The sequence below is a fragment of the Micromonospora sp. M71_S20 genome, assembly GCF_003664255.1.
GTDB lineage: Bacteria > Actinomycetota > Actinomycetes > Mycobacteriales > Micromonosporaceae > Micromonospora.
In genome coordinates, this window is record NZ_RCCV01000001.1 from 3771432 (window position 1) to 3886774 (window position 115343).

Here is a 115343-nt window from a genome sequence, read left to right on the forward strand (position 1 = left end):
GGCCGGCTTCGTCGCGAACCCAACGTCATCCGGCGCACCAGCGGCGGCGAGGCGGTCGGGCCGGTCGCACCAGGTTGTCTCCGGCAGGTAGAGCCGACGATCGATCATCGCCCGCCCCGCCGGTGACACGTAGGCCAGGAATTCCCCGACCTGGCTGTTCCCGACACGACCGGCGGTTCCGGTGTACTGCCGCTGCACCCCGACCGAGCACACGTCCTTCTTCAAGAACCCCGTCTCATCGGTGACCAGCACCGCGTCGGGGTGACCGAGCTGGCCGACCAGCCAGGCCCCGACGTCATCGCGGACGGCGTCGGCGTCCCACACCGCCGTGCGCAGCAGCCGCTGCATCGCCTGCGGATCATCGTGACCTGCTCGCTCCGCAAGCGACCAGCAGGTCTTGCGTTCGGCGTCCGACAGCAGCCCTTCCACGAACTGTCCGGCCGTCCGGCGTGGCTCCACCCGTGCGATCCGGGCAGCGACACACGTCACCGCCTCGTCGAGGACGACCCGCCACCGGGCAGGGTTTACGCTGTGGCCCGCGGCCACCGCACGATCTTCGGTTGTCTTCACAAACCACCGATGATCACGCGGTGGCCGTCTTCATGCCTGCGCCACGCCCAACGCCAACGCCAAACGACGTCGGAGTACTAGTCATCGCGTCGGCCACGCTGCTTCACCTGGGAGGACGTCGTCACCAGCGGTCGTCCTTCGTCGTTCCGGATCGGCTATCGACAGCCTGGTGACGGCCTGGACACAGACATTCGGCGAACCGTGACGAGAGCGCCGGCTCCCTACAAAACGATTGTGCCAGGTTGCTCTATGGGTTTGGGTGCACCATGAGCATCATTTTGAGCACCCCGAGCGTTGATGAGCTGTCACCAGCGGTGGACGCGCTCAAGGGGTGGCAGTACGACGGGGGACCGCTGCATCTGCATTCCGGCGATCTCGGCTGGCACTCGTTACATGGTGCCGAGGCTACGGCCGCTGCCATCCGGATGTGGTCGCGCGACGGGGAGGTTCTCGCGATCGGGCTGCTGGACGGCCCCGAACTGGTGCGCATGGCCGTCGCTCCCAACTGGCGTGATGACGAGGCACTGGCCCGTCGGCTCGCCGCTGATCTGGACGAACCAGGGCGTGTCCTGGCTCCCGACGGTGCGACCGTCGAAGCCCGAGGTGCGGGGCTTCTCACCCAGTTACTGCTCAAGCGGGGTTGGGAGCGGGATGAGCCGTGGACAACGTTCCACCGCAGTCTCTCGGACCCGGTGGAGGACTGCGGTCTGCGCATCGAGACGATCGAGCCCGATCGCGCCGAGGTGTGGGTCGCCGTCCACTGGTCCGCGTTCCGCGGGTCGCCCTTCACTGATGCCGAACGACGCCGCACGGTCGGAGGTTGGCTCACCATGGTTGGTGGCCCGTTCTACGGTGACGGACGCTGCCTCGCCGCATTCGATCAGAACGACGACGCCGTGGCAGTGGCGGCTGTGTGGTCAGCCGGCCCGGGGCGGCCAGGACTGCTGGAACCGATGGGCGTGCATCGCAGTCACCGAGGCCATGGTTACGGCACGGCGATCACGCTTGCCGCCGCTGCGGCCCTTCGTGACATGGGTTCGTCCAGCGCGAGTGTATGCGTGGAGAGTTCCAACGTCGGCGCCGTAGCTACCTACACCTCGGCCGGCTTCACGCCGTCAGACGAGGTGGCCGATCTGCGCCGCGGTTCTCGGTGAACACCGGGCGAAGGTCGATACCCCTCGTGCAGGTAGTCGTGGCCAGCGGGCCGCACTGATCTGGTTCTAGCACTCCAACGTCACTTGGCTTTGGCGTTGGGCGTGGCGCAGGCATGAAGACGGCCACCGCGTGATCATCGATGGTCTGTGAAGACAACCGAAGATCGTGCGGTGGCCGCGGGCCACAGCGTAAACCCTGCCCGGTGGCGGGTCGTCCTCGACGAGGCGGCGGGGTCGAGCCGGCACCCGGGGTTGTGTCGAAGCAGTAACGTATGGCGCCCGCATCGTCGCCGGGGATCAGCTCAGTGCCGGAGGACGTAGGCGAGCGGTCGATAATCTGCGCTGTTTGGATTCTGGAGGGTGAAGGCGTGCGGAAGATCGCTGTCATCGCCGAGCCCGGCGTGTTCGACGCTTGGGGCGCCGCGGTGCTGCTCGGCGAGGCCATGGGGCTCCAAGCGCACAACGTGGGGGACCTCTGCCGAGCGGCAGTGCAGGGTGCCACGGCGTGGGGCTGGCGGTTCGCGAACCACATGCAGGCCGGCGAGCTGATACCGGACGAGGTGATGGGCGAGTTCGTCGCGGACACGTTGGCCGGGTCGCCGGGCTGCTGGCTGCTGTTCGGCTACCCGCGCACTATTCGCCACGCCGAACTACTGGCCGAACACGGTCATGCACCGGATACCGTCATACAGGTGATGCTCGATGAAGGCCGCATTGACCAGGACTGGCGGCTGGCCGCGAAGCGCGATCAGATTCCGCAGATTCTCGCCGAGCACCGCCTGCGCATGGCTCCAGTGCGGGCCTTCTATCATGCGTCCGATACGTTGCACGTAGTACAACAGCCTGCATCGATCGAGGATCTCGTTGCCGATCTGCAGGCAATCGTGTCCGGTGCGAGGCAATAGCCGTCAGACCCCAGACGGTGTACTGATCTGGCGTGTTCTGCGTGTCAGTAACGTGAGCGTGGACGGCACCCCGGCAGGCACCCGGAACTGCCGACGATCGTGAACCCGCCGGAGGAAGGGCGCTATCACGATGACCAGGCGGTCAGAAGATGTAGAAGGTGTAGCTATAGGGACGGCCTCGGTCGTAGAGGGCACGCAACCGTGGTTGCCTGACCTCGGGCAGTCGGGCCAGAACGCTGAGGAAGATCTGGCCGTCCGGCTCGAACCGGTGTCCCGGGAGCAGGGCCGGTAGGGCCTCCGGCGGGATCGGGACCGACCGCCCAACCGGCTTCGGGGTTCGGTAGAACGCGAGGTACCGCCAGGCGTCCCAAGCGAGCGGGATTGGCTTCACCGGTGGGGCCACGGGCCAGAGTTCACCGGTCTGCGGATGTTCCGGGATGAGGGCGAAGTGGCGGTCGGTGTCCGGGATATCGGGCCCGGCCAGGACCAGGGTGCGCTCCGGCCCCGTGCTGCACGGGCCGAGGAGACGGTCGAGAGTGGGCCGGAAGACCTTGGCGACCTGGTGATCCGGATCGCTATAGGGTTGCTGCCCGAGGCGGCGAGCAAGTGTGCCAGCGCCGAGGCTGCGACAGCCGTCCACATCGGGTGCCAGCCGCCGCCCGGTTCAGACGGTGGGACACCGGGCCGTTGGTCGATCAGGTCCACCCAGTCGACAATCGGGTGCGGGCCGGGACCGTCCTCGAGCACGTGGATGGTCAGCGGGTCCAGCCAGATAGCCTGCCGCAGGCCACAGTCGTCGATCCGGATGGCCACCGGCGTGCCGCAGGTGACGCAGACCATGTTGGGCTCGCCACCATCAAGGCCACAACACGCGGAGTCGCCGACCAGCGCCGGGTCGATGACGGCACCGCGGACATCCCCCGGGGCGAGCAACACCTGGCCGACCGGCCCGGCTGAGATGCTGAACCTTGGCGCGTACCAGCCGAGCGCCTCGGCTTCACCGGCTTCAAGGTCGGCCCACCGGCGTCATGGCGAACCTGAGGGCAGCGGATTCACCGCGAACGTGCCGGGCTCCAGTGCCGAGGCGAGCGATCCCGGCCCGTTTCCGTACTTCTGGTCCGCGTGGACGGGCAGTGCCACCCTCGACACCGGAACCGTCAGAGCGGTGTCGCAGATCCGGCAGCCGAAAACCGTCATGCATCCCCCGTGCGTCGGCTGATATCAATATAACGCCCACCCGCGAGCGGCCAGGGCGTGGTCACCACTCGAAAGTCTTCCACTCCCGTGACGGAATGCACCCCTCGCTGGTATCCCAGCAGCGATCAGCCCATGCCTTTGCCACGAGGACCGGACGGCTCAGCACAGCGTCACCAGCTCGCTGTGCCCGCAGCACCAACCCAAGTTGTGGCGAGCACGGATCGGCGGACTGCGAGTATCGCAATTCCCTGCTGTGAGCCATGAGATAGTCAGTGAACTTACCCTCCAGACGTGAGGGCGTCTGCCCCACCAACCGGATCCCCTCCAGGGTCACCTGCGGGCCACGCAGCGCATTGACCGCGATGCCCGCAAGGCCGACCGACTCGTCGTAATAAGCGGTAATCGCCGGCCCAGAGAAGGCCGCGCCAGAGCTTCGCTCAAGCCAGAATTCCGCCCACCCTTCACCGCCCGACGTGCCCTGCGAGACGGCAACGCTGAGAACGCCGTGCACCCTGCCCTGAACCTGGGCGTGCGTCATGCCGAATTCCAACGGGCCGACGCGCTCGAAAGGCGTGAATGACCATTGAAGCCGCTGTGACTCGACCAGAACGTCCCAGATATCCAACGCCATGTCTCCGCCCAGTGGAAGTGCTGCACCTCAGCCGACAGCAGCGCGAAGATGATAATGGACGTGACTGGCTTGCCGGGCTCACGGTGCACGGATCCGCCGCGATCCGCGTGGCCGCGATCTTCTAGCGATGGTCCCAGACGCTGTGGTGGGGCATGGCGTTGCGGCGCGGATCTTCCTCTCCGAGGTAGTACCCGAGGCGTGAGGCGAGCAGCACCCCGATGTTGATGAAGAACCTCACCTCTCCTCTCAGCGCGGTGGTGCGTTGGATGTCGAGGGCGATGCCGTTGCCCTCGGGGTCGAAATGCCGGAAGACCAGCCCGCGGCGGATAAAGTCGGCGGCCGCCAGGTCGGCTTCGATGGGTTCGACGAACCGTCGTAGCAAGGCGTTCACGAGGCGGCACGGTACCGTCCCCGCGACAGGCCGCAGATCCGGAATCCGGTTGATGATCTCCTCTCGCCACGTCACACGCTTCGCCGCCGCAGCGACGGTCCGTTACCGGGGAGTCAAGGGTGTGGTGCGTGCCGGTGGACCGAGAGTTGATCGGCCAACAGGCCGGCCAGGGGTTGCCGGTCGCGCAGGTCTTCGAAGGTGCCATCGGCGACGACGCGGCCGGCGTCGAGCATCACAACGCGGTCGGCGCGCATGATCGTGGACAGGCGGTGGGCGATCACCAGGGTCGTCCGCCCGGCGCGGGCGGCGTCGAGGGCCTCAGCCAGGTCACGCTCGGTGCGCGCGTCGAGGTTCGCCACGGCCTCGTCGAGGACGAGGATCGGCGCCTCGGTGAGCAGTGCGCGGGCGACGGCGACCCGGGCGCGCTGGCCACCGGAGAGGGCGCCGCCCCGTTCCCCGACGGGGGTCTCCAGCCCGCGCGGCAGGTCGTCGGCGAACGCGCTGACCTGTGCGGTGCCGGCGGCTCGCCGCAGGTCGGTGTCGGTGGCGTCGGGCCGGCCCAGGCGGATGTTGTCGGCGATCGACCCGGGGAGGAGATGCACGTCCTGGGGCACGACGGTCACCGTGCGCCGGAGATCGGTGTCGGCGAGGTCCCGCAGGTCGACGCCGCCGACGGTGATCCGGCCAGCGGTGGGGTCGGCGTAGCGCAACAGCAGGTGGACGCAGGTGGACTTGCCGACGCCGGAGGCGCCGACCAGGGCGACGGTCTCGCCGGGACGGATCGTGAACGAGACGCCCGACAGCACCGGGCGGCCGGGCAGGTAGCCGAAGTGCACGTCGTCGAAGGCCACCTCACCACCGGCGGGCGCCGGCAGTGGGGCGGTCGGGGCGGTGACCGGTGCCGGGGCGCGCAGCAAGGCGTCGATGCGGTCCGCTGCGGCGCGGAGGACGCCGGCCTGCTTGAGTAGCAGCGCGACCTGGGCTGCCGGGCCGAGCACGGTTCCGGCGAGGACCACCGCAATCGGTGCGAGTGCGGGGTCCAGACGGCCCGTACCGACACCGTCGGCCACGACCAGCAGCCCGCCGACGCCGGCCACGGCCAGCAGCGCGTCGATGAGCGCCGTCTCCAGGCCCGCCCGGGCGGCGTTGGCCCGCTGCGCCCGGCCGAGCTGCCGGGTCCGCGCGGCCAGGTGGGCGCGCTGCCGGTCCATCGCCCCGAAGACGGTCAGCTCCCGCAGGCCCTGCACGGTGTCGACGATGTCGGCCGTCATGCTGGCGGTCGCCGCCCGGACGCGCGTGCCGTGCCGGTCGGCGTGGCGACGCAGCAGCCACGGCACCACCGTGATCAGGCCGGCCAGCGGCAGCACCACGGCGGGCAACCACGGGTCGATCGACGCGGCGAACAGCGTGCCGGCGGTCAGGACGACGGTGGCGGTCAGCAGCTGCGCGATCGTGTGCGCGAAGAGCCATTCCAGGGTCTCCACGTCGGACAGCGCGACGGTGGTGAGGTCACCGGAGCGCCTGCCGGCCAGTCCGCCGGGCGCGATCCGGGTGATCGCGTCGTAGACCCGCAGTCGCAGGTCGGCCAGGACCCGGTAGGCCAGGTCGTGCGAGACGAGCATCTCCCACCAGGTGGCCGCGGCGATGACCGCCACCAGTCCGCCGAGCACCGCGGCGACCACGTCGACCGGTGTGGGATCCCCGGTCACCGCCCGTCCGAGCAGCCATGCGCCGAGGACCGCCGCGCCGGCGGTGGCGAGCTGTCCGACGAGGTTCGCCGCCAGGGTCGCCCAGAAGGCCCCGGAGTGCCCCGCGATTGCGGGCAGCAGCCGCCGCAGCGCACCGGGCTGCCGGCCGTCGGGTCCGGGCTGCGCGGCATGGCCGGTCGACGGGGCGGCCGGGCCGGGTGCGAGCTCCGTCGTGACCATCAGTGCACCTCCTGCGCGGTGACGAGCTCTGCGTAGGCGCGGGTGGTGCGCAGCAGGTCGTCGTGGCTGCCGGTAGCGGTGATCCGGCCGTCGCGCATCAGCGCGATCCGGTCGGCGTGCCGGACGCTGGCGAGCCGATGGGCGATGACCAGGCAGGTGCGCCCGCGCGTGGCGTCGGCAAGCGCCGTCACGATCTCGGCTTCCTGTCGTCTGTCCAGGTGGGAGGTGGCCTCGTCGAGGACGAGCACCGGGGTGTCGGCGAGCAGCGCGCGGGCGATGGCCAGTCGCTGCCGCTGCCCGCCGGAGAAGGTGGTGCCGCGCTCGCCCACGGCTGTCGCGTACCCGTCGGGCAGGGCCGTGATGAAGTCGTGTGCGCCGGCGGCGCGGGCCGCGGCCCGCAGGTCGGCGTCGGTGGCGTCCGGGCGGGCCAGGCGCAGGTTCTCCGCCACCGTGCCATGGAACAGGTACGTCTCCTGCGCGACCACGGTCACCGTCCGGTGCAGCGCGTCCCGCGTGAGGTCGCGCAGGTCGACGCCGTCCACGGTGATCCGGCCGGTGTGCGGGTCGAGGTGCCGCAGCAGCAGGCTGGCCAGGGTCGACTTGCCCGCGCCGGACCGGCCGACCACTGCGACGGTCTCGCCGGGGGCCAGCCGCAGCGTCACGTCCCGCACCGCCGGCGACTCCCGGTCGGGGTAGCGGTAGCTGACCGCCTCGACGGCGACCGCCGGGCCCTCGGTGAAACGGGGGGCGAGGCGGCCGGTGTGTGTCACCGGGGCCGGCGCGGTGAGCAGGTCGGTGAGGCCGTCGACGGCGGTGATGCCGAGGTAGCCGGCGTGCCAGTGCGCGCCCAGGTCGCGTACCGGCCGGAAGCACTCCACCGAGACCAGCAGCACCAGGAACGCGGTGCTCGCGTCGGCCCGGCCGCCGCTCGCGGCCACGGCCGCGGCGACGGTCGCCGCGGCGAGCCCGGCCTGGATGAGCAGGGCGCTGATCCCGCTCTCGATCAACGACAGCCGCAGCTGCGTCATGGTGGTGACGTGCAGGTCGTGGTTGCGCGCCTCGATGCGGTCGCGCATGCGGCCGACCGCGCCGAAGGCCCGCAGGGTCGCGGCGCCCTGGAGGGTGTCGAGGAAGTCGGCGGCGAGCGCGGTGAAGGCCGCCCACCGTCCCCGGCCCCGGCGCAGGAGGGTGGCGTCCCACACCCGTGGGACGGTCAGCACCAGCAGCACGGCGGTGCCGAGCAGCGTCGCGGCGACAGGCGCGACGGTGGCCAGCCACCCCACCAGCGCCGTCGGGACGGCCACCGTGACGAGCACCTGCGGGACGTAGCGGCTGTAGTAGGCGTCGAGCCCTTCCACGCCGTCGACCAGCGTGGCCTGGGTGCGCCCGGTGCGCGCCCCGGTCAGCCAGGCCGGGCCCAGCTCGGCCAGCCGCGCCACCAACCGGTCGCGCAGCCGGGCCCGGATCCGGGCGCCCGCCGTGGCGGTCGCGACCTCCCGCCAGTACAGCAGCAGGGCCCGGGTCACGATCACGGCGAGCACTCCGGCCAGCAGCGGGGGAGTGGCGTCGAGGTCGCGGCGCGACACCGCCGCCAGCGCCGCGGCGAGCAGCAGGGCCTGACCGACGTACGCGGCCGAGACCGCCACGCCGAGCGCCGCGCACCCGGCCACCGGTGCGGCGACGGCGCCGCCGAGGCGCACCAACTCCCGATGGACGATCACGCCGCCTCCAGCGGGGTGTCCGCCAGCGCCCGGACGGTGCCGGTGTGCGCGTCGGTGACCACCCGGCCGCGTACGCCGAACACGGTGGCGAGCAGCTCCGAGGTGACCACCTCGGTGGGCGGCCCGTCGGCGGCGACCCTGCCCTCGGCCAGCGCCACGACCCGGTCGGTGAACCGGGCGGCGTGATCCAGTTCGTGCAGCACCGCCACCACGGTCAGGCCCCGCTCGGCATGCAGGCGGCGCACCAGCGACAGCACCTCCAACTGGTGCCGTACGTCGAGGAAGGTGGTCGGCTCGTCCAGCAGCAGCACCGGGGTCTGCTGCGCGAGCGCGAGCGCGAGGCGGACCCGCTGGCGTTCCCCGCCGCTGAGCGTGTCCACCTCCCGCGCGGCGAGCCCCGCCACGTCCGCCGCGTCGAGTGCGGCGACCGATTCGGCGTCCTCCGGGCGCCACAGCATCCCCAACGGCCCCCGGTGCGGGTAGCGGCCCTGCGCGACGAGTTGTCGCACGGTCATCCCCGGCATCGGCGGTAGCTGTTGGTGCAGCACGGCCACCTGCCGCGCCACGTCCCGCCGACGCATCGCGTGTGCCGGGCGGCCGCGCAGCAGGACCCGCCCGCTCTGCGGCGGGTCGATGCCGGCGAGCAGCCGCAGCAGGGTCGACTTGCCGCAGCCGTTGCGGCCCACGAGCGCCACGCACTCGCCGGGACGGACGACCAGGGACACCCCGTCGAGCACCGGCCGGTCCCGGTACCGGTACCGGACCTCCTCCGCCGCGAACACCGGTTGCGTCATGACACCTCCACGTGAGACGACCTGCGTGCCACGACGACCAGGGCCACCGCCCCGAGCAGCGCGGTCACCGCGCCCGCCGGCACGCCCAGCCGCTGTGCGGCCGATCCGGACTGCACCATCACCGTCAACACCTGCGCGAGCGCGTCCGCACCCGCGACCGCGCTCGCCCCGACCAGCGCGCCGGCCGGCAACGCCCGGCGCAGGTCCGCCCCGCACATCGCCCGGGCCACGTGTGGCACGACCAGCCCGACGAAGGCCAGCGCGCCGGCCAGCGCGACGGCCCCGGCAGCCAACGCCACGGCCAACGCGAGGCCGACCGCGCGGGCCGTGCGGGGCGGCACACCGAGCGCGACGGCGTGCCCGTCACCGGCGGCCAGCACGCTCAGCGGGGCCGAGCACAGCCAGGCCAGCACCAGCGACGCGACCAGCCACGGCCACGCGGTCTGCACGTGCGCCCAGACCCGGCCGTCGGTCGAGCCGACGAGCCAGCGCATCGCGTTGCCGAACCGACCCGGCTGGTACGCCAGCAACAGCGTGGTGACCCCGGCCAGCGCCGCCGACCCGAGCAACCCGTACGCCGCCACCTCCGTCGTCGAGCCGTGCCGCGCCAGCAGCCACATGAGCGCGCCACCGAGGGCGCCGCCGGCCAGCGCGGCGAAGAGCGCGCCGGAGGCCGAGTCCGCGGGCACCAGCCCGATCTGGATGCCGGTGAGCACGCCGAGCACCGCGCCCGGACTCACCCCCGTCAGCTCCGGCGCGGCCAGCGGGTTGCGCAACACGGCCTGCAACAGCAGCCCGGCCGCACCCAGCCCGGCACCGGCGAGTAGTGCGGTGACCAGGCGAGGCAGCCGCAGCTCGACGAGTATCCGCTGCTCCAGGGGGTCCAGCTGCGGCCAGTCCACGCCGTTGCCCACGGCCAGTTCCGCGACGGCCGCCGCGAGCAGCGCCCCGACCGCCCACCACCACCTCACGACGTGCTCCGTCGCGCCAGCATGAGCAACCCGGCGACGATGCCGACGGCCGCCGTCCACGCGCCGAGCGGAGTCTCCGCCGGAGCGAAGACGTGTCGAGCGGCGAGGTCGGCGACCGTGGTGAACAGCGCGCCGATCGCCGCCGCCCAGGGCAGCAGGAGGCGCGCGTCGGCGGCCGGGCGCAGCCGGCGGGCAGCGTGGGGCGCGACGAATCCGATCCACGCGATCGGTCCGCACGGTCCCACCACCACGGCGACCAGGACGGCGGCGAGCCCCAGCACGGCGATCCGAGCCCGGCCCACGTGCAGCCCGACGGCCGCTGCCGCCTCGTCACCGAGACGCAGCACCCCGAGCGCGGGCAACGCCAGCACGGCCAGCGGCACGCACGCCAGCAACCACGGCAGCGTCAGCCGGGCGTGGTCCCAGGTGATGCCCGTGAGGCTGCCGACCAGGTACCGGAACAGCGTGTCGTACTGCAGCCGGTCGGCAGCCGCCATCACGGTCAGCAGTACCGCCTGCAACGCGGTGGAGACCGCCGCGCCGATCAGCAGCACCGCGCCCGGGCCGCGACCCGTGCCGGCAGCCGCCAGACACACCGCACCCCCACACACCGCCCCGACCAGCGCCACCACCGGCTGTAGCGCCACCGGGACCGGCAACGCCCAGACCACCGTCACCGCCGCTGCCAGGGCACCGCCGGTGGACACCCCCAACAGTTCCGGCACGGCCAGCGGATTGCGCAGTGCCGCCTGCATCAGCAGTCCCGCCGCCCCGACCGCCGCGCCGCCCAGGAGGGCGAGCAGCAGCCGTGGCATCCGCAGCTCCCACAGCACCACCCGCGCGACGTCCGCCTCTGCGGGCAGGCTCACGCCCAGGGTCGACCCGACCGCGACGGCGAGGGCGGCCACCAGCGTCAACGCCGCCGACCAGCGCGGCACCGGCCGGGGCACGGCGACTCCGAGCGCCGTCATGCGGTCGCCTTGGCGACCGCCTCGTCGAGAATCAACCCCAACGCGCGGGTGCCCCGGCCCGAGGCCCACAGCTCCGCAGGCACCTCGTGCGCCCGGCCCTCCCGCACTGCCGTGATCCGCTTCCACACGGGGTTGGCGGCGTACTGGGCCGACACCGTCCTGGCGTCCGGGCCAAAGGTGAACGACTGGATGAACACGATGTCCGGGTCGCGCGTGAGGATCTCCTCCACGTTGTACGCCTGCGCGGTGTCGAAGCCGCCGCCCTTGCTCGGCCACGGGTAGTCGAACACCTGCGACAGCAGGTGGCCGAGCAGGTCGTCGGAGGTGTTGACCCCGATCGACGTGCCGCCGTACATCGCCAGCGCGGTCGTCTTGTTCAGTCCACGCTCGGTCGAGGTGGCCCGGGCGGCGGCGAGCCGGTCGCGGAACGCCCGCTCGGCCCGCACCTGCTGGGCGCCGCGGTCGGTGAGCGCCGCCACGTCGCGCAGGTAGCGCACCGAGTCCTCGTACGTCTTCACCTCGACCAGCCACAGCGGCGCGAACTTCTCGATCGCCGGGCGAAGCTGGTCGTGCGCTCCAGCGAGACCCATGACGAGGTCCGGCTTCGTGGCGGCGATCGCCGCCACGTCCTCGTTGCCGAACATGCCCGGCAGGGTGGGCACGGCCTTGCCGGCCTCCCCGAGGTAGTCGGGACGGGCGACGAGCTTCGGCGTGGTGGTCGCCGCCGGCGTCAGACCCAGTTCCACCAGCGCGTCGTCGCACAACCCGGTCAGGCAGACGATCCGGTCCGGCTTCGACTTCAGGCTGACCGTCTGCCCTCGTGCGTCGGTCAGGCTCAACGTGTGGGTCACCGCCTCCACCGGCGGCGCGGAAGGCGCGACGGCGGCAGCGGGCTGCGACGGTGCGGAGGAGCCACCGCAGCCGGTCAGCGTGGCACCAGCGGCGAGCAGGGCGGACAGGGCGAGACGTAGTCGTGTCACAACCATGAACTTTCGTTGGGAAGCAGAGGCAACCCGGTAACGATAACGGTTGTCATAAGCGATTACGTCGTGGGGTGGGGAGCTCGCCGGCCAGGCCGCGATCCGCACCGAGGACCGGCGGGCGATGACCGCCGAGCCGTCGCCGAGTACCTGAGCCGCGCCGCCCGCGAGTTCACCACCGGTCCCGGGCGCGGCTGCATGATCTCGACGGGCATGCTGGCCACGAGCCCGGATGCACGCGTCGCGGCCGAGGCCGTCCGCATCGAGCGCGAACGCGCGCTGGACATGATCCGCAACCGCTGCGACGACGCCCTGGAACAGGGGGAGCTTCCCGAGGAAGCCGACACCGAGAGCCTGGCCAGGGCGCTCGCCGCGGTGATTCAAGGCATGTCCGTCCAGGCGCGCGACGGCGCCGACACTCGGCAGCTTCAAGGGCTCGCCGAGGCCGCCCTGGCAGTCATCCCGAGTCGCGGATAACGACAGGCCGTGCGCAATCCACGGTTCGCTGTGCGTGGCACCCCGTCGACTCGACCAGGCTCGGTGGCGTCGTGGTGATCATCTGCCGACCCCGTCAGCGCGGGGTGGTCACTCGCAGCGGTCTTCGGCGCCTCGGTCGGACGGCTCGCAGCAGTCGGGGCGGTGCCGGTAGATCCTGAGGTCTCGGCCGCGCCGGTGGCTGTACTTGGTCGTGATCTCGTACAGGCGGGCCTGCCACACGACGACTTTCCCGCCGCCGGGCACCACCTGTCCGTCACCCGGCCCGCCGCGCAGCAGCACGTCCACCCCTCGACGGTGCGTCCCCCGCGAGCGCGCGACGCGGCGTGCGGAGCTCTGCCCTCGAGCGGGTGGTGTTGCGGGCCATGGCCCGGTCTCCCCGGCTGAACGCATCACCCAGGGGACCGCGCGCCGGTAGCTGCGGCGAGGCTCTCCACCTGCACGTAGACGTGCCGAAAGTCCACAGGGTTGGCGAGATCGCAGGTCCGGGCGTTGCGAAGTTCTCCGGCTTGCTGGCGAGGTGGGATCCTGCGGCGGGTACGCCGATCGTGGTGTCGGAGTCGATGACTCCGGTGGAACCGCTGTGCAGCTGGTCCCGAGAGCTGAGGTCCAGGCCGCGCCCGGGCCGCCTCGGCTCAGCCCAGCGCGTCCATCAGGGCCGTGACATAGGCGTATTGCCGTGCCCACCCCTCGGCGTCCGCCCGAACGGGGCAGGGCGGCCCCTGCGCGGGTTTGGTGGCCAGCATTGGTGGTGCCAGTGCGTGGGCCGGGTGGTCGGGACACCCCCAAAGACGCGAGTCGCGGCTGCACTCGTCAGCGGGCGGGCGCCGGCTCGCGGGGTCGGACCGCCCGGTCAGCCGAATGGTCTGGCTCCAAGGCCCATGTAAAGATTTCTAGACATGAGGTCAAAGATTCGGTACCTTCGTGATGTCAAGAATCTTAGACATTGGGAGGGCCTGTCATGACGCACGAAGAGAAACGCGCCTGGATCAGGCTGGTCGTCGCCATGTTCGGCTACTCCGCCTACGTGGCCCTCATCGTCAGCCGCGTCGATGGCCACTCGCTGCCCGACGTGCCGTACGCAAGCGCCCTGGTGTGGACGGTCGGCGCGGCCATCGTCGCGTCGATCGTGGCGGAGATCGGCATGGCCGTCGTGAATCCGCGCGCGCCGCGCGCCAAGGACGTGCGGGACCGCGAGATCGGCCGGCTCGGCGACCACGTCGGCCAGTCGTTCGTCGTCATCGGCGCGGTCGCCGCGATGGTCATGGCCATGGCGGACTGGGACCGGTTCTGGATCGCCAACGTCATCTACCTGTGCTTCGTGCTGTCGGCCATCGTCGGTGGCATCACCAAGGTCGTCGTGTACCGCAGGAGCTTCCCGCAGTGGTGAAGCCGACGCAGGTCACCAACTGCATCCGCGCGCTGCGCTTCGCGCACGGCGAGATGACCCAGGCCGAGCTCGCCGAGCGCATCGGCGTGACCCGGCAGACCCTCCTCGCCATCGAGCAGGGCCGCTATTCGCCATCCCTGGAAATGGCCTTCCGGATCGCCCGGGTGTTCGGCGTTCCGCTCGACGACGTGTTCCAGTACCCCGACTCCCCCGAGGAGAAGTCATGAAGGCGATCGTCCGCGACGTGTACGGCCCGGCCGACGCACTCGAACTCCGCGAGGTCGACAAACCCTCGATCGGAGTCGACGAGGTGCTCATCGAGGTACGCGCCGCCAGCCTGGACCCAGGCGTGTGGATCTTCATGACCGGCCGGCCCATGGCGGTGCGGCTCGCGGCCGGGCTGCGCCGGCCCAGGGTCGCGGTGCTCGGTCGGGCCGTCGCCGGTGTGGTGGTGGCCGTCGGCGCCGGCGTGACCCGCCTGCGCGCCGGCGACGAGGTGTACGGCACCTGTCAGAGCGGCTCGTTCGCCCAGTACGCGACAGCACGGCAGCACCGGGTGGCACCCAAGCCGGCCAACCTCACCTTCGAGCAGGCGGCAGCGATGCCCATCTCCGCGGTGACCGCGCTACAGAGCATCCGCGACGCACGCGTGCAGCCTGGACAGCGGGTGCTGATCACCGGCGCGGCCGGGGGCGTCGGGTCGTTCGCCGTCCAGCTGGTCAAGGTGTACGGGGCAGGCGTGACCGGCGTCTGCAGCACCTCGAAGATCGAGCTGGTGCGTTCCCTCGGTGCCGAGGACGTTATCGACTACACCCGGCACGAGATCGACCGTGGCGGCGCGCGATACGACGTCATCATCGACACCGCCGGCAACCGGCCGTTGTCGCTGCTCCGGCGCGCGACCACGCCGCGCGGGACGATCGCCCTCGTCGGTGGCGGCCACGCCACAGGCTGGCTGCTCGGCGGCTTCCAACGCCAGATGGCCGCGCCGTTGCTCTCACTGTCCGGCAGCCAGCGAGTGCGCGGCGTGGCCGCTCGGGAGCGTCACGAGGATCTCGAGGAACTGACCACCCTCGTCGAGGCAGGCTCGGTCACCCCGGTCATCGACCGCAGCTACGCTCTCGCCGACGCGCCCGACGCGATGCGCTACCTCGCCCAGGGCCACCCCGCGGGGAAGGTCGTCGTCACAGCTGCCGGCCGCCGGTAGAGTCCTGCACCGAGGCGGGCGCCGATGACGTGGCCACCCCGTCCCGACCATCCGCCGGGCGGTCGGCTGCGCCCGCCCGGCACCACGGACCCACGCCTCGCCGGCCGCCGTGACCGTCCTGTCGGGTGCGCCGGCACGGCAGGAGAGCGCGCCGGGGCAGCCCTACGGGGGTGGATAGCATCTGCCCATGACGTTCTGGGTTCACTACGTGGTCCCACCCGGGGCGGCCGGCGAGGGCATGCTCGTGCCCCCGGGCGACGACGCCCTCGTCTTCGCGCAGACGGTCGAGGTGGGACCGGGGGACCGGACCGTCGAGTTCTGCGTCCTCGCCGTCGCCGGCGGGATCCAGATCGCCACGGACATCGACTGCACCGCGTTGCTCCGGGGACGGGCCGAGGAAGTGGCCGTCGTCCGGGCCGTGGACGACTGGGTGCTCGAGTACGCCGCGCAGGCTGTCCGGATACACGAGCTGCTGCTCCACAGGTGGTACGAGGTCAGCTCGGCCTCGCACCCGTCGTCGATCGAGGCGCTCCGGCGGTGGCTCACGGCGCACGACCGCCCGGGCGACTACTGGCAACTGCTCGTACGGCGACCGGGTGACCGACCGGCGGATGATCGGGCCCGAGAGGGACGGTGAGGCGGGCGGCGACCGCCTGACCGACGACGGCGACGATCAGCGGGAGCCCTCTGGCGGCGGGACCGGATCCGTCGCCGGCGAGGCGCTCGGCTCGTCGCCGGGCGGGGCCGGCCGGCTGTCGAGGTAGGCGTCCAGGGCGGCAGCGCCGGCCAGCATGGCGCGGCTCCTGGCGGAGAGGCGGGCGTGCCAGTCGCGCAGCATCGACTCGAGCGGCGCGACGCCCCCGGCGGAGCGGACCTGAGCGATCAGCGGGGCGATCTGCGCCAGCAGGTAGCCGCCCCGTCTGAGCTGGTGGACCAGCCGGGCGTCGCGCACGTCGGCGGCGTGGTAGACCCGGTAGCCCGTCTGCGGGTCGCGGCGCGGCTGGACCAGGCCGGCGCGTTCCCACTTGCGGAGGGTGGCCGGGCGGACGCCGAGCCTTCTGGACAGGGGGCCGACGAACGTGGTGCTCCGTTCCTGCGGCACCGGATCGAGGTCGCCGACAGCGGCTTCCGCGGCCTGGAGGGTGCGGCGGTCGTCGAGAAGCTGGGCGTGGCTCTCGTCGATGAGCCGGAGCGCGTCCTCGGTCGCGTCCCGGTTGACCGCCTGCATGATCGCCGTGGCCGTCGCGTGCCCGTGCCCGGGCACGAGGGCGAGGAACGCGTGCAGTGCCTGCGCGTGCAGCGGCGTGTAGGTGCGGTAGCCGTGCGGGGTGCGTCCGGCGGCGGGAAGGATGCCGGCCGCCTCGTAGTTCCTGACCGCCTGTGTCGACAGGCCGTGCGCGCGCGCCAGGTCGACCGGCCTGAGCCTGCCGCTGCTTTGAAGGTTTGGCCCCATCATCCCGCTGACGTCGACGAGAAGTTTGCACCGTTGGTTCAACGATACCGTTTAGGGCATGACTGCTGGTATCGCAGAGGCCGCCCATGTCGTCGACGCCGCTGCCGTCATGGGGTTGCTCCCGACCAGGCCGCGGCTGCTCGCCCTGGGCGAGCCCACCCACGGCGAGGACGTCCTGCTCGACCTGCGCAACGATCTCTTCCGGCAACTCGTCGAGCAGGGGCGTTACCGGACGATCGCCATCGAGAGCGACTGCCTGATGGGCCTGGTCGTGGACGACCACCTCACCTCGGGCGCCGGCCTCCTCGACGACGTCATGGAGCGCGGGTTCAGCCACGGGTGGGGCGCCTTCGCGGCCAACCGTGAGCTGGTGCGGTGGATGCGCGCGTACAACGACGGCCGGCCTTCGTCGGAGCAACTGCGGTTCGCCGGATTCGACGGCCCGCTGGAGATCACCGGCGCCGCGAGCCCTCGGCAGGCCCTCACCGCGCTCCACGCCTACCTCGCCGCCCGGGTCGACGCCGGCCTGCTTCCCTGCGCCGCGGAGACGCTCGACCGCCTGCTCGGCGCCGACGATCGGTGGACCGATCCCGCCGCGATGATGGACCCGTCCCGGTCCGTGGGGCGGACGCCCGACGCCGGACGGCTGCGGCTGCTCGCCGACGAGCTGGTGGCCCTGCTCGACGCGCAGACGCCACACCTGCTTGCCGTGTCCGCACGGGAGGACTGGCACCGGGTGCGCCTGTACGGGCGTACCGCCATCGGCCTGCTGCGCTACCACCACGCGATGGCCGACACGTCACCGAGCCGCATGGCGCGGCTGCTCGGCGTGCGGGACTCGATGATGGCCGCCAACCTGCTCGCCATCGCCGGACGGGGTCCGGCACTGGTGAACGCCCACAACGGCCATCTCCAGCGGAACAGGAGCAGGATGCGGATGGGCGGCGTGCCGGTGGAGTGGTGGAGCGCCGGCGCGATCGTCGACGCGCACCTGGGCGAGGAGTACGCCTTCCTCGCCACCGCCATCGGTACGATCCGCCACCAGGGAGTCGACACCCCGCCGCCGGACACCGTCGAGGGGCTGCTGTACGCGCTGCCAGGGGAGCGTCACCTCGTCGACGCCCGCCGACTGGCCACCGCCCTCGCCGACAGGACGCCCGCTGCCCGGGTGTCGCCCTGGTTCGGTTACTCCCCGCTCGACCCGGCCCACGTGGCCGGCACCGACGGGATCCTGTTCGTCAGGGACGCCCGGCCGGGCCAGGCTCCTCGCAACGGTGCCCCGGACGGGTGACGACGGCCATCGGCCTCACCCGGACATCGCAAGCATGTCGAGAGCGGCGAAGAACGCCATCGGCCGGCCGGGGCGGACGACCTGTTCGAGGAGCACGACCCCGATCCGGTCCGCAACGTCGCACTCCGCTTCGAGGGTGGTGCGGACGGGGCCGTACCGGCGGGAGGAGGAACGCGCCGAGGCGAGGACCACCCCGTCCCGGCGGAGCTGCGCCCGGCGCGAGCTCGTGTGGACGACCTCGTACCGGCGTCCCCGGAGCGTCCACGTGGTGCCGGCATTGCGTCGGCGGCAGGGCGCGCTCCTGCCATTGACGAACTCGAACCGTTCACCGGTGGTCAGCGTGACCGCGACGGTGTCGGCCTGGAAGGCCGGCATCCGTGACCGGGGCGGCCACGCCGCCTTCTCCGCGCCGCGGCGAGGCTCCACGATCGTGAGCTCGGCACCGCGCTCATCGAGCAACCGCAGCCGGCGCGCGTCCCTGACGTCGAACGAGTATCCAAAGCTCAGGGGCTGCACCGCGTGCGAGTCAGTCACGCACTCATTCAAGCAGTCGGGTGGGAGGTCGCGTCCGCGCTGGTGCCGGTCCGTCCCGGACCCGACCCCACGAACTCCGGGCCGAGGATCCAGGTCGCCGCCGCCACCGGCGCGAGCACGGCGAACGCGTACCAGCCGGCCAGCACGGCAAGGCTCCGTCGGGCCACGGTCCACGCATCGCGGGAGGATGACAACGAGGACCTCCCATTCGCCGTACGTCACGCGCCGGCTCCCGCGGCCCGGGGCGGCGCCGGCGCCGCCCCGGGCCGGTTCAGGCGATCGTGCAGGTAGCGCCGTTGAGGGTGAACGAGGAGGGCCGTCCCGTGTCGCCGGTGTGGGTGGCCTGGAAGCCGACGCTGACCGACGCGCCGGGCGCGATGGTGGCGTTGTAGGAGACGTTGCGGGCGTTGACCGCGCCGCTGGTCGGGGCGTACGTCGCGTTCCAACCGCCGGTGATGCTCTGGCCGGCGGGCAGCGTGAAGGCCAGCGACCAGCCGTTCACCGTCGTGGTGCCGGTGTTAGTGACGGTGACCGAGGCGGTCAGGCCGGCGTTCCAGGCGTTGACGGTGTAGCCCACCCGGCAGGCGCCCGGCGAGGGCGGGGGAGTGGACGGCGGCGGGGTCGTCGGCGGCGCCGTCGTGGGAGGCGCGGTGGTCGGAGGCGCGGTGGTGTCGAGCCCGAAGAAGCGGATCGCCTGCGCGGCGTCGACCGGCAGGTTGTGCGGCACCCCCTGCATGCTGATCGCCTCGACCGGCGCCCGGTCGCCGCTGCCGCCGTAGCGGGTGCGGGTGTAGCCGGCCTGCGGGCTGTCGGTGTACGTCGGCGTCTGGCTCAGCCCGTGCACGTTCGTCCACTGCTTGATCTGTTCGCCGAAGTTCGGGTAGCGCAGCACCTCGTCGTTGGTCCCGTGCCACGTCTGCATCCGGGGCCGGCGCCCGGTGTAGCCCGGATTGGCGTTGCGGACCAGGTCCCCCCACTCCTGCGCGGTCCTGGTGACCTGGCCGTTGGCGCACTCGCTGTTCCACTCGGAGCCGTTCGTGGTGGCGAAGCAGCCGAAGGGGACCCCGGAGAACGCCGCCCCGGCGCTGAACACGTCGGGGTAGAGCCCGAGCAGGACGTTGGTCATCATCGCGCCGGACGAGATGCCGGTGGCGAAGATCCGGTCGGGGTCGACGGCGTACCGCTGCCGGACGTGGTCGACCATCGACTTGATGCCCACCGGGTCGCTGCCGCCGTCGCGGCGCAGTGCCTGTGGTGAGGAGACGTCGAAGCACTGGCTGCTGCGGGTCACCGACGGGTAGACGACGATGTAGCCGTACCGGTCGGCGAGCGCCGCGTACTGGGTGTTGGAGTACATCGCGGGGCCGGTGCCGGTGCAGTAGTGCACCGCGACCAGCAGCCCCGGCCGGGGCGCGACGGAGTCCGGCACGTACAGGTACATGCGCAGGTTGCTCGGGTTGGGGCCGAAGTTCGTCACCTCGGTCAGGGTCGCGGCGGAGGCCGGCGGGGCGAGCGCCACGGCCGCCAGCGCGGTCAGCGCGGCGGCGGCCAGGGCGGCGCCCAGCAGTCGGAGTCTGGCTCTCATGGATGGGTTCCTCTCCTCGGACGGTGGACAGGGCGGGGTTCCGATCGAGGGCTGCCCGGCTGCCCGATCACGTCCGGCTCAGGAGTATCGACAAGTATCTATAAATGCGGGAGGTCCCGCAAGCGCCGGCCCCACGACCGGCCGCCCCGCCGCTCGCGCCGTCACCGCGTCAGGCGCTTCTCGAACCAGTGGTGGGCGTACGGCTCGGTGTTGTACGCCTCGACCTCGCGGTAGCCGGCCGCCTGGTACATCGCGATCGCCTCGGTGAGGTTGCGGTTGGTGTCCAGCCGGACGGCGGTCCAGCCCCGCTCGGCGGCGTGGCGTTCCAGCTCGCTCAGCATCCGCCGCCCGATCCCGAGCCCGCGTACGGAGTCCGCCACCCAGACCCGCTTGATCTCGGCGGGCGCGTCGCGGTGGAGTTTCACCGCGCCGCAGCCGACCGGCTCGGCGTTGAGGGTGGCGAGCAGGAACACGCCGGCCGGGGGGACGAGTTCCTCGTCGTGGACCGGGTTGCTCCGTGCCGGGTCGAACCCGCCGTCGAAGCGCCGCGCCACCTCCCGGGCGTAGGCCCGTACGCAGGCACGCGCCCGTGGGTCGCCCGGCGGGCAGGGCTCGATCAGCACCATCGACGCGACGAGCAGCCGCTCCACCTCGGCCATCGCCGCGACGAGCCGCTCGCGCCGTCGCCCGGTCAGCGGCGCGAGGATCGACCGGGCGAACTCGTCGGAGCGCTCGTCGAGCTCGGTCCACTCGGCGCGGCCGGCGTCGGTGAGCGTGGCGACCCGGACCCGCCCGTCCCCGCCCACCTGGTCGGACGGCCCGACGGTGGCGAGCCCGTCGCCCTCCAGGGCGCGCAGGAGGCGGCTGAGGTGTCCCGAGTCCAGCCCGAGTCGGGACCGCAGCGCCGCGACCTCGGCGCCGCCGGGGCCGATCTCCCACAGCAGGCGGGCCTGGGCGAGCGGGCGGGCGCGCGCCATGTACTCGTCGTCGAGCGCCCCCACCCGTTGGGTCACCGTCCGGTTGAACCGCCGCACGGCGGCGATGAGCTCCGCTTCCATGAAGGCTGACTTTAGTCAGCGATATATGGTCCGCGCCAGCGCCGCCCCGGCGGTGGGTGCGGTGGGGTCCGCGTACCGCCGGCATCTCCCCCGGGCCCTCGAGCCGGCGGCCCCGGGGCGGCGCGGTGGGCGCCGTCCCGGGGCCGTCCGGTCACCCGGCGCTCAGGAGGCGGTGCAGGAGCGCACCAGCGGGCGTGTCCAGGTGCCGTTTGCCATCGTGGTGAATCCGAAGACGTTGCCGCTGCCGTTGGACCGCATGGTCATGACGTTTCCGCTGCCGTCCCAGCTCGGGGTGCCGTTCCAGGTGGCGGAGACCTTCTGCGGGGGCGTCACCTCGACGACCACGGTCCAGTTGGTGGCGCCGCTGACCGTGACGTCGCTGTTGAACCGGTCGCCCCACCGGGTGCCGTCGCGCAGGGTGGCGGTGCAGCTTCCGCCCGGCGGCGGGGTGGTCGGGCCGGTCGTCGGCGGCGGCGTGGTCGGCGGGGGAGTGCCGTTGTTGAGAGCGGCGAGGACCGCGTCGTACGCGGGCTTGCGGTTGCCGTTGTTGTCGAACAGCAGCGGTGTGTCGGAGGCCCGCCAGGAGTCGCTGTCCCGGATTCCCCACACGGTGATGCCGGTGCACCGGGAGACCGCGAGGCAGTCGTTGACCACGTTGCGGTACGTGGTGGGCGAGGCCCCGGCTATGTCCAGCTCGGTGATCTGCACGTCGACGCCGAGCGCCGCGAAGCTGGACAACGTGGTGCGGTAGTTGCCCGGGTAGGGCGAGCCGCTGTTGAAGTGCGACTGGAGGCCCACGCAGTCGATCGGCACGCCGCGCTGCTTGAAGTCGCGGACCATCGCGTAGACGGCCTGGGTCTTGGCGTGGCTCCAGTCGTCGGTGTTGTAGTCGTTGTAGCAGAGCTTCGCGCCGGGATCGGCGGCCCGGGCGGCCCGGAATGCCGCCTCGATCCAGTCGTTGCCGGTGTGCTGGAGGTTCGAGTCGCGCCGGGCGCCGCTGCCGCCGTCGGCGAACGCCTCGTTCACCACGTCCCAGGCCACCACCTGACCACGGAAGTGGGTGGCCACCTGGGTGACGTGGTTGAGCATCGCCTGGCGCAGCGCGCTGCCGCTCATGTTCTGCATCCAGCCGGGCTGCTGCGAGTGCCAGGCCAGGGTGTGGCCCCGCACGCTCATGCCCCGGCTGCGGGCGTGGCTGACGATCCGGTCGGCGTTGGCGAAGGTGAACTGCCCCTGCTGTGGCTCGGTGGCGTCGATCTTCATCTCGTTCTCGGGCGTCACCGAGTTGAACTCGCGGTTGAGGATCGTGACGTAGGTGTTGTCGCTGAGCTTGTTGGCGGCGACGGCGGCGCCGAAGTAGCGGCCGCGCTCCGCCGCCGACGCGCCCAGGGTGGTCCCGGCGTTCGCCGCGCCGGGCAGGACCGTGGCGCCGGTCGCCGCGAGCAGTCCCACGGCGGCGACGGCGAGGGCCGCGCGTGTGCGCGAGCGCGTTCTCGGCCGGGTGTCCCGGTGGCACCTCTCGATCATTCCTGCTCCTTCCGGGGGCCGTTCCGCACCGTCGGGGGCGGACCGGTGTGGTGGGGGTGTGCCGGACCGGGGCCGCTCGGCGGGCTGCGCCGGAGAGCCTGCGAGCCGTTGTCATCGACCCCGGTGGATGTGGAGTATGGCAGCGCGACGCGTGACCGAGCAAGAATTTCCGGAAAACTAACGAGAGCTAAGGTCGGCCCTGCTCTGATGCTCCCGCACCCTTGTCCAGGTCAGCGGAACAGGCGGAAGCGCGGCGGACGTCCGCACTGATCTCTGCGCGATCAGTGCGGACGTCCGCCGAGCGGATTTTTCGGGGAGGTTCCGTAACATGCAAGGCGAGCTGCCGGGCTTCTTGCGCCCGCAGGTCGGGCGTCGCGCCTGGCCAGGCCGCTCATCTTCACCGCGGTGAACACCGCCGCGGCCAGCGCGACGTCGGAGAGCAGCATCAGCCCGATCGCGTACGACCCCTGCACGCCGTGCACCCGGTCTGCTGCTGTTCCCAGGTGATGAGGCGTCCTTGACGTACACCTTCTAGGAGCACGAGCCGGTGCGGTTGACCCCGTGCGTGGAGCGCACCACCTTGTCGTAGGACCAGCGGCCCCGGTAGAAGGCGTCCGCCTCCCGGCCGCCAATCTGGTGCAGGTCCGGTCCCATCCTCGGCCCGGAGCCGGCACGGGTGGCAGGGCCGACCGGCCCGGTGCGCCGGGACGACGGGCCCGGACCGTCGGAACCTGCGCTCAATACCGCGCGCCGCCCAGGGACGCGAAGCGCCGCGCGCCCACCGTCGGGAAGCGCCGCGCGCCGACGGACGCGAAGCGCCGCGCGACGGCGACTACCTCCCCGGAGCACTGCGCCGGCTCACCGACGCGCCGAGCGGCGGGCGCATCCCGGGGACGGCCGTCCACCCGGCGACGGCGTGGTCGATCGGCGGGCCGCCCGGCTATGGTGTCGGCATGCAGGATCGGCACGGCCTTCGCCGCGCCGGCAAGCGGGTGTCGCTGCCGGCGCTGCTGATGCTGACCGTGCTGCTCATGGTGCTCGCCGCGGCCCGGTCCGTCGGGCTGTGCATCGTGTTCCGGTGCGCGCGGCGGGCCGTCCCCGGCTGCGTGCCCGCCTGGTCTGCCGACCGCGCTCCGCCCGGGCTGACGTTCGCCGTCTGAAGCCCGTCCGCCTCCCGCGTCGTACCACGCGGGCCCGTGGCTTGGAGCACCATGCCGACCCTGCATCACGATCGATCCATCCTGCCCCGGTCCGTCGGCGACGGACCACGACCCGTGGCGTACGCCGCGCCGTGGGAGGGGCGACCATGTTGAGTCCCGGCGCGTACGCCCGCCTCGGCCTGCGACATCCCGTCGCCCTGGACCTGGGCACCTCGACGGTGCGGCTGTGGACGCCGACGTCCGGCGCGGTCGTCGCCGAGCCCGCCGTCGTCGCCTGCACGTCGGCCGGCGCCCGGGCCGTCGGGCGTGCCGCCATCGCCCTGCGCGACACCGGTGACGCGAAGCTGCTCTGGCCGGTGCGGCACGGCGTGGTGGCCGACTTCTTCGCCTGCGTGCACCTGCTGCGGGTGGTGGCCGCGGCGAGCGGACGGCCGGGCGACGACGTCTCCCCGGTCGTGGTCGGTGTGCCGGCCACGGCCACGCTGCGGCAGAAGGACCTCCTCGTCACTGCGGTACGCCACGCGTTCGGCGGGCGGGTCGCCACGGTGGAGGAGCCGCTGGCCGCCGCCCTGGCCTGCCGGGCCGATTTCGACGGCGACGACGTGGTCGCCGTCGACATCGGACAGGGGCGCACCGAGATCGCCCACATCGCCGACCGCGCGGTCGAGGCTGCCGAGCGCGTCGACGTGCCCAACGTCCTCGACCAGGTGCCGCTGATCGCCGCCGCGGTCCGACGCCTGGGCGCCCGGCCGGTGTGGCCGGGTCGACGTCGGCTGCTGATCACCGGCGGCGGGGCGACGCACCCCGAACTCGGGGCCCGGCTGGCCGCGCTGACCGGCCGGGTCGTCACGATGCCCGCCGATCCGCACCTGGCCACGCTCGCCGGCCTGCGCCTGCTGCTGACCGGCTGACCCGGGCGGTGCCGCACGGCGTCGTGACGACGGTGCCGTGCGGCCGTCCGCCGCCGCCCACCGGCCGCCCGTCGGGCCGGGACCGACCTTCCCGCACACCTGGAGTTTTCGATGGACGTCGAGCTGACCCCCCTGCCCGGTATCGGGCTGCGCCGCATGTTCACCACCGACGCGGGACTGCGCATCGGGGTCGTGACCCACCACGTCGGCGGCCGGCGTGAGCTGGTCTACCCCGACGGCGACGACCCCGACGCCACCCGCAGCATCACCCTCACCCACGACGAGGCCGTCGTGCTCGCCGGACTGCTGGGCCTGCTCGACGTCCTCGACGTCACCGGGCCCGGCGTCCTCGCGACTACCCCACCCGCGGGCGGGTAAGCCGCCGTCCGGCGGGAGGAGGAGGGGACGTGGGACGAGAGTTCGTGAACTGGTCCGGCAGCCTGTCGTTCACCCCCGCCGAGTACGCCGAGCCCGCGGACGAGGACGAGGTGCGGGCGCTGGTGCGGCGGGCCCGCGAGGCCGGCACGACGCTGCGGCCGGTCGGCTCCGGGCACTCGTCCAGCCCGCTGGTACGCACCGACGGGATCCTCGCCAGCCTCGACCGGCTCGCCGGGGTGATCGCCGACGACGGCGAGCGCGCCACGGTCCACGCCGGCACCAAGCTCAGGACGCTCGGTGAGGGCCTGTACGACGCGGGGCTGGCGATGGACAACCTCGGGGACGTGGACTACCAGTCGATCGCCGGCGCGACCGCCACCGGCACCCACGGCACCGGCCTCGGCTTCGGCAACCTCTCCACCCAGGTGGCCGGCGTCCGGCTGGTCACCGGCACGGGCGAGACGCTGGACGTCAGCGCCGACCACAACCCGGACCTCCTGCCGGCGGCCCGGCTCTCGCTGGGCGCCCTCGGCGTCCTCACCCGGGTCACGCTGGCCGTGCAGCCCCGCTACCAACTGCACCGCCGGTCCTGGTGCGCGCCCGTCGCCTGGACCCTGGACCACCTGGCCGAGTTGCAGCACACCAACCGCAACATGGACTTCTACTGGTATCCCCGCAGCGACCTGACCCAGGTCCGGGTCATGAACCGCGTCGACGAGACGCCGGACGAGCGGGTCTGGCACGCGCCGCGGGTACCGGGCTCGGCGGCCGTGGACGAGCCCCGCGAGGTCCACGTGGCCCCCACCCACCGGGCCATCCCCCGCCACCGGGAGCTGCGGTTCGAGGAGATCGAGTACATGCTGCCGGTGGAGGCGTTCCCGGCCTGCTTCGCGGAGGTGCGGCGGCGCGTCAGGCAACGGCACCGCCGGGTCGCCGGCTGGCGGGTGCTGGTGCGCAGCATCGCCGCCGACGACATCTGGCTCAGCAACGCCTACGGCCGGCCGACCGCGACCATCGCCTGCCTGCAGAACACCTCCCTGCCGTACGAGGAGTACTTCCGGGACATGGAGGCGGTCTTCCGGCAGTACGGCGGCCGACCGCACTGGGGAAAGAAGCACTGGTTGACCGCTCGCGAGCTGCGTCCGCTCTATCCCCGCTGGGACGACTTCCAGGCGTTGCGTCGCCGACTGGACCCGGACGGGGTGTTCCTCACCCCCGACCTGGCCCGGCTGCTCGAGGAGGCGTGATGCCACCCGTCGGCGCGCGGACGTGGGTCGTCCCGGGCGGGCACGTGCCGTTCCCCGGTCACGGCCCCGAACCGGAGCTCACCAGCTTCGACCAGCTGTGCGTGCTCAACGCCACCGACCAGGACACCGAGATCAGCCTGGACGTCTACTACGAGGACGCCGAGCCCGTCGGGCCGTACCGGATCCTGGTCGGGGCACGCCGGATCCGGCACGTACGGATCAACGACCTGATCGACCCGGAGGCGGTCCGCCTCGACCGTCCCTACGGGTGCCTGCTGCGCTCGCCGGTGCCGGTGGTGGTGCAGTTCCTGCGCCAGGACACCCGGCTGCCCGGCGTGGTCGCGCTGACCGGCGTGATGGCCCATCCCGGCTGACGTTCGGCGCGGGGTGAACCGGGTATCCCCGGCCATGCCGATTGCGCGGGACGCAGAGGCGGAGGTGGACTCGCGGCTGCGTCGTACCAGCCGGGAGACCTACCGGCGGTTGCAGACGCACCTACTCCTCGCGGTGCAGGCCGGCCTCGCGGCGGCCCTGGCGTGGGTGGCGGCCCGCGAGGTGCTGGGCAATCAGGACTCGACCTTCGCCCCGGCCGCCGCGGTCGGTGTGATCGCCGCGGCCATCGGCAACCGCACCCGCCGCACCGTCGAGCTGATCGCCGGGGTGGTGCTCGGCATCGCCGTGGGTGACGTGCTGATCGGCCTGCTGGGCACCGGGCCGTGGCAGACCGGTGTCATCGTCTTCCTGGCGATCGCCGTGGCGGTGCTGGTCCGCGGCGGCGGAGCCCTGATGACGCAGGCCGGCGGTACGGGGGTGCTGGTGGCCACCCTCACCCCGAGCAACCCCGACCTGGAACTGCCCCGGACCGTCAACGCGCTGGTCGGCGGAGTGATCGGCCTGCTGGTCGTGCTCGTCATCGTGCCGCTGAACCCGTTGCGGACCGTGCGGCGGGTGGCCGACTCCGCGCTGGACGTCTTCGCCCGCCACCTGACCGCGTCGGCGGAGGCGTTGGCCCGCGGCGACGCCCGCGCGGCCGAGGAGTTGCTCGACCGGATGCGCGCCGCCGAGCCGGAGCTCGACCGGCTCAGCGAGGCCGTCGAGGCCGCCGACGAGGTGGCCCGGTTCTCGCCGCTGCGCTGGCGCCGCCGCCGGGCGCTGCGGGCCTACCGGGACGGCGTGGAGCACATGGAGCGGGCCTTCCGCAACAGCCGCACGCTGGTCCGCCGCATCGGCACCGCCCTGCGTGACGACGAGCCGGTGCCGCCCGGCCTGCCCGCCGCCGTCGAGCGCTACGGCGAGGCGGTACGGATGCTGCACCGCGAGTTCCTGGCGGCCCGGGAGCCCGTCGGCGCGCGGGAGCGGGTGCTGGTGGCGGTCTGGGAGGCCGGTGAGGCGTGCCGCCAGGACATGGGCTTCTCCGGCACCATCGTCGTGTCCCAGCTACGGACCATCGCCAACGACCTGCTGCGCGCCACGGGCGTGCCCCGCGACGAGGCGCGCCGGATGGTGCGCCGGGCCGCCGCCGGATACCGGTGACGGCAGCGGGATCACGCCGAGCCGACGAACTGGCTGACGTGGTAGGCGGTGCTGCGGTTGTCGGGCGTCCTGGTCCACTTCGACACCATGAGGTGCAGGTCGTTGGCCCGCCGGCTGGACCACGGGTGGATGAAGCCGCCGTAGAGGCCCGGCTCCTGCCAGGAGGTGAGCTGGATCCGCTCCGACGTCCAGACCCGGTCCGGCCCGTCCGCCGTGCGCGTGACGATGCACCCGGTGGCGCAGTTGAGGTACGACATCACCCACGTGCCGTCGGCCAGCCGTCGCACCGAGGGCTCGCCGAAACGGCCGGTCAGGATCGGCGTGCACGGGCGGCCCCAGCCCCAGTTGCTGCCGTTCCAACCCCAGCCCTCGTACGACTCGGGGAAGAACAGCCGGTCCCAGCGGACCCGACGCAGCATCATCGGCCCGTGCTGGCGGCCGGCGCGCACCGAGAAGACGTACACCCAGTCCCCGTCGCGCTGCATCGTCCACATCTGGAACGGATCGGTGTTGGTGCCGTTGTTCCACCATTTCAGTGGCGTACGGACGAAGTCGTTGCCGTTGTCGCTGTAGGCGAGCCCGGCGTAGCGCGACCGCCAGTGCGGCCCGGCCGGGCCGGCGGAGTTCCAGTTCTCGATGCTCATGTACGACACGAGCTGGCGGCCGGTCTCGGGAAAGGCGATGCCGTCGTTGGGGATGACGGTCACCTCCCAGAGACCGTCGATGCCGATGCCGTGGTGGCCGTTGTGCATCAGCTCCGGGGCCCGGCCGTTGCCCGCGACGCGGGCGGCGCTGTCGAAGACGATCCCGCCGGCGGCGCCGGGGTGCACGGCGGAGCGCAGCATCACCGGCGAGCGCCAGTCGTTGGGCACCGGCGGGCCCTCGGGCCACGGGGTGTCGAACGTGTCGCCGAACAGGTAACCGATCGAGCCGTTCTCCAGCACGTACGGGATGCCGAGGTCCGTGCCCGCGACCCGCCACCGGTGGTTGGTGTCCAGGTCGGCGCCGGTCAGCCGCTTTTTCCAGGAGGCGGCCCGGGCCGTGCCGGGGGCGAGGACCGGCGCGACGGCCGTGGCCACGCCGGCGGCGGCAACCGTGCCGAGCAGGGAACGGCGTGTGATCATGATGACCGTCCTTGTCGCGAGGGGTCCCGGAAGGCCCCGGACGTGGGGACCGGACCGCAGGCCGGCCACATCGAGTTAACAATGTCGATGTAGGGCTGGAACCTACGGCCAACCGGCCGGCGAGGTCAAGGAGCCCGGACCCGTCGACCACGAAGCCGCACGTGGCGGATTGGACGGGGCGAGCGCGGGCATGACAGGGTGCTGCTGGTGCGCACGGGTGAGAGGTAAGCGTCTGTGGCCGATCCGCATACCGCGTGGTCTTCCGGTGATCCGCAGGCGGTGCTCGACGGTTTCGAGCAGCTGCCCGGATTCGTGTGGATCTTCGAGGGGCCCGAGCTGCGGGTGGTGGCCGCGAACCCGGCCGTGCGCGCCGCCGTCGGCAACCGCAGCGGCCTGATCGGTGAGCCCTTCCGGCGGGCGGTGCCGGAACTCGCGGGCCAGCACATCTTCGAACTGCTCGACCAGGCCCTGCGCGGGGTCCGCTCGCACGGCTACGAGCAGCGCGTCCTGACCGACCGCAACGGCGACGGCAGCCTGACGGAGGCCTTCTACACCTTCGACATGGCGCCGTGGCACAACCCCGACGGCTCGGTGCGTGGGGTGATCGTGCAGGCCGTCGACGCCACTCCCGTGGTGGCCGCCCGGCAGGCCGCCGAGACCGCCGCCGCCACCGCCGAACGTCGCTACCGTCAGGCCGCCGGCCTGGTCCTGGAACTGCAACGCAGCCTCCTGCCCGACATGCTGCCCGTCCTGCCGCGCGTCCAGGTCGCCGCCCACTACCTCGTCGCGAGCAGCGACCTCGTCGCCGGCGGGGACTGGTTCGACGCGGTTCCCCTGCCGGACGGCCGGCTCGCGCTGACCGTCGGCGACGTCGTCGGGCACGGCGCCGCGGCCGCGGCGGCCATGGGGCAGCTCCGTACGGTCGCCCGGCAGGCGTTGCAGTCGGGCGGTGAACTGCCGCAGGTGCTGGCCGTGCTGGACGACTTCGCGGCCCGCGCCGACGTGACCCGGGCGGCCACCACCTGCCTCGCGGTACTCGACCCCGACACGGGGACGCTCGAGGCGGCCAGCCACGGACACCCCGCGCCGCTGGTGATCGGCGCCACCGGCGAGGCCCGGCACCTGCCGCTGACGCCCACGGGACCACTGGGCACCGGAGCCGGCCCCGCCCCGCTGCACGCCCACCGGCTACGGGCCGACGACGTCCTGCTGCTCTACACCGACGGCCTCATCGAACGCCCCCGGCAGAGCCTGCACGACGGCGCCCGCATCCTGGCCGACGCCGCGGCGGCCGCCCGGCGGGCGATACTCGACGCGGCCACCACCATCCCGCAGCGGCTTCCCGACCGCATCTGCACCCTGGTCACGGAACGTCTCGCCCTCGCCGGCGGCGGCTTCGGCGACGACACCACGCTCCTCGCCGCCCACCTCCTGCCGCAACCCCTCGCACCGCTGCACGTGACCCTGCCCGCCGACACGACGGCGCTGCGCCCGATGCGCCGGCACCTGAGCGACTGGCTCGTCCGGATCGGGGCCGGCGAACTCGACGCGAGCGACCTCGTGCACGCCGTGGGGGAGGCCGTCACCAACGCCGTCGACCACGCCTATCCGAGCGGTACGCCGGGGACGTTCACGCTGCACGGCACGCTGGACCACCAGGGCGTCGTGCACGTCACCTGCGCCGACCAGGGGCGGTGGCGCCCACCGGTCGCCGACCCGGGCGGCCGCGGCCGTGGACTGACGATGATCCGCGGGCTCGTCGACCGCGCGGAGGTCCGGCACACCGAGGCCGGCACCACCGTCAGCATGCACCACCACATCGGCCAGGCCACCAACGTCACCACCGTGGCCGCCGCCCAGGCGGCCGGCCCCCACAAGCAGGCCGCCGTCGTGGAGGAGTTCACGGCCGCCGTCGTCGAGACACCGACGGGCCGGGTGCTGCGGGTGCAGGGGCCGGTGGACCTGGTCACCGGCCCTCGGCTGCGCGCCGCGATCATGCAGGCCAGCCGCGGCGGCAGCCTGCCGCTGACCATCGACCTCACCCCGGTCACCCACCTGAGCAGCACCGGCGTGCGGATCCTGCACGAGGTCGCCCGGATCGTCGCGCAGCTGCGCGTCACCGCCACCCCGCAGAGCCCGGCCCACGCCGTACTGGAACTGACCGGGCTGCGTCACCTCCTGCCGGAGGCCGCCGCGAACGGAAGCGACGACGGGTTCCACCGGTAGCCCGGACCCCGGCGCGGAAGAATCTTCGAGCGGGGTGTCCAATCGGCCGTCTCCCGTCCGTAGTGATGTCGTACGGCGTCGCCCGGCACGGAAGAGGCGACGCGACACGGAGGGGAGTCGGATCGTGAAGTACATGTTGCTCATCAACGCCGGTGCGGTCGGCGAGGACGGCGGGGCCGCCGGCTGCGACGTCGGCGACTGGATGGCGTACGACAAGCAGGTGCGCGAGGCGGGGATCCTGGTCTCCGGCGAGTCGCTGGCGGACCTGGTCACCGCCACCACCGTGCGGGTCGGCCAGGACGGCAGGCGGACCGTCACGGACGGGCCGTTCGCCGAGACCCGCGAGATCCTCGGCGGCTTCTACGTGATCGACGTGCCGGACCTCGACGTCGCGCTCGACTGGGCGGCGCGCTGCCCCGGCGCGCGCGGGGGCGGCTCCGTCGTGGTCCGGCCGGTCGCCGAGTTCGGGGGCTGAGCGCGGTGGGCGGAGCGCCCGCCGACACCGGGGGGACGGGCGAGGCGCCGGCGGCGGTCGTGGAGGCGGTGTTCCGTGAGGAACGCGGCCGGCTGCTGGCGGCGCTCGTCCGCCGCTTCGGCGACCTCGACCTGGCCGAGGAGGTCACCTCCGAGGCCGTCGAGGCGGCGCTGACGCGGTGGCCGGTCGACGGCGTTCCGCCCAAACCCGGCGCCTGGCTGATGACCACGGCGCGCCGCCGGGCGGTCGACCGGCTGCGCCGGGACCAGGCCCTCGCCGCGCGGCTGGCCATCCTCCAGGCGGAGGCGGACCGGGCGGAGCCCGCCCCCGCCCCGGTGCCGGGCGGTGAGCTGCCGGACGAGCGGCTCCAGCTCTTCTTCACCTGCGCGCACCCGGCGCTCGCGGCCGAGGACCACGGGGCGCTGACCCTGCGTTACCTGGCGGGCCTGACCACGCCCGAGGTGGCCCGCGCCTTCCTCGTTCCGACGGCGACGATGGCCAAGCGGATTACCCGGGCGAAGAAGAAGATCCACGAGGCCCGGATCCCGTTCCGCGTGCCCGGCGCGCGGGAGCTGCCGCAGCGGCTGCCGGGAGTGCTCCAGGCGGTGTATTCGATCTTCACGGAGGGCTATGCCGCCAGCGGGGGCCCGTGCCTGCAACGGCTCGACCTCGCCGAGGAGGCCATCCGGCTGGCCCGGATCCTGCGCCGGCTGCTGCCCGCCGGACGGGAGGTCGCCGGGCTGCTCGCGCTCATGCTGCTGATCCACGCCCGCCGCGACGCCCGCACCGGCCCGGACGACGAGCTGGTGCTGCTCGACGAGCAGGACCGTGGCCGCTGGGACCGCCGCATGATCGCCGAGGGCCTCGACCTGGTGCCCGTCGCGCTGACCGGCGGCCCACCCGGCCCGTACGGCGTGCAGGCCGCGATCGCCGCCCTGCACGTCGAGGCGGCGGACCTCGCCACCACCGACTGGCCGCAGATCGTCGCGCTCTACGACGTGCTGCTCGCACTCGCGCCGTCCCCGGTCGTCGCGCTGAACCGGGCCGCGGCGGTGGCGATGCGCGACGGCCCGGAGGCGGGCCTGGCGCTGCTGGACGAGCTGGCCGACGAGCCGCTGCTGCGGGGCCACCATCCCTACCCGGCGGCCCGGGCCGACCTGCTGCACCGCCTCGGCCGGCACGCCGACGCCGCCGAGGCGTACCGGGAGGCGCTCGGCCTGGCCGGCACCGAACCCGAGCGGGCCCTGCTGCGCCGCCGGCTGGACGCGATCGAGCGGCCCCACGCGTCGGGGACGTGACGGCACCCGCCGCGACGCCGTCGGCCCGCCGGGTGTCGAGCCGACCGCCGACGGGGTGCTAACGCGGGCTCCGGCGACCCGCGTGCCGTCGGGTCGGCACGCCAGGGGCGCTCACCGGGCGGCGACCGCCAGCACGCCCCGGTCCAGGACGACCCGCCCGGTCCCGTCGGTGGCGCGGAAGACGACGCCGTACGGGCGCCGCCAGGCGTGCACCGTCAGGGTGTCGCCGGGGTGCAGCGGGGCGTTGAAGCGGGCGCGGACGTGCCGGACGCGCGTCGGGTCGTCACCGACGAGGGGCAGCAGGAGCCGGCCGGCGAAGCCGAAGGTGCACAGGCCGTGCAGGATCGGGCGGGGCAGCCCGGCCCGACCGGCGACGGCCGGGTCGGAGTGCAGCGGGTTGCGGTCGCCGCTGAGTCGGTAGAGCAGCGCCTGGTCCGGGCGGATGGTGGTGACGATCCGGTGCTCGGGCGGATCGGTCGGCGGGTGCCAGAGGGCGGGCCGGGCGCGACGCCCGCCGAATCCGCCGGCACCGATGACGAACATCGCCCGGCGTACGGTGCCCAGGACCGTGCCCGTCGGGTCGCGGAGCCGGGAGACCTGCTCGACCAGGGCGCCGCTGCCCTGGTCGTGCAGCGCGGTCACGGCGGCGGTGGTGTGCACCCGCCCGGCCGGTGGCAGAGGGCGGAACAGGGTCAGCGCCTCCTCGGCGTGCCGGATCGCGGTGAGCTCGCCCAGGGGCGGCGGGTCGGCGGCGAGCACGCTGGCGAAGGTCGGCAGCACCCGCTGCGGGCGGCCGGTGGAGTTCTCGGTGGTGAGGTGGAGCTCCGCCGCCGGGTCGCGTTGTCCCGCCCCGACCCCGAGGGCGTAGAGCATCGTCTCGGTCGGGGTCCACACCCGGTCCAGCGAGGTGCGCAGTCCGACGAGATTACTGACCGTAGTCGGCGCGGTTCCCCGTCGGGCCGACGGCCGACCCGGTCGGTCGGCATGGGCCCCTTTGTCCAGCGTGTTCATCGGGCTCCCGGTTTGTTCGACTCGTCGGCTGGCGATGATCGACGGCTACTGTCTGTTGCAGGAAGGTGAGGCCGAATCTCTTGACTGCGCACGCCGTCCGGCAGTAGCGTCCCATATTAAGCAACGGTAACCATAATATGAGCCGCTAGGTATCTGGGGTAGCCATGAGAATGCGAGCATTGCGCGCTGCGGTAGCAGCCCTGCTGGTGACCGCCGCCGTTGCGGCATGCGCGGAGAACCAGAGCCCGACCGAGTCCGGCGGCGGCGAGGCGGCCCCTTCGGTGGCGGTCAACTTCGGCGTCGGCGTCGACCCGGCGTACTCCCCGATCTACCTCGCCGACCAGGAGAAGCTGTTCCAGGCCAACGGCCTGAACGTCACCGTCACCCAGTTCCAGGAGGGCACCGGTGGCCTCGACGCGATCCTGGCCAAGCAGGGCCAGTTCACGGCGAGCACCGAGTCGAGCCTGCTGAACCGGGCCACCCGGGGCGACATCAAGGGCCTGGCCGTCTTCTCGCAGTCGCCCAGCTTCATCAAGCTCGTGGCGCGCTCCGGCGTCAGCGACGTGGCGGGCATCAAGAAGTACGGCGTCGTCCCCGGCACGGTCAACGAGTACGCCACCAACAAGGTCCTCGCGGCGCGCGGGATCAGCCGGGAGTCCGTCGAGTTCGTCAACGCCTCTCCCGCCGAGATGCCGGCCCTGCTGCAACGCGGCGACGTGGACGGCTACATCATGTGGGAGCCGTGGCCGTCGCGCGGCGTCGCCAACGGCGGCAAGGTCCTGCTGACCAGCGGCGACATCGGCTACGTCTACAACCTGGTGATCGGCGTCGACGGCGCCTGGTACGAGGCCAACAAGGAGACCGCCAAGAAGGTCGTGCAGACCATCGGCCAGGCGTGCGAGCAGCTCACCCAGGACCCGGCCAAGGCGGGCACGGTCACCGAGAAGGCCATCAAGGTGCCGGCGAAGGAGGCCCAGACGCTGCTGGAGGGCGTCCAGTGCCAGGTCCGTGACTTCACCGACGACGACCTCAAGCGCTACGGCGAGATCGCCCAGTTCCAGCAGGACAGCAAGATCGTCACCCAGAAGGCGGACCCGGCGACCGTCATGGTCAAGGGGGTGGCGTGACAGTCAACGGCACCGCCCCCGCCACGACCCCCGCCGGCCGACCCGCCAGCCGCGCCGGCTCCCCGATCCGCATCAGCGACGTCGACATCCGCTTCGGCGAGTTCGTCGCCGTCCGCGGCGCGAGCCTCGACATCGCCGCCGGTGAGCTCGTCTGCCTGCTCGGTCCGAGTGGCTGCGGCAAGTCCACGCTGCTCAACGCGGTCGCCGGGTTCGTCCGCCCGGCGGCCGGCGAGGTGACCTGCGGCGGCGAGCCGGTGACCGGGCCCGACGTGTCGCGGGGCGTGGTCTTCCAGAGTGCTGAGGCGCTGTTCCCCTGGCTGACCGTACGCCAGAACGTCGCCTTCGGCCCGCAGATGCGCGGCGTGCCGAAGGCCCAGCGCGACGCGGTCGTCGAGCGGTACCTGGCGATGGTCGGCCTCGCGCACAGCGCCGAGCGGTTCCCCGAGCAGCTCTCCGGCGGCATGCGCCAGCGGGCCCAGCTGGCCCGGGTCCTGGCCAACGACCCCTCGGTCGTGCTGATGGACGAGCCGTTCGGCGCGCTGGACGCCCAGACCCGGCTGGTGATGCAGGTCGAACTCGACCGGATCTGGCGCGAGACCGGCGCCACGATCGTCTTCGTCACCCACGACATCGGCGAGGCGATCCTCCTCGGCGACCGGATCGTCACGATGACCGCGGGACCGTCGGCGGCCATCAAGAAGGACTACCGCTGCGACCTGCCCCGGCCCCGCGACCTGACCGACCCGGCCTGCGCGGCGCTCTTCCGGGAGCTGCGCGAGGACATCGGCGCCGAGGTGGCCCGGACGCTGCGCGCCCAGGGACTCGACGACGGCCACGACGGCCGGCCCGGCGCCGACCACACGAACGACGACCGGACGGAGGGGCGATGACAGTCGAGGCACCCACCGTTCCCGACCGCACCAGGGCGTCGGCGACGACCGCCCCCCGCCGCAACCGCTGGCCCCGGCTGACCCGGATCGGGCTGTCGGTCCTGTCGGTGCTGCTCGGCGTGCTGATCTGGGACCTGGTCAGCCGCAACTACACGGCTTTCTTCCTGCCCTCGCCGCGGCTCACCCTCGACGGCGCGGTCGAACTGATCCGCGACGGCACCCTGTGGGACTCGGTCAGCGCGTCCTCGACCCGCATCCTCACCGGCTGGCTGCTCGGCGTGCTCGTCGGCGTACCGATGGGTCTGCTGATGGGTTGCATCCCCTGGCTGCGGCTGATGCTCGACCCCTACATCCAGTTCTTCCGCTTCGTGCCACCGATCGCCTTCGTCACCCTGGCCATCATCTGGCTCGGGCCGGGGGAGGCGTCGAAGGTGGCGCTGATCTTCTACACCACCGTCTTCATCGTCGCCCTCAACACCCTGGCCGGGGTGCTGTCGGTCAACGAGATCCGGATGCGGGCGGCCCGCGCGCTCGGCGCCGGTCCCGTACGCAGCCTCGTCTCGGTCGTGCTGCCGTCGACCGTGCCGCACGTGGTCACCGGGGCCCGGCTGGCGATGGGCAACTCGTTCCTGACGATCGTCTCCGCCGAGATCGTCGCCGCCCAGAGCGGCCTGGGATCGCTGATCTGGACGGCGCGGAACTACGCCAAGACGGAGTGGGTCTTCGTGGGCATCATCGCCCTGGGCCTGCTCGGCTACCTCTTCGACTGGATCCTGCGTCTGGTCACGGGACGGACCCTGCGCCGCTACGGCGTCACGTTCTAGCGGCCCGACCCGTCGCCGACGCCATCCACCCCCTATCCGAAAGGCTCGCCATGCTCTGCATCGGCGTCGACATCGGTGGCACCTTCACCGACGTCATCGTCTACGAGCCGGCCACCGCCCGGCTCGCCGAGGCCAAGACCCTCTCCACGCCGCACGATCCGGCGGCGGCGATCTTCGAGGGTCTCGCCAAGCTCGGTGTCAGCCTGGACACGGTCGACCGGTTCGTGCACGGCACCACCCGGGTGACCAACGCGCTCCTCGAAGGCTCCGGCGAGCCGGTGTCCGTCCTGGCCACCGAGGGCTTCCGGGACGTGCTGGAGATGGGCCTCGGACACCGGCCCCGCCTCTACAGCGTCAAGGAGAGCGCCCGGCCGCCGCTCGTCGCGCGCCGGCACCGGCACGTGCTGCGCGAACGCATCGGCGCCGACGGCCGCGTCGTCCGGCCGCTGGACACCGACGAACTGGACGAGGCACTCGACCGGGTGGCCGCCGCCGGTCCCCGCGCGGTGGCGGTCTGCCTGCTGCACTCCTACCGCAACCCCGCCCACGAGCGGGCCGCGGCGCGACGGCTGGCGGAGCGGTACCCCGACCTGGTCTGCACCGTCTCCTCCGACGTGGTGCCGGAGCAGGGCGAGTACGAGCGGTTCGCCACCACCGTGCTCAACGCCAGCGTGCGGGCGACCGTCGCCGACTACCTGCGCGGCCTCGGCGACGCCCTCGCCGACGGCGGTTACGCCCACCCACTGTCGATCATGACGAGCAGCGGCGGTGTCGTCTCCACCGAGGAGGCCGGGCGGCTGCCGATCAACCTCGCCCTCTCGGGGCCCGCCGGCGGGGTCGCGGCCACCGTGCACCTGGCCTCGCTCGCCGGCTACCCGAACGTCATCACCTGCGACATCGGCGGCACCAGCACGGACGTCTGCCTGATCAAGAACGGCGCCCCGTTGATGACCAACGACGGGAAGATCGCCGGCTACCCGAACCGCACCTTCCAGGTCGAGATCAACACCATCGGCGCCGGCGGCGGCTCGATCGCCTGGCGCGACCTGGGCGGGGAACTGCGCGTCGGACCGCGCAGCGCCGGATCGACCCCCGGCCCGGCGGCGTACGGCCGGGGCGGCACCGAGCCGACCACCACCGACGCGCACCTGCTCGTCGGCCACCTCGACCCGCGGGAGAGCCTGGGTGGGGAGGTGCCACTCGACCTCGACGCGGCCCGCGCCGCCCTGGCCGGGCTGGCCGGCACGTTCGGTCTCGACGAGCTGGACCTGGCGCACGGCATCCTCACCCTCGCCACGGTCAAGATGACCAGCGCGATCAAGGAGATCTCCGTCGCCTGCGGCCACGACCCGCGCGACTTCGTGCTGATGCCCTTCGGCGGCGCCGGCCCGATGCACGCCACCGACCTCGCCGACGAACTCGGCATCCGCCGGGTCCTGGTCCCGCCGGTGCCGGGCAATTTCTCCGCGCTGGGCTTCGTCACCGCCCAGGCCCGCCACGACTACGTGCGTACCGTGCTGGTGCCGGCCGACGAGGACGGCCTGGCTGCCGTCCGGGCGGCCATGGCCGACCTGCGCGACGCCGCCCTGGCCCAACTCAAGGCCGAGGACGGCGTGGAGCCCGACCAGGTCAGCTTCGGCCTGTCGGTCGGCATGCGGTTCAAGGGCCAGAGCTTCGACCTCGCCGTCGCCCTGGCCGAACTGCCGGCCGACGCCGACGACCTGGTCACGGCCTTCCACGCCGCCTACGCCGAGCGGTACGCCTACACCCGCTCCGACCACCCCGCCGAGATCGTCAACTGCCGGCTCACCGCGTTCGGGCCACGCCCGGCGGTGCGCTTCGCCGCCCCGACCGGCGGCCCGGCGGAGCCCGGCCGGACCCGTCTCTACCGCCCGGGCGGCTGGGTCGAGGCGACCGTGTGGCGGCGCGCCGACCTGGGCCCCGACTCCGTCGTCGCCGGCCCCGCCGTCGTGCGGGAGAACGGCAGCACCACCGTCGTCGGCGGCGGATGGACCGCCACGGTCGACGACCACGGAAACCTGCTGCTGACCAAGGAGTGATCCGTGATCCCGCCAGCCCTCGACCTCACCGTGCTGGAGCGCGCCGCGCGGCAGCCGGACCGCGCCCTGTACGTCTTCGACGATCCGGCCCGGCCGGTGACCACGGGGGAGTTCGCCGACCTCGCCGGCCGGGCCGCCGCCGTCCTGGCGGCCCAGGGCGTCGGCCGTGGCGACCGGATCGCGGTCTGGGCCGAGAACGGGCTGGCCTGGCTGGTGCTGCTGGCCGCCGCCGCCTGGCGGGGCGCCGCCCTGACCACCCTGCACCCCGGCCTCACCGGTCCCGAGCTGACCTCGGCGCTGGCCCGCAGCCGGCCCCGGCGCCTCTACGCCGCCGAGCGGGTACGCGACCGGCACGGCCCGTCCACCGTCACGCGGGCCCTGGCGGCGTTGCCGCCCGGCGAGCGCCCGGACGGCTGGCACGTCCTCGGCGCGGACCTGGGACCGGGGGCCCTGGCGCAGCTGCCCGGCTGGGACGGCACCGTCCCGGCACCCGTCGGTGACCCGGACGCCGCCTGCAACATCCAGTTCACCTCGGGCTCCACCGGCCCGGCCAAGATGGTGTCGCTGAGCGCCGGCAACCTGCTGGCCAACGCGGCCTGGACGGCCGAGGCGGCCCGGTTGCACGCCGACGACCGGATCGCCTCGCCGCTGCCCCTGGCCCACGCGGCGGGGCTCGGCAGCGGGGCGATGCTGGCGCTGGTGACGGGCGCCCTGTGGGTCTCCACCCGCCGGTTCCGCACCGAGCCGGTCCTCGACCAGATCGAGCGGCACGAGTGCACGGTGGTGCAGGCCGTACCCACCATGGCGTCGATGCTCACCGACCGCGTCGAGCGGGACCCCGGACGCTGGGACCTGTCGTCGTTGCGGGTCGGCTTCCTCGGCGGCGCCACGTGCACCCCGGCGCTGCTCACCCGCACCCGACGGGTGCTCGGCCTGGACCGGGTGGCGGTCGTCTACGGCCAGACCGAGGCCGGCCCCACGATCAGCCTCGACCCCGGCGACGGGACCTGCGGCGCGCCCGGTGACACCGTCGGGCGCGTCCTGCCGGCCCTGGAGGCCACCGTGGTCGACCCCGCCACCCGCGCCCCGGTGCCCACCGGACGGGTCGGGGAGCTGCTGGTACGCGGCAGTTCGGTCACCCGCGGCTACGCCGACGACCCGTTCACCACCGCCGCCACGATCACCAGCGACGGCTGGCTGCGCACCGGCGACCTGGGCGCGCTGACCGACGAGCGGGTCCTCACCCTGGCCGGTCGGATCAAGGAACTGATCATCCGCGGCGGCGAGAACGTCCACCCCGCCGAGGTCGAGGCCGTGCTCGCCGACGACCCGGCCGTGGCCCGGGTGTGCGTCGTCGGCGTGCCGTCACCCCGATGGGGGGAGGAGGTCGCGGCACTGGTCGTGACCGTCCCGGGTGGGCACTGCGACGTCGACCGGCTCGCCCGCGGCGCCACCGAACGCCTGGCCCGGCACAAGGTGCCGACCCTGATCCGTACCGTCGCCGACCTGCCGCTGCTGCCGTCCGGGAAGGTCGACCGGCGGGCCGCCCGGGAACTGCTCGTCGCGGAGGGGGAACGCTGATGCAGCTCGGATCGTGCTTCCTGGACTCGCTGACCGTCACCAGCTTCTTCGGCAACGCCGAGATGCGCGGGGTCTTCAACGACCGGCAGCTCATGCAGTCCTGGCTCGACGTCGAGGCCGCCCTCGCCCGGGGCCAGGCGCGCCTGGGCATCATCCCGTCCGCCGCCGCGCAGGCGATCACCGAGGCCGCCCGCGTCGAGCGGCTCGACACGGCGGTCCTCGCCGCCGACGCCGCCGACACCGTGCACCCCCTGGTGCCGCTGGTGCGCGCGCTCACCGCCGCCTGTCCCGGCGACGCCGGTCGCTACGTCCACCTCGGCGCCACCACCCAGGACGTGATGGACACCGGCTTCGTCCTGCGCGCCCGCGACGGCCTGGACATCGTGCAACGGCAGGTCGACGAGCTGGTCCGCGCGCTGCGGCGGCTCGCGCTGCGCCACCGCGCCACCCCGATGGCCGCCCGCACCCACGGGCAGCAGGCACTGCCGACGACGTTCGGCCTGCGCTGCGCGGTGTGGCAGGACGAACTGCAACGGCACCGCGTCCGGTTGCGGCAACTGCGGCAGCGGCTGCTGGTGACCAGCATGGGCGGCGCGGCCGGCACCATGGCCGGCTACGGCGCCCAGGCGTTCGCGCTGGAGCACGCGGTCGCCACCGACCTGGGGCTCGGCGTCGCCGACACCCCCTGGCACGCCACCCAGGACCGCTTCGCCGAGTGCCTGATGGTCTTCGGCCTCGTCGCGGCCAGCGCCGAGAAGCTGGCCAGGGAAATCTACTTCCTCGGCCGCACCGAGATCGGCGAGGCGTACGAGTCGCAGCGGGCCACCCAGGTCGGCAGCAGCACCATGCCCCACAAGCGCAACCCGATCCGCTGCGAGGCGGTGATCGCCGCCGCCGGCACCCTGCGGGCGCAGGTGCCCCTGGCGTTGCAGACCATGGTCGCCCAGGACGACCGGGACATGGGCGTCGGGATGACGCTGTGGAAGCTGCTGCCGGAGTGCTTCATCCTGCTCGGCGGCGCGTTGCAGCGCCTGGTCGACGTCTTCGGCGACCTCGGCGTCAACCCCGACCGGATGCGCGCCAACCTCGACCTCACCGGCGGGCTCGTGCTTTCCGAGGCGGTGATGCTGCGCCTGGCCGGCCCGCTCGGCCGGGAGCAGGCCCACCACCTGGTGATGCGGATCGTGCGCGACAGCCTGGAGCAGGGCCGTCCGTTCGCCGAGGCGCTGCGCGCCGACCCGGAGGTGGCCGCCGCCCTGCCCGCGGCGGAACTCGCCGGCCTGCTGGACCCGCTGTCGTACGTCGGCCACGCCGCCGCGCTGGTCGACCGCGCCCTACTGAACTCGGAGTCGCCATGACCGACGCACACCGCGCCGAGGAATCCGTGCTGCTGCACCGCGACGGGCGACTGGCCCGGGTGACGCTGAACCGGCCCGCCCGGCGCAACAGCTTCGACCTGGCGATGCTCGCCCGCTTCGAGGACGTGCTGCACGAGCTGTCCCGCGACGACCGGACCGAGGTCGTCGTGCTCACCGGCGCCGGCACCGCCTTCTGCGCCGGCACCGACCTGCACGAGCTGGCCACCCTCGACGCCCGGGCCACGATGTCCGTGCAGCGCCGCACCGCCGAGCTGGTCGAACGCTGGTACCGGCTGGAACAGACCACCGTCGCGGCCTTCAACGGCCCGGCCATCGGCTCCGGGGCGGTGCTCGGCCTGGCCAGCGACCTGCGGGTGGCCGCCGACACCTGCTTCGCGACCTTCCCGGAGGTGGGCTTCGGCATCCCGCTGACCTGGAGCGGCATGGCGATCCTCGCCGACCTCGTCGGCGCCGACCTGGCCAAGCGCTGGCTGCTGCTCGGCGACCGGATCCCCGCCGACGAGCTGCGCGACCTGCGCCTGGTGACCGAGGTGGTGGACCCAGGGCGGCTCGCTGACGCCGCGACCGGGATCGCCGAACGGCTGCTCGCCACCTCCGCGGTCGGACGGTCGATGACCAAGCGGGCCGCCCGCCTGGCCGGGCCCCGGTTCGAGGCCGCCGCCAACGACTCCTACCTCGGCGCGCTGAGCGTGGCGCTGCGCCCCGCCGGCGACTACCTCGCCCGGGATCCCCGGTGAGGGCCGGCGAGGCGATCGCCGACGCCGTCGTTAGGCAGGGGGTCGACACGATCTTCGGGCTGCTCGGCGACGCCAACATGTTCCTGGTCGCGGACCTGGTGCAGCGGCACGGCGTCCGGTTCGTGGCCGCTCGCAACGAGAACGCCGCGGTGATGATGGCCGACGGCTGGGCCCGCGCTACCGGCCGGTGCGGAGTCGTCACCGTGACCCAGGGCCCCGGCCTGGCGGTCGCCGGCGCCGCGCTGACCATCGCCCGGCAGGCCGGCACGCCGCTGGTCCTGATCGCCGGCGACACCCCGCCCGGCGACCCGCTGCACGTGCAGAGCTTCCCGCAACAGCCCTTCGCGCTGGCCACCGCCGGGGCGTTCGTGCCCGTGACGGCGCCGGCCACGGCGGCCCGCGACGTCGGCCTGGCGTTCCGCGCCGCCGCCGAACGGCCCGGCCCGGTCGTGCTCGACGTCCCCATCGACCTGCAGGACGAGCCGGTGCCGGCCGGTGCCGTGCCCGCGCCGGTCGCCGTCGTGGCGCACCGGCCCGCACCGTCGGCGCCCACCGACGCGGCGGTCGCCGAGCTGGCCGGCCGGCTGGCCGCCGCCCGCCGCCCCGTGCTGCTGGCCGGGCGGGGCGCCGAGGCGGCGGCGGACGACGTACGCCGGCTCGCCGACCGGTGCGGCGCGGTGCTCGCCACCACCGTGCTGGCCGCCGGGCTCTTCGCCGGCCACCCGTACCACCTGGGGGTGGCCGGAGGACTGGCCCGCCCGCTGACCCGGCGGGTGCTGGCCGACGCGGACATGGTGGTCACGTTCGGCGCCGGACTCAACCGGTGGACGGCCGACCACGGCGCGCTCTTCCCCGCGGCCCAGGTGGTCGCGGTCGACGTCGACGCGCGGGCACTGGGAGCGCGATGGCCCGTCGACGCGGGGATCGTCGGGGACGCGGCGGCCACCGCGCGGGCCGTGACGGCCCGGCTCGACCCGGTCGAGCGCCCAGACTGGCGCAGCCCCGCCCTGGCCGCGCAGATCGCCGCGGCCGACCCCTTCGACGGCATCGAGTTCGTCGAGGGGGCGGCGGGGATCGACCCCCGGGCGTTCATCCGGGTCTGCGCCCGGCGGCTCCCGGCCCGGCGCACCACGGTGGTCGGGGTGGGGCAGTTCGGCGGCTGGCCCAACCTGCTGCTCGACTCCCCGGCCGTGGACCGCGCGTTCATCGCGCCCTGGGAGTTCGGCAGCATCGGGGTCGGCCTGCCGTACGCCGTCGGGGCCGGGGTGGGCCGCCCGGACCGGCCGGTGGTCGCCTTCGAGGGCGACGGTAGCCTGCTCACCGGCCTCGGGGAGCTGGACACCCTGGCCCGGGTCGGGGCGCCCGTGCTGCTGGTGGTCCTCGACGACGGCGGCTACGGCGCGGAGGTGCGCAAGTTCGCCCCGCGCGGGGTCGACCCGGCGTTGGCCCGGTTCCCGGCCCGGGACCTGGCCGCCGTGGCGCGGTCCCTGGGCGTGCCGGCCTGGACGGTCACCGACCAGGCGAGCGCCGAGGCGGCGTTCGACGAGGTGCTGCCGGTGACCGGGCCGGCGGTGCTGCACGTCCGGGTCCTGCCCGAGGTCACCCAGGAGCGGTTCTGACGGCGTACGCCCCGTTGCGCCGCCGCCGGTCGCCGCTCCGGCGCCTGATGCCGTGCCGGCGTCGGACGCTGCGCGCGGCGCGGCGCCGGCGCGCCGGCGGGGAGCCTCGCCGGGTGACCGGCCCGTGGGCGACGCGGTCAGTCGCCCCAGCTGTCGCCGAAGCCGTGGCCGAGCTGCCGGGACAGCTCGGCGGCGGTACGGCAGGCGGCGTCGGCCAGTTCGCGGGTGCGGGTGTCGTCCAGCCGGAAGATCGGCCCGGAGATACTGATCGCGGCGGTCACCCGTCCGCGCCGGTCGCGCACCGGGGCGGCCACCACCCGCAGCCCGTGCTCGCTCTCCTGGTCGTTGAGGGCCCAGCCCTGCCGCCGCACGGTGTCCATGTGCGCCACGAAGGTGTCCAGGTCGGTGATGGTGTTGCTGGTCATCGCCGTGAACGGCACGGTGGCGAGCAGGGCGCGCAGGGCGTCGTCGTCGTGGTCGACGAGCAGCGCCTTGCCGGCCGCGCTGCACCACAGCGGGATGCGCCGGCCGAGGCGGGAGACGAGCTGCACGTTGCGGGTGCCCTGCACGACGTAGAGCGAGATGGCGTCGGAGCCCTCCAGGACGGCGAGGTTGACGCTCTCGCCCTCGTGCTCGGCGAGCTGGTGCAGCAGCGGCCGGGCCAGCGCGTGCAGGTCGATGCCGGCGAGGAAGCGGGCGCCCAGCTCGAAGACGGCGACGCCGAGGCGGTAGGTGCCGTTCTCCTCGTTGCGTTGCAGGAAGCCGGCGTCGGCCAGTGCGCGGAACAGCCGGCTGGCCGTGGACTTGTGCAGGCCCAGTTCCCGGCTCACGTCGCTGACCTTGCGCTCGACGGCGTCACCCCGGAAGGCCAGCAGGACGCCCAGGGCGCGGTCCAGCGCCTGGGTGCCCGACTCGCGGGGGGCGACGCCCTCGTCGGGCGTCGGGTCAGTGGCGTACGACATCTTGCTTCCCTGCCTTTCCGGCTGCTAGGTTTCATAATATAACTCTAGGACCACATGATGGTCCAATGCACGGTGGTCCACTCGCCCCGACCAGTCCAGGTCCCCTCCGGCGGAAGACACGGACCGACACCGGAATCAGTGAGGCATCCGCATGACCGTGAATCCGATCGACCTGGAAGTCGTCACCGAAAGTCTCATCTCGATCGTCCGGGAGATGCGACAGACGATCTTCCGTACCGCGCACTCGCCGGTGATCGCCGACGCCCAGGACTTCTCCTGCGCACTCTTCGACCCCTCCGGGCAGATGGTCGCCCAGGGCCGGGACATGCCAGGACACGTCATCGCCATGCCGGCCTCGGTGGCCGAGATCTTCGCCGACTTCGCCGCCGAGATGCGTCCCGGAGACCTCTACATCGTCAACGACCCGTACCGGGGCGGCAGCCACCTCAACGACGTCACCCTGATCAGCCCGGTCTTCGTCGACGGGCAGATGTTCCTCTTCCCCTGCGTCCGGATGCACTGGGCCGACATCGGCGGCATGACCCCGGGCAGCGTGTCCGGCCAGGCCACCGAGATCCTCCAGGAGGGGCTGCGGATCCCGCCGATCAGGCTGATCGAGGAGGGCCGCCCCAACCGGGCCGCCTTCGACATCCTCTTCGCCAACGTCCGGATGGCCGAGGAACGCCGCGGCGACCTCGAATCCAGCATCGCCGCCTGCCACACCGCGCAACGACGGCTGCGGGAACTCGTCGACCGCTGGGGCACCGACCTGATCCTCGACTGCGTCGCGGCCAACATGGACCGCACCGAGCAGCGGCTGCGCGACATGATCCGGTCGCTGCCCGACGGCACCTACCGGTACGAGGACTACCTCGACCTCTACACCGACGGCGACTACGACGCCGCGATCGTCCGCTGCCGGCTGACCGTCGACGGCGACGAGATCGAAGCCGACTTCCGGGGCTCCTCCACCCAGGTCGCCGCCGTGGTCAACTCGTCGCGGGCGATGACCGTCGCCGGGGTGTTCATCGCGGTCAAGTCCGCCCTCGACCCCGGCGGGCTGGTCAACCACGGCGCGTTCCGGCCCCTGCGGGTGCTCACCGAGCCCGGCACCGTGGTGCACGTCAGCTACCCCGCCCCGGCCAACGCCCACAGCGAGGTCCGCAAGCGGGTCATCTCCGCGGTGATGGCCGCGCTGAGCCAGGTGGCACCCGACCTCATCGCCGCCGACCAGTTCGGCACCACCTTCCAGAACCTCATCGGCGGCGTGGACGAGCACACCGGTCAGCCCTACCTCTACTACGACTACCCGGCCGGCGGCAACGGCGGATTCCTCGAATCCGACGGCCCCAGCGCGATGAACCCGGTCGACCTCGGCGACATCTCCACCATCCAGTCCGTCGAGCGGCTGGAGACAGAGATCCCGATCCTGGTCGAGGCGTGCGAGCTGCGCGCCGGCTCCTGCGGAGACGGTACCCACCGCGGCGGCCTGGGCAGCCGGCGGGAGACCCGGCTGCTGGCCAGCGGCGGGGCGTACTCGGTGCAGACCGACCGCACCACCGTCCCCCCGTACGGGCTGCGCCACGGCGGTCCGGGCGCCCCGACGGTCACGTACCTGCGCCGCGCCGACGGCCGACGGGTCGACTTCGACACCCCCGGCAAGATCGCCGGTTTTCCCATGCGCGCCGGGGACGTGCTGGTCATGGAGTCCGCCGGTGGCGGCGGCTGGGGCGACCCGCTGGACCGCGCGCCGGAGGCCGTCGCCGAGGACGTCCGCCAGGACTACCTGACCGGCGACGAGGCCCGCCGGCGCTACGGCGTGGTCCTCGACGGCGACGGCGAGGCCGACCGCACCGCCACCGCCGACCTGCGCCAGCGACTGCGGGACGAGCGGAGCTGGCTTCGCCTCACCACCACCGACCGGCCTGCCTACACCGGGCGGCGCGGCCAGCGCCGGCTGGCCTACGTCGCGCCCGGCAGCGGCCTGGCCGAGGAGAGCCTCGTCGAACTGCACGGCGTGCACCCGGCACCGCTGCGGGCCTGGCTGCGGCACGACACCGCGCTCGCCGCCGACGAGATAGCCCTCGACGACGACGGGATGCAGATCCTCGGCGCCGCCGCCGAACACCGCGCGTACGTGCGCGTCCTCACCGGGGAGGAGGGGTCGTGAGCAGGGTCTTCCGGGTGCCGGTGGCGACCACCAGGCCCCGCACCGGTGGCGGCGCCGGCAGCGCCCCGGCCCCGCAGCCCGCGCCGGCCCGCGCCGGCATCGTCGCCGGATGCCTCAGCCCGCATCCACCCCACCTGATCTACGCGGAGAACCCGCCGCAGAACGAGCCCCGCTCCACCGGCGGCTGGGAGACGCTGCGCTGGGCGTACGAGCGGCTGCGCAAGCGCATCCAGGAGGTGCACCGACCCGACGTGCTGATCGTGCACGCCCCGCACTGGATCACGATGGTCGGCCACCACGTCAACTGCGCGCCGAACCCGCGCGGCATCTCCGTGGAGCCGATCTTCCCGCACCTCTTCCGCTACCGGTACGACTTCCGCACCGACGTCGAACTCGGCGAGGCCATCGTCGAGGAGGCCAGCGGCCTCGGCCTGGTCACCCGCGCGATGCGCGACCCCCGGGTACGCGTCGACTACGCCACCATCGGCGCCCTGCACCTGGCCAACCCCGCCTGGGACATCCCCGTGGTGTCCCTGTCGGCGAACAACAACCCGTACTTCTACTCCGACGCGGCACTGGAGGAGATGGAGGTGCTCGGCGAGGCCACCCGCCGCGCCGTCGAGGCCACCGGCCGCCGCGCCGTGCTGCTCGCCTCGAACTCCCTGTCGCACCTGCACTGGCACGAGGAGCCGGAGCTGCCGGAGGACATGGAACGCGAACACCCGTACAACAACCACCAGTACCGCTGGGACATGAAGCTGCTCGAAGCGATCCGCCGGGGACCGACCGCCCCGCTGCGGGAACTCATCACCGAACACATCGAGGCGACCGCGTCGGAGACGAAGGCCGGCAGCCTCACCTGGCTGCTCGCCGCGATGGGCTGGCCCAGGGTCGCCGGTGACGTGCTCGGCTACGGCACGATCATCGGCACCGGAAACGCCGTCGTCGAGTGGCTGCCCGAGGGGAGTCCCCATGGCTGACCGGACCGGAATCGTCGCCGGCGCACTCCTGCCCGGCATGCCCCACCTGCTCGCCAAGGAACCCGCACCGAGCTGGGCCGCACTGGCCGCCGCGGCACGCGACGTGGGCGAGCGGCTGCGCAGGCTGGAGCCGGACGTCGTCCTGCTGCTGTCCACCCAGTGGTTCACCGTCCTCGGCCACCAGTTCCAGTGCGACCCCAACCCGCGCGGCGAGCACGTCGACGAGAACTGGTACGCCTACGACTACGGCGAGCTCCGCTACGACCTGCGCTTCGACGTCGAGTTCAGCGAACGGTGGGCCGACCGGGTGCAGGCCGACGGCAAGCAGGCCCGCCGCACCCGCTACGAGGGCTTCCCCATCGACACCGGCACCATCGTCACCTCGGCGCTGCTCGACCCGGAGCGCAAGCTGCGCTGGGCGCAGGTCTCCTGCAACCTGTACGCCGACGCCGACACCCTCGCCGACGTCGGCCGGGCCGGTGCCGCCGCCGCCCGCGACGCCGGGGTACGCGCCGCCGTCGTCGTGGTGAGCGGCCTGTCCTCCGGACTGATCCAACAGTGGATCGAGCCCGGGCAGGACCACATCGGCGCACCCGCGCACGAGCAGTGGAACACCCGCGTACTCGACCTGCTCACCGCCGGCAAGGTCGACGAGGCGCTCGCGATCCGCGAGGACTACGCCCGGCAGGCCCAGGCGGACAGCCAGTTCCGGGCCCTCGCGTTCGCCGCCGGGACCGGCGCCGCGAGCGGACCGGCGCAGCTGCACTCGTACGGCCCGATCTGGGGCACCGGCGCCGCCGTCCTGTCCTGGAACCTGCCCGAGCGTCCCTGACCGAAGCCGACCCGCAACCAGAGCAAGGAGCAGACATGCGAAACGTGGCCGTGGGCTTCGTCGAAGCCGAGGGTTTCACCCCCATCTTCGACGCCGTCGACGCGATGGTGAAGGCCACCGAGGTCGAGGTGACCAAGGTCGTACGCCTCGGCGGCGGCATCGTCGCGGTCGCCGTGCGCGGTGACCTCGCCACCGTCGAGGAGGCGGTGGACATCGGCGAGGAGACCGCCCGGGCGCGCAGCCGCTCGGTGCGCTCCATCGTCTTCGCCAGCCCCTGCGACGCGGTTAGCGCGCTGGCCGCCGAGCCTGACCTCGTCGGCAACTGACAACCGGGTAAGGAGAATCAGACATGTCCTCCGACATCGCGATCGGAATCGTCGAGACACGCGGCCTGGTGGCGCTCTCGGCCGGAATCGAAGCCATGATCAAGACCGCCGACGTCCGGTGCGTGGCCGTGGAACGGGTCACCAGCGGCTACCTCGCGGTCGCGGTCCGGGGCACCCTCGCCGCCGTACGCCAGGCCGTCTCCGCCGGGGAGGCCGCCATCCGCGCCCACGGCGAGCTGCGCAGCTCCCAGGTCTACCCGAAGCCCCACCCGACCACGGCGGCCCTGCTGGACGCGCCCGAACCGGCCCGCATCCGCGAGGTCATCGCCGGCCTGCGGGGAGAAACCAATGGTGCTCGGTGAGGTCGTCGGCAAGGTGTGGGCCGACCGCATCCTGCCGGCGTTGCAGGGCAAGCGGCTCGTCCTGGTCCGCCCGCGCGGCGACGGGCCCGACCTCGTCGCCGTCGACCCCCTGAACGTCGGCGTCGGCACCACCGTCCTGGTCGTCACCGACGAGGCCGCCGCAGCCGTGACCGGCCAACCCACCGTGGACGCCGCCGTGGTCGCGCTCGTCGCAGACCCCGGCAGCGAGCGGACCGAGCCCACCACCTGAACCGGAAGGGACACCTGACCATGCCCGAGTCATCCTGGCCGGTGAGCCTGCGCGACGGCCGCCCGAGCGCCGACCCGCCGACCCTGCGCAACTTCGTCGGTGGTGAGTTCGTCGAGGGTGGGCGGCGGTTCGTCAAGCGCAGTCCGGTGACGGGTGAGCCGGTGTTCGAGGTGGCCGAGGCGGATCGGGCGTGTGTGGACGACGCGGTGGCGGCGGCGCGGGCGGCGTTGCGGGGGCCGTGGGGTCGGATGGGTGAGCGGGAGCGCGCGGAGGTGTTGCGTCGGGTCGCCGACGAGTTGGAGCGCCGTTTCGACGATCTGGTGACCGCGGAGGTCGCGGACACGGGTAAGTCGATTTCGCAGGCTCGCACTCTGGACATCCCGCGTGGTGCGGCGAACTTCCGTGCGTTCGCGGAGATCGTGGCGACGGCGCCGACGGAGTCCTTCACGACGGTCACCCCGACCGGTGGGCGGGCGTTGAACTACGCGGTGCGTAAGCCGGTGGGTGTGGTGGCGGTGATCGTGCCGTGGAACCTGCCGTTGTTGCTGTTGACGTGGAAGGTCGCTCCGGCGTTGGCGTGCGGCAACGCGGTGGTGGTGAAGCCGAGCGAGGAGACGCCCGCGTCGGCGACGTTGTTGGCGGAGGTGATGGCCGCCGCGGGGGTGCCCGACGGGGTGTTCAACCTGGTGCACGGCTTCGGTCCGGACTCGGCGGGGGAGTTCTTGACTCGGCATCCGGGGGTGGACGCGATCACGTTCACCGGTGAGTCGTCGACGGGGGGTGCGATCATGCGGGCCGCCGCCGACGGGGTGAAGGCCGTCTCCTTCGAGTTGGGTGGCAAGAACGCCGGGCTGGTGTTCGCCGATGCCGATCTGGATGCGGCGGTGGCGGGGTCGGTGCGGTCGAGTTTCACCAATGGTGGTCAGGTGTGTCTGTGCACGGAGCGGATCTATGTGCAGCGGCCGGTGTTCGAGGAGTTCACGGCGCGGTTGGCGGAGCGGGCCGCCGAGCTGCGGTTCGGGTGGCCGGCGGACGAGGCGACGGTGAACATGCCGTTGATCTCGCATCAGCATCGCGACAAGGTGTTGGGCTATTACGACCTTGCCCGTGCCGAGGGTGCGCAGGTGCTTGCCGGGGGTGGTGTGCCGCGTTTCGGTGACGCCCGTGACGGTGGGGCGTTCGTGCAGCCGACGGTGTTGACGGGGCTTGCGGCGGGTGCGCGGACGAACACTGAGGAGATCTTCGGGCCGGTGGTGCATGTGGCGCCGTTTGATGATGAGGATGAGGCGTTCGCGTTGGCCAATGGTACGGAGTACGGGTTGGCGGGGGCGGTGTGGACGCGGGATGTGGGTCGGGCGCATCGGGCGGGGGCGCGGTTGGATGCGGGGATCGTGTGGGTGAACACGTGGTTCCTGCGGGATTTGCGGACGCCGTTCGGTGGGGTGAAGGCGTCGGGTATCGGGCGTGAGGGTGGCGTGCATTCGTTGGGTTTCTATTCCGAACTCACCAACGTCTGCGTGGACCTGACATGAGCGGCGGCATTCGCATCGGTGACGCGGGGTTCAGTGGACGTGGCGAACACATCGGTGTCGCGGAGTGTCGTGGCGGCGGCGGCGAGCGGCGCGGAGGGCTGACATGAGCGTTGACTACGAGGCGGCGGCCCGGGAGCTGTTCGACGCGCGGGAGAGCGGCACGCCCTGCCCGCCGCTGCGCGGGCGACTGCTGCCCGAGGGCGACGTCGACACGGCGTACCAGGTGCAGCAGCTCCAGGTCCGGCGGTGGCTGGACGCCGGCCATCGGCGGGTGGGCGCCAAGGTCGGGTTGACGTCGCGGGCGGTGCAGGAGTCCTTCGGGGTGTTCCAGCCGGACTTCGGGGTGCTGTTGGACGACATGGCGGTGCCCGACGGGGCCGAGGTGGAGATGGACCGGCTGTTGCAGCCCCGGGTGGAGGCGGAGGTCGCCTTCGTGTTGGGCGCGGATCTGCCCGACGAGTGGATTACCAGCGCGGACGTGATCCGGGCGGTGGATCACGTGTTGCCGGCGATCGAGATCGTGGATTCGCGGGTGGCGGGGTGGGACATCTCGATCGTGGACACGGTGGCGGACAACGCCTCCAGCGGCCTGTTCGTGCTCGGCACGACGCCGCGTCGCCTGACGGATGTGGATCTGCGGTTGTGCGGGATGGTGCTTGAGCAGGCCGGTGAGCCGGTGTCGGTCGGGGCGGGCGCGGCGTGCCTGGGCAATCCGTTGCACGCGGTGCAGTGGCTGGCGCAGACGATGGCGCGTTCGGGTGATCCGTTGCGCGCGGGTGACGTGGTGCTGTCCGGGGCGCTCGGTCCGATGCTGCCGGTGACGGCCGGCGCGGCGTACGAGGCGCGGATCTCCGGCCTGGGCTCGGTGCGCGTCTGTTTCTCGGGGGAGGCGTCGTGAGCGGGATGGCGGTTTTCGCGGTGATGCGTGAGGGGGGTACGTCATGAGCGTCGGGGTGGCGGTGATCGGGTCGGGCAACATCGGCACCGACCTGATGATCAAGGTGCTGCGGCTCTCCGAGTCGTTGCGGATGGTGGCGATGGTCGGCATCGACCCCGACTCCGACGGGTTGGCGCGGGCGCGCAGGTTGGGTGTGGCGACCACGGCCGAGGGTGTGGACGGTCTGGTGGCGATGCCGGAGTTCGCGGATGTGGAGTTGGTGTTCGATGCCACGTCGGCCGGCGCGCATCGGCGCAACGATGCGGTGTTGGCCGCGCACGGTCGGCTGGTGGTGGATCTGACGCCGGCGGCGATCGGTCCGTACGTGGTGCCGCCGGTGAACCTGGATGAGCATCTGGGTGAGCGCAACGTGAACATGGTGACGTGTGGTGGGCAGGCGACCGTGCCGATCGTCGCCGCTGTCGGTCGGGTGACGCCGGTGGCGTACGGGGAGATCGTCGCCTCGATCGCGTCGAGGTCGGCGGGTCCGGGGACGCGGGCGAACATCGACGAGTTCACCGAGACCACGGCGCGGGCGATCGAGGTCGTCGGCGGCGCGCAGCGGGGTAAGGCGATCATCGTGTTGAACCCGGCGGATCCGCCGTTGTTGATGCGTGACACCGTCTACTGCCTGTGCCCGGACGCCGACGCCGACCGGGCCGCGATCGCCGCCTCCGTAAAGGAGATGGTGGCGTCGGTGCAGGAGTACGTGCCGGGGTACCGGTTGAAGCAGGACGTGCAGTTCGACCGGGTCGACACGTATGTGCCGTCGTTGGGGCGGCACCTGAGCGGGTTGCAGGTGTCGGTGTTCCTGGAGGTCTCCGGCGCGGGCCATTATCTGCCGGCGTACGCGGGAAATCTGGACATCATGACCTCAGCCGCGCTGCGCACCGCGGAGCGGCTGGTCGGACAGCGATCGGCAGCGACGCGCCAGGACGGTGCTGGTGGCGACGGCGCTGATGGGGACGGTGCGGGTCGGGACGTCGTGGAGGTGACCGGGTGACTGATCTGTACATCCAGGACGTGACGTTGCGCGACGGCATGCACGCCGTGGCCCACCGCTACACCGTCGAGCAGGTCCGCACCATCGCCGCCGCGCTCGATGCGGCCGGGGTGGCGGCGATCGAGGTCGCCCACGGCGACGGGCTCGCCGGTTCGAGTGTGAACTACGGTCACGGTGCGGCCAGCGACGCCGAGTGGATTTCGGCGGCGGCCGAGGTGATGACGTCGGCGAAGCTGACCACGTTGCTGCTGCCGGGGATCGGCACGATCGCGGATCTGAAGGCGGCGAAGGCCCTCGGCGTGACGAGTGTGCGCATCGCCACCCACTGCACCGAGGCCGACATCTCGGCGCAGCACATCGCGTGGGCGCGGGAGAACGGCATGGACGTGGCCGGGTTCCTGATGATGTCGCACATGAACGACCCGGCCAGGTTGGCCGCCCAGGCGAAGTTGATGGAGTCGTACGGGGCGCACTGCGTCTACGTCACCGACTCCGGCGGACGGCTACTCATGTCCGATGTGGCCGAACGCGTGGACGCGTACCGGCAGGTGTTGGAGCCGACCACGCAGATCGGTATCCACGCGCATCACAACCTGTCCCTCGGCGTGGCCAACAGCGTCGTCGCGGTCGAGCACGGCCGCATCCTCGGCGACGGCCCGTTGGGCTCGGCGCACGGGCGCACGGTGCGCGTGGACGCCTCCCTGGCCGGGCAGGGCGCCGGCGCGGGCAATGCCCCGCTGGAGGTGTTCGTGGCCGTCGCCGAGCTGCACGGCTGGCAGCACGGCTGTGACGTGTTCGCCCTGATGGACGCCGCCGACGACGTCGTGCGGCCGTTGCAGGACCGGCCCGTGCAGGTCGACCGAGAAACCCTCTCCCTCGGCTACGCGGGCGTGTATTCCAGCTTCCTGCGCCACGCCGAGCGGGCCTCGGACAAATACGGCGTGGACGTGCGCTCCATCCTGGTCGAGTTGGGCCGCCGCCGCATGGTCGGCGGGCAGGAGGACATGATCGTGGACGTGGCACTGGACCTCGCCGGCAAGGAGAAATCATGATCGGGCCGGACACTGTCGGTATCGCCGAGCGCCTCGGCGTGGCGGCCGACACCGCCACCGCCATCGGCCAGTTGGCCGCCGAGACCGGCCTGGACGTCGACGCCGCGTACGCGGTGCAGACCGCGCTGATCCAGCGCCGCCTCGACCGCGGCGAGCGCCTCGTCGGGTTGAAGATGGGCCTGACCAGCAAGGCGAAGATGGCGCAGGTCGGCGTGGACGAGGTCATCTGGGGCCGCCTCACCGACACCATGCGCATCCCCGACGGCGGCACCCTCGACGTCGGCGCCTTCATCCACCCCCGCGTCGAGCCGGAGGTGGCGTTCCTGCTCGACCGCCTGCCCGAACCCGGCGAACCCATCGGTGACTTCACCGACGCCGTCCGCGCCGTCGCCCCCGCCATCGAGGTCATCGACTCCCGATACGCGAACTTCACCTTCTCCCTGCCGGACGTCATCGCCGACAACACCTCCGCCGCCGCGTTCGTCATCGGGCCGTGGAGCCCGGTGCCCGACGGGCTGGAGAACCTGGGCGTGCTGCTGGAGATCGACGGACGCGTCGCGCAGGTCGGCTCGACCGCCGCCATCCTCGGCGATCCCCGCCGCGCCCTCGACGAAGGCATCCGCCTGGCCGGCCGGCACGGGGTGCGGCTGCGCGAAGGCTGGGTCTTCCTCGCCGGCGCCGCTACCGCCGCCGTCCCCCTACAACCCGGCGCCCACGTCCGCGCCGTCGTCGAACACCTCGGCACCGCCACCCTGCGAGCATCGGCATGACCACAAGCCACGGCACGACCGCGAACCAGAGCACGACCGTGAACCAGAGCACGACCGGCCAGGGCGGGAGCGCGCAGGCGCACGTCGTCGCCGGCAAGGCCGTTCCCCGCGGCGCGTTCCCCCACGTCAAGGTCGCCGGCGGCTTCGTCTTCGTCTCCGGCACCTCCAGCCGCCGGCCGGACAACACCTTCGCCGGCGTAGAGGTGGACGAGTTCGGCACCACCAACCTCGACATCCGCGCACAAACCCGCGCCGTCATCGACAACATCGCCGACCTGCTGCGCACCGTCGGCGCCGACCTGACCGACCTCGTCCAGGTCACCACCTACCTCGTCAACATGAACGACTTCGGCGGCTATAACCAGGTCTGGGCCGAATACTTCGACGCCACCGGCCCCACCCGCACCACCGTCGCCGTCCACCAACTACCCCACCCGCACCTGCTCATCGAGATTCAGGCCGTGGCCGTACTGCCCTGACCTGCCGGTGAGCGGGGGGCGTGGCAGCACGTCATCGTCCAGGTTCCGCCTCTCCGTCGAGCCGGGCGAGCAGGGCACTCACCTCGGTGTGCAGGCGACGCAGCTCCGCAGCCGTCGGCGCCAGCTCGTAGCAGTGGTGGTGGGCGGCGACCGACAGGGTCGCCCAGGCGAACGCGACGCGGCGGGCGACGACGACGCCGGGGCCGAGCCGGCCGCGCAGCATCAGCTGCTTCGCCCGGCCCTGCCGGCACCGCGCCACCGCCGGCCTGGTCCGCCGCCAGTAGGCGTCGATGCCACCTTCGAGCGCGAGCCGGATCAGGCAGGCGCACGCCCGGGGCCACCAGCCGCCGGCGACGGCGGCCCCACCGAGCGTGCCGGCACCGCCCAGCAACTCTTCGGCCGCCGCCAGGCAGCGCTGTGGCGTCGGCGCGGTCACCGCAGCGCCTCCGTCAGCAGGTGGGCGTCCGCGACCAGACCCGGCAGGTCCACCAGGTACGACCCGTGCACGCCCTCCCGGCATGCCTTGTACGCGGCCACCGCCCGCGACCCGTATCGGCGGCTCAGGCACCCGAGCACGTCGCCGCCCCGGTCGGCGTCGTCGAACAGGGCCAACGCGAGCGTGGTGGTCAGCCGCCGGGAGGCGTCCACGATTGCCCCCTCGATGTCGTCGTGCGGCACCCCGCGCGCCACCCGCTGCCGCCACACCATCCGGTGGCAGGCCGCCTCAACCGCCGAGCGGCACAGCTCCGCCACCACCGGCCCGCGCACCTCGGCGGCGATCTCCTCGTTGCGCGCCAGCGCGTACGCGTCGTCGAGGTAGCGGGTCACCGGGTCGGAGGCGGGCCGCAGCGTCACCACGGACCGCTCGGCGCGGGTCACCTCGACGATCCGGGCCCTGCCCAGGTCGAGCCGGCGCACCGCGTCCGGCAGCCGGGTGTCGTGGGTGAAGACCACCACCTGCCGCTGCTCTGCCAACGCGGCGAGCACCCGGGCCAGGCCGTCGACCTTGGCCGGGTCCATGCTCTGCACCGGGTCGTCGACGACGATGAACCGGAACGGGCTCTCCGGCGCGCACCCGCGCGGCAGGAACGTCGCCAACCCGAGGGCGTGCATCTCACCCTGGCTCATCACCCCGAGCGCGGTGCCGTTGTCGGCGCCGTCCACGCTGACCGGAAACGCCACCCGCCGCCGCGTGTTCGTCCCCTCCAGGGTCATCGCGCCCAACTCGACGTTGCTCTCCTGGCGCAGCTGCGCCCAGATCCGCTGTGAGTGCTCCGCGAACGGCGCCATCCGCTCGTTGCGCAGCCGCGCAGCGGTGGACTTCAGCCAGGTCCGCGCCGCCCTCACCCGGGCCAGCGTCGCCTCGCGCTCGGGCAGCCGGTTCGCGGCGTCGACCCAGCCGCGCAGCTCGGCCGCCGTCCGCCGCCACCCGGTGTCGCGCTGCCGCAGGACCCCTTCGGCGTACGCGCGGGCCGCCCCCGCCGCGGCCACGACGGCCGGATACCGCGCGTCCAGGTGCGCCGCCAGTTCGGCCGGTTCCGCGGGTACGCGCCGCAGCGCAGCCACCGCCTCACGCAGCCCGTCCAGCGGCGCCTCCGCCACACTGCGCAGCCCGTCCAACGGCGCCTCCGCCGCCTCGCGCACCTCGTCCAGTGGCATCTTCGCCGCGTCACGCGGCGCGTCTAACGGCATCTCCGTCGCGTCACGCGGCTCGCTCAGAGGCGAATCCGTCGTGTCGTCCTCCGGCACGGCGAGGTTGTCGATCAGGTGGTGCGCCTGCCGCAGCAGAGCGGTCAGCCGCGCCGCCGCCGACCGGGCGGCGAGACTACGGTCCCGCAGCTGCGCCAGCCACGCGCCGGCGGCGCTGCGCCAGTCCCCGTTGAGGCTACCCGTGGCGCAGACCGGGCACGGCCCGTCGCCGGTGTCCTCGTGGTGCTCCATGGCGAGGCGGAGCAGCTCCGCGCTGCGCAGCGCCGCCAGGTTCCGCCCGCCGTCGTGCCGCTGCACCTCGGCGGACGCCTCGCGCAGCTGTTCTGCCAGCCGCGTCACCTCCGCCACGGCCGGCACGCGCAGCTCGACCAGTCGCCGGCACAGCAGCAGCGGCCCATCCGCGGCGACCTCCTCCGGTTCGTCGAGGATTGCGCGCAGCGCCGCCAGGTCGACGGCGCCGCGCCCCTTGAGCAGTACGGCCGCCCGTCGGGCCCGGTCGTCGGCGACGCCGGTCAGCTTCTCGGCGAACGCGGCGCGCCGGGCGCGTACCTCCTTGATGGCCGCGTCGAGGGGCCGGGCGGCGGCCATCAGCCGCTGGTCGGCGTCGGTGATCGCCTCCAGGCCGAGGATCGCGGAGATCGCGTCGAAGAGCTGGCTCTGCGTGCCGGCGGTGAGCCGGCCCAGCTCGGCGGCGGCGAGGAACGGCCGGTACAGCTCCAGCGGACGGGCCAGCCCCAGCTCCGCCAGGCTCGCGTGCCGTCCGTGCTCGCTGGTGACGGTGACTTCCGCGTCGGCCAGCGTCGCGCCGAGCGGCCACGACCGGGTCACCGTCACCGGCTTCGCCTCCCCGTCGACGTGCAGCTGCGCCACGATCCAGCACGGGTCGGGGGAGTGCAGGTTGCGCCTGCCCGTACGCCAGACGCTGTTGCGCTCCGCCCACCGGGCGCTGTCGCCGGTCAGCGCCAGCTCGACGGCTTCGGCGAAGCTCGACTTGCCGGAGCCGTTGCGCCCGACCACCAGGGTGAGGCCCGGGCCAGGGTCGATCTGGAGGGTGCGCTCCGGTCCGACGCCCCGGAACCCGGCGACCGTGACCGAGGAGAGCCAGATCTGTCCCGTCGGTGCCGCGTCGGTCGGGACGGCCAGGTCAAGGCTGGTCTTCCCGCCGTCGAGCGCGGCGGCCAGGTCGTCCTGGCCGCTCAGGGCGGCGAGCACCAGCTCGGCGGTGTGATCGGACACGTCGTCGGCGGTGAGCCGCTCGAAGATCAGCTCGACCAGCGGCTCGGTACGGCGGGCGGGAAGCGCCGGCGTAGTGGGGGAGGGTTGGCGGGGGATGGGCATGTCGTCTCCAGGCGCATGCTCCCTGCGGACCGGCGCAGATGCCGGCCCGCTGCGGGGAGCGGGGAAGATGGTTCCGGATAGGTGTGGAGGATCCGGTGGACGGATTCGAGTTCTGCGTGCCGCTGTCGAGCTGCTTGGGGTGTCTGGGTTAGCAGGCAGGACGGGTGGCGACGTGGTTCGGCAGGCGGTAGGTCACCGGCACGCTGGGGTCTGCCAGAGGATCAGGCCGGGCCGACCCAGGACAGGACCGACTCTCCTGTGGACGGGACGGCGGTGTGCGGGGCAGCGAGAACCACGATCATCTCCCGGGGTGAGAAGTCAGCCGGTGTGGTCAGCTGGCGACGGTGGTGTGCCAGTCGCGGAGGAACGCCTCGACCAGCGCGTGCGCGCGGGGGCGTACGTCGAAGGACTCGCCGAGCCGTCGGCGGGCCATGTGGGACAGGCCGTCGGCCGCCTCGTTGAGTGCGTGGCCGCTGTGCCCCTTGACGTGGGCGAAGGACAGATCCGGCCGCCGGCCCACCAGTTCGGCGAGCCGGACCAGGGTCGGCTGGTCCGACGACCTGCGCGGGCGCAGGCTGTAGCCGACCGGCATGGCGTCGGCCTCGCCGGCCTGCCAGCGGTGTAGGTACCGCAGGGCGGTCAGGCTGTCCAGCAGCACCGTCATGCCGGCGGGCACCTCGTCGTACGCGGAGAGCAGGAAGTCGACCGCCCGCAGCTCGTTGATCAGCACACGCGACGGGCCCGTCGGGTCCAGCCGGCCGGTGCCCCGGCTGCGTAGACCCCAGTGACCGTCGCTGACGACGTACGCGATGCCGCCGGCACGACCCTTCCAGCTGGCGTCGGTCGCGGCGACGAGCGGCGCGGACATCCCCGCCCAGCGGCCGACCCGGCCGCGACCGCGTTCGGGGTTCGGCTGCGGGCGGTGGACCTGGTGCCGGGCGGCCTGCTGCTCCGCCGTGTCGAGGAGCTGCCGGGCCGAGGCGAGCTCGTCGTAGTGGGCGGCGGTGAGTGCCAGCCGCACGGCGTCGCCGATGCGCTGGCAGTCCTCGCAGCGGGTGACGCGGGCATAGGCGCGCAACGCGACGGCGCGCTCGTGCAGGGGAGTGGGGAGCAGGTCCAGGGCGCGCAGGAACTCATCGGGACGCACGACGCCTCCTGACGTCTCGTAGCGGGGATGGAGGGGCACCGGGCGGGGCGGTTTGCTCGCTTTCGGCGCTGTGGAGCTGATGTCGTAGACGGATCAGGCGGGCGTGATGGTCCAGTTGCCGTCCGCCGTCACCTGGACGAGGGCGGGCGCTTCCAGCGGACGAACACCCGAGTAGCCGCCGATCTCGTTGACCAGCAGACCGCCCTCCTCGGTCTCGATCGAGTAGGCGTGGATGACAAAGTTGCCGCTGCCCCTGGTGTGGGTGATCTTCGCGGCGGTGCCGGCACCGCCGAGCATCAGCACGTCGTCACCCTTGCCTGCGGCCTTGCCGGTGGTTGCCTTCGTGGCCAGCTGAGCAACGCTGCCGATCGTCAACGTCCACGACCCGGACGCCTCCACCTCGAACTGGGTGGTCAGCGAGCCGTCCTCGAGGTTGATCCAACGTTTGCCGCTGTAGGAGCCGATCTCGTTGACCAGCAGCCCGTCCCCGTCGCTCTTGAGGACCGTGTTGCTGGAGCACTTGCAGGTGAACTTGACGACCGAGAGGTCGGTCAGCTCGCCTACCCGCACGATGTCGTCGCCGCGCCCCCTGACCACCTTGGGCTTGGGGGCCGGCGGGGCCGTGGTCGGCTCGGGGGCGGTGGTGGTGGGAGCGGCCGTGGTCGGAACCGCCGTGGTCGGGGCGGCGGTGGTGGGAGCAGCCGTGCTCGGCGCGGCGCTGCTCGGAGTGGCTGACGGGAGGCTGCTGGCGCTGGTGGCCGGTACGTCCTCGTCGCCAGCGACGGCACCGATGACCGCACCACCGCAGCACAGCGCGACGACGAGGGCCACGCCACCGACGGCCCAGGCTCGGGCGTTCGAGCGCCTGGGCGGGGCGGGCATCCCGGCGATGGTGTAGCCCGACGAAGCGGGCGGGCCAGGCGGCGGTACCGCCGCGCCGGTCGGGGGAGTCGGAAGCTGCGCGGCCGGGTGCGGCGGCACGGCGGACACCGGCGGGACGGCGGGGCGCTCGGCGGGCATCGGCGTGGTCGGATCGGTCATGACAGTGCTCCTCTGTGAACTGACGCGGTGGTGGGCTGATGCCCGGGAGGCAACGGGGCGGGCGGGGCCGCCCGCCCCGACGGGACGACGGGAGGTCAGCTCAGGGCGACGTGACGCCGCCGGAGAACGGCGAGTCGTGCAGCTCGAGCTTGGTGAGCTTGACCTTCTTCGGGATGTCGAAGACGACCACGCCGGTGACCTGGTTGCCGGGGTTGATGTCGTTGAGGAACGTCTCGGCGTTCTGGTTGGAGTAGATGGCGGCGCCGGTGTCGGCGGAGTACTCGGTGCCGTCGGCCGCGTACGCCTTCTGGCTGCTGCCGTCGAACATCTGCGACTCCTTGCCGATGTTCTTGACGTTGATCGTGATCAGGCAGAACTGGCCCTGCGCCTTCTCGCCGAGCACGCTGTAGCCGACCTTGGCGACGCCGCACTTGGACGACTTCACCGTGAACTCGAACTTCCCGTCGCGGGCCGGCTGGCCGATCTTCGCGGTCTTCACCGCCTTGTCGTCGCCCTTGACGGCGGCACCGTCGCTGCCGGAGCCGCCCGCGGTGTCGGTGGTACCAGCGCCGCAGCCCAGCGCGACGACGGCGGTGGCGAGCAGGGCGAGAATCGTGGTCATGCGCATCGTTGTCCTCAACTGTGAACGCGGCGGGGTCAATAAGAGCATCGTCTGACAACGCTGTCAACAGACGCTGTGAACCTTGACAGGCGTGCGAGACTTCGTACGTGAAGACACCGACCGTCACCGCCGCAGAGATCGCTCGGCTCGCCGGGGTCGGTCGCGCCGCGGTCAGCAACTGGCGCAAGCGGCACCCCGACTTCCCGGCCCCGGTGGGCGGCACCACGGCCAGCCCGGAGTTCGACCTCATCGAGGTCGAGCAGTGGCTACGCGGCCAGGGCAAGCTTCCGCAACTGTCCCGCGCCGACCGGCTCTGGCAGCACCTCGCCGCCCCGAAGGAGACCCCCGCCGCCGCGCTGGCCGCCGTCGGCGCCCTGCTGCTCGCCCGCCACCGTGACGACCGCCCGGCGCCCGGACCCGCCGACGCCCACCTCGCCGCCCTGCTGCCCGACGTCGACGCCCTCGCCGACGAACTCGGCCCCCAGGCCGCCTTCGACGAGCTGTGGCGACGGTTTTCCGCCCCCGGCCCCGGCCGCCCCTTCGCCACCCCCGACGTGCTGGCCGACCTGATGGTCGGCCTCGCCGGCGTCGGCGGCGGCTCCGTCCTCGACCCGGCCGCCGGCACCGGCGCCCTCCTGCGGGCCGCCGCGCGCGCCGGCTGCACCTCGGCGTACGGGCAGGAACTCGACCCGGACCTCGCCAGGCTCGCCGGGCTGTCGCTCGCCCTGCGCGAGGTGCCCGGCGAGGTGTGCCCGGGGGACTCGCTGCGCGCCGACGCGTTCGCCGGCCGCACCGTCGACGCGGTCGTCTGCCACCCACCGTTCGGCGCCACCAACTGGGGCGACGCGGAACTCGGCTACGACCCCCGCTGGGAGTACGGCGTCCCACCCCGCACCGAACCCGAGCTGGCCTGGGTGCAGCACGCTCTGGCGCACCTGCGGCCCGGCGGGCACGCCGTACTGCTCATGCCGCCGACCGTGGCCGGACGCCGCGCCGGCCGGCGGATCCGGGCCGAGCTGCTGCGCCGAGGAGCGCTGCGCGCCGTCGTCGCGCTGCCCAGCGGTGTGGCCGCGCCACACGGCGTACCCCTGCACCTGTGGGTGCTGCGGCGACCCGCCGCCGACGCGCCCGCACCGGCGCGGGCGCTGCTGGTCGACGCCGCCGAGGGCGACCTCGCGGAGCTGTCCGCGCGGGTGCTCACCGCCTGGCGGGCCTTCGCCGCCGCGCCCGACGCCGAGGCCGACGAGGCCGGGTTCGCCCGCGCGGTGCCGGTCATCGAGCTGCTCGACGAGGACGTCGACCTCACCCCCGCGCGCCGGCAACCCGCCGTCGGGGTCGAGCGGACCGGCGAGCACCTGGTACGCACCAGGGAACGGCTCGCCGCGATCGTCGGCGACCTGCCCGCGCTGATGCCCCAGGTCACACCCACACCCGACGGGGCACCTCCGCTGACCGCTACCGTCGCCGAGTTGGCCCGTGGCGGAGCGCTGCAGATCCTCGGCCCGGTCCGTCCGAATGGCGGCGAGTCGGAATCCGTTGAACTGCTGGTCCTGCACGCTCGGGATGTGGTGGAGGGCAGTGGGCCTTCACCGCACGAGGGCAAGCCGCTCGGCCAGGCAATCGAGCTCGCGCCCGGGGACGTCGTGGTGCCGCTGGTTGCGCGGCGGCTGACAGTTCGTGTCATCACCGACGAGGAGGCCCTGCTCGGGCCGAACATGTACCTCTTGCGCCCGAATCCGGCCGCACTTGACCCGTGGTTCCTCGCCGGACAACTGCGAAACTCGGCTAATGAGAGGCAGGCGTCCAGCCTCTCGGGAACCCTGCGCTTCGACATCAGACGTGCACAGGTGCCTCGGCTTCGGTTAGACGACCAGCGGGCGTACGGCGACGCGTTCCGACGCCTCAACGCTTTTGAGTCGGCTATCCGACAGGTGGCGCTGTTGGGCACGGAACTCGTTCAGCTCACCGCCGACAGCCTTGCCAACGGCTCGGTCAATCCCGCGGTCGGCGCCGAGTGAGCCTTCTGTTTCAGGGACATTTAGCCGCGGCCGAGCACGACACCACATCGGTCCAGCCCTCGCCATGGCGAGCTCCGTGGCCAGGCGTGCGGTTGATCATTTCGGCCGGGTGGGGGGCTACAACGATGTAGAGCAGCGGGGCATACTGCTGGCCTTAAGGAAACCGAAAGGAACCCGGCGAGAAGGCTGGGACAACAGCGGGCGATCGACACGTGCCGAGACGCCGTATCCCGGCGTACGGAAAGCGCCGGCTGGTGGGACCTAGGAGTTGCGTGACATGGAGCTGGTGGCTGACAGGTTCCGCCTGCTGAGCGCGTTGGGCAGAGGAAACATGGGGGAGGTCCACCGGGCCGAGGATCTGCAGGCACCGGAGGGTTCGCCGGATCGCGTGGTGGCCGTCAAGCTGATCCTGCGGAGCCGCTCGGGTGCCGTCATCGATTCGAGCGCTGACACCAAGGCGGTTCAGCGGTTCGAGCGTGAGACTCGCATCATGCGCCGACTCCGTCACCCGAATCTGCCGCGCTCGGTCGCCGGTGGCGTGCACTCCGCCGGGCTTCCGTACATCGCGATGGAGCTCCTCGACGGCGAGACACTGAGCGACCTGATCGCCGAGCAGCCGCAGCTCCCGATCGGGTGGGTCGCCGCGATAGGTGCCCAGATCGCCGCTGGTCTCAATGCGGCACACGCCGCAGGTGTGATTCATCGCGACCTCAAGCCGTCAAATGTCATGCTGCTGCGCGGTGGGTTCGTGAAGGTTCTGGACTTCGGTATGGGTCGGATCATCGAGGCCGACGAAGCCGAGAGGCTGACCAGCACCGGTGTCACGGTGGGCACGGCCCGCTACATGGCCCCCGAGCAGTTCCGTGCCTCGTCGGTCACCCAGGCCGCCGACCTGTACGCCCTCGGCTGCGTCCTGTTCGAGCTGCTGACCGGTGTACCTCCGTTCCACAGCGGCTCGGCGCACGAAGTGGGCCAGAAGCACCTGGAGGAGCCGCCCCCGCCCGTGCGGGTGTTGCGCTCCGACGTGCCCGGGAGCCTCGAGCGGCTGATCGAACGGCTGCTCGCCAAGGACCCAGCGGACCGGCCTGTGGACGCAATGGCAGTCCGCGAGGCACTGTTGCCGCTGGTGCAGGGGGACGACAACGTCCCCGGCTGGGACGACGTCAACCCCGTCAGCCAGTTCGGCACTACCCACACCGTCAACGCGGCGGTCACCGCGCTGGCGGATCCAGCTGCAGCAGCTCCGTCCCGACCGGCAGCAGGCATGGACGTGTTCGGGGTGCATCGACGGCTCCTCGACGACTATCGGGCCTTCACCGAGGGCGGCACGACCATCCGTAACGACCGTATCGCCGACTTCGTCGAGCGTGACCTCGACGCGAAATCGCAGTGGCCCGACCCCTGGTTGTCGCTGAACCCGTTCTTCGCGTCCGGCGGCAGCATGCTTGAACTCGTCAACGAGGGTGTGCTGCACCCGGAGTGCGCCCAGATCTTCCAGGCGAACAAGACGGAGGGTGGCGCCACCTGTGACGGGCGACCGCTGACGCTGCACCGGCACCAGCGGGAGGCGATCGAGAAGGCGCAGTCCGGGACCTCCTATGTGCTCACCACCGGGACCGGGTCCGGCAAGTCCCTGTCGTACATCGTTCCGATCGTCGACAAGGTGCTGAAAGCGCGTGAGCAGGAGGGCCCGAAGGCCTCGAAGCGGGTTCGGGCGATCATCGTCTACCCGATGAACGCGTTGGCCAACAGCCAGCTCAAGGAACTCGACAAGTTCCTCTGTGACGGGTACGGGCAGGGCCGTGAGCCGGTGACGTATGCCCGGTACACCGGGCAGGAGAGCGACGAGCGGCGCAAGGACATCCGCGACAACCCGCCGGACATCCTCCTCACCAACTACGTGATGCTCGAGCTGATGCTCACGCGGCCGGACGACCGCCGGTCACTCATCAAGATGGCCCGAGGGCTAGAGTTCCTGGTCTTCGACGAGCTGCACACCTACCGCGGCCGCCAGGGTGCCGACGTGGCCCTGCTGATTCGCCGCGTCCGGGAGGCATGCCAGGCGATCGACCTGCAGTGCATCGGGACGTCCGCCACCATGTCGACCGAGGGCACCCTCGACGACCAGCGCGACGCGGTGGCTCGGGTGGCCACCACACTGTTCGGCACGGAGGTCAGCAGCGGAAACGTCATCGGCGAGACGTTGATCCGGGCCACGGCCGAGGCGCCCGACACCGTGCCGGTGGAACGGCTGCGGGCACCCGGCGCCCCGCGGGCGTACGCGGACCTGGTGAACGACCCGCTGGCCCGCTGGATCGAGACCCGGTTCGGGCTCGCCACCGATGCGGTCACCGGCCGGCTCGTGCGGCAGAAGCCGGCCAAGATCGAGGACGCCGCGTTGGAGCTGGCGCGGGAGAGCAACCTGACTGCTGCGGACTGCGCCAAGGCGATCCGGGCCACGCTGAAGGCCGGATCGGAAGCTCGGGACCCGGCGACGGAGCGTCCGCTCTTCGCGTTCCGCTTGCACCAGTTCCTCTCCAAGGGCGACACCGTGTACGTCACCCTGGAGGACGAGTTCACCCGGCACCTCACCCGCGAGTACCAGCTCGTGCTGCCCGGCTCCGACGGCAAGATCCTCCTGCCCCTCGCCTTCTGCCGGGAGTGCGGCCAGGAGTACCTGACCGTGTGGCGGTCGGAGAAAGACGGCAAGGTCGTCTACGCGCCGCGTAGGGACACCACCGCGACCGGTGGCTCGAGCGACGACGGTTACCTGTACATCGACTCGGATCGCCCGTGGCCGGCACGCGAGGAGGAGGCGATCGAGGCCCGGCGGATTCCGGAATCATGGCTGGAGGTCGACGCCGGCGGGCACGAGGTGGTACGTAGCTCGTATCGGCCGCGGCTGCCGCGGGCGGTCATGGTCAATTCCCAGGGCTGGGAGGGGCACGGTGATCTGAAGGCGGCTTTCATACCATCCCCATTCCTCTTCTGCCTGCACTGTGGTGTCAGCTACGAGCAGACCCGGGGGAAGGACTTCGCCAAACTCGCGACACTGGACCAGGAGGGCCGCTCGTCGGCCACCTCGCTGGTGTCCGCGTCCATCGTCCGGTCGCTGATGCAGGCGCCGCCAGAGGCGCTGAACAAGAAGGCGCGCAAGCTGCTCACCTTCGTCGACAACCGGCAGGACGCGTCGCTCCAGGCTGGCCACTTCAACGACTTCGTCCAGGTGACGCAGCTTCGCGGGGCTCTATACCGGGCCGTGGTCGAGACGGGCGCCGACGGGATAACCCACGAGGATCTCGCCGCGCGGGTCACCGCCGCGCTCGGGCTGAGCCTCGGTGACTACGCGCGCGAAGCGGATCTTCCGCCGTCCCTGGCCAACCTGGCGGCGAAGACCCTCCGGGACGTCGTCGCGTTCCGTCTGTATCTGGATCTGGAACGCGGCTGGCGCATCACAATGCCGAACCTTGAGCAGACCGGACTCCTCAAGATCGACTATCAGGATCTGACCTGGCTCGCCGAGAAGCAGGACCGCTGGTCCGGGACCCACGACAAGCTCCGCGACGCGGAGCCAGAGGACCGCAGAGAGATGATGCGGGTGCTCCTGGACGAGATGCGCCGCGGACTGGCGATCGACGTCCAGTACTTCCGCGACGACTTCGACTCCCTGCAGCGGGGCAGCGAGGAACGCCTGGTCGACCCCTGGGTGCTGTCCGCCAGCGACAAGCCGAAGGTGGGCGCCGCCTACCCCCAGCCCTCTGGTCGCGGTTTGGACCGGTCGAACCTGTTCCTCTCCGGTCGAGGAAAGTTCGGAAAGTACCTGCGCCGGGTGCACTTCCCCGAGCTGTCATGGAACGACGCCCAGGACGTGATCGCCGACCTGCTGCAGGTGCTCAAGCGGGGCGGTCAGGTCATCGAGGTCACCCAGGTGCCGGAACGTGCCGGCCGGTACCGGCGTTCGGCGGGCACTCCGATGATCGGCTACCAGGTTTCGGCAGCCGCTCTCATCTGGCGGGCAGGGACGGGTGAGACCGGCAGCCACGACCCGCTGACGCGGACGTACGCCAGCGGCGACGGGCCGCGGGTCAACACCTTCTTCCGCGAGCTGTACAAGACGGCGGCTGGGACTCTCGCCGGCCTGACCGCTCGGGAGCACACGGCGCAGGTCGACCCGATGGAGCGGGAGCGGCGGGAGGAGGCGTTCCGTAAGGCGGAGCTGAAGCTGCTCTACTGCTCCCCGACGATGGAACTCGGCGTCGACATCTCCGAACTCAACGCCGTCATGATGCGCAACGTTCCGCCGACCCCGGCGAACTACGCGCAGCGCAGTGGCCGGGCCGGACGGTCGGGGCAGCCGGCGCTGGTCACCACCTACTGCGCCACCGGCAACAGCCACGACCAGTACTACTTCCGGCGCTCCGACCGGATGGTGGCCGGAGCGGTGGCTCCGCCGCGGCTGGACCTTGCCAACGAGGACCTGGTGCGCTCGCACGTGCACGCCGTCTGGCTGGCGGAAGCGGGTCTCAAGCTGGGCCGAGCCATTCCCGAGACGATCGACATCAGCTATCTGGAGGACAGCCGCCGCCCCAACCCGGCCCTGGCCTTGCACGACCACATCGCCGCGGCGCTACGGGACACGCACGCGCAGGAGCGTGCCGTGGACGCAGCCCGCACCGTGTTCGCCGGTCTGCTGCCCGACTTCGCCAAGTCGACGTGGTGGGACGACCGGTGGATCGAGGACACGGTACGAACCACGCCGGAGCGGTTCGACCGCGCGTTCGACCGCTGGCGGGACTTGTTCCGCGCGGCCCTCGTCGACCAGGCCGAGCAGAATCGCAGGGTCCTGGATCACACCCTCTCCGAGCGGGACCGGCGGATCGCCGTCGGCCGCCGGAAGGAGGCCGAGACGCAGCTCAACCTGCTGAAGAACGAGACGGTGGAGAGCAGGTCCGTGCTGTCGGACTTCAACCCGTACCGCTACCTGGCCAGCGAGGGTTTCCTGCCGGGTTACTCGTTCCCGCGTCTTCCGTTGGCCGCGTACGTGCCGACCACCGGGCGCAGGTCCGGTGAGGGTGACTACCTGCAGCGTCCCCGTTTCCTCGCGATCCGGGAGTTCGGCCCGGGCGCGCTCATCTATCACGAAGGTGCGCGCTACCAGGTCACTCGCATCCAGTTGCCGCCGGACGCAGCCGGTGAGGTGGTGACGAGCGAGGCCCGCCGGTGCACCAGCTGCGGCTACCACCACGACACCCGCGGTGGCGCGGTCCGCTGCGAGATGTGCAACGAGAAGCTGGGCGATACCACCTACGGGCTGCTGCACCTGCACACCGTCTACACGCGGCGCCGGGAACGGATCTCCTCGGACGAGGAGGAGCGGCGCCGGGCGGGCTTCCGCCTGGTGACCTCGTACCGCTTCCAGGACCACGGTGCCCGTCCGGGCCGGCAGGACGCGGTCGTCTCCGACGGGGACGACCGGATCGCCACCCTTTCCTATGGCGACTCGGCGACCGTGCGCATCACCAACATCGGCCGGGTTCGCGCCAAGCAGGACGAGCCGGACGGCTTCTGGCTCGACCCCGCCGACGGGCGTTGGATGAACGAACGTGACGCCGGTGAGGCGTCCGGCGACTCCAGCGAGATGCCGGTGGTCGACGCCGACGGAAACGAGAAGCGCCGCAAGAAGCGGGTCATCCCGTACGTCGAGGACCGCCGGAACATCCTCGTCCTCAAGTTGGACGAGCCGGTGGAGCACGACGTCGCGCTCACCCTGATGTACGCGCTGGAACGCGGTATCGAAGCGGCCTTCGAGCTGGAGGACTCGGAGCTCACCACCGAGTTGCTCCCGCCGAACGACGGTCCCCGTGACCGGATGCTGTTCACCGAGGCGGCGGAGGGTGGTGCCGGCGTACTGCGGCTCATGCAGTCGGACCCGACGGCGCTGGCCCGAGGCGCCGCCGCAGCGCTGGACATCTGCCACTTCGACGCGGACGGCACCGACCGGGGCGGGCCGCACAAGGACCGGCCCTGCGCCTGGGGCTGCTACGAGTGCCTGTTGACCTACGGCAACCAGCTCAACCACCACTCGATCAACCGCCACCTGGTCCGCGACCTGCTGCTGCGGTTCGCCAGTGCGGCGGCGCGGACGACCGGGGAGGGTGAGTCTCGGACGGAGCAGTTGGCCCGGCTCACCGATCGGTCGGACACCAAGCTGGAGGGGAAGCTGGTCGCCTGGTTGAAGGAGCGTGGCCTCCGACTCCCGGACGACGCGCAGGTCTTCGTCACCGACGCGCTGGCCCGTCCCGACTACGTCTACCGGCTGCCCGGGGCCAACGTCGCCGTGTTCGTCGACGGGCCGGTCCACGAGCACGAGGCGGTCGCCGAACGCGACCGCGAGGCGGAGGAGCGCTTGTTCGACATGGGCTGGGACGTCGTGCGGTTCCCGCACGACGCCGACTGGTCCGCGATCGCCACCAAAAACAAGCGCTACTTCGGCACCGGCGCCTGACAGCCCGGCCCCCATTTCACACGATGACGCAAGGAACAGCCTCATGACCACCTTCAGCGCCGGAACGCTGGTCTCCGCCCGGGGCCGCGACTGGGTCGTGCTGCCCGAAAGCGCCCCCGACATGCTGGTCCTGCGACCGCTGGGCGGCGCGGACGACGACATCGCCGCCGTCTTCCCCGCCTTCGAGCAGGTCAAGAGCGCCGAGTTCGCCCCGCCCACCCCGTCCGACCTGGGCGACGCGTACGCGGCGAGCCTGCTCCGCTCGGCGCTGCGGATCGGCTTCCGGTCCGGCGCGGGGCCGTTCCGCTCACTCGCCGGGATCGCCGTCGAGCCGCGCGCCTACCAGCTCGTGCCGCTGCTGATGGCGCTGCGGCAGCGAACCGTGCGGATGCTGATCTCCGACGACGTCGGCATCGGCAAGACCGTCGAGGCCGGCCTCATCGCCAGTGAGCTGCTGGCCCAGGGGAGCGCGAGCAATCTCGCCGTGCTCTGCGCACCGGCCCTGGCCGAGCAGTGGCAGGCGGAGCTGCGCACCAAGTTCGGCATCGACGCCGAGCTGGTGCTCGCCTCCACGGTCTCGAAGCTTGAGCGCGGCCTGGACCTGGGTCAGTCGCTGTTCGACCGGCACCCGCACGTCATCGTCTCCACCGACTTCATCAAGTCGACCCGGCACCGCGACGACTTCGTCCGCCACTGCCCGGACCTGGTGATCGTCGACGAGGCCCACACCTGCGTCGCCGCCGACGACAACACCTCCACCCAGAACCAGCTCCGCTTCGAGCTGCTGCAGCGCGTCGCCGCCGACACCGAACGCCACCTGCTGCTGGTGACCGCTACCCCGCACAGCGGCAAGGAGAGCGCCTTCCGCAACCTGCTCGGCCTCGTCCGGCCAGAACTCGCGACCGTCGACCTCGGCTCGGAGGCGGGTCGGCGGCTGCTCGCCCAGCACTTCGTGCACCGCAAGCGCGCCGACGTGCGCCAGTACCTCACCAAGGCAGAGGGCCTGGCCGATGACAGCCTCGCCGAAGAGACGGCGTTCCCGTCCGACCGGCACTTCAAGGACGAGACCTACAAGCTCTCCAAGGACTACCGCGCCCTGCTCGACGACGCCATCGCCTACGCCAGTGAGCGAGTGATCGCCGCGGACGGCCGGGGCCGGCGGGAGGCCCGCATCGCCTGGTGGTCGGCGATCGCGCTGCTGCGCTCTCTGGTGTCGTCGCCGCGCGCCGCCGCGCAGACCCTGCGCACCCGCTCGGCGACCGCGACCGCTGTCACCGCCGAAGAGGCCGACCGGCTCGGTGCCCCGCTGACCAGCGACTTCTCCGACACGGAAGCGCTGGAGGGGCTGGATGTCGCGCCCGGTGCGGAGGCCGGCGGCGTGGAGGTCGACGCGGGCCGGCGGCTCGCCGAACTCGCCGACCGAGCAGCCGCGCTGGAAGGACAGGCCGAGGACCGGAAGCTGGCCGCGCTGGTCACGCACCTCAAGGATCTGCTCAAGCAGGGCTACCACCCGATCGTCTTCTGCCGCTACATCCCCACCGCCGAGTATGTTGCCGAGCATCTGGAGGGAGCGCTGGGCAAGAAGACCGTGGTGCGCGCCGTCACCGGCACCCTCTCCCCGCAGCAGCGCCTGCAGCGCATTGAGGAACTCGCCGAGGCAGCCGGCGACGACCCCGCCGCCCGCCGTGTCCTGATCGCCACCGACTGCCTCTCCGAGGGCGTCAACCTCCAACACCACTTCGACGCCGTCGTCCACTACGACCTCGCCTGGAACCCCACCCGCCACGACCAGCGGGAGGGCCGCGTCGACCGGTACGGCCAGAAGCGCGACGTGGTCCGGGTCATCACCCTCTGGGGCAGCGACAACGGCATCGACGGCAAGGTCCTCGACGTCCTCATCAAGAAGCACCGGCAGATCCGCAAGGACCTCGGCGTCTCCGTCTCCGTCCCCGACGCCGCCTCGCAGGGGGTGACCGACGCGATCGTGGAGTGGCTGCTGCTGCGCGGCCGGGAGGAGGAGCAGGGCAGCCTCTTCGACGTCGAGGAGTACCGCGCCATCGACAAGAAGGCCGCTGTCCTGGCCACCGAGTGGCAGTCCGCCGCAGAGAAGGAGAAGACCTCCCGGTCCCGGTTCGCCCAGCACACCATCCGGCCGGACGAGGTGGCCCAGGAGGTTGCCGCGATCCGCGACACGCTCGGCCGGGCCGCCGAGATCCGCGACTTCGTACGCCAGGCGCTGCGCGCGCTCGACGGCGTGCTGCGCGACGAGCCGGGCGGGTCCGGTGGCTTCACCGCCGATGTGAGCGGCACCCCGGCTGGCCTCCGTGACGCGCTCGCCCCGGTGCTCGGCGGCGACGCCGTCGAGGCGGGCCGCCCGGTCCCGTTCCGGGCCACGGCGGCCGTCGCGCGCGGCGAGGCCGCCCTGGTCCGCACCGACCCGGCGGTGGTTGCCCTCGCCGGGTACGTCCTCAACGCCGCCCTCGACGACCAGGTCAGCGGCCCGCGCCCGGCCCGCCGCTGCGGCGTCATCCGCACCCGGGCCGTCACCGGCCGCACCACACTGCTGCTGGTCCGCTACCGCTTCCACCTCACCCTGCCGTCCCGCACCGGGACGCGGCAGCTCGTCGCCGAGGACGCCCGGCTGCTCGCCTTCGCCGGCGCGCCCGCGAGCGCCACCTGGCTGCCCACCCAGGACGCGCTGAAGCTGCTCGACGCGACCGCCGACGAGAACACCGACCCGGACTTCGGCGAGCGCACCATGAGCCGGATCCTCGACGGCCTGCCCGAAGTCACCGATCACCTCGAGGCGTACGGCGAGGATCTGGCCGCCGAACTTCTCGCCTCGCACCGCCGGGTGCGCAGCGCCTCCGGCGAGATCGTCCGCGGCCTCACCGTCACCGCGCAGAAGCCCGCCGACGTCCTCGGCGCCTACGTCTACCTGCCCGCTTCCACCCCCGCCGCCGGAGGCCACGCCTGATGTCCGCCACCGCCCGCAACCAGGTCTTCTCCGCCGTCCACACGATCGGCGGGCTGATCCCGGCCGACATGCTGGTCCGGATCGCCGAGGGTAAGGATGTCAGCGGCGCCAAGCCCGCCGACTACCGGGTGATCGGCTCCCGCTCGGTGCGCGACGACGCCGAACGACACTGGGACTATCTCAAGTCGGTCTGGAAGGAGCTGCGCGACCGGCTCCCGGTCGCCCCGGAGGCCGAGGCCCCCGCCGACGCGACTGGCCTGGCGGTCACCCAGTGGCTGGAGCCCCTCTTCGGAGAGGGGCTGGGATTTGGTCGGCTGACCGCGCTCGGCGCCACCGGCATCACCTCGGATGACGGTGCCAAGACGTTCGCCATTAGCCACCGCTGGAACCACGTGCCGATCCATTTGGCCCCTTGGAATGCGGCGCTGGACAAGCGGCCTGCCGGCGCGGGCAGCGTGCCGCCGCAGTCGCTGGTGCAGGAGCTGCTGAACAGGTCCGAGGCACACCTGTGGGGTGTGCTCACCAACGGCCGGCAGCTGCGGCTGCTGCGCGACTCCAGCGCGCTCGCCACCGCCGCGTACGTCGAGTTCGACCTGGAGGCGATCTTCGACGGCGAGCTGTTCAGCGAGTTCGTGCTGCTGTATCGGCTGCTGCACGTCTCCCGCTTCGAGGTCGCCGAGGGCGCGGCGCCGTCGACCTGCTGGCTGGAGAAGTGGCGCACTGAGGCGATCGAGACCGGTGTCCGGGCACTCGAATACCATCGCGAGGCGGTGAAGAACGCCATCATCGCGCTCGGCACCGGGTTCCTCCGGCATCCTGCGAACGGCGACTTGCGGCGCACCCTTGACGTCAATAGCTACCACGCCGCCCTGCTGCGTCTCGTGTACCGGCTAATCTTTCTCTTCGTCGCCGAGGACCGGGATGCTCTGCACCCACCTGGCACGACGGAGCAGACCCGGGAGCGGTATGCAAAGTACTTTTCCTCCGCTCGGCTGCGTCGGCAAGCCCTCCGGCGTCGGGGCACCTCCCACAGCGACCTCTATCAGTCTCTCCGGATCGTCCTCGACGCACTCGGCAGCGAGGAGGGCCGGCCGGAGCTAGGACTGCCCGGCCTCGGGGGGCTCTTCGACGACACCGACGCCGACAAGCCGCTGAAGGACCGGTCGATCGCCAACGCCGACCTGCTGGAAGCGGTGCGTTACCTGGCTCGGGTCCGCGACGTTGGGTCTGGCCGTTGGCGCCCTACGGACTACCGCAACATGGGTGCGGAGGAGTTGGGCTCCATCTACGAGTCGCTGCTGGAGTTGGTGCCCAAGCACCAGGCGACCGATAGCACCTTCGACCTGGTCGACCGCGCGGGCAACAACCGCAAGAAGACCGGCTCGTACTACACCCCTAGCTCACTGATCGAGGCGCTGATCGACTCGACGCTCGACCCGGTCCTTGACGACGCGCAGAAGCGGGGGGAGGCGAAGGCGACCGCTGCGGGCGAGCCAGACCCTTCGCGCTACGTCATTGAAGAGCTGCTAGCACTCACTGTCTGCGATCCCGCCTGCGGTTCCGGTCACTTCCTGGTCGCCGCAGCACGCCGTATCGCGAAGCGGGTCGCCTCCGTCCGGGAGCGTAACCCGGAACCGACGGTCGACGCCGTCGGCGACGCCCTCCACGAGGTCGTCCGTCGGTGCGTGTACGGCGTCGACCTCAACCCGATGGCGGTCGAACTCGCCAAGGTGTCGCTGTGGCTCGAAGCCCTGAAGCCCGGGCGACCGCTCGGTTTCCTGAACGCGCAGATCAAGCACGGCAACGGGCTGATCGGGGCGAGGCCGGCGCTGTTGCGCGACGGCATCCCGAGCAAGGCATTCAAACCGGTGGAGGGCGACGACGCGACCTTCGCAAGAGCGTTGGAACGGCGTAACGAGCATGAACGGCAGGAGCATCCCGGGTTGTGGAAACTCGGCGTGGATGCGAGCGTCACAAACACCGGCTTCGCCGCTGATCTGAACCGGATCGTCGAGGTGCCGACCCGCACCCTGCGCGACGTGCACTGGCAGGAAGACGCCTACCGGACCTGGGTGACGTCTCCGGCCTACGAGCATGCCAAGTTTGTGAGTGACGCCTGGTGTGCAGCGTTCATGTGGCACAAGAGCAGCAAGCTGCCCGCAATCACACACGAGGTGTTCCGCAACCTGCAAGCTGGGGCGAAGCTGCCCGAGGCGGTCCGCGGCGAGGTTGAGCGGCTCAGCGAGGAGTACCGCTTCTTCCACTGGCACCTGGAGTTCCCCACCGTCTTCGTCGTGCCGCAGGACAGCGTGGATGTTGACGTCGACCCAGCGACCGGTTGGGCGGGTGGCTTCTCGTGCGTGCTTGGCAACCCACCATGGGACAAGGTCGACTTCGAGGACAAGAAATACTTCAGCGTGGTCGACCCGGCCATCGCCGCGATCTCCGGCGCGGCACGGCGCAATCGGATCAGCGAATGGGTTAAGGAGAACCCGGAAGCCGCCAGAGACTACTGGGCTGAACGCCGCAAGATCAAATCGACGTTCCACTTCGCGGGCGACTCCGGAGCGTTCCCGCTATGCGCCAAGGGCCTTACCGTCAGAGGCGTTACCATGCTTCAGACCGACCAGCTCTTCGCCGAAATCTTTACCCTTATCTGTTCACCTAAGGGCAGCGTCGGGTGCATCATCCCTACCGCGATTGCGACGAGCGCGGGGGCGCAACACCTCTTTGGCGATCTCGCTAAGCGTGGTGCAATCACCTCTCTGCGCGCCTTTATCAATAGCAATCAGCTTTTCGTCGGCATTCACCTTGACGAGCGGTTTTGCCTGCTCTCGTTGGTTGGACGAGGACTTCGGGAGTCGAAGGCAAGTTTCGCATTCTTCCTCGAAGATCCGGTCGACCTTGATGACCCTGGCCGCATCTTCGAACTTACTCCCGAGGAGATCGCTTTAATCAGCCCAAACACGGGAAACATTCCGATTTTCCGGTCCCGCCGCGATGCCGAACTCACTGCTGGGATCTACCGCCGAATCCCTGTGCTGCAGAACGAGCTCCAGAGCGAGGATAATGCTTGGCGCATCGACTTCGTCCCAACCCCCTTCCACATGACCGACGACTCCGACCTCTTCCGTGAAAGAGAGCGACTGATTGCGGAAGGGTGGGAACTGGTCGGGAACGTATTTACCCGGAATGGAGAGAGGATGCTGCCTCTATATGAAGGGAAGATGGCTCACCTTTTCGATCATCGCTGGAACTCCTACTTTGGAACAGGCAACGAGGATCGCAGGCGTCTGACTCTGACTGAGAAGCAGGATCCTTCAGCGGTGGCCTACCCGCGCTACTGGATTGCGGAAAACGGGCTCATTCCCACAACCCGGAGGGGAAGGCAGGTCGAGATCCCGGGAGTCGCCCTACGCTTGGCTCAGTTAGGATGGGATCGCGACTGGCTTTGTGGCTGGCGAGATGTTACTAATGCAACCAACGAGCGGACCTCAATCTGCTCCTTCATTCCGCGCACGGCAGTTGGACATAAGTTCCCCTTGATGCTGCCGCGCGTCTCCCCGGTCCTTGCCGCAGCGCTCATCGCTACTCAGAGTTCCTTGGCCTTTGACTATGTAAGCCGGCAGAAGATCGGCAAGACGAACATGGGGCTCTTTATCTGGAAGCAGCTACCCGTCCCTGCGCCAGCAGCGCTCGAACTGCATACTCCGTTTGTAACGCCGCGGGTAATCGAGCTCGTCTACACCACCTACGACATGGCGGGGCTTGCTTGCGACCTCGGCGACACTGGCGCTCCCTTAAATGGGGCGAGGACCGCCGCGCCCAGATTCGCGCAGAACTGGATGCGTACTTCTTCCACCTTTATGGCATTCGTCGCGACGATGTGGACTACATACTGGAAAGGTTTCAGTCCGACTCGGGCGGCGGACTCAAGAACAACGATATCGCTAAATACGGCACGTACCGGACCAAGGAACTGGTCCTTGCCGAGTACGACCGGATGGCCGCTGCCGGCGTTAGCCTGACCATGCCGCTCATCGACGGCGAGAACTACACCTCCACCCTCTCCCCGCCCCCGGGTAAGGGCCCCCGCCACCCTTCCGTGTCTACCGATAGTCGCTAAAGGACGTCTCGTAACTCGGTGAAGGGCGTTGCCCGGCAAAGGTTCTGGGTGTCACCCCGCGAGGATGATGTTGTGGAGATGAGCGATGCCGGATGCGGTGTCGGCCAATGTGTGGGCGGCGCGGCGGTAGTCGCGCAGGATCTTGAAGCACTTCATGCGGGCCAGGGCGTGTTCGACCTGCGCTCGGACGGTGCGGTGTTGCTTGTTCAGGTCGGCTTTCCAGTCGGGTAGTTCGCTGCCGTCGGCGGGTTTGCGGTACGGGATGATCACGTCGGGGTTGCCGCGGTAGGCGCCGTCTGCCATGACTGGCCGTCCGGTCAGTTTCTGGTCGATGCCGCTGGTGCGGTAGACGATGGTGTCGTTGCGGTTGCCGGGTTGCGGGTCGCCGAGGGCGACGACGAGGCGGGTGTGGGCGTCGATGGCTACCTGCAGGTTCGTGCTGTAGCGGTAGTTCTTGCTCGGGGTGGTCAGGCGATGGTCCCGGGTCGGGATGAGGGTGCCGTCGACGATGGTGATCTGGTCGACCCGACGCCGGCGCCCCGGTGCCAGAGCGAGCAGGGGGCCGAGGGTGTCGATGACCCGGTGCGCGGCGGAGTGCGACACCCCGAACAGCGGGCCGATCTGCCGCATCGTCAGGTTCGTGCGCCAATACGCGGCGACCAGCAACACCCGATCGGCGAGGTCGAGAGACCACTGCCGGCCCGGCCGACCGTCAGCGATCGCGTCACCGCCACGCTCGGCGACCAACCGGACCAGCCTGCGGAACTGGGCGGGCTGCAGCCCGGTGAACGGAAAGATCCACTCCTGGCGGGCCGCCGAGATCACCTGCACCCCGACATGATCCACCATGGATCAGCCACCGAGTTACGAGACGTCCCTTAGGAATCCTTCGGTGTATCGGCGACGAAGACACCGATGCCCATGCGGCCAACCAGTTCGCCAAGCTCGATCATGGAGTCCAATGCGCGCCTGACCGTTACGTGGCTCGTGTCGTACTCCTCGGCGAGGAGTCGCGCGGAGGGAAGCTTGCCTCCCGGTGGGTAGATGCCAGCTCGTATCTTGGCGCGGAGATCCTCCCTGATCTGGCGCCAGAGCGGCTGGGCATACGGCATGTGATCAGCGAAGCAGCCAACGCCGACGTCATGTATAGCTACCCCTGCCTACCTTTACAGGCTTTATAGGTCTGCTACGCTCGCCCCCAACCGGAACGGCAGCCGGGGAGGGGGCATGGGTAGGCGGTGGAAGTGGTTCTTGCGGCCGGGGAGGGTCGCGGTTGACCTGGTCGGGCAGGTCGTACCGGATGGCGACGTGCGGGGGCGCGGCGGTCGGCCGGGCGCACCTGACGTCGTACCCGATGGGTGGGTGACGTCGCGATGCGACGGCGCGGTCGTGTACGAGTGGCCCGAGCGGCGGCGGGCGGCTCCGACGCGGAACCGGCGCGCGGACCGCTACGACCCGCGGCCGGCCGGCGAGCGGACCGCCGGGCAGTGCCGGGGGAGCGGCCCGGCGGAGGGGCGGGGATCGGATGGCTGAGGACATGGGGTCGACGGTGCCGCGCCGGCAGCTCGGGCGCGCGCTGCGGGAGCTGCGGACCCAGGCGCGGATGACGCTGGACGGCGCGGCGGACGCGTTGCAGTGCAGCCGCCAGAAGATGTGGCGGATCGAGACGGGCCTCGGCGCGGTGCGCGGCCTCGACGTGCGGGCCATGTGCGAGCTGTACAGCGCGACCCCCGAGCTGACCGCCGTGCTGACCGGCCTGGCCCGCGAGACGAAGGCGAAGGGCTGGTGGCACGCGTACGGCGACACCATCCCCGACTGGTTCGAGCTGTACGTCGGCCTGGAGGCCGCCGCCGGCCGGCTACGGGAGCACGACGACACCCTGATTCCCGGGCTTCTGCAAACCCCTGGCTACGCGGCCGGCGTCTACCGGCACCGGTCACGCATGGCCGACGACGAGTGGGAGCGGCTGGTCGAGGTGCGGCAGCGACGGCAGGCGCTCCTGCGGCGACGGCTGCCCCCGCCGCCCCGGCTCGACGTCATGCTTTCCGAGGCGGTGCTGCTGCGGGTCGTCGGCGGCCCAGCGGCGATGGCGGAACAGCTCCGGCATTTGGCGGAAGTTGGCCGGCTGCCCCACGTCTCCATCCGGGTCGTGCCGCTGGCCGCCGGCCTGCACTTCGGTGCGGTCGCCGGATCCTTCGTGATTCTCGATTTCCCGCTCGGCAGTCGCGTCGAACCCGAGCCGTCGGTGGTCTACAGCGAGTCGTTGACCGGCGCGCTCTACCTCGACCGGAAGGAGGAGTTGGCCGCCTACGAGCGGATCTGGGCGAGCCTCGACTCGCTGGCCCTCGATGAGGGGCAGTCCCGACAGTTGATTATCAAGATTTCCGAGGAGGTCCACCATGGCTGACCTGACCGGCGCCCACTGGCGCAAGAGCACCCGCAGCGGCGACAACGGCGGCAACTGCGTCGAGGTCGCTGACAACCTGCCCGGCATCGTCGCCGTACGCGACAGCAAGGACCGCAGCGGGCCGGTCCTCACCTTCCCGCCCGACTCCTGGACTGCCTTCGTCCGGGCGGCCAGCTCGGAGCATTGAGGCGCGGCAACGTCCCTCAGCGTCTCAGCGGCGCCGGTCGGTGACGCGGATGGTGAGGACTGTGCCGTCTTGGCCGAGCGACACCACCCCGTCGCGCGGCCGGGACCGCGACCACCGGCGGCGGATCAGCGGTGCCGCCCGGAGGTAGGCCGCGACCTGGCCGTCCGCGAGGTGGCGGTACAGGCTGCTCTCCACGCCCCGAAACACCTCCAAAGCCTTGCCGTTCTGCAGCGGCGCGCGATAGAGGGTGCCTTCCGCACACAGGTCGTCCGCCACGGGCTGCGATGTGGCGGTGCTCTCTGCCCACGACGGGTCCAGCTCGAACAGCCTCAGTTGGCCGGTGTGGGGTTCCTCGTCCCCACGTTGCCGTGGCGTTGCGTAATGACGGGCGGTGGCGTTATCGCCGGCGAACAGCAGTGCGGTGGCCGCCACCGCACGGGTCAGTATCTGTGTGAACCAGCCACGCCGTTCCTCGGGCACGTCGAACACCTCGGGCGCTCCAAGCGGCAGATCGTCCGTCGGGCCCGGGCCGGTGGTGCCGGGTGGCCCGGCGTCCTCAACCGCCGCCGGCCAGGTCCGTGCCTCGTCGGCCGTGGCGGGCCGGGTCCGCCAGTGGTGGTCCTCCGGGCGGCCGTGCAGCAACTCGTCGAAGTCGTCGGGGCCGCCGTCCCACAGCTCGCCATCCCCCGGCGGATCGAGGATGTACGACGTGATCTGACGCCCGGCCAGGCAGGACGCGACCATCAGTGCCGGCGGGCGGCGGCCACCGACGTTCAGCGTTCTCACCTGCACGGCGGCCCGGGCGAGTTGACCGTAGGCGAAGCTTGGCGGCTGATGGGTGCCCTTGCACTCCAGCACCACGATCTTCATCCGGCTGCGACGACCCGAGCTGTGGTGCCCCACCAGGAAGTAGTCCGGGCGCTTCTGGCTCTTGGAGGTGCGTTCCACCGCGCCCGCCCCGTCGATGAACCCTGCCTTCAGCGCCACCTCCGCGTCGACCGCGAAGAAGGTCCACTGGCGGTATTGCCGCTGCAGCACCTTCTTTGCCACCACCAGGGCCAGGCCGATGCCCAACTGCTCGGACTGGGTCACCTTGTGGTGGTACACGAGGCTCTGGGCTGACGGAGTGAGCCCGAGCATGCCGCGTTGCCGGGTCAGCGTCGCGCAGTAGCGGACGTGCGCCCAGTGCCGGGCCACCTGTGCCAGCGGCGACGCGGTCAACAGCGTGGTCGCCACCCCGAGCTCGTGCAGCACCTGCGCCGGACTGGTTCCCACCGTCGGGCCGATCGCCACCGCGACGGGAGCCTTGCCGTACCGGTACGCGTCGTTCTTCACGGCGGCGTCCTTGGCGTACTTCTCGACGGCGTCGACAAGGTGGGGAGAGGATTCGACGACCAGTCTGGACGGTTGGCTGAGGGAACGTACGAGGGATTCGATGTCCATGCCCACCCCCGGTGTTGACATACCGCATGGGTCAGGACACCTAGAGTGATCGAGGGCTGCCAGAGTGTCAATGGAACGACGAACGTGCTCAAGTCCTGCTTGTCGACCGCGGCGCTTTAGGAGCAGCGGCACAAACCCAACGACCCCACGACCACTCCGCACGCCGGGCAGGCGTCCGGGCGAGTCCGTGGGCTGGGCAGCGGCCGGGTGGGTATCGACGGAGTGAGGCTTGCGGGGCGAGGCGGTGCAGCGAGTGCGGCGCGCACTTCGTCCTCGGTCACGGCAGGCCAGCCCGACTTCCGGAGCTTCTGCGTCACCCTACGAATGCTCAGCCTTGGGTGCTTGCCCTGAGCCGCCTTCGCGGCGTCCGCGAGGCGCTGTGACCTCAGCGGGTTCTTCTTGGCCGGGGCGGGACGCCGCTGTGGCTGTCGACGATTCAAGCCTTGCAGCACCTGCCCGACCTGCTCTGCGGTGACATCCGGCCAACCCGAGCTCCGCAGATGGCGGGCCAAGGTGCTGTCCTTCGCACCCGGCATCGTGCTCAACAGCTTGCGCGCGGCTGTGGCAAGGGAGGCCACGGGATGGCCGGCCACCTTGCCAAGTCGGGACTTGCAGGGCATGCACTGACAGGAGGTTCCCGGACGGTGCGGCGCTCCGCCCGTCCCGGACCGCCGCGCTTCGCCTCCGGCACCGCCTGGCGAGTGCGCAGGCGACGCGGTTCCCAGGTCGTCGAGCCAGGAGTCGGGTGTGCGATCCGGGATATCGTCGTTTTCCCAATCGCGGCCGGGATCCGATGAGCCTCGCATCTCCGCGTCGGCGTACCAATCGCCGATCGTCCCTCTGCTGATGATGTCACCCTCCGAGGCGTCGCGGTCGAATAGGTCTGGAGGAGGAGGGGCACCGAGTGCCCAGTCTTGATCGTCGCCATCACAGGGTGGCGCCGCAAGGGTTGATCAGGGCGCTGTACCCCGACCGGAAGGAGGAGTTGGGCCCGTCGTGCCGATTCCTCCGTCGACGGTGGATAGCTGCCTGTCGGGAAGCCGACAGGCGAGCAGATGGTGTGGCGGCGCTTTGGGCCTTTCGTAGGTTGCTCCGTCCGTTGTTGATCTGGTTGTCTTTCCAGCTCAGGCGCCAAAGTAGACGGGGGACCGGGTGTGGTTGCGGCACGCGAGACGACGCTGCAGGAGTTGCTGGAGGGCGCGAAGCAGTACCAGGTGCCGCTCTACCAGCGCACATACTCGTGGACGACGTTGCAGTTGCAGCGCCTCTGGGACGACATCCTGAAGCTGGCCGACGACCGGACCCATGACCCGAAAACGACACACTTCATCGGCTCCCTCGTGCTGGCCCCAAGCCCCAACAATGGGCCGACCGGCGTGGCCGAGTATCTGGTGGTGGACGGGCAGCAGCGCCTCACCACCCTGACCATCCTGCTCTGCGCCATCCGCGACCACCGCGCGCAGCACGAGGGCCCTGTGCATCGCGAGCGGCTCAACCAGCAGTACCTGGTCAACCCGTGGAAGTCGGAGCCGCAGCGGTTGAAGCTGGTCCCCACGCAGGCCGACCGGGACGCCTACCTAGCATGCCTGGACTCCACCCCGCAGGCCGGGGGCGCCGACCCGGTGGGCGCGGCGTACCGGTTCTTCGTCGCGCAGTTGGCCGCCGCCGACGATCCGCTCGACATCGAACGCATCGAGAACGCCGTCATCTCCGGCCTGGCCCTGGTGTCGGTCACCGCCCAGGCCGGCGACAACGTGTACCGGATCTTCGAGTCGCTCAACAACACCGGCCTCCGCCTCACCCAGGCCGACCTGCTGCGCAACTACCTGTTCATGCGGCTGCCCACCCGGGGCGAGGCCGTCTACTCGTCCCTGTGGCTGCCGCTGCAGAAGCAGTTGTCGTCGGACGAGCTGGTCCTGCTCTTCTGGCTCGACCTGGTCCACCGTGACCCGCGGGTCAAGCAGACCGACGTCTACTCGGTACAGCAGGCCCGGCTGAACCGGCTGCGGTCGGAGGAGGAGATCGAGGTGGAGGTGCAGCGGTTCAGCCGCCTCGGCGCGCTGCTCCGGGTCATCCTCCACCCCGGCGAGGAGCAGGACCCGGGCGTACGGCGGCGACTGGAGCGACTGAGCGCTTGGGGCACGACCACCGTCTACCCCCTGCTGCTGCATCTGCTCGACCGCCGCCAGCAGGGCACCGCAACCTCGGAGCAGATCGCCGCAGCGATGCTGTACGTGGAGAGCTTCTTCGTCCGACGCCTGCTGACCGGTCGTCCCACCAACAACCTCAATCGAATCCTGCTCGCCGTGGTCACCGAAATGGGCCAGGACTTGCCGGTGGACGAGGCGGTACGGACCTACCTTTCGACGGGGCGTAAGTACTTCTCAAACGACGCCAGCGTGCGGGGTGCAGTCCGCTCCATCCCGTTCTACCTCAACGGCCGCGCACACCAACGCAAGCTGATCCTCCAGTGGCTGGAGGAGTCGTACGGCAGCAAGGAGCCCGTCGCGCTGGACAAGGCGACCATCGAGCACGTGCTGCCGCAGACCCCCACGACGGAGTGGCGGCAGATGCTCGCCGCCGACCTCGGACCGGAGGAGAATTTCCGCGAGGCGCACGAGGCCCTGGTCCACACGCTGGGGAACCTGACCCTCAGCGGCTACAACTCGGAGCTGGGCAACGACGGCTTCCCGGTAAAGCGCGTCAAGTTGAAGCAGAGCGGGATCGTGCTCAACCAGAAAATCGCCGCGCATGGCCGGTGGGGGCGCCCCGAGATCCACGCCCGCGCCGACGCCCTCGCGGAGCGCATCATCTCCATCTGGCCGGGCCCGACGGAGCAGGCGGCTGAGCAGTCGGAAGAGCCGTGGGAGGTGATGACCAAGGCTCTCGCCGAGCTGCCGGCCGGCTCGTGGACCACGTACGGCGACCTCGCCGCGCTGATCGGTAGCCACCCGGTGCCGGTCGGGGCTCGCCTCGCGACCCACCCGGCTCCGAACGCCCACCGCGTGTTGCAGGTCGAGGGCACCGTCTCGCCGAACTTCCGTTGGCTCGACCCGAACCGCACGGACGACCCACGGGACATCCTGCGCGCCGAGGGCGTGGAGTTCGACCAGTACGGCCGCGCCGATCAGGCGCAGCGCATCGGCACCGAGGAGCTGGCGCAGCTCGCCGGCCTCACGCCGGAGGACCTGCCCGAGCAGCTGCCTGGGCCGCGCTCCGGCGACGACCGTACCTACAGCGAGCGGTTCATCGAACAGGTGACCGCTCTGCAGGGTTCGGCCGTCGCCACCGCCACGCTCGTCGTACTGGAAGTCTGGGTCTCGATGGGCGGCACCCTGCTCTACGGCACCGGCGGGGAAACCTCTTGCTTCCTCATGGCACGCGGCAAGGAGCACGAGCTGGGCAACATCTGGCCGGCGGCGATCTATCCGAGCGGCAAGTTCGAGGTCGTGTTCCAGCACCTGAGCGTGCGCCCGCCGTTCGACGACGTCACCCTGCGCGAGGAGCTGCGCCAGCGCTTTAACCAGCTGCCGGGCGTCGACATCGCCGCCGCCAAGATCGCCCTACGTCCAGGCTTCCCCTTGGCGGTCCTCGCGGACGCCGACGCCCGCGAGGCGCTGCTCGACCATCTCCACTGGTTCTACCAGGTGGCCCAAATGGCTTCTTCGGACAACCTGGCGACCGCCTAGCCGCGACGCAAGGTGCTTGGCAGATCGCCGGCGAGGTCGGCACAGTCTTGGGGTAGACAGGGAGAGGTAGATGCAGCCGGGACCCTTGTGGGTGCCACTATGGCAGTTGCTGGCGGCGATGCCAGGTCAGAACAAGCGGCAACTGCTCGCCGGGCTGCAGCGCATGGGTCTGCACGGGCTTACCACGACCGACGTCAACCGGACGTTGTACGCCAACACAACGACCTTCGATCATGACGGCGCCACACCGCCGCGTTGGCGACTCACTGCAGCCGCATCATGGCACGGGGGAGCGGTTCCTGCCGCTGTGCCGCCGACGCTGCCCCGGTGTTACGTCGGCAAGGAGCCGCGAGCCTGGCAGATTGAGGCGTTGGCCGCATGGCGAGCTCACAAACGGCAAGGCGTGGTGGAGGCAGTCACCGGGACGGGGAAGACAACCGTCGGTGTGCTGGCCGCTGCGGCCGCGGTGGATGCGGGCGAGAGGGTGTTGGTGCTCGTGCCCAGTCGTGAGCTGCTCGACCAGTGGTATGACGTGTTGCAACGTGATCTTCACGGTGTTCTCGTGGGTCGACACGGGGACGGCCACGAGGACACGCTCGAAGACCATTCCATCGTGGGCGCCATCGTGAACTCTGCTGCCAGATATCAGATGCTGCCGCTCGGCATACCGGGCCTGCTGATTGCCGACGAGGTGCATCGCTATGGGACACCCTTCTTCGCGCGTGCTCTCGAGCCGCACTTCGATGGCCGGCTCGGGCTGACCGCGACGTACGAGCGTTCTGATGATGGCTTGATCGACCACCTGGAACCCTTCTTCGGCGGCGTGGTAGCCGACTGCAGCTACGACCGCGGGCTGGCCGACGAGATCTTGGCGCCCTTCCGTGTCGCCTTCGTGGGAGTCGACTTCACTCCAGACGAACAGAAGGCCCACGACGAGTACGACGACCGCGTGAGAAGTCTCCGGCGCCGCCTGATCGTCGACCACGGCTGTCCGACGGAACCGTTCGGTGAGTTCATGGCGATGGTCAACCACATTAGCGCTGGCGGTGAAGGGGACTCGCGTGCGGCCTGGGACGCCCGCAAGTACCTGAACGCTTTCAACAAACGGCGTGAGGTCCTGGCCGAGAGCCGGAACAAGCAGGAAGCGCTTGCCTTCTTGGCGCCGGTCTTGGCCACCGCGGACCGGGGACTTGTGTTCGGCCAAACCATGCGGGGTGCGGAACACGCGGCGGCGGCGCTGCGGGCCAGCGGTGTGCAGGCGATGGAGATCACCAGCGGTATGAACGCCCTGAAACGCAAGCAGCGGTTGGCGGCGTTCAAGGACGGGCAGGCAAAGGTGCTGGCCGCGCCTCGACTCTTGGACGAAGGGGTCGACGTCCCACAGGCGGATGTCGGTGTCATCGTTGCGGGAAGCCGAAGCAAGCTTCAGATGATTCAGCGCATGGGCCGCGTAATCCGCCCGAAAGCCGACCGGCGCCCGGCGACATTCATCATTCTGTACGTCAGAGGCACAGCGGAGGATCCCGACACCGGCGCACACGAAGGCTTTCTCGATCAGATCATCGATGTGGCCCAGGAGATCGAACGGTTTGACCACTTAACGTCTGGCAGGGACCTGCTCGCCTGGCACCTTTCGGGCAGGCTGCCGAAGTGACGTGCAGGCCCTCGCCCTCTGGACCCTGGATGCCGCAACGGCCGGACGGATGCGACCGGTATTGTCCTCCCTGCCCCTTGAAATGTGACGCTGAGATCCCCGCCGTGCCGCAGCCCGCCTTCATTTACAGCTTCTGGCAGAGCTACGACGTCCTGAAAAAGCCGGTCAAGGCCCGTCGTGGGAAGCGTTTGGCGATCGTTTCGCGGTCTGTCCGCACCGGTGGCGTACTCGCGCTTGGGGCGGCCCTCTCACCTGGTTGTTACGTCGGGAGAGCGTCGCAGGTGCAGCCGGCGGGCGGGACACGAGCGCGAGCAGCGAAGCCATGAGCTCAGCCATCGGATCGTGCATCCACGCGGTCCTACCGGGAGCGTGACGTTCGCTGCCGCTGCCGCCGGTCGGCTCTGGCGTCTCGCCGGTCGTCCAGCTCACAACGCGCTCCATCCCGCTGTGCGTGCGAACTCCTCTGCCCATCGCCGCACTCGATCCGCCGGGGCGGCACGTCGATCCGGGTTGCTCGAGCAATCGCACACTCCGTGATCCCAAGACGAAACACTGCGTCATCTGCTCGCGCAACACCTAATCCTTCCAGGAAAAAAGTCGATGCGTGTCGGGAAGATCGCGGCATCAAACATCGCGCATCCACTCCGGACTGTCCCAGGATGACCGCAGCGCGGCGGCCGGGCCATCTTCCGAAACCGGCCGCCGCGCTTCTGACGAGAACCTCGCTGAGCAGCCCGGATGCCGTACCACTGAGCGAAGCTGCGGTGTTCGGGCGGGCGGGTCCGCCTGTGCGGGAAGGGTGGGCGGATTCACCCATCCACGACCAGGAAGGCAGGTAGCGATGAGCGTCCGTAACCAAAGGCCGTTCCCGGAGGGCGGCGGGACGACGTACCGCTCCCGCGCGTACCCCCATCTGCTGCCGTGGCAGGTGCGCGAGCGGCGCTTCCCACTCGCCCGGCTCGGACGCCGCGGCCTGCACCCCGACGAGGTGTACGCCTTCCTCGACCGGGTCGCCGTCGACATGGCCGCCGTCTACGACGCGCTCGCGCAGAGCCGGCGGGAGACTCTGCGGATCAAGGATGCGCTGCGCCGGTGGCAGTCCGAGCAGGCCGAGGGCGGTCGCCGGTTAGCGGACGCTATGTGATCCACCTGCCTGTCGTCGCCGCCGACCTGCCGGCTGGCCGGTCCACGCCACCGAGCATCGCTTCAGATGCGCCCGCAGCTCGCCGGCCCGGCGACCCAGCAGCTACGCCACTCGGGCGACGGCCGTCTTTTAAGCCTCCGGCGTGACCTGGCGGGCGGCCCACCTCTGCGCGCCGCCGATCGGGTCATTCGGGGACTCGCGGTGGCCCGCAGCACGCAATGCGGCTGCATATCGTCGGATATCCGACGGCGGCGCAGCGCCTTGGTGACGTAGGCGGAAACCTGGCGGGCGGGAGTGGCCAGATGCTTGGCAGCACCTGGTACTCCGCCATATGGGTGATCTTAAGGGGCGCTCCTATGTCAACCGGATCAAGGCGGACAGCCTACGATTTTTGCCGGCCCCTGCGAGTCGGTGCATAGCGGGCAACCACTGCTAGGGTGTGAGCCGCGAAACAACGATTGAGTGTCGAGGTGGGTCATGCCGTTTCCTGTGGTTCTCGTGGCCGTTGCCGCGGGAACAGCGGTCGCCAACTTTGTGGGTAACAAGCTTATCGAGAATCAGGCGAAGAAGAAGGTGGAAGACCTGCAGGCCCACCACGATGATGAGTACGCGAAGCACCGAGCCGCCGCTGACTCCACCTCTGCAAAGTTGAGAACGCTGGGTGAGCATCAGAAGTCCGCCCTCGACACTGTGATGCCCCGGATCAAAGCCTTTGCAGAACGGAACGAGCGCCAGTTGCGGATGCGTGAACGCCAAATCATCGAGGAGGGAGAGACTCCCGAAAAACGGGAGATTGGCGCATTGCCCGACGTCTCGGGTCCTGGCGAAATAGCGGCCGCGATGAACGGTGTTGTGTCGGCCGCCGCCGGAGGTGGCCTTAGTGGTGCCGCCTACGCGACCGTGGCGAAGGTAGCCACGGCATCTACTGGAACTGCGATCAAAACTCTGAGCGGCGTGGCAGCAAAAAACGCAACCCTCGCGGCGATTGGAGGCGGCGCCAAGGCTGCGGGAGGCGGGGGTATCGCAGCAGGCGTACTCCGGCTGAACATCATCACCGCGGTTCCGGCGGTCGCGCTCAGCGTAGGCTTGATGATCAAGTCGAAGTCTGACGCTGACAAGGCAGTCGCCAAGTACGATGCAGACGTCAAGGAAGCGGTCGCCAAATACAACCACCGCAACGAGCTGTTTCGCGGCATAGACGAGCGGGTCGGCGAGATCGAGGAAGTCTTGGCGGGGCTCGTGAGTTGCGCAGGCGAAACGATCGACCGCTTGGAACAGGCTGAGCGCGAGCCCGGCGGATTTGACCTCCACAATGATGACCATGCACATCGCCTTCAAGCGGCGCTCCTCGTCGTGAAGGGTGTCGGCGAAGTCGGCGCAACGCCCGTCGTGAATCCTGATTTGACGCTCGACCCCAATGGCGAATTTCTGATGGTCAAGTACCGCAACTACAACCCGGAGAACCCCAATGGCTAACACCCGACCAAAAATGGTCTTTGAAGCGGTGGGCCGGATGGCCGCGACAGCAGACGCCGCCCAGTACCTCATGGCGATTGTCGATGTTGCTAAGCGTATCGACGCCAACATGACGGAGCGCGCCAGAATCGTAGCTGAACGCGACAAGGAGGTCGCCAGAATCAGCGCCGCGAGTCAAGGGTTGCGGGACTATCTGGATCGCGTTTTTGAGGAGCGTCGCGAACTGCATCGAGCCTTCTTCGCGAGGCTTGACAAGGCTATTGAGGACCGCGACGCAGATACCATCCACGCATGCGTCACCGGAATCGTGGAGGTCGCCAAGAACTCTCCCCTCAACAACATCGTGGAACTGCGCACCGTTTGGGCAGACCCGAACGCAGTGATCGAGATTTAGCCTCGGCTTCGACTAGGCCGTGTCTCGTGGATCTTGAGGCCGCGAAGGTATCGACTCTTCAAGTCTCTGATAGACATCGCTAATCTACACATGTAGAGTAAGGCCCATGGAACCGCTTGCCCGCATAGGCAGGGCAACCGTTGACGTCCTGGCCGTCCTGCTTGACTCTGAGCAGCCGCGATGGGGGTTGGAGATTATCAAGGCTACTGGCCGGCCGTCCGGCACGGTCTACCCACTGTTAGACCGCCTAGAGAGAGCCGGATGGGTTACCTCCTCCTGGGATGACCAGGATCGCAAGGGTGCCCGGCGGCGACTGTACGTACTGACGCGTGACGGGGCGACCGAGGCTCGCCGGATCTGCCAACGCGCCGCTCAGCGGAGCACGCTCCGGATCTCCACCATTCGGCCGAACCTGGCCCGATGACAGCATCTCGCCGAATGCGCCTCGCTTTGGCCATCAGCCGGTTTGCCTCGGCCGCGTTGCCAGTCTCCGATGCCCGTTCGCGCTACCGAGAACAGTGGGAGGCCGACATACGCGGCGCCGCCGACATAGGGCTGTCGCCGCTGCGGCTCGCTCTCGGCACTGCAGTGGCAGCCCTCCAACTTGTCGCTACCATCAGGACGGGGACAGCAGTGCTTGCGTCAGGGAACATTGCGCTGGCCATCCGGGCAGCCGGTGCGCCCCGCGTACGTACCGGCCTTGCAGTGACGCAGTTGGGATTCGGCGGTCTATATGCGGTCGTGCTGGTGTTATACGCCGTCAGCCGGATCCGGTTGGGACTCGGCCACCATGAACTCACCCACGAAATGCACGACCCCAAGGACCTCGTGCCTTTCGGTCTCTCCCTGCTCAACCCCTTCACCTGGCTGTTCATGACCTCGCAGCTGTACATAATGCTTAATGGCTGGGTGCTCGGAGCTGTCCTCGCTGCAGGGTCACTCGTCCACGCGTTTACCGGCAACGACCGTCGGCGGCGGCTCTCCGTGACCGCGACGGCGGTCAGCGCCGTTGTGCTGGCCATCGCTCTCAGTGGCTTCGGCTGGGACATATTCGTTTGGGTTAGGGATTAGGGCGAGCGAGATCGCGTAGCCATATCTTCATCGTGGCGACGTCAACCGTAGCCTGGTACATGAACTCTCTCTTGTCGTAGCGGGTGGCCACGGCTCGGAACTGCTTGAGCTTGTTGATCGCCCGCTCGACGACATTGCGCTGTTTGTACAGCTCACGGTCGAATGCGGGCGGGCGCCCGCCCCGGCTGCCCTTGGCCGCCCGAGCGGCGACCTGGTCCTTCTTCTCGGGAATCACCGCCGCGATTCTGCGTCGGCGCAGCTCAGCCCGGATCTTCTTGTTCGTGTACGCCTTGTCGGCAAGCAGCCGGCCCGGCCGGGTCCGCGGCCGACCCAACCGTCGCCGGACGCGGATACCGTCCATGACCATGGCGAACCCGACGCTGTCGTGGCGCTGCCCGGCGGTGAGGGTCCGGCTGACCGGCCGGCACCGGCGGTCTGCAGCCAGATGCAGCTTCGTGCTCAGCCCGCCACGGGACCGACCAAGCGCCTCACGATCACCCGATTCGCCCGACACCGGCCGCCCCCTTTGCCTTCGCTGGCCTGCTCGGACAGCTCCCTGGGCAGGTCGCGGCGAGCACCGGCCGCGTGCTGGTGCGCCCGGACCACGGTCGAGTCCAAGCCCAGCACCCAGTCCTCGCCCGCCTCGGCATCGCAGTCGGTGCGCAGCGCGTCGCAGATCCTCGCCCAGGTACCGTCGAGGGCCCAGCGACGCTTGCGCTGGTAGACCGTCTTCCATGGGCCGAACCGGGCGGGCAGGTCCCGCCAGGTGATCCCGGTCCGTTCCCGGAACAAGATCCCCGAGATCGTCATACGGTGATCACGCCACCGCCCGCCCCGGAGTGGATCCGTCGGCAGCAGCGGTCTCAGCAACTCCCACTCGGCGTCAGTGAGCTCAAATCGTCCAGACACGACAAGCGTGCTACACGTTCACGTCCCAAAGATCCACGAAACACGCCCTAGGGCCCTGGGTGCTGCGGCGAGCCTCGCGACGCAGGCGAACGGTAGGGTCGCACCCACCGCCCTTGCCCAGACACAGGAGGTCGCGCCGTGCCGCAGCTCGCCTTGGCCAACAGCTTCTGGCAGAGCTACGACATCCTGGAGAAGCCGGTGAAGGCCGGCGTACGCAAGGCGATGGAGAAGTTCCAGCAGCTCACCGTCGCCGAGCTGCACGCCGACAAGGGCCTGCACCTGGAGTCGGTGAACAACGCGCGGGACCCGCGGATGCGGACCATCCGGATCTCCGACTTCTGGCGCGGGGTGGTTTTGGCGCCCGACGACGGCAGCGACACGTTCCTGCTGCTCAACGTCGTGCCACACGACGACGCGTACACATGGGCCGCGAAGCGGCTCTACACGGTGAACACGGCGACGCGGGCCTTGGAGGTCCGCAACGTCGTCGCCATCGAGCAGCTCACTCCGGCGCTGGAGAAGGCTGCGGCGGAGGCGCCGAGCCTGCTGTTCGCCCGCTACTCCGACACTGTGCTGCGGCACCTCGGCATCGACGACCAGGTGCTGCGGGCAGTACGCACGATCATCGACAAGCGGCAGTTGGACGCGTTCAGCACGTTGCTGCCCGAGGACCAGTTCGAGGTGCTGCAGTACCTCGCCGAGGGCTTCACGCCCGACGAGGTCTATCGCGACGTCGTGGCCGAGCGTCGGCCGGTGGACGCAACGCCAGAGCCGAGCGGGAGCCTGTCCGTGGCGATCGCCAACACCGCCAACCGCATCACCCTGGTGACCCGGCCGGATGAGCTCGCCGAGATCCTCGACAAGCCCTTCGCCGCCTGGCGGGTGTTCCTGCACCCGTCGCAGCGGCGGGTCGCGTACCGGGTCTCCTACAACGGGCCCGCTCAGGTGACGGGTGGGCCGGGCACCGGCAAGACGGTGGTGGCGCTGCACCGGGTCAAGCACCTGCTCTCCCGCACGCCCGACAGCCGGGTGCTGCTCACCACGTACACCAATGCCCTGGCCGCGACCCTGCGGGAGAACCTGGCGCTGCTCCTCGACGACGAGGAGCAGCTGGCGCGGGTGGAGGTCACCACGGTGAACGCCTTCGCGCACCGCGCAGCGCGTGCCCTCGCCGGACGGGTGCCGACCCCGATCGGCGACGCGGACGAGCGGCAGGTCTGGCGGCGGGTGTGCCGCAGGCTGAACATGCCCTGGACCGAGCAGTTCCTCGCCCAGGAGTTCCGGCATGTGATCCTCGCCCACAACGTGCAGAGCCGGGAGGAGTACCGCGCGGCCAGCCGGCGGGGGAGAGGGTCGGCGCTCGGCCCGCGGCAGCGCGACCGGGTATGGGACGCCGTGGACATGTTCCAGAAGGAGCTGTCCGCCGCCGGTACCACCACCCACCTGCAGATCTGCGCGCGGGCGGCGCGGCTGCTCGACGGCGCCGACCTCACCGACCACGGGTACGACCACGTCGTGGTCGACGAGGCGCAGGACCTGCATCCCGCGCAGTGGCGGGTGCTGCGGGCCGCGGTGGCGCCCGGCCCGGACGACCTCTTCATCACCGGCGATCCGCACCAGCGGATCTACGACTCCCGGGTCTCGCTGAACGCCCTCGGCATCTTCGTCACTGGGCGCAGCAGCCGGCTGCGGGTAAACTACCGCAGCACCGAGGAGATCCTCTCCTGGTCCACCGGGGTGCTCGTTGGCTCCCGGATCGAGGACCTCGGTGGCGACGGTGACGACAGCCTCGCCGGCTACCGGTCGCTGCTGCACGGCAAGCGGCCGCACGCCGCCGGATACCCGACGAGTCAGGCCGAGAACACGGCGCTCGTGGAGCGGGTGGCGGAGTGGTTGGAGCAGGGCTTGGCGGCGAGCGAGATCGCGGTGTGCGCTCGGTTCAACACCACTCTGAGCGACGTGCAGGAGGCATTGACCGCCGCCGGGATTCCTTCTGTGCGGGTTCGCGATCAGCCGGGCGTGGACGTGGACGGGGTGCGGCTCGCCACCCTGCACGCGATGAAGGGGCTGGAGTTCCGCTGTGTGGCGGTAATCGGTGTAACGGCGCGGTCGGTGCCGTTCGCGAAGGAGGTCACGCCGGCCGAGGTGGATCCGTTGCAGCACGAGAGCGACCTGCTCCGGGAGCGTTGCCTGCTGTTCGTCGCGAGCACCCGGGCGCGGGAGGCGCTGCACGTGTCATGGAGTGGACAGCCCAGCCCGTTCCTGGCGTTCTCCTCTGGCAGTTAGCCCAGATGGTCCCTGAGCTCGTCTTGAAGCTCGCCGCCTGCGGGGGCTGCGGCGACAGGGTTGCCCTTCAAGGCGTCACATCGACGTGGTCATTCCTTTCCGGGTCAGCTCCCATACGCCACGATGCCCGGTTCGCTTGATCAGTCCGTCGTCGACCATGGCCTTACGCTCCCAACGAGCGGCGTTCCGCCACCGCACTTCGTCCCCATCGACAACGCCATAGTCGCCCTCGAGGAAGACGTGCTCCATGCGGCGTTCGAGCTCCGCGAGCACTTTGTCCACTTCCTGCCGGCCGCCGGCCTCCTGGAGAATCGCGAGTATGTACGGCCGAAATGCCTTCTGCGGTGTCTGGCCGCGCTTCCGTCCTGCGGAACGCTGAGCCGGCACCTCCGATGACGGCTCGTCAGATGCGGGGCCGCTGGTTGATGCACCCGGCTGGTCATGCTCCGCCCAGATGTCGCTGAGAGACTTCCCGTCGCGCTGCCGCTGCCAAGCCGTCCAACCGTTGACCTCATAACCAGCGAGATGCCGGGCGGCGCTCGAGGGAGTGCCGTGCAGGGAGCCGTCCCGCAGGCGTAGCCGACCGTCGTTCGTGAGCCAGGCCTCGTGTCTCTTCCCCTGATTCCGCCGGTTCCATACGAGGCACTCGTCTACGCGGAGGATGCCGTCGGCGAGCAGCCGAGCGAGTTTGGTCGACGATGCTGGCTTCATGTGTGGACTCCTTGCTGGGCTTTCTACGGGGCCAGCGACGCCTCCGTTCAGGTTCAAGAGTCGTCGCAGCACTGTGTTGGGGGTGTCGACGAACGCTTCCGCCTTGGACTGCAGTAGGGCGTACACCTCGTCGTCTACCCGGATGGTCGGAGCCATCTGCTGCCTTTCTGCCTCGACGTACCGGAGATGACAGTGTTGCAGACAGATGAAAAGCTTGGAAGATGCCGGTCGCCTAAGCGACGGAGGGCGGACTGTCGACAGTCGACAAGGTCGTCGGAGCATGTCCGATCGGCGATTCGCCCCGCCTGTCTGTCTGTAAACCCGTACCTCGGTCGGTGGGAACATGATCGTCATGTCAAACGACTGCGTCCCTGTTCCGAACCGCCTGCGGGAGCTTCTGCATCGATGGGAGGCCGAGGGGCGGCAACCTCAGGGCGGCATGGGGTGGAACCGCTCAGCGTGGCTCGCCAGCTTGCCGGAGCACCAGGGCCTTCTCGAAGAGCTGCCGGACCGGCTCGACCGTAACCATGTGACAGAACGGGGCCGCCGGGCTGGCGAAGCCCACGGCGAGGCCGTGCGGGCGTTCGTGATAGCGATGGTGTGGGGGTACGGGCCGGTCGGGTACGGCGCGTTCCGAACCGCACGGGTGCTGCGCGAGAACGAGGAGGCGCCCCGGATTCTCCGCGAGGTGGCGTTGAGAACGCGCCGCGATGGCGGGGCGGAGGCGTTTAAGTGGCTAAGGCAGCACCGTCTTCGCTACCTTGGCGTTTCCTTTGCCACCAAGTACCTCTTCTTCTGCAGCGGTGCGGAGGCATCGCCGGCGCTGGTGCTCGATCGGCGTGTGCAGCGGTGGCTGTGGCGGCACGCCGACCTCCACGTCAGCCTGAACTGGAACGTCGACCACTACCGCCGGTACCTGTGCCTGGTGACCAAGTGGGCGGGAGATCTCGACCTCAGGCCGGACGAGGTCGAGTACCTCATGTTCTCGGACGACGGCTCGCAGCAGATCGCCGCCGAGGAGGGACTTGTGGAGTCTGACGAAGTCGCCGTGTTGGACGCTCTTGACGAGGCTGCTGCCGCCTTCGCGGCACTGCCGGGCGACATTGACGCGAATGACCTTGAGGACTTCGAGCGCGGCGTACGGCAGTTGCGCCGGATCGTGCTGGCTCGCGGCTTGACTCGGCGTGAACCGCCGGAGTGATCCGGAAACAGGTCAGGCAGCCGGCGGTTCGCCCGGAGCATCCTCCTCGGCAAAGGTCGTCAGCGTCTCGCGCTTGACGTGCTGAGGCTGCTCAGTGGTGCGGTCGGTAGGGCGATCCAACCCTCGGTTGCGGCGGCGGCCAGGTCGGCGGGACCGGGACGGCTGGCCTGGCCGATGGCAGCCGCACGAGCGGTCAGTGCGGCCACGACCGCGTCGATTGCGTGATCGCTATCCCGGCACGCTGCCTCAAAGTCGCCGAGTTGCAGCCACGGCGCAGCGTCGATCAGCCGGTTCATCAAGTCGTTCAGCGCGCTGCTGTTCTGCCGTCCTTTGTATCCCCGGTAGGGCAACCCCCACTGCTTCAGCGACGCCGCAGGATAGACCTCGACAATCGTTCCGCCGCCGCTGCGATCCACGGGTTGCCCGTCCGCGGCGAGCCGCGCCAGCAGGGCGGCACATCGCATCGCCGTGTGGGCGATCCGGTCCGCGGCCACGCTGAGCGGTGGGCGATCGGTCACCGCGTGGGTCACCGCATCGGTCCGGCGCCAGGCAAGGCTCCTGCGCCAGGCGCGACCGACCAGGTCGCTAGGGGCGGCGAGGTCGCCGCGATGGTGGGCGATGACGAATTCCACGAACGGCCCCGGCCAGCCAAGCGGGCAGTCAATCCCGACCTTCTCCGCTGCCGATGCCGCCCGCAGGAGCTGATCGTCACCTGCGCCGATGGTCAACTCCTCCAGCGCAGCCCCTGTCGCGGACCACCGGATCCAGGCCACTGCGGTGTTGGCGTCCTCCGCCGCAAGATCGATCCCCGCCGTCAACATCCGCCCAAGCTAAGGGACGTCTCGTAACTCGATGATCGGTCCATGGTGGATCATGTCGGGGTGCAGGTGATCTCGGCGGCCCGCCAGGAGTGGATCTTTCCGTTCACCGGGCTGCAGCCCGCCCAGTTCCGCAGGTTGGTCCGGCTGGTCGCCGAGCGTGGCGGTGCCACGATCGCTGACGGCCGGCCCGGCCGGCAGTGGTCTCTCGACCTCGCCGATCGGGTGCTGCTGGTAGCGGCGTACTGGCGCACGAACCTGACCATGCGACAGATCGGCCCGCTGTTCGGGGTGTCGCACTCCGCCGCGCACCGGGTCATCGACACCGTCGGCCCCCTGCTCGCCCTGGCGCCGGGACGCCGACATCGGGTCGACCAGATCACCATCGTTGACGGCACTCTGGTGCCGACCCGGGACCACCGCCTGGCCGCCCCCAGCAAGAACTACCGCTACAGCACGAACCTGCAGGTCGCCATCGACGCCCACACCCGCCTCGTCGTCGCCCTCGGCGACCCGCAACCCGGCAACCGCAACGACACCATCGTCTACCGCACCAGCGGCATCGACCAGAAGTTGGCCGGACGCCCGGTCATGGCCGACGGCGCCTACCGCGGCAACCCCGAGGTGATCATCCCGTACCGCAAACCCGCCGACGGCAGCGAGCCACCCGACTGGAAAGCCGACCTGAACAAGCAACACCGCACCGTCCGAGCACAGGTCGAACACGTACTGCCCCGCATGAAGTGCCTCAAGATCCTGCGCGACTACCGCCGCGCCGCCCACACATTGACCGACACCGCATCCGGCACCGCCCACCTCCACAACAACATCCTCGCGGGGTGACACCAGCACCGTTGCCGGGCAACCCCTTCACCGAGTTACGAGACGTCCTTTACTCAGCACCGACGGGTCGACGTATCGTCCACCACGTCATCTCTCGACCCGCCGTTTCACCGACCGCAGCCGAGTCATGGCGCCAGGCGAGGGCGAAACGCCCGAGATCTGTGTCGGTACGGACGATTGGCGAACGAATTCCAGTTGAGAATGGTTGCGCCTGTGGCGCTCTTCCTGACCGACCTCGATCCTCGTGCGCGCGTGAAGGGATCCCGCGACGGGCTCGGTGCGCAGGCCGTCTGGTCAGCCACGGGACGCCCGCTCATTGGCAATCTCACCACCGTCACGGACTCCCTTCAGGGCTTCACCACCCTGCTCGTCGGGCTGCGCTTGGCTGAACTCGCCGCCGCAGACGAGTTCGACAACACGACGAACGCCTTCCTGATCTGGGAGCAGATGGCGGCGTACGTGCGACACGTTGTGCACGATCATCGAGGTTTCTTCGGGCTGCAGCGGATCGCCGCGCGGGCAGCGAAGGCCGGGAGCAACGGCGGCAAGGTGCATCTGTCGGCGCAGCCGGAGCACCAGATTCTGAGCAACCAGCGGACGGACGGTTTGCTCGGCAACTACACCGCCCCGGCGCGGGTCTCCGGGCTCGTCGCGCCGGGCAGCCCGGTGCGGCTCACCCCCGAAGCGAGCGCTTTCGTGGACGCTGTCTACCTTCCGCGACTGGAATCCGGATGGGGTCGAGATGCCCGCCATCTCATACGGGAACTGCGGCGGGAGCGGGTGGTGTTCGACATCGGCGCAAGCGCGAAGCGTGAGGCGGTGGCCAGCATCTTCACCCCCGGGATGTCGCAGCGGGAGATCGGCTTCTACCGCTACCACCTGGTCGAGGGGGGACCGAGTGATCCGACCAAAGGACGGCAGGCCAAGCTCGCCGTCCTGCTCGAAACCAGGCCCGCTGACTCGATCCGCCCTTCACGGCCGTACCTGATAGCAATCGCCGACAACGCAGAGTCGCGAGGCTGGAGCGACATCGCCGACCTGATACGCCGGATCATCGCCTGCGAATCCGTGCTCGCGCCGGCCTCTCTGCTCTTCAGCTACCTGCTCGGACGGAATGGCGCCCACCTCGACCACGTCGTGGCCGACCTCCGATCGTCCTGGGGGGACCGCCTCGAATCGATCGACCCGCTTGCGGCGTCCGCGGTGCCCGGTCAGGAGTGGCCACGCATCGCCGAGGCGCTCGCTCACGGTGATTATCCGAAGCTCGTCAGAACCTTGGCCGGGCGGAACGCCACGGCGATGCAGGAGCGTGGTGCGGCGCTCGCGTGGCTGGAGGTGACCGACCAGGACCAGCTGCGAGTGCGGTTCCGGGACGAGCCGGCCGATCTGCCCACCGGTGTCGAGGTCCGGGAGCTGTGGCGGTACCCGTACTTCATCCCGTCACTGGTGTCCATGCTGTCGGCGATCGGGAAGGGTGCGGCGTGAGCGAGGGCATTCCCCGGGCGGTGCTCACCGAGGCGCTCCGCGCGCAGATCAACGGTCGCGAGGTGCTGGCCGCGGTGTTCTGCACGTTTCGCTTCGACCCTGGCTTCTTCGAGCGCGAGATCATGCCGGCTCTCTTCGACGTCCAGCTGCACCAGGACCCGCAGATCCGGCGCGTTCAGCTTGAGGAGGCGCTGCGACCACTCGCCGGCCGGGTCGCCGTCTACTACGACCCCGGTGCGATCGTGACGGGTGACGGAACAGCATGCCTGGACGTACGCCGAATCCCGGTTCGGCCCCGCACCGGCTACTTCCACCCGAAGAACGCGTTCATCCTCGTGCGGGACTCGTCAACACAGGAACGGTCGCTGGTTGTGCTCACCGCATCGGCGAACCTGACACAGGCGGGCTGGTGGGAGAGCGTCGAGTGCGCCCACCTGGAGGAGATCGCGGAGCACGGCCGGTCGCGGACCGCCCCGGAGATCCAGCGGTTCCTCGAACATCTGCGGAAAATGGCGAGGAACTTCGAGTCCCCCATCGCCCTGGACGACATTCGGGGGTTGCTTCGCACCGTGCAACCTATCTTGCACCGCTCGGCGGACCAGCGGATGCACCCGCACTTCCTCCACAACGGCCGGCGTGGCGCAAAGGACCTGGTAGATCAGCTCGACGAGATCGCCGGCCAGTGGCTGCGTGGTGCGAATCTGGAGGTCCTCTCCCCGTACCTCGACGACGCGGACGCCTCGGTGCCGCTGAAGAACCTGATCGACCGCTTTCAGCCGGGCAAGTGGCGGGTGCTGCTTCCCGAGGAGGGCGGTGTGGCGCGGTGCCGTCCGGAGCTTTACGACTGGGTACGCGAACGAGGCGGGGAGTGGGGGCGGCTACAGTACCCAAGGCGGTCCTCGCGCACGGCGGCAAGCAGGCTACGGGAGCGACCTACCGGAGAGTGCACGCGAAGGTGTACCGCTTCTTCACCAAGCATTGGGAAGTCACCCTCGTCGGATCGTTCAACCTGACCAGGCCCGCGCACTCGGGCGGTGGCAACGTCGAGACCGGGGTGCTGTCGGAGGCGCCCGTCGATCGGCGCCCGAGATTCTGGCTGGAGGAGATCGAGGAGCCACCACCGTTCGCTCAGCCGGTCGGCGAGGACGACGGCGTCGACCACGGTTTCGTGCCCATGCTGGCGCGCTTCGACTGGGCGTCAGGGCGGGCCGAGGTCCTGTGGGACGGCGCGGGTGACAGCCCGCGCATCGAGGTGTACGGCCGCGGCGTACACCTCTTCGAGATCGGTCACCTGAAGCCTGCCGTCTGGACTGCCCTGTCCGCCGACGACGCGGTGATCCTGCGTGAGCGGCTCCGCGAGACCAGCTTCCTCACCGTGGTCGTTGGCAACCAGCGCGGAGTCGTCCTGGTCCACGAGACCGGCATGGCGCACCGGCCGTCGATCCTGCTCGACCTGACGCCGGCCGACATCTTGCGCTACTGGTCGATGCTCACGGCCGGGCAGCGGAACGTCTACCTGGCCCAGCATGGCGGGGCGCTACTCGGCGCAGGGGCGGATCTGCCGGTGGAGTCCGTTCTGGTCAAGCCCGTCGACACGATTTTCGATCGGTTCGCCGGGATCTTCCACGGGTTCGCGTCGCTGGGTCGCGCTGTACGCACGGCCCTCGACGAGGACCGGATCGAGGAGGCCCGATTCCGAATGTTCGGTGCCAAGTACGATTCTCTGCCCGTCCTCGTCCAACAGGTGGCGAGCGATGCCGCAGGTGATCCGCTGGAGCGATACCTTATGGTCCTCTGCGCGCAACAGCTTACCGATGACATGCGCCACTCCTACCCTGCGTTCTGGGAGTCAGACCCGACCGGCACTTCCCTCCTCGAAACCACGCTCGCCGTACGGCCCGCCCTGCGGGAGCTGCTCGTCGCGCGCAATGACGCCGAAATGGCCGAGTTCCTCGACTGGTACGAACCCCGTTTCCTGGGCAAAACGACGGCGGTGCCGGCATGATGATCAGCGTCGACACCGCCGAGCAGTTGCTGGACTTCAACCGGGTGATCCGCAACCCTCAGCGGGCACGGGACCAGCTCCACGGAGCTGTTGCCTTGCACAACATCCTGCAGCGCCAGCATGTCGCCTACCTGGCCGACGAGGTCGGCATGGGGAAGACGTACGTGGCGCTCGGTGTCGCCGCGCTGCTGCGCCATTTCAGGCCGGACCTGCGGGTGCTCGTCATCGCGCCACGCCAGAACATCCAACAGAAGTGGCAGCGGGAGCAGCAGGTCTTCACCAAGAACAACGTGCGTTTGGACGACATGCGTGTGCGGATGCCGGGAGGCCTGCCGGCACGTCCACTAGTGCACTGCCGAGACCTGATGCAGTTGTTGGAGGAGACCGCAGTCGGCCCCGACCGCGACTTCTTCGTCCGCCTTCCGAGCTTCAGCCTGCCTATGCGGCGGGACGCCCAACAGCGGCGCAACCTGCGCGACCGACTGCGGCGGCAGGTGCCATGGCTTTCCGACGATCTCGTCGACCTGAGGGCCAACGCCAACGTCATCAAGGACCGGTTCGCGCAGGCGATCAACGCCGCTCTGCCGCACTTCGATCTCGTGATCGTCGACGAGGCGCACAACCTCAAGCACGGCTGGGGCCCACAGTCATCCTCCCGGAATCGGGTGCTCGCCACCGTGCTCGGGAGAGACCGCGCTGACCTCGACGCGAGACTGCGCGACAAGTACGGCCCGCGGGCCGGGAAGGTTCTGCTGCTCTCCGCGACGCCGGTCGACGACGACTACCGACAGCTGTGGAATCAGCTCGACGTCTTCGGCCTCGCTGAACCCTTCCGACTGCTACGCGACGCTGATGCCAGCGAGCAGCAGCGGCGGGACGAGGCACGGCGGTTTCTGATCCGACGGGTGACATCGTTGGAGGTCTCCGGCGAACGGCTCACCAAGAACCTCTACCGGCGGGAGTGGCGCGGCGGGGGCGTTGCGGCGTACGACGAGCCGATCCGGATCACTGACGACCGGCAGCGGCTGATTGTCGCGCTGGTTCAGAAGAAGGTGAGTGAACTACTCGACGACGAGCGGTTCGGCACCCGTTTCCAGGTCGGCATGCTGGCGTCGTTCGAGTCGTTCCTCGAAACCACGCCCGCGAAGAAGCCAACCCCGGTCGATGACGCCGACGACGTCGCGGATGAGGCCGTCGTAGCCAACTTCGACGACGCCGAGCAGGCCACCGATGCGGTGGAGCGGCAAGGCATCGACGTGTCGATGCTCAACGGCCTGGCCCGTGACCATTTCCATCGGTTCGGGCGCGAACTCCCGCACCCGAAGATGGATGCCCTCGTCAGTTCGCTCGTCACGTCCTGGCGCGACGGCCGCAAGGGCCTCGTCTTCGTCCGTCGGGTCGCATCGGTCGCCGAACTCAAGCAGAAACTCGACGACGAATACAGCGACTGGCTCGTCGGCCGGCTACGTAACCGGCTGAAGGAGCAGCACCGGGCGGCGTTCGAGACGGCTGTCGACGAGTTCCGCCGACAACGTTCGCTGCGCACCGCGACCGCCCCTGTGGCGGCGGAACAGGCCCGGGAGGACGACGACGCTGGCGGGCAGGACACCTTCTTCGCATGGTTCTTCCGTGGCGCCGGACCAGATGACATTGTCAGCGGTGCGACCATCCAGGGGCGGTTCCGGAACCAGGGCGGAGCGCTCGGCACCTTCTTCGACGACAACCATGTCCTGGCGCTCCTTGCCGTCGAACCCGGACAGGTCAGGGACTCTCTGGCGGCCGCGCTCGGCAAGGAGCGGGACAAAGTCGACCGACTTCTCCGCGAACACTCTCGCCACTACCTGACCGAGGCAAAACAAGCGACCCGAGGCGCGAGGTTCGACGCGGTTCAGGCTGCCGCGCTCGAACTGCTCGCCCAGCATCCGGGGCCACATCAAGAGCGCGCCGAGGTGATTTGGCGTGAGTTGTACCGCCCGGAGAAGCGGAGCGCCGTGTCGGCTGAGGGGGACCCGGGGCTGCTGGAGACCGCCACCTTCTTCACCGAGCTCCGACGTCGAGAGCGGCTGCGTAGGCTGATCTGGCCGGAGCCCACTTCCAACAACGTCGGAGAGTCGTTCCGCGAGCAGTATGTTCGGGGGTAGCTTCTCTCCGCCGCTGCGCGCCTCGGACACGCCTTCCTCGATCTGTACGCCGTGGTCACCGATCACCTGCCGACCCTCGATCCCTCCGCCGCGATCGACAGGGCGGACGTGGTGATCACCGCCTACCTCGATGAGCTCGAACGCCAGGTGGGGGCCGCGCCGGGGCCTCGACCTTGGGCAGCGTTGGATGAGCTTGTCGCCCTGGCCGAGCACTACGAGTTGGTGCTCGACACCAACCTGTCCGACCTGCCGCGGGCAGATCTACGAGAAGCCCGCAGCCGCATCGGCCGGCTCTTCACCGCGCAGCAACCCGTCGCGGGAATGTCCGGCCGGGTCAACAACCGGCTTGTGCAGCAGTTCCGGCTTCCGGGGTACCCACTCGTGCTGATCTGCACCGACCTTCTTCAGGAAGGGGAGGATCTACACCCCTTCTGTTCCCGGGTCTACCACTACGGTCTTGCCTGGACGCCGTCGGCGATTGAGCAGCGGATCGGACGGGTCGACCGGGTGCGCTCAGAAAGTGAGCGCCGGCTGACGATGCTGAACAGACCTGCAACCGGCGAGGACCTGTTGCAGGTGTACTACCCCCACCTCATCGATACGGTAGAGCGCCTGCAGGTTCGGCGCGTGCTGCGCAGGATCAACGATTTCCTCCGGCTCATGCACGAGGGTCTACTCCTGCAGGCGGCCGGAGAGGGCCATCTCGACGTCGGCCGCGAAGTACTGGTCAATGAGGATGTCCCCCCGCTCCCGAGCCAGCCGCTTCGGACATCGTTTCCCGTGCGCCCTGAGCACCTGGACGGGCAGAGCAGATCGCTAGCGGTGGATGAGACGCTCGCCGCGCAACAGCTCGACCGTTTCAACGCGATACCGAACATGGCACTACCTGGCCTCGCGGTCGATTGGGAGCGCAACCAACCCGGAAGCGGGACGCTCCTCGGGACGGCGATCTTCTCTAACGGTCGGCAGCAGCCCTTCAGCGTGCAGCTTGAGCGGGAAGGCCCACATCTCCTCGTTCACTGTGTGAGCCCAATCGGTCGGGTCAGCACCACGGACCAGTGGGATGACCTGGCGAAGTGGTCGGCTGCGATTCCTGCGCGGCTCGGCACGGTAGAGGTCCGTGGTGGCAGCTACGACGTCACCGTGGAGGATGACGTCCTGCTCACCACGCCGACCTATGACCCGACCCGGGTCGCGGCCCTGATCAGGCGTGTCACCACGCTCGACGATGGGCTCGAACGGGAGCATCTTCCCGAACGTGATCGGCTACTCAAGGAGTTCAGGGCGGAGTTGGAGCGGGATGTTCGGCACACGCGGTGATTGGCAGCGGCTGTGTGCAGCCCAGGACATGCAGCCGAAGCGGCAGCACGTGAAGGTCTCGTTCGCCAACGGTCGCTCGCATTCGGTGCGCGTAACAGAGGCTCCGGACGGATACCTCCTCACCGCTGTGGTAGCCGGCGCTGACATCGTCGAACAGTGGGAGCGCCTGTACCGCGAGGCGTGGGAGAAGAACCGACACAGCCGGCTGGTGGGGTCCCGGGTCGACGCGGAAGGCCGAATGGTCGCCCAAGGCTGGACGCCGAAGGACGGACTTACCGCGGATGCCTTCCAGACTCTCGTACGCGCCGTCGCCCGTGAGGCAGACCGCTACGAGTTTCAGTTGACCGGCGACGATCGGCAGTAGCATTTGCCCAGAGGGCCGCAGCTATTGCGACAGTCACCGATCGGCACCCCGCCGATGGGCGTGGCACGCTAACCGCGCGACATTCGTGGTTTCAGGACATCTCCGGTTGGTGAAAGTCCCTCAGCATTTCAGACGGGGAGAGTCGCCGTCGTCCCGTGCGGACCTCCGTGAGGGGCTGCCACGAGGCGATGTAGTGCCTGCTTCAGCTTCTCGAACAGGTCACCGAGCTTCCTGATCAGCGGAATCAGCCGCCGCAGGCTCGCCAGCAGCCCTCGCAGCAGCCGCGCGATCCGCGCCGCCACCAACGTCGTCACCTGCTCCACCACAGCGGCGCGGCGAGCCCGCCGGTGATGACCAGTTCGCTGGCGTACACGATGAGCCGGGAGACGCAGGTGGTGATGGCGTCGCGGACCAGCAGCCGGACGGCGGCGACCAGGCCGGCGGCTCCTTCGGTGATGGCGGCGAGGGTGTCGGCACCCTGGGCGAGCCCGCCGATGGCCTGCTGCTGCTCGGCGGCCCAGACGCGGTAGGCGGGGCCGGCGCCGCCACCCCAGCCTGCGACGTCGGTGCGGACGGCGGCGGCCAGGTCGGCGGCCTCCCTGCGCAGCGACGCGGCGACGTTGCGCCAGGTCTGGGCGTGGGCGGTGATCTGCGCCGGGTCGCCCGCGAGCCAGTCCAGGGGGCCTCGCTGAGCGGCTTGACGTGCTCGATCAGCCAGGCGATGCCGTACTGGATCGGCGCGCCGACCGGGTCGGAGACGAAGGCGAGGGCGTCCAGGCCGGCGCTGACCACGCCGGGTGCCGTCGAGCAGCATCGGCATGATCGCGCAGAGCCGCCCGTACGCCTCGGCGCCCAACCGGACGTGCTGGCCGGCCTAGCGGGCGGTGTCGAGACTGTCGGCGCGGCGATCGAGGCATGCCGCGTGGCGGGGCAGGTCGTCGGGGTCGACCTGGATGCCGTCATCGCGGGGCATCCGGTGTGCTCCGGTCGGGATCCAGCCGGCGGCGGTACGACTCGACCAGCGCCGCCGCAGTCGGATCCTCGGTACCGAGGATGCTCGTGGTCGCCTTGGTGATCCTGCTCAGGAGGTCGGCGTGCGCGGCCTGGGTGGTCGCCAGGAGATGCCGGGCGGTGTGCGCCGCGGAGTGTTGTCGGGTGCGTTCGTCCAGCCGCAGGTCGACCAGCAGGCCCGACGCGTCGACGGTGACCTGGATCGTCCGGTCGGGGCTGGTTGCCGTGCCCCTCATTGCCTACACCTGCGTAGCCAGCTCCTTGGCCGGGCCGCCCGGTTCGCGATGGACGCTTCCCAGCCGTCGAGCCGGCGCGTTGCCTCGTCGAGCGCGGCTTCGTCCGCCACATGCCTGACCCTCCCCAAGGCATCGACGCCGACCGGTCGGTGTCGCCGTCACGTTACCAACCGGTGGCGCTGCGTGGTGCGCCGCTGGTGCCGCCCCCGCTGCGGCGCTCGACGGTCCTGCGAGGGCCGCGCTTCCGTCGGCGGCGCGGACGCCCTACGACCGGTGCGAGAATGCCGGTCGTGGACCTGGTCGAGTCTCTCGGACTCCTTGCCGAGCAGAACATCTCCGGTCTGGCCTTTTTGACGGCCTACGGCGTGACGTGGCTGGCCTGCGGTGTCATCTGGCAGCGCGCATCGGAGCGGATGGCCGCCTTCGCCACGCTGTTCCAGGGCATGGTCGCACTGCCCGTGGCTCTTGGCCTCTCAGCACTGATCAGGGCGATCGGTCGAGAACGGCCGGTGCCCGACGAGATCACGCAACTCTCGGTGCTTGTCGGGACCTCACAGCTCCTCGGGCTGCCGTTCCTGATTTACCTCGTCGTGAAGCACCAGTACACCCTCGTGCCCTTCGCTTTCGCGACGATCACGTCGATGCACTTCGTGTTGTACTCATGGCTGTACCAGACACCGATCTACATCGTGATGGCCGTCCTGATCTCCCTGGGCACGACCACGGTGATGCTGGCGGCACCTGATGCCACGCCACGGGCGCGAGCTGCCCGGGTCAGCCTTGTGACCGGCGGCCTGCTGGCCTCGATCGCCCTGCTCTTCCTGGTGCTTCACCTCGTCGGCTAGACAGTGGCGCACGACGGCGAGTGAGCCGGATTCGATCAACTTGATCAAGGCCAGCGCGCCGGGCGCGGTGGACGTGGTGGCCAGCCTCGGTGACACCAGCTACGGCCGGTACGTGCGGATCGGCCACGGCCCCGGCGTTCACTCGGCCTTCTCGTCGACCCCGCGCTGGCGGAGCGCCGGAACTGGGTCGGTGGCCGCCGTCGACATGGCCCGCGCTGGACGACGCCCCTGGCCAAGGGGCGCAGGGAGACCGCGGCGGCCGACGGGCGTACGGCTGTGGGCTTCTCCGCGAATCCGTCGACCAGCCAGGACGTGGCCTACCGGGACGGCAGCGGTGCGGCCGGGCGGACTGCGGTGAACTGGGAGTGCTCGTACCGGGTGGCGGAAAGCAGCAGTAGCCACTCGTCGCAGCCCTGCCACGGGTAGAGGTCGGCGGCGCCGCCGCGTACGGTGCGGGGCCCGTCGCCGGTGCGTGGCCGGGCGTCCGCTGGCGCGTCCGCGAAGCCGAGGATCCACACGTCGGCGCAGATCTCGCCAGCTGAGCCCATCGCCGCCAGGCCGAAGGCGTTCTCGCTGGCGGCGGTGCGCTCTTCGTCGCCGAAGTCGTCGAGGAGCTGGTCCTCGTCGGGTTTGCCGTCACCGCGGAACGTCAGCGTGGTGGTGCCAGCGCGGGCCGCGTACTCCCACTCGGCCTCGCTGGGCAGCCGGAACGGCAGGGCGTCGAGCAGGTCGTCCAGGTCGTCCTCGAGCCGGGCCGTGCCGGAGTCCTCGTCGGCGTAGTCGTCATCGTAGTCGGGCAGCCAGTGCCGGACCTGCGCGACCGTCAGTGGGTGCCGGGCGATCAGGAACGGTTCGACCCGCACCTCGCGTACGGGCTGGGCGTCCCCGGCGCCGGCGAAGAAGGGTTCGAGGGTGTCCTCGACTCCTCCACTACGCGCGATGGCGCGTAAGGCCTCTAGTTCCGCGTCGGACAGACCCATCCGGAAGGTCCCGCCCGGCACCTCCCGGAAGACCACGCCGGACGCGGTATGCCGCAGGGCCCGACGCCCGGCCACGATCTCCTCGGTCCACATGGCGCCGAACGCTAGCAGTCGAGGCTTTGTGCCCGGGTCGGTGCCAAGCAGTCAGGCGAGACGATCTAGCCCAAGAGCAGCATGTTTCGCAACACGGTGCGGCCGAGTCCGCAATTCCTCAGCGGTGCGCAGGAGTGCGAGCAGGGTCGACGACGTGCCCGGCTACTGGCGCCGACCGGCCCGCCGCTGTGGCACCTGCCGGCTGCGGCCAGCTCACCAGGTGCCGTCGTCGCGAACCCGGGTTGGCGCCCGGCCGAGCAGCAGGGTGGTCAGCGCGGCGTCGATGTCCTCGCCGAGGAACCACTCACCGGCCTGGTCCAGCGTGAAGACCCGCCCCCGCTCGTCGACGGCGAAGATGCTGTCGCCGTGCTCGGAGCCGACGGGAAAGAGCCTCGTCCCGAGTACGGCAGCGAAGTCGGCGAGTGTGTCGGCCGAGTACGCGCTCCGGAGTGGGTTGGTCGTGAACCGACTGATCCAGACCTGCTCGCCGGGGCCCCGGCGGCTGCTCACGATCGCGGGGAAGGCGGTCAGCGCCCGCTCGGCCGCAGGGAAGGGCTCGTGGCGGTGTCGCTGGCCGGCGACCTCGCACGTCTCCCGGATCGCCCCGGCGGCCAAAGCGGGGTTGAACTCGCTGTCCTCCCAGCCGGCATCCATCAGTGCGTCGCCCACCGGGGGCGGGAAGCGCCCCGGATGATGCGGGTGCTGCGGCTGCGGGTGCCACTGCGAGGTGAAGGCCAGGTCCGCCCAGGACAGCGCGTTGAAGTGGACCAGGAAGTTGACGCACGAGTCGCAGGCTCTTTCCGCCCTGCCGCCATAGGGGTCACCCGCCTCCCGCACCCGGAAGACCTCGAAGCGGGCGCCGCCCAGCAGCATTTCCGCGTCGGCCATGCCGAGCGGCGCGATGCCCTCGGCGGCGCGGCGGTGGTCGTAGTCGTGCAGGACGTCGGAGACGACGATCAGCTCGGCGTGCCGGTCGCCGCCGCGCACCAGGTGCCCGGGGGGCAATCCGTCCAGGTAGGACCGCACCAGCGGGTGGTGGTTCAACGTGACGTCGCCCTTGGCGCCCTGCGCGCGGAACAGCCGTCCCTCGACCGTCAGGTGCGCCGCCGTGCCGGGCGTCGGCAGCCGGCGGATCTCGCGGAGCAGTTGGCTCGCCGGATTGACCGTACGGGGCACCGCGGGGCCTTCCGGCCGACTCCGGCGGTACATCTGCGCGACCACGTCGACCGGCACGCGCGGCCAGGTGGTCACCTCGCCGGTCAGCTTGTCCACCACCGTGGTCGGCAGGTCGCCGGGCATCGTCCTCGCCTCGATGGGCACGGTGGACGTGATGACGTAGCCGAGTTCGAACTCGTCGACGCTGGGGCGGCACTCGTGTCCCAGGCGCTGTGACTCGCGGCGGGCCCACACGGCGGCGAGCTGCTCGGCCTGCTGGCGATCGATCACGGCTTGAAAGTACCGGACCCCACGGATTCGTGGCGCCCGGTATGGTTCGCCCTACCGACGGTAACCGGGGGAGGGTGGCGTTGGCCGAGAGATTTGAGGAGCTGGTTCTGCGCACGTGGGAGGGCGTGGGTCGGCACCTGGAGGGTCTCGGCGCGGACGTGGTTCGGTCGGTGGATGCCAACGTGCGGGCGGACGCGGCGGGTGCGGGTCGGCTCGGCCGCGTCGGCGACCGGCACCAGCAGCGCTGATCCGCTGAGGAGACCCGGATGAGTGTGTTGCCGAGCCCCATCCCGCACCCGCTCGACTACTCGCCCTGGCAGTTGCCCGGCTGGGTCTACGAGGCCCTGGACTGGGTCATCGGTGTCGAGTGGCCGGAGGGCAACGAACGCGCGGTCTGGGAACTCGCGGACCAGTGGTACGCGGTGGCCGCCGCGCTGGCCGGGCCGCGTGCCGACGCCGTTGCCGCCGCTGGTGAGGTGCGTAGCGGGTACGGCGGCGTCGGGGCGGTCGCTGCCGCTTTCGACACCGCCTGGCGTCGGGTGGCGGAGGGCGACGAGGCGCCGTTGCCCGTGCTGCTCGCCGTCAGCACCGAGCTGGGTCGGCTGGTGGAGGAGTGTGGCTGCGACATCGAGGGCGCCAAGCTCGAGGTCTGGATCGAGCTGGGCATCCTGGTGATCGAACTGCTGTCACTGGCCGTCGCGACCGTGCTCACCGCGGGCGCGGCCTCGCCCGCCGCCGGGGCGGCGATCACCGCCACCAGGCTGATCGTGCAGCAGATCTTCAAGCGGCTGATGGCGCAACTGGCCCGCAAGTCGCTCAGGCAGGGGCTGAAGGAGGCCGGCGAGCGGGCGGCGAAGGAGGTCACGAAGGGCGGTGTGCGGGGGTTCAGCCGCCGCGCGGCGCTGAGCGGGGTGTCCGAGGCGGCCGAGGAGAGCGGCATCAACCTCGCCACCCAGGCGTACCAGAACTCGACCGGCCGCCGGCACGGGCTGGACGTGACGGAGCTGGGCACCACGGCGCTCGGCGGTATGGCCGGCGGGGCGGTCGCGCCGCTGGCCGGCCTCGGGCGGCACGCCACCGGCCGGGGCGCCCGGATCGGGGAGCACTTCGGCCGCGAGATGGCCGGCGAGGTGATGGCCGATCAGGCCGCGAGCCTCGCCACCGGCCAAGGGCTGACCTCCGTGGAGGACGCGGCCCGCGCGGCCGCCTCCGGCGTCCGGGGTTCCGCCACCGCGCAGGCCGACGCGGCGTTGCAGGCACGGCTGAACGGCCAGATGAGCGCCCTGGCCGGGATGCCCTCCATCTCGGTGGACAGTGGGGCTCCCACGCAACCCTCGACCCCAATCGCAGGTTCGATGCCGGGTGTGGAGGCGTCCCGCCACGCGCTCTCGACGCCGGACGCGGAGACGCCCCGATCGGTGCCTGCCGTCGGGGTCGACACGCCAGTCGAGGCGAGGGCGGCGACCGCGACGCCAACGTCTTCGGACGCTGGTGCACCCGAGTCCGACAGCCGGATTCCCGAGCAGCGCGTGGCCTCGTCCAGTACGCCGTCTCAGGTTTCCGACTCGGTCTCCGCCGCCCATGCGGTCAGCCCGGCGGTTGAGGGTGTGCCCGCGGAAGCACGAACCGCTCCACCGCCCCCACCCGGCGTCGACCCCGGGAATCGGTCCGTATTCCCGGCGTCGCAAGCCGAGGCGCCCAGGGCTCCGCTCGACCCGACGCTCTCCTCAGTCGCGCCTGCCGCACCTTCGACAGTTGCTCATGCCCCGTCGGTGGTCCCTGGTCCCGTCAACGAATCGGTGCCCGGTTCCGGGCTGGCCGCGCAGAACACCGGCGTCGCGGCAACCAACCCGCCGACGACCGGGGGACCAGCGCCCCACGGTTCAGCAGCGAACCCACCGCTCGCCGGGATCTCGGCGCAGGCGTCCCCGGTCACCGCTACGGGGCCGGCAGCGTCCGGTGAGACGACGACGAGAACCGCAGGGCCGAAGGTGGGCTCATCGCGCGTCCCAGACGTGGGGCCGGGGACGCCTGTGGTCCCGTCACCGACAGACCGGACGCCCGAGGCGGTGCCACACCCGTCAAGAGCCACAGGGCAGCCACCTCCGCGTCCGCGCACGCCGGAGTGGTACGCCGCCAGATGGGCCGCGGACCAGGACGCGTTCGAGCGGCGCCGCTACCGGGGGCACTTCGAGTTCCAGCGCAGGACTCATGAGGAGAACCGCCGTCTGGACAGCGCGGCGCGACTGCGTCAGGCCGCAGATCGGAGCTACGACGAAGCCCGGTGGCTGGTCAGCGAGGGCCGTCGCCTGGCGCAGGCCGGGCATCGCGCTGCCGCCGAGCGCTACTTTCTGGGGGCCCGTGACCGGGAGCGCTGGTGTCACCAGCAGAGGGATCTGGCAGAAGCGGTCCTCGCCGGAGCAGCCGCCCCAGGCGTCGTCGCCGTCGATGGTGCGGACTTCCGCCGGATCAACGACGACGTCGGCGACCTGGCATACGGTGCCGTGGAGACCGGCGACCGCTCGGCCTTGACAGGCGACGACTACCCGCCGCCGATCGACCGGTCCCGGAACTACGGCCGGCCCGGCGGTCTGCGTCCGCCGCTGGCCCTGCACCAGACCGACATCGAACGGCAGTTGCCCCGAGAACCCGACGGGAGCGTCCGGCGCAACGCCGACCCGCGAGTGGGCGGCTGGTTCGGGTTGGTCAACGACGGCGGACCGCAGGCCGACCCGACCCGCGGCATCAACTGCATCGACTGCACCCTGTCGATGTTCGACACCTGGATGCACGGTCGCCCCCGGGTGGCCGCTCCCCGCACCTTCGACGCCTACCTGGCCGGCGACATCACGTGCCCCATCAACGGCGAACGCGACGGCATCGGGCGGGTGGAGGACATCACCGGAGGCCGTTTCCAGCGCCTCTGCCAGCCGACCGAGGACATCCAGGGTGTTGAGCGGCAGCGGGCCATCGACACGGGATACCGCAACCTGCACGACCAGCTTCGCCTCGGCGGCCACGGCAGCTTCGCCTTCGTCATCAACAACTGGGAGCAGGGCGGTTCCCACATCTGGGTCGCCCTCAACCAGAACGGCACCATCCTCTACCTCGACCCGCAGACCGGCACCGTGTCGACGACACCCCTGTACCGGCACCACGGCCTCCCGCATCCGCACAACGCCGTCGACACCGAGGTCCTGGTGATCGGCTCGGACGGCAGACCGATGCCGCTGGGTGGACTGCGGCGGGGGCGGTTCAGCCAGCGACCGGACCTGCCGGAGTACCCACCCGTCGAAACCGACCAGGGTTACGGCGAACTGTTCCTCAACCGCATGCACCTACTGGACGGGCCGGGCTCAGTAGGCTCAGGCCCCTCGGTCGGTGAGAATCCACCCGATCAGGTCGAGCCAGGCGAGCCATCACCGCTACTTGACCAGTTGTCTCCTCGAGAGCACTCTGCCCTGGCCACCCTCCGAAGCCGAGCGGTGGCTGCCGCTGACGAGGTTGAGAACGCGCTTGCGGACGTGGGAGTGCGGGTGACAAGGAGACTGGGATTGGACCGTCCTATCCTCCTGCGAGATCGAGAGTTCAGAGTGAAGGCTCTAGACTCTCTGGCCCGCAAATATCTTGACGAAGCACAAGCGGTCGGGATGTCGGTCGAAGAATTCAGCCGGGAGGTGAACGACGTCCTCAGGTTTTCCTTCTCCATGCCGTCGAAAGATTGGTACGGGGATGCTGTGCAGGCGATCCTCGCGGAGGTTGGCGAGATGGGATATGTTGTCGACGCCAAAAGCTGCAAGAACTTCTGGCGTACGGGCAACCGCTTCTATGGGTTCAACTGCACGGTTGTCTCGCCAGGCGGTCAAACTTTCGAGTTGCAGTTGCACAGTGATATGTCCAGAGAGGCCTGGATGCTGACGCATGAAGCGTACGAGGTTCTGCGTCGGAGTTCTGAGCCCTCTGAGCGACGCATCCATGCGTTCATGCGGATGCTGCTCGTCAACAGGCGATCTGGGATGCCGGACCAGATACCGCCGCGGCTTTCCGAGAATTTTCCGGCCAAAGACGCCACGTTCGCGAAGTGGATACTTGCGAATGGCCGAGTCTGGGGCGAGTACCTGCGCAGGATGGACCATGAGGGGCGTAGCTTTTCGCAGGCCGTTGAGGAGTTTGACCTGACCGCAGAAGACTTTCCAATCTCCAGTGAACTCCTCATGCAACTAGGGAAGAATGATGTTGACCTACTACGTAATCTACCGAGACGACGCCAAGGCTAGACCGGCGGGAATTTTCGTGATGGATCTGGCCACTGGGTCCGCTATTCTGTGGAACCATCGTAAGGCTGCCTGGGCATACGACCCGGATCTCGTCCTCAGGTTCTTGGACGATTATCGTAACCTGGATCGATATGAGAACGTCGACAGGTCGGCGGTCGAAGCCGTGGTGCGGGAGGTCACTGGAGGCGAGGGTTTGCCGGACGAGGATTCAATCGCGCTCATGCTTCAGGTAGGACTTCGGCCGGCCGAATGAGGTCGCTGGCGCCAACGCTGCCCTCGCCACTTTGGCCGTGCTGGCTGGTCGTCGCGCATTCGGCCCCACCTCCGACATCGTGGCCCCGCCGACTGCTGATGTGGGGAGACGCGGCGCGTACACCATCGGGTCTTCTGCGATCTGCTGCTGCGCGCTGGCCGCCGCTGTCGACACTCGTGGCTGACTGGCGTTCAGTCGTCGCAGCCGACGCCGTCGCCGTCACGGTCGAGGTGGTAGATGTCGCTACCCACCACCCGGACCGGTCGATGGACGTAGGCGGGCCCGTTACCGCTGCCGCCGGCGCAGCCGACGTCACTGGCGACGGGTACGCACGCTCCGCTGTAGTTCGGATCGCACTGCCGGGTCTGCTTGGTACCGATCCTCACCACCTGCGTGACCGGCGCCCTGTTGATCTCCGACTTGATCAGCTTCTTTGCCGTCCGCACACCGTCGGTGAGAATGACCTGGTAGGTGAGGGTCTTGACGCGCCGCTGACCCGAAGCCGAAACCTAGCAACACGCGCCCCCGTCAGCCACCGCAAGGAACAGCGACGTGACTGCATGTGTACGGCGCGGGCCACGGCGATCGCCCTGCACACAGGAGGCCTCGGACCCGGGTCTTGGAATGATGTCGATCCCTCGATGCCGTTGGTAGGGTGCTGCGGTGCCTCCCCCTTCCACCGTCGGCGCGCCACCGGGCGACCGCTCCCTGACCACCGAATCCACGCCCTCCACCGCCCGACAGGTGCGGCGCGCACGCTTCAGCGAGTCCGGTCTCGCGTGGCTGATGCTGCTGCCCTCGGTGGGGGTCTTCGCCCTGTTCGTGTTCTGGCCGCTCGGGCGGACGCTGTACCTGTCGGTGCACGGCAACGACATCTTCGGCGCCGCGTCGGAGTACGTCGGCGCGGCGCACTACCGGGACATGCTGTCCGGGGAGTTCGGCAAGGTGCTGGCCACGACGGCGCTGTTCACGCTCTTCTCGGTGGTGCCGGCCGTGCTGGGCGCGCTCTTCGTGGTGCTGCTGCTGGAGGCGCGCATCCGCGGCGTACGGGCGCTGCGCACCGCGTTCGCCCTGCCGTTCGCGTTCTCGGTGGCGACCGCGTCGGTCATCTTCGCCGTCATCTACAACCCGGCGATCGGGGTGGCGAACGGACTGCTCGGCTCCCTCGGCTTCGACCGGGTC

The 115343-nt window shown here is 70.6% G+C and carries 98 protein-coding genes and 4 pseudogenes (2 of these 102 cut by a window edge); 63 read left to right on the plus strand and 39 right to left on the minus strand.

Going from position 1 to position 115343, the window contains the following annotated elements; translation table 11 throughout:
* A pseudogene (locus DER29_RS16195) lies at positions 1–546 on the minus strand (IS701 family transposase); it reaches 604 nt to the left of the window's first position.
* 290 nt (positions 547–836) lie between these two features.
* Here DER29_RS16195 and DER29_RS16200 point away from each other — a divergent pair.
* A complete protein-coding gene (locus DER29_RS16200; protein ID WP_121398082.1) occupies positions 837–1724 on the plus strand; it encodes a GNAT family N-acetyltransferase in 888 nt (295 codons plus the stop codon).
* A 368-nt stretch (positions 1725–2092) separates the two neighbouring features.
* Positions 2093–2629: a nucleoside monophosphate kinase gene (locus DER29_RS16205; RefSeq protein WP_158619038.1), complete on the plus strand. Its 537-nt coding sequence runs from the start codon at positions 2093–2095 to the stop codon at positions 2627–2629.
* Between the two features lie 142 nt (positions 2630–2771).
* Here DER29_RS16205 and DER29_RS36285 read toward each other — a convergent pair.
* The 9 genes and pseudogenes from DER29_RS36285 to DER29_RS16250 all read right to left on the minus strand — a co-directional run bounded on the left by DER29_RS36285 (position 2772) and on the right by DER29_RS16250 (position 12219).
* Positions 2772–3826, minus strand: a pseudogene (locus tag DER29_RS36285) (hypothetical protein).
* 61 nt (positions 3827–3887) lie between these two features.
* Positions 3888–4457 carry a hypothetical protein gene (locus DER29_RS34630; RefSeq protein ID WP_199729327.1) on the minus strand — a complete coding sequence of 190 codons (570 nt, stop codon included), beginning with the start codon at positions 4455–4457 and terminating at the stop codon, positions 3888–3890.
* A gap of 121 nt (positions 4458–4578) precedes the next feature.
* Positions 4579–4848: a hypothetical protein gene (locus DER29_RS16220; protein WP_148710070.1), complete on the minus strand. Its 270-nt coding sequence runs from the start codon at positions 4846–4848 to the stop codon at positions 4579–4581.
* A gap of 113 nt (positions 4849–4961) precedes the next feature.
* Positions 4962–6776, minus strand: coding sequence for a thiol reductant ABC exporter subunit CydC (gene cydC, locus DER29_RS16225; protein ID WP_121398085.1), 1815 nt, complete (start codon positions 6774–6776; stop codon positions 4962–4964).
* Positions 6776–8497, minus strand: coding sequence for an ABC transporter ATP-binding protein/permease (locus tag DER29_RS16230; RefSeq protein WP_121398086.1), 1722 nt, complete (start codon positions 8495–8497; stop codon positions 6776–6778). Before DER29_RS16230 ends, cydC begins: the two co-directional genes overlap by 1 nt.
* Positions 8494–9291, minus strand: coding sequence for an ABC transporter ATP-binding protein (locus DER29_RS16235; RefSeq protein ID WP_121398087.1), 798 nt, complete (start codon positions 9289–9291; stop codon positions 8494–8496). Before DER29_RS16235 ends, DER29_RS16230 begins: the two co-directional genes overlap by 4 nt.
* Entirely contained in the window at positions 9288–10262 is a 975-nt protein-coding gene (locus DER29_RS16240) for an iron ABC transporter permease (protein ID WP_121398088.1), read from the minus strand. Before DER29_RS16240 ends, DER29_RS16235 begins: the two co-directional genes overlap by 4 nt.
* The gene (locus DER29_RS16245) at positions 10259–11233 is read right to left on the minus strand and encodes an iron ABC transporter permease (RefSeq protein WP_121398089.1); all 975 of its coding nucleotides are present in this window, start codon (positions 11231–11233) and stop codon (positions 10259–10261) included. The genes DER29_RS16240 and DER29_RS16245 overlap by 4 nt, the downstream gene beginning before the upstream one ends.
* A complete protein-coding gene (locus DER29_RS16250; RefSeq protein WP_121398090.1) occupies positions 11230–12219 on the minus strand; it encodes an ABC transporter substrate-binding protein in 990 nt (329 codons plus the stop codon). Before DER29_RS16250 ends, DER29_RS16245 begins: the two co-directional genes overlap by 4 nt.
* Positions 12220–12411: 192 nt before the next feature.
* On the opposite strand from DER29_RS16250, the gene DER29_RS16255 reads away from it, so the two are divergent.
* A complete protein-coding gene (locus DER29_RS16255; RefSeq protein ID WP_148710071.1) occupies positions 12412–12690 on the plus strand; it encodes a TetR family transcriptional regulator C-terminal domain-containing protein in 279 nt (92 codons plus the stop codon).
* A gap of 108 nt (positions 12691–12798) precedes the next feature.
* Here the strand turns inward: DER29_RS16255 and DER29_RS16260 are convergent, their stop codons facing one another.
* A complete protein-coding gene (locus tag DER29_RS16260) occupies positions 12799–12996 on the minus strand; it encodes a hypothetical protein (protein ID WP_121398092.1) in 198 nt (65 codons plus the stop codon).
* Between the two features lie 673 nt (positions 12997–13669).
* Between DER29_RS16260 and DER29_RS16265 the strand changes: the two genes are divergently transcribed.
* From DER29_RS16265 to DER29_RS16280, 4 genes are all read left to right on the plus strand, one after another.
* Positions 13670–14098, plus strand: a complete 429-nt coding sequence (locus DER29_RS16265) for a hypothetical protein (protein ID WP_121398093.1) — start codon at positions 13670–13672, stop codon at positions 14096–14098.
* Positions 14092–14325, plus strand: coding sequence for a helix-turn-helix transcriptional regulator (locus tag DER29_RS16270; protein WP_121398094.1), 234 nt, complete (start codon positions 14092–14094; stop codon positions 14323–14325). The genes DER29_RS16265 and DER29_RS16270 overlap by 7 nt, the downstream gene beginning before the upstream one ends.
* Positions 14322–15305 carry an NAD(P)-dependent alcohol dehydrogenase gene (locus tag DER29_RS16275; RefSeq protein WP_121398095.1) on the plus strand — a complete coding sequence of 328 codons (984 nt, stop codon included), beginning with the start codon at positions 14322–14324 and terminating at the stop codon, positions 15303–15305. The genes DER29_RS16270 and DER29_RS16275 overlap by 4 nt, the downstream gene beginning before the upstream one ends.
* A gap of 187 nt (positions 15306–15492) precedes the next feature.
* A complete protein-coding gene (locus tag DER29_RS16280; protein WP_121398096.1) occupies positions 15493–15942 on the plus strand; it encodes a hypothetical protein in 450 nt (149 codons plus the stop codon).
* Positions 15943–15978: 36 nt separating this feature from the next.
* Here DER29_RS16280 and DER29_RS16285 read toward each other — a convergent pair whose 3' ends face one another.
* Complete coding sequence (locus DER29_RS16285) at positions 15979–16761, minus strand: TioE family transcriptional regulator (RefSeq protein ID WP_199729456.1); 783 nt, start codon at positions 16759–16761, stop codon at positions 15979–15981.
* Between the two features lie 55 nt (positions 16762–16816).
* Here DER29_RS16285 and DER29_RS16290 point away from each other — a divergent pair, with 55 nt between their 5' ends.
* Positions 16817–18049, plus strand: coding sequence for an erythromycin esterase family protein (locus DER29_RS16290; protein WP_121398097.1), 1233 nt, complete (start codon positions 16817–16819; stop codon positions 18047–18049).
* Positions 18050–18064: 15 nt separating this feature from the next.
* On the opposite strand, the gene DER29_RS16295 is transcribed toward DER29_RS16290, so the two are convergent.
* The 7 genes from DER29_RS16295 to DER29_RS35960 all read right to left on the minus strand — a co-directional run bounded on the left by DER29_RS16295 (position 18065) and on the right by DER29_RS35960 (position 23407).
* Positions 18065–18583, minus strand: a complete 519-nt coding sequence (locus DER29_RS16295; protein ID WP_121398098.1) for a hypothetical protein — start codon at positions 18581–18583, stop codon at positions 18065–18067.
* Positions 18584–18591: 8 nt separating this feature from the next.
* On the minus strand, positions 18592–18750 hold the full coding sequence (locus DER29_RS34195; protein ID WP_158619039.1) for a hypothetical protein: 159 nt from the start codon (positions 18748–18750) through the stop codon (positions 18592–18594).
* Between the two features lie 104 nt (positions 18751–18854).
* Complete coding sequence (locus DER29_RS16300) at positions 18855–20168, minus strand: PHB depolymerase family esterase (protein ID WP_121398099.1); 1314 nt, start codon at positions 20166–20168, stop codon at positions 18855–18857.
* 161 nt (positions 20169–20329) lie between these two features.
* Complete coding sequence (locus DER29_RS16305; protein WP_121398100.1) at positions 20330–21226, minus strand: bifunctional helix-turn-helix transcriptional regulator/GNAT family N-acetyltransferase; 897 nt, start codon at positions 21224–21226, stop codon at positions 20330–20332.
* A 162-nt stretch (positions 21227–21388) separates the two neighbouring features.
* Entirely contained in the window at positions 21389–22753 is a 1365-nt protein-coding gene (locus tag DER29_RS16310; protein WP_121398101.1) for an endo-1,4-beta-xylanase, read from the minus strand.
* Positions 22754–23034: 281 nt separating this feature from the next.
* Entirely contained in the window at positions 23035–23235 is a 201-nt protein-coding gene (locus tag DER29_RS16315) for a hypothetical protein (protein ID WP_121398102.1), read from the minus strand.
* Positions 23236–23284: 49 nt separating this feature from the next.
* On the minus strand, positions 23285–23407 hold the full coding sequence (locus tag DER29_RS35960) for a hypothetical protein (protein WP_255421062.1): 123 nt from the start codon (positions 23405–23407) through the stop codon (positions 23285–23287).
* Positions 23408–23706: 299 nt separating this feature from the next.
* Here DER29_RS35960 and DER29_RS16320 point away from each other — a divergent pair, with 299 nt between their 5' ends.
* The 6 genes from DER29_RS16320 to DER29_RS16345 all read left to right on the plus strand — a co-directional run bounded on the left by DER29_RS16320 (position 23707) and on the right by DER29_RS16345 (position 27982).
* The gene (locus DER29_RS16320) at positions 23707–23913 is read left to right on the plus strand and encodes a hypothetical protein (RefSeq protein ID WP_121398103.1); all 207 of its coding nucleotides are present in this window, start codon (positions 23707–23709) and stop codon (positions 23911–23913) included.
* Positions 23914–24059: 146 nt separating this feature from the next.
* A complete protein-coding gene (locus tag DER29_RS16325; protein WP_121398104.1) occupies positions 24060–24824 on the plus strand; it encodes a rod shape-determining protein in 765 nt (254 codons plus the stop codon).
* Positions 24825–24935: 111 nt separating this feature from the next.
* Positions 24936–25202: a potassium transporter TrkA gene (locus tag DER29_RS16330; RefSeq protein WP_121398105.1), complete on the plus strand. Its 267-nt coding sequence runs from the start codon at positions 24936–24938 to the stop codon at positions 25200–25202.
* Positions 25203–25231: 29 nt separating this feature from the next.
* Complete coding sequence (locus DER29_RS16335; RefSeq protein ID WP_121398106.1) at positions 25232–26449, plus strand: D-arabinono-1,4-lactone oxidase; 1218 nt, start codon at positions 25232–25234, stop codon at positions 26447–26449.
* Positions 26449–26823 (plus strand): sensory rhodopsin transducer, encoded by a 375-nt coding sequence (locus tag DER29_RS16340; RefSeq protein WP_233599846.1) that lies wholly within the window; start codon positions 26449–26451, stop codon positions 26821–26823. The genes DER29_RS16335 and DER29_RS16340 overlap by 1 nt, the downstream gene beginning before the upstream one ends.
* 34 nt (positions 26824–26857) lie before the next feature.
* A complete protein-coding gene (locus DER29_RS16345) occupies positions 26858–27982 on the plus strand; it encodes an aromatic acid exporter family protein (protein WP_121398108.1) in 1125 nt (374 codons plus the stop codon).
* An 11-nt stretch (positions 27983–27993) separates the two neighbouring features.
* Here DER29_RS16345 and DER29_RS16350 read toward each other — a convergent pair whose 3' ends face one another.
* The gene (locus tag DER29_RS16350; RefSeq protein ID WP_121399278.1) at positions 27994–29109 is read right to left on the minus strand and encodes a DUF4185 domain-containing protein; all 1116 of its coding nucleotides are present in this window, start codon (positions 29107–29109) and stop codon (positions 27994–27996) included.
* A gap of 231 nt (positions 29110–29340) precedes the next feature.
* Here DER29_RS16350 and DER29_RS16355 point away from each other — a divergent pair, with 231 nt between their 5' ends.
* The 3 genes from DER29_RS16355 (at position 29341) to DER29_RS16365 (ending at position 33105) form a co-directional block, all read left to right on the plus strand.
* Positions 29341–31332 (plus strand): SpoIIE family protein phosphatase, encoded by a 1992-nt coding sequence (locus tag DER29_RS16355; protein ID WP_121398109.1) that lies wholly within the window; start codon positions 29341–29343, stop codon positions 31330–31332.
* Between the two features lie 133 nt (positions 31333–31465).
* Entirely contained in the window at positions 31466–31807 is a 342-nt protein-coding gene (locus tag DER29_RS16360) for a YciI family protein (RefSeq protein ID WP_233600068.1), read from the plus strand.
* Between the two features lie 5 nt (positions 31808–31812).
* Positions 31813–33105, plus strand: coding sequence for an RNA polymerase sigma factor (locus tag DER29_RS16365; RefSeq protein ID WP_121398111.1), 1293 nt, complete (start codon positions 31813–31815; stop codon positions 33103–33105).
* Between the two features lie 111 nt (positions 33106–33216).
* Here the strand turns inward: DER29_RS16365 and DER29_RS16370 are convergent, their stop codons facing one another.
* Positions 33217–33999 (minus strand): MaoC/PaaZ C-terminal domain-containing protein, encoded by a 783-nt coding sequence (locus DER29_RS16370; protein ID WP_233599847.1) that lies wholly within the window; start codon positions 33997–33999, stop codon positions 33217–33219.
* A 287-nt stretch (positions 34000–34286) separates the two neighbouring features.
* Here DER29_RS16370 and DER29_RS16375 point away from each other — a divergent pair, with 287 nt between their 5' ends.
* Genes DER29_RS16375 through DER29_RS16410 form a run of 8 tightly spaced genes read left to right on the plus strand, consistent with a single transcriptional unit; the run spans position 34287 to position 44333 of the window.
* Positions 34287–35243, plus strand: a complete 957-nt coding sequence (locus DER29_RS16375) for an ABC transporter substrate-binding protein (RefSeq protein WP_233600069.1) — start codon at positions 34287–34289, stop codon at positions 35241–35243.
* Positions 35240–36133 carry an ABC transporter ATP-binding protein gene (locus tag DER29_RS16380; RefSeq protein ID WP_199729328.1) on the plus strand — a complete coding sequence of 298 codons (894 nt, stop codon included), beginning with the start codon at positions 35240–35242 and terminating at the stop codon, positions 36131–36133. Before DER29_RS16375 ends, DER29_RS16380 begins: the two co-directional genes overlap by 4 nt.
* The gene (locus DER29_RS16385) at positions 36130–36957 is read left to right on the plus strand and encodes an ABC transporter permease (protein ID WP_121398114.1); all 828 of its coding nucleotides are present in this window, start codon (positions 36130–36132) and stop codon (positions 36955–36957) included. Before DER29_RS16380 ends, DER29_RS16385 begins: the two co-directional genes overlap by 4 nt.
* 50 nt (positions 36958–37007) lie before the next feature.
* The gene (locus DER29_RS16390) at positions 37008–39017 is read left to right on the plus strand and encodes a hydantoinase/oxoprolinase family protein (RefSeq protein WP_121398115.1); all 2010 of its coding nucleotides are present in this window, start codon (positions 37008–37010) and stop codon (positions 39015–39017) included.
* Positions 39018–39020: 3 nt separating this feature from the next.
* Positions 39021–40598, plus strand: coding sequence for a class I adenylate-forming enzyme family protein (locus DER29_RS16395; RefSeq protein WP_121398116.1), 1578 nt, complete (start codon positions 39021–39023; stop codon positions 40596–40598).
* Entirely contained in the window at positions 40598–41956 is a 1359-nt protein-coding gene (gene purB, locus DER29_RS16400) for an adenylosuccinate lyase (protein ID WP_121398117.1), read from the plus strand. The genes DER29_RS16395 and purB overlap by 1 nt, the downstream gene beginning before the upstream one ends.
* Positions 41953–42714, plus strand: coding sequence for an enoyl-CoA hydratase/isomerase family protein (locus DER29_RS16405; protein WP_233599848.1), 762 nt, complete (start codon positions 41953–41955; stop codon positions 42712–42714). Before purB ends, DER29_RS16405 begins: the two co-directional genes overlap by 4 nt.
* Entirely contained in the window at positions 42711–44333 is a 1623-nt protein-coding gene (locus DER29_RS16410; protein ID WP_121398118.1) for a thiamine pyrophosphate-binding protein, read from the plus strand. Before DER29_RS16405 ends, DER29_RS16410 begins: the two co-directional genes overlap by 4 nt.
* 137 nt (positions 44334–44470) lie before the next feature.
* On the opposite strand, the gene DER29_RS16415 is transcribed toward DER29_RS16410, so the two are convergent.
* The gene (locus DER29_RS16415) at positions 44471–45295 is read right to left on the minus strand and encodes an IclR family transcriptional regulator (protein WP_121398119.1); all 825 of its coding nucleotides are present in this window, start codon (positions 45293–45295) and stop codon (positions 44471–44473) included.
* A gap of 151 nt (positions 45296–45446) precedes the next feature.
* Between DER29_RS16415 and DER29_RS16420 the strand changes: the two genes are divergently transcribed.
* The 12 genes and pseudogenes from DER29_RS16420 (at position 45447) to DER29_RS16475 (ending at position 55988) form a co-directional block, all read left to right on the plus strand.
* A complete protein-coding gene (locus DER29_RS16420; protein ID WP_121398120.1) occupies positions 45447–47465 on the plus strand; it encodes a hydantoinase B/oxoprolinase family protein in 2019 nt (672 codons plus the stop codon).
* The gene (locus DER29_RS16425; protein WP_121398121.1) at positions 47462–48445 is read left to right on the plus strand and encodes a tRNA U-34 5-methylaminomethyl-2-thiouridine biosynthesis protein; all 984 of its coding nucleotides are present in this window, start codon (positions 47462–47464) and stop codon (positions 48443–48445) included. The genes DER29_RS16420 and DER29_RS16425 overlap by 4 nt, the downstream gene beginning before the upstream one ends.
* Positions 48438–49277: a 2-amino-5-chlorophenol 1,6-dioxygenase subunit alpha gene (locus DER29_RS16430; RefSeq protein WP_121398122.1), complete on the plus strand. Its 840-nt coding sequence runs from the start codon at positions 48438–48440 to the stop codon at positions 49275–49277. Before DER29_RS16425 ends, DER29_RS16430 begins: the two co-directional genes overlap by 8 nt.
* 35 nt (positions 49278–49312) lie before the next feature.
* A complete protein-coding gene (locus DER29_RS16435) occupies positions 49313–49603 on the plus strand; it encodes a BMC domain-containing protein (RefSeq protein ID WP_121398123.1) in 291 nt (96 codons plus the stop codon).
* Between the two features lie 23 nt (positions 49604–49626).
* Positions 49627–49965 (plus strand): BMC domain-containing protein, encoded by a 339-nt coding sequence (locus tag DER29_RS16440; RefSeq protein WP_121398124.1) that lies wholly within the window; start codon positions 49627–49629, stop codon positions 49963–49965.
* Positions 49952–50215, plus strand: coding sequence for a EutN/CcmL family microcompartment protein (locus tag DER29_RS16445; RefSeq protein WP_121398125.1), 264 nt, complete (start codon positions 49952–49954; stop codon positions 50213–50215). Before DER29_RS16440 ends, DER29_RS16445 begins: the two co-directional genes overlap by 14 nt.
* A gap of 20 nt (positions 50216–50235) precedes the next feature.
* Positions 50236–51747 (plus strand): 2-hydroxymuconic semialdehyde dehydrogenase, encoded by a 1512-nt coding sequence (locus tag DER29_RS16450; RefSeq protein ID WP_233599849.1) that lies wholly within the window; start codon positions 50236–50238, stop codon positions 51745–51747.
* 103 nt (positions 51748–51850) lie between these two features.
* Positions 51851–52645 (plus strand): 2-keto-4-pentenoate hydratase, encoded by a 795-nt coding sequence (locus DER29_RS16455; RefSeq protein WP_121398126.1) that lies wholly within the window; start codon positions 51851–51853, stop codon positions 52643–52645.
* Between the two features lie 43 nt (positions 52646–52688).
* Positions 52689–53603 (plus strand): annotated as a pseudogene (locus DER29_RS16460) (acetaldehyde dehydrogenase (acetylating)); the annotation flags it as partial.
* 80 nt (positions 53604–53683) lie between these two features.
* Complete coding sequence (dmpG, locus tag DER29_RS16465; RefSeq protein WP_121398127.1) at positions 53684–54739, plus strand: 4-hydroxy-2-oxovalerate aldolase; 1056 nt, start codon at positions 53684–53686, stop codon at positions 54737–54739.
* Complete coding sequence (locus DER29_RS16470; protein ID WP_121398128.1) at positions 54736–55509, plus strand: 2-keto-4-pentenoate hydratase; 774 nt, start codon at positions 54736–54738, stop codon at positions 55507–55509. The genes dmpG and DER29_RS16470 overlap by 4 nt, the downstream gene beginning before the upstream one ends.
* A complete protein-coding gene (locus tag DER29_RS16475) occupies positions 55506–55988 on the plus strand; it encodes a RidA family protein (protein WP_121398129.1) in 483 nt (160 codons plus the stop codon). Before DER29_RS16470 ends, DER29_RS16475 begins: the two co-directional genes overlap by 4 nt.
* Positions 55989–56019: 31 nt before the next feature.
* Here the strand turns inward: DER29_RS16475 and DER29_RS16480 are convergent, their stop codons facing one another.
* The 5 genes from DER29_RS16480 to DER29_RS16500 all read right to left on the minus strand — a co-directional run bounded on the left by DER29_RS16480 (position 56020) and on the right by DER29_RS16500 (position 61846).
* Positions 56020–56424, minus strand: a complete 405-nt coding sequence (locus DER29_RS16480; RefSeq protein ID WP_121398130.1) for a hypothetical protein — start codon at positions 56422–56424, stop codon at positions 56020–56022.
* The gene (locus tag DER29_RS16485) at positions 56421–59036 is read right to left on the minus strand and encodes an AAA family ATPase (protein WP_121398131.1); all 2616 of its coding nucleotides are present in this window, start codon (positions 59034–59036) and stop codon (positions 56421–56423) included. The genes DER29_RS16480 and DER29_RS16485 overlap by 4 nt, the downstream gene beginning before the upstream one ends.
* 331 nt (positions 59037–59367) lie before the next feature.
* Positions 59368–60183, minus strand: coding sequence for a ribonuclease HI (locus DER29_RS16490; protein WP_121398132.1), 816 nt, complete (start codon positions 60181–60183; stop codon positions 59368–59370).
* 93 nt (positions 60184–60276) lie between these two features.
* Positions 60277–61224: a hypothetical protein gene (locus tag DER29_RS34200; protein ID WP_158619040.1), complete on the minus strand. Its 948-nt coding sequence runs from the start codon at positions 61222–61224 to the stop codon at positions 60277–60279.
* 100 nt (positions 61225–61324) lie between these two features.
* Positions 61325–61846, minus strand: coding sequence for a DUF4352 domain-containing protein (locus DER29_RS16500; RefSeq protein ID WP_233599850.1), 522 nt, complete (start codon positions 61844–61846; stop codon positions 61325–61327).
* A 107-nt stretch (positions 61847–61953) separates the two neighbouring features.
* Here DER29_RS16500 and DER29_RS16505 point away from each other — a divergent pair, with 107 nt between their 5' ends.
* From DER29_RS16505 to DER29_RS16520, 4 genes are all read left to right on the plus strand, one after another.
* Positions 61954–63864, plus strand: a complete 1911-nt coding sequence (locus DER29_RS16505) for an N-6 DNA methylase (protein ID WP_121398134.1) — start codon at positions 61954–61956, stop codon at positions 63862–63864.
* A 277-nt stretch (positions 63865–64141) separates the two neighbouring features.
* Positions 64142–70369: a protein kinase gene (locus tag DER29_RS16510; RefSeq protein WP_121398135.1), complete on the plus strand. Its 6228-nt coding sequence runs from the start codon at positions 64142–64144 to the stop codon at positions 70367–70369.
* Between the two features lie 43 nt (positions 70370–70412).
* Positions 70413–73346 (plus strand): DEAD/DEAH box helicase, encoded by a 2934-nt coding sequence (locus tag DER29_RS16515; RefSeq protein ID WP_121398136.1) that lies wholly within the window; start codon positions 70413–70415, stop codon positions 73344–73346.
* Positions 73346–77374, plus strand: a complete 4029-nt coding sequence (locus DER29_RS16520) for a DNA methyltransferase (RefSeq protein ID WP_199729329.1) — start codon at positions 73346–73348, stop codon at positions 77372–77374. Before DER29_RS16515 ends, DER29_RS16520 begins: the two co-directional genes overlap by 1 nt.
* A 149-nt stretch (positions 77375–77523) precedes the next feature.
* Here DER29_RS16520 and DER29_RS16525 read toward each other — a convergent pair whose 3' ends face one another.
* A complete protein-coding gene (locus DER29_RS16525) occupies positions 77524–78303 on the minus strand; it encodes a transposase family protein (RefSeq protein WP_121398137.1) in 780 nt (259 codons plus the stop codon).
* Between the two features lie 47 nt (positions 78304–78350).
* Positions 78351–78584 (minus strand): GntR family transcriptional regulator, encoded by a 234-nt coding sequence (locus DER29_RS16530; RefSeq protein WP_121398138.1) that lies wholly within the window; start codon positions 78582–78584, stop codon positions 78351–78353.
* A gap of 413 nt (positions 78585–78997) precedes the next feature.
* Between DER29_RS16530 and DER29_RS16535 the strand changes: the two genes are divergently transcribed.
* The gene (locus DER29_RS16535) at positions 78998–79879 is read left to right on the plus strand and encodes a helix-turn-helix transcriptional regulator (RefSeq protein WP_121398139.1); all 882 of its coding nucleotides are present in this window, start codon (positions 78998–79000) and stop codon (positions 79877–79879) included.
* Positions 79872–80066, plus strand: a complete 195-nt coding sequence (locus DER29_RS16540; RefSeq protein ID WP_121398140.1) for a DUF397 domain-containing protein — start codon at positions 79872–79874, stop codon at positions 80064–80066. Before DER29_RS16535 ends, DER29_RS16540 begins: the two co-directional genes overlap by 8 nt.
* A gap of 24 nt (positions 80067–80090) precedes the next feature.
* Here the strand turns inward: DER29_RS16540 and DER29_RS16545 are convergent, their stop codons facing one another.
* Positions 80091–81509: a hypothetical protein gene (locus tag DER29_RS16545; protein ID WP_121398141.1), complete on the minus strand. Its 1419-nt coding sequence runs from the start codon at positions 81507–81509 to the stop codon at positions 80091–80093.
* A 1154-nt stretch (positions 81510–82663) separates the two neighbouring features.
* Here DER29_RS16545 and DER29_RS16550 point away from each other — a divergent pair.
* The 7 genes from DER29_RS16550 (at position 82664) to DER29_RS16580 (ending at position 90937) form a co-directional block, all read left to right on the plus strand.
* The gene (locus DER29_RS16550; RefSeq protein WP_121398142.1) at positions 82664–85198 is read left to right on the plus strand and encodes a DUF262 domain-containing protein; all 2535 of its coding nucleotides are present in this window, start codon (positions 82664–82666) and stop codon (positions 85196–85198) included.
* A 70-nt stretch (positions 85199–85268) separates the two neighbouring features.
* Complete coding sequence (locus DER29_RS16555; protein ID WP_121398143.1) at positions 85269–86852, plus strand: DEAD/DEAH box helicase; 1584 nt, start codon at positions 85269–85271, stop codon at positions 86850–86852.
* A gap of 841 nt (positions 86853–87693) precedes the next feature.
* Positions 87694–87996 (plus strand): DivIVA domain-containing protein, encoded by a 303-nt coding sequence (locus DER29_RS16560; RefSeq protein WP_121398144.1) that lies wholly within the window; start codon positions 87694–87696, stop codon positions 87994–87996.
* Between the two features lie 477 nt (positions 87997–88473).
* Positions 88474–89472 carry a hypothetical protein gene (locus DER29_RS16565; protein ID WP_121398145.1) on the plus strand — a complete coding sequence of 333 codons (999 nt, stop codon included), beginning with the start codon at positions 88474–88476 and terminating at the stop codon, positions 89470–89472.
* A gap of 13 nt (positions 89473–89485) precedes the next feature.
* A complete protein-coding gene (locus tag DER29_RS16570) occupies positions 89486–89866 on the plus strand; it encodes a hypothetical protein (RefSeq protein WP_121398146.1) in 381 nt (126 codons plus the stop codon).
* Between the two features lie 106 nt (positions 89867–89972).
* Positions 89973–90290, plus strand: coding sequence for a PadR family transcriptional regulator (locus DER29_RS16575; RefSeq protein WP_121398147.1), 318 nt, complete (start codon positions 89973–89975; stop codon positions 90288–90290).
* Between the two features lie 14 nt (positions 90291–90304).
* The gene (locus DER29_RS16580) at positions 90305–90937 is read left to right on the plus strand and encodes a hypothetical protein (RefSeq protein ID WP_121398148.1); all 633 of its coding nucleotides are present in this window, start codon (positions 90305–90307) and stop codon (positions 90935–90937) included.
* Here DER29_RS16580 and DER29_RS16585 read toward each other — a convergent pair.
* Positions 90927–91846 (minus strand): IS5 family transposase gene (locus DER29_RS16585; RefSeq protein ID WP_370040076.1). Its coding sequence is split into 2 segments (ribosomal slippage): positions 90927–91466 and positions 91469–91846, totalling 918 coding nucleotides; the frame shifts between segments, so codons are not numbered across the junction. The two genes, DER29_RS16580 and DER29_RS16585, sit on opposite strands and share 11 nt — an antisense overlap.
* A gap of 138 nt (positions 91847–91984) precedes the next feature.
* Here DER29_RS16585 and DER29_RS16590 point away from each other — a divergent pair.
* A complete protein-coding gene (locus DER29_RS16590) occupies positions 91985–94132 on the plus strand; it encodes a DEAD/DEAH box helicase (protein WP_121398149.1) in 2148 nt (715 codons plus the stop codon).
* A gap of 75 nt (positions 94133–94207) precedes the next feature.
* On the opposite strand, the gene DER29_RS16595 is transcribed toward DER29_RS16590, so the two are convergent.
* Positions 94208–95197: a winged helix-turn-helix domain-containing protein gene (locus tag DER29_RS16595; RefSeq protein ID WP_121398150.1), complete on the minus strand. Its 990-nt coding sequence runs from the start codon at positions 95195–95197 to the stop codon at positions 94208–94210.
* On the opposite strand from DER29_RS16595, the gene DER29_RS16600 reads away from it, so the two are divergent.
* Positions 95187–96044, plus strand: coding sequence for a hypothetical protein (locus tag DER29_RS16600; protein ID WP_148710073.1), 858 nt, complete (start codon positions 95187–95189; stop codon positions 96042–96044). The two genes, DER29_RS16595 and DER29_RS16600, sit on opposite strands and share 11 nt — an antisense overlap.
* Before the next feature lie 59 nt (positions 96045–96103).
* Here DER29_RS16600 and DER29_RS16605 read toward each other — a convergent pair whose 3' ends face one another.
* Positions 96104–96865 (minus strand): DUF429 domain-containing protein, encoded by a 762-nt coding sequence (locus tag DER29_RS16605; RefSeq protein WP_121398152.1) that lies wholly within the window; start codon positions 96863–96865, stop codon positions 96104–96106.
* A gap of 60 nt (positions 96866–96925) precedes the next feature.
* Between DER29_RS16605 and DER29_RS16610 the strand changes: the two genes are divergently transcribed.
* From DER29_RS16610 to DER29_RS16640, 7 genes are all read left to right on the plus strand, one after another.
* Positions 96926–97705, plus strand: coding sequence for a transposase family protein (locus DER29_RS16610; RefSeq protein WP_121399282.1), 780 nt, complete (start codon positions 96926–96928; stop codon positions 97703–97705).
* A gap of 213 nt (positions 97706–97918) precedes the next feature.
* Positions 97919–99190 carry a hypothetical protein gene (locus DER29_RS16615; RefSeq protein ID WP_121398153.1) on the plus strand — a complete coding sequence of 424 codons (1272 nt, stop codon included), beginning with the start codon at positions 97919–97921 and terminating at the stop codon, positions 99188–99190.
* Positions 99187–100203: a hypothetical protein gene (locus DER29_RS16620; protein ID WP_121398154.1), complete on the plus strand. Its 1017-nt coding sequence runs from the start codon at positions 99187–99189 to the stop codon at positions 100201–100203. Before DER29_RS16615 ends, DER29_RS16620 begins: the two co-directional genes overlap by 4 nt.
* Positions 100146–101195, plus strand: coding sequence for a hypothetical protein (locus tag DER29_RS16625; RefSeq protein ID WP_148710074.1), 1050 nt, complete (start codon positions 100146–100148; stop codon positions 101193–101195). The genes DER29_RS16620 and DER29_RS16625 overlap by 58 nt, the downstream gene beginning before the upstream one ends.
* The gene (locus DER29_RS16630) at positions 101192–103336 is read left to right on the plus strand and encodes a DEAD/DEAH box helicase family protein (RefSeq protein ID WP_121398156.1); all 2145 of its coding nucleotides are present in this window, start codon (positions 101192–101194) and stop codon (positions 103334–103336) included. The genes DER29_RS16625 and DER29_RS16630 overlap by 4 nt, the downstream gene beginning before the upstream one ends.
* A gap of 51 nt (positions 103337–103387) precedes the next feature.
* A complete protein-coding gene (locus DER29_RS16635; RefSeq protein WP_121398157.1) occupies positions 103388–104656 on the plus strand; it encodes a helicase-related protein in 1269 nt (422 codons plus the stop codon).
* A complete protein-coding gene (locus DER29_RS16640; protein ID WP_121398158.1) occupies positions 104637–105020 on the plus strand; it encodes a hypothetical protein in 384 nt (127 codons plus the stop codon). The genes DER29_RS16635 and DER29_RS16640 overlap by 20 nt, the downstream gene beginning before the upstream one ends.
* A gap of 128 nt (positions 105021–105148) precedes the next feature.
* On the opposite strand, the gene DER29_RS35405 is transcribed toward DER29_RS16640, so the two are convergent.
* The 3 genes from DER29_RS35405 to DER29_RS16655 form a co-directional block, all read right to left on the minus strand.
* Positions 105149–105334, minus strand: a complete 186-nt coding sequence (locus tag DER29_RS35405; RefSeq protein ID WP_233599855.1) for a hypothetical protein — start codon at positions 105332–105334, stop codon at positions 105149–105151.
* Entirely contained in the window at positions 105331–105876 is a 546-nt protein-coding gene (locus DER29_RS16645) for a hypothetical protein (protein ID WP_233599857.1), read from the minus strand. Before DER29_RS16645 ends, DER29_RS35405 begins: the two co-directional genes overlap by 4 nt.
* A gap of 103 nt (positions 105877–105979) precedes the next feature.
* On the minus strand, positions 105980–106267 hold the full coding sequence (locus tag DER29_RS16655) for a YbaB/EbfC family nucleoid-associated protein (RefSeq protein ID WP_233599859.1): 288 nt from the start codon (positions 106265–106267) through the stop codon (positions 105980–105982).
* A gap of 290 nt (positions 106268–106557) precedes the next feature.
* Here DER29_RS16655 and DER29_RS16660 point away from each other — a divergent pair, with 290 nt between their 5' ends.
* The gene (locus DER29_RS16660; protein WP_148710075.1) at positions 106558–107112 is read left to right on the plus strand and encodes a transposase; all 555 of its coding nucleotides are present in this window, start codon (positions 106558–106560) and stop codon (positions 107110–107112) included.
* A gap of 317 nt (positions 107113–107429) precedes the next feature.
* Here the strand turns inward: DER29_RS16660 and DER29_RS16665 are convergent, their stop codons facing one another.
* Entirely contained in the window at positions 107430–108185 is a 756-nt protein-coding gene (locus DER29_RS16665) for an SUMF1/EgtB/PvdO family nonheme iron enzyme (RefSeq protein WP_121398160.1), read from the minus strand.
* A gap of 213 nt (positions 108186–108398) precedes the next feature.
* Entirely contained in the window at positions 108399–109631 is a 1233-nt protein-coding gene (locus DER29_RS16670) for an SUKH-3 domain-containing protein (RefSeq protein ID WP_121398161.1), read from the minus strand.
* 80 nt (positions 109632–109711) lie between these two features.
* Here DER29_RS16670 and DER29_RS34205 point away from each other — a divergent pair, with 80 nt between their 5' ends.
* Positions 109712–109879, plus strand: a complete 168-nt coding sequence (locus tag DER29_RS34205) for a hypothetical protein (RefSeq protein WP_158619042.1) — start codon at positions 109712–109714, stop codon at positions 109877–109879.
* Positions 109880–109897: 18 nt separating this feature from the next.
* Positions 109898–113908 carry a toxin glutamine deamidase domain-containing protein gene (locus tag DER29_RS16680; protein WP_121398163.1) on the plus strand — a complete coding sequence of 1337 codons (4011 nt, stop codon included), beginning with the start codon at positions 109898–109900 and terminating at the stop codon, positions 113906–113908.
* Between the two features lie 444 nt (positions 113909–114352).
* On the opposite strand, the pseudogene DER29_RS16690 reads toward DER29_RS16680, so the two are convergent.
* A pseudogene (locus DER29_RS16690) lies at positions 114353–114646 on the minus strand (G5 domain-containing protein); the annotation flags it as partial.
* Positions 114647–114824: 178 nt separating this feature from the next.
* Between DER29_RS16690 and DER29_RS16695 the strand changes: the two are divergent.
* On the plus strand, positions 114825–115343 hold the 5' portion of the coding sequence (locus DER29_RS16695; protein ID WP_199729330.1) for a carbohydrate ABC transporter permease. It continues 447 nt past the right edge of the window; 519 of the gene's 966 nt are visible here — the first part of the coding sequence; it begins with the start codon at positions 114825–114827; its stop codon lies beyond the right edge, outside the window.

What these genes read in the sequence shown, in the direction of transcription:
- DER29_RS16250 (WP_121398090.1), bottom strand. Translation starts at nt 12,219, where the DNA reads ATGGTTGTGACACGACTACGTCTCGCCCTGTCCGCCCTGCTCGCCGCT.
- DER29_RS16560 (WP_121398144.1), top strand. Translation starts at nt 87,694, where the DNA reads ATGAGCGTCCGTAACCAAAGGCCGTTCCCGGAGGGCGGCGGGACGACG.
- DER29_RS16530 (WP_121398138.1), bottom strand. Translation starts at nt 78,584, where the DNA reads ATGCCGTATGCCCAGCCGCTCTGGCGCCAGATCAGGGAGGATCTCCGC.
- DER29_RS16330 (WP_121398105.1), top strand. Translation starts at nt 24,936, where the DNA reads ATGGACGTCGAGCTGACCCCCCTGCCCGGTATCGGGCTGCGCCGCATG.
- DER29_RS16385 (WP_121398114.1), top strand. Translation starts at nt 36,130, where the DNA reads ATGACAGTCGAGGCACCCACCGTTCCCGACCGCACCAGGGCGTCGGCG.
- DER29_RS16600 (WP_148710073.1), top strand. Translation starts at nt 95,187, where the DNA reads ATGATCGTCATGTCAAACGACTGCGTCCCTGTTCCGAACCGCCTGCGG.
- DER29_RS16235 (WP_121398087.1), bottom strand. Translation starts at nt 9,291, where the DNA reads ATGACGCAACCGGTGTTCGCGGCGGAGGAGGTCCGGTACCGGTACCGG.
- DER29_RS16255 (WP_148710071.1), top strand. Translation starts at nt 12,412, where the DNA reads ATGATCTCGACGGGCATGCTGGCCACGAGCCCGGATGCACGCGTCGCG.
- DER29_RS16375 (WP_233600069.1), top strand. Translation starts at nt 34,287, where the DNA reads ATGCGAGCATTGCGCGCTGCGGTAGCAGCCCTGCTGGTGACCGCCGCC.
- DER29_RS16440 (WP_121398124.1), top strand. Translation starts at nt 49,627, where the DNA reads ATGTCCTCCGACATCGCGATCGGAATCGTCGAGACACGCGGCCTGGTG.
- DER29_RS35960 (WP_255421062.1), bottom strand. Translation starts at nt 23,407, where the DNA reads ATGGGACCGGACCTGCACCAGATTGGCGGCCGGGAGGCGGACGCCTTC.
- DER29_RS16575 (WP_121398147.1), top strand. Translation starts at nt 89,973, where the DNA reads ATGGAACCGCTTGCCCGCATAGGCAGGGCAACCGTTGACGTCCTGGCC.
- DER29_RS16580 (WP_121398148.1), top strand. Translation starts at nt 90,305, where the DNA reads ATGCGCCTCGCTTTGGCCATCAGCCGGTTTGCCTCGGCCGCGTTGCCA.
- DER29_RS16325 (WP_121398104.1), top strand. Translation starts at nt 24,060, where the DNA reads ATGTTGAGTCCCGGCGCGTACGCCCGCCTCGGCCTGCGACATCCCGTC.
- DER29_RS16265 (WP_121398093.1), top strand. Translation starts at nt 13,670, where the DNA reads ATGACGCACGAAGAGAAACGCGCCTGGATCAGGCTGGTCGTCGCCATG.
- DER29_RS16445 (WP_121398125.1), top strand. Translation starts at nt 49,952, where the DNA reads ATGGTGCTCGGTGAGGTCGTCGGCAAGGTGTGGGCCGACCGCATCCTG.
- DER29_RS16510 (WP_121398135.1), top strand. Translation starts at nt 64,142, where the DNA reads ATGGAGCTGGTGGCTGACAGGTTCCGCCTGCTGAGCGCGTTGGGCAGA.
- DER29_RS16320 (WP_121398103.1), top strand. Translation starts at nt 23,707, where the DNA reads ATGCAGGATCGGCACGGCCTTCGCCGCGCCGGCAAGCGGGTGTCGCTG.
- DER29_RS16470 (WP_121398128.1), top strand. Translation starts at nt 54,736, where the DNA reads ATGATCGGGCCGGACACTGTCGGTATCGCCGAGCGCCTCGGCGTGGCG.
- DER29_RS16455 (WP_121398126.1), top strand. Translation starts at nt 51,851, where the DNA reads ATGAGCGTTGACTACGAGGCGGCGGCCCGGGAGCTGTTCGACGCGCGG.
- DER29_RS16275 (WP_121398095.1), top strand. Translation starts at nt 14,322, where the DNA reads ATGAAGGCGATCGTCCGCGACGTGTACGGCCCGGCCGACGCACTCGAA.
- DER29_RS16630 (WP_121398156.1), top strand. Translation starts at nt 101,192, where the DNA reads ATGATGATCAGCGTCGACACCGCCGAGCAGTTGCTGGACTTCAACCGG.
- DER29_RS16520 (WP_199729329.1), top strand. Translation starts at nt 73,346, where the DNA reads ATGTCCGCCACCGCCCGCAACCAGGTCTTCTCCGCCGTCCACACGATC.
- DER29_RS34200 (WP_158619040.1), bottom strand. Translation starts at nt 61,224, where the DNA reads ATGACCGATCCGACCACGCCGATGCCCGCCGAGCGCCCCGCCGTCCCG.
- DER29_RS16415 (WP_121398119.1), bottom strand. Translation starts at nt 45,295, where the DNA reads ATGTCGTACGCCACTGACCCGACGCCCGACGAGGGCGTCGCCCCCCGC.
- DER29_RS16450 (WP_233599849.1), top strand. Translation starts at nt 50,236, where the DNA reads ATGCCCGAGTCATCCTGGCCGGTGAGCCTGCGCGACGGCCGCCCGAGC.
- DER29_RS16290 (WP_121398097.1), top strand. Translation starts at nt 16,817, where the DNA reads ATGACTGCTGGTATCGCAGAGGCCGCCCATGTCGTCGACGCCGCTGCC.
- DER29_RS16535 (WP_121398139.1), top strand. Translation starts at nt 78,998, where the DNA reads ATGGCTGAGGACATGGGGTCGACGGTGCCGCGCCGGCAGCTCGGGCGC.
- DER29_RS16280 (WP_121398096.1), top strand. Translation starts at nt 15,493, where the DNA reads ATGACGTTCTGGGTTCACTACGTGGTCCCACCCGGGGCGGCCGGCGAG.
- DER29_RS16475 (WP_121398129.1), top strand. Translation starts at nt 55,506, where the DNA reads ATGACCACAAGCCACGGCACGACCGCGAACCAGAGCACGACCGTGAAC.
- DER29_RS16285 (WP_199729456.1), bottom strand. Translation starts at nt 16,761, where the DNA reads ATGATGGGGCCAAACCTTCAAAGCAGCGGCAGGCTCAGGCCGGTCGAC.
- DER29_RS16595 (WP_121398150.1), bottom strand. Translation starts at nt 95,197, where the DNA reads ATGACGATCATGTTCCCACCGACCGAGGTACGGGTTTACAGACAGACA.
- DER29_RS16500 (WP_233599850.1), bottom strand. Translation starts at nt 61,846, where the DNA reads ATGACCACGATTCTCGCCCTGCTCGCCACCGCCGTCGTCGCGCTGGGC.
- DER29_RS16340 (WP_233599846.1), top strand. Translation starts at nt 26,449, where the DNA reads ATGCCACCCGTCGGCGCGCGGACGTGGGTCGTCCCGGGCGGGCACGTG.
- DER29_RS16405 (WP_233599848.1), top strand. Translation starts at nt 41,953, where the DNA reads ATGACCGACGCACACCGCGCCGAGGAATCCGTGCTGCTGCACCGCGAC.
- DER29_RS16310 (WP_121398101.1), bottom strand. Translation starts at nt 22,753, where the DNA reads ATGATCGAGAGGTGCCACCGGGACACCCGGCCGAGAACGCGCTCGCGC.
- DER29_RS16540 (WP_121398140.1), top strand. Translation starts at nt 79,872, where the DNA reads ATGGCTGACCTGACCGGCGCCCACTGGCGCAAGAGCACCCGCAGCGGC.
- DER29_RS16420 (WP_121398120.1), top strand. Translation starts at nt 45,447, where the DNA reads ATGACCGTGAATCCGATCGACCTGGAAGTCGTCACCGAAAGTCTCATC.
- DER29_RS16680 (WP_121398163.1), top strand. Translation starts at nt 109,898, where the DNA reads ATGAGTGTGTTGCCGAGCCCCATCCCGCACCCGCTCGACTACTCGCCC.
- cydC (WP_121398085.1), bottom strand. Translation starts at nt 6,776, where the DNA reads ATGGTCACGACGGAGCTCGCACCCGGCCCGGCCGCCCCGTCGACCGGC.
- DER29_RS16430 (WP_121398122.1), top strand. Translation starts at nt 48,438, where the DNA reads ATGGCTGACCGGACCGGAATCGTCGCCGGCGCACTCCTGCCCGGCATG.
- DER29_RS16360 (WP_233600068.1), top strand. Translation starts at nt 31,466, where the DNA reads ATGTTGCTCATCAACGCCGGTGCGGTCGGCGAGGACGGCGGGGCCGCC.
- DER29_RS16485 (WP_121398131.1), bottom strand. Translation starts at nt 59,036, where the DNA reads ATGCCCATCCCCCGCCAACCCTCCCCCACTACGCCGGCGCTTCCCGCC.
- DER29_RS16345 (WP_121398108.1), top strand. Translation starts at nt 26,858, where the DNA reads ATGCCGATTGCGCGGGACGCAGAGGCGGAGGTGGACTCGCGGCTGCGT.
- DER29_RS16200 (WP_121398082.1), top strand. Translation starts at nt 837, where the DNA reads ATGAGCATCATTTTGAGCACCCCGAGCGTTGATGAGCTGTCACCAGCG.
- DER29_RS16665 (WP_121398160.1), bottom strand. Translation starts at nt 108,185, where the DNA reads ATGTGGACCGAGGAGATCGTGGCCGGGCGTCGGGCCCTGCGGCATACC.
- DER29_RS16655 (WP_233599859.1), bottom strand. Translation starts at nt 106,267, where the DNA reads ATGAGGGGCACGGCAACCAGCCCCGACCGGACGATCCAGGTCACCGTC.
- DER29_RS16305 (WP_121398100.1), bottom strand. Translation starts at nt 21,226, where the DNA reads ATGGAAGCGGAGCTCATCGCCGCCGTGCGGCGGTTCAACCGGACGGTG.
- DER29_RS16605 (WP_121398152.1), bottom strand. Translation starts at nt 96,865, where the DNA reads ATGTTGACGGCGGGGATCGATCTTGCGGCGGAGGACGCCAACACCGCA.
- DER29_RS16245 (WP_121398089.1), bottom strand. Translation starts at nt 11,233, where the DNA reads ATGACGGCGCTCGGAGTCGCCGTGCCCCGGCCGGTGCCGCGCTGGTCG.
- DER29_RS16570 (WP_121398146.1), top strand. Translation starts at nt 89,486, where the DNA reads ATGGTCTTTGAAGCGGTGGGCCGGATGGCCGCGACAGCAGACGCCGCC.
- DER29_RS16515 (WP_121398136.1), top strand. Translation starts at nt 70,413, where the DNA reads ATGACCACCTTCAGCGCCGGAACGCTGGTCTCCGCCCGGGGCCGCGAC.
- DER29_RS16565 (WP_121398145.1), top strand. Translation starts at nt 88,474, where the DNA reads ATGCCGTTTCCTGTGGTTCTCGTGGCCGTTGCCGCGGGAACAGCGGTC.
- purB (WP_121398117.1), top strand. Translation starts at nt 40,598, where the DNA reads ATGCAGCTCGGATCGTGCTTCCTGGACTCGCTGACCGTCACCAGCTTC.
- DER29_RS16640 (WP_121398158.1), top strand. Translation starts at nt 104,637, where the DNA reads ATGTTCGGCACACGCGGTGATTGGCAGCGGCTGTGTGCAGCCCAGGAC.
- DER29_RS16390 (WP_121398115.1), top strand. Translation starts at nt 37,008, where the DNA reads ATGCTCTGCATCGGCGTCGACATCGGTGGCACCTTCACCGACGTCATC.
- DER29_RS16300 (WP_121398099.1), bottom strand. Translation starts at nt 20,168, where the DNA reads ATGAGAGCCAGACTCCGACTGCTGGGCGCCGCCCTGGCCGCCGCCGCG.
- DER29_RS16545 (WP_121398141.1), bottom strand. Translation starts at nt 81,509, where the DNA reads ATGGACATCGAATCCCTCGTACGTTCCCTCAGCCAACCGTCCAGACTG.
- DER29_RS34630 (WP_199729327.1), bottom strand. Translation starts at nt 4,457, where the DNA reads ATGGCGTTGGATATCTGGGACGTTCTGGTCGAGTCACAGCGGCTTCAA.
- DER29_RS16555 (WP_121398143.1), top strand. Translation starts at nt 85,269, where the DNA reads ATGCAGCCGGGACCCTTGTGGGTGCCACTATGGCAGTTGCTGGCGGCG.
- DER29_RS16435 (WP_121398123.1), top strand. Translation starts at nt 49,313, where the DNA reads ATGCGAAACGTGGCCGTGGGCTTCGTCGAAGCCGAGGGTTTCACCCCC.